The 115343-nt window shown below is 37.6% G+C and carries 106 protein-coding genes, 3 tRNA genes and 1 riboswitch (2 of these 110 only partly in view); of the genes, 20 read left to right on the top strand and 89 right to left on the bottom strand.

All coding sequences use genetic code 11. From position 1 onward, the window contains the following. The 5 genes from IGL07_RS06275 to IGL07_RS06255 all read right to left on the bottom strand — a co-directional run. Positions 1–124 carry the start of an ABC transporter ATP-binding protein gene (locus IGL07_RS06275; protein WP_002377674.1) on the bottom strand. The gene continues 821 nt to the left of window position 1, outside the view, so 124 of the gene's 945 nt are visible here — the first part of the coding sequence; it begins with the start codon at positions 122–124; its stop codon lies off the left edge, out of view. Between the two features lie 22 nt (positions 125–146). Next, positions 147–1022, bottom strand: coding sequence for a hypothetical protein (locus tag IGL07_RS06270; protein ID WP_010817234.1), 876 nt, complete (start codon positions 1020–1022; stop codon positions 147–149). After that, positions 986–2119, bottom strand: coding sequence for a ThiF family adenylyltransferase (locus tag IGL07_RS06265; RefSeq protein WP_010817233.1), 1134 nt, complete (start codon positions 2117–2119; stop codon positions 986–988). The genes IGL07_RS06270 and IGL07_RS06265 overlap by 37 nt, the downstream gene beginning before the upstream one ends. A 663-nt stretch (positions 2120–2782) precedes the next feature. Then, positions 2783–3490: a GntR family transcriptional regulator gene (locus IGL07_RS06260; RefSeq protein WP_002357800.1), complete on the bottom strand. Its 708-nt coding sequence runs from the start codon at positions 3488–3490 to the stop codon at positions 2783–2785. Between the two features lie 205 nt (positions 3491–3695). Further along, complete coding sequence (locus IGL07_RS06255; protein ID WP_010817232.1) at positions 3696–7943, bottom strand: 2-hydroxyacyl-CoA dehydratase; 4248 nt, start codon at positions 7941–7943, stop codon at positions 3696–3698. Between the two features lie 175 nt (positions 7944–8118). Between IGL07_RS06255 and IGL07_RS06250 the strand changes: the two genes are divergently transcribed. After that, positions 8119–8730 carry a TetR/AcrR family transcriptional regulator gene (locus IGL07_RS06250; RefSeq protein WP_016614989.1) on the top strand — a complete coding sequence of 204 codons (612 nt, stop codon included), beginning with the start codon at positions 8119–8121 and terminating at the stop codon, positions 8728–8730. Between the two features lie 55 nt (positions 8731–8785). On the opposite strand, the gene IGL07_RS06245 is transcribed toward IGL07_RS06250, so the two are convergent. The 8 genes from IGL07_RS06245 to IGL07_RS06210 form a co-directional block, all read right to left on the bottom strand. Continuing rightward, positions 8786–8965, bottom strand: coding sequence for a hypothetical protein (locus IGL07_RS06245; RefSeq protein WP_002357804.1), 180 nt, complete (start codon positions 8963–8965; stop codon positions 8786–8788). Between the two features lie 154 nt (positions 8966–9119). After that, positions 9120–9191: transfer RNA gene (locus IGL07_RS06240), tRNA-Gln, on the bottom strand. Positions 9192–9200: 9 nt separating this feature from the next. Continuing rightward, a tRNA-Tyr gene (locus IGL07_RS06235) sits at positions 9201–9281 on the bottom strand. Positions 9282–9377: 96 nt separating this feature from the next. Beyond that, positions 9378–9611, bottom strand: coding sequence for a DUF2969 domain-containing protein (locus tag IGL07_RS06230; RefSeq protein WP_002357806.1), 234 nt, complete (start codon positions 9609–9611; stop codon positions 9378–9380). A gap of 146 nt (positions 9612–9757) precedes the next feature. Then, positions 9758–11227: a flotillin family protein gene (locus IGL07_RS06225; RefSeq protein WP_002357808.1), complete on the bottom strand. Its 1470-nt coding sequence runs from the start codon at positions 11225–11227 to the stop codon at positions 9758–9760. Between the two features lie 16 nt (positions 11228–11243). Further along, positions 11244–11777, bottom strand: a complete 534-nt coding sequence (locus tag IGL07_RS06220; RefSeq protein WP_002357809.1) for a hypothetical protein — start codon at positions 11775–11777, stop codon at positions 11244–11246. 183 nt (positions 11778–11960) lie between these two features. After that, a complete protein-coding gene (locus tag IGL07_RS06215; protein WP_010817231.1) occupies positions 11961–14597 on the bottom strand; it encodes an FtsX-like permease family protein in 2637 nt (878 codons plus the stop codon). A gap of 9 nt (positions 14598–14606) precedes the next feature. Further along, positions 14607–15308, bottom strand: a complete 702-nt coding sequence (locus IGL07_RS06210) for an ABC transporter ATP-binding protein (RefSeq protein WP_002360463.1) — start codon at positions 15306–15308, stop codon at positions 14607–14609. Between the two features lie 160 nt (positions 15309–15468). Between IGL07_RS06210 and IGL07_RS06205 the strand changes: the two genes are divergently transcribed. Together IGL07_RS06205 and IGL07_RS06200 are read left to right on the top strand one after the other, a co-directional pair. Continuing rightward, positions 15469–16128, top strand: coding sequence for a DNA/RNA non-specific endonuclease (locus IGL07_RS06205; RefSeq protein ID WP_002357812.1), 660 nt, complete (start codon positions 15469–15471; stop codon positions 16126–16128). Positions 16129–16141: 13 nt separating this feature from the next. Beyond that, a complete protein-coding gene (locus tag IGL07_RS06200; protein WP_002357813.1) occupies positions 16142–16528 on the top strand; it encodes a hypothetical protein in 387 nt (128 codons plus the stop codon). Between the two features lie 186 nt (positions 16529–16714). Here IGL07_RS06200 and nagA read toward each other — a convergent pair whose 3' ends face one another. Continuing rightward, on the bottom strand, positions 16715–17863 hold the full coding sequence (gene nagA / locus IGL07_RS06195) for an N-acetylglucosamine-6-phosphate deacetylase (protein ID WP_002357814.1): 1149 nt from the start codon (positions 17861–17863) through the stop codon (positions 16715–16717). A 100-nt stretch (positions 17864–17963) separates the two neighbouring features. Next, positions 17964–18791, bottom strand: coding sequence for a helix-turn-helix domain-containing protein (locus IGL07_RS06190; protein ID WP_002381942.1), 828 nt, complete (start codon positions 18789–18791; stop codon positions 17964–17966). Between the two features lie 177 nt (positions 18792–18968). Between IGL07_RS06190 and IGL07_RS06185 the strand changes: the two genes are divergently transcribed. Continuing rightward, positions 18969–19145 (top strand): hypothetical protein, encoded by a 177-nt coding sequence (locus IGL07_RS06185; RefSeq protein ID WP_002357816.1) that lies wholly within the window; start codon positions 18969–18971, stop codon positions 19143–19145. A gap of 65 nt (positions 19146–19210) precedes the next feature. Here IGL07_RS06185 and IGL07_RS06180 read toward each other — a convergent pair whose 3' ends face one another. From IGL07_RS06180 to mgtA, 12 genes are all read right to left on the bottom strand, one after another. After that, on the bottom strand, positions 19211–20428 hold the full coding sequence (locus IGL07_RS06180) for a pyridoxal phosphate-dependent aminotransferase (RefSeq protein WP_002357817.1): 1218 nt from the start codon (positions 20426–20428) through the stop codon (positions 19211–19213). A 246-nt stretch (positions 20429–20674) separates the two neighbouring features. After that, a tRNA-Leu gene (locus IGL07_RS06175) sits at positions 20675–20758 on the bottom strand. Between the two features lie 68 nt (positions 20759–20826). Beyond that, on the bottom strand, positions 20827–21288 hold the full coding sequence (locus IGL07_RS06170; RefSeq protein WP_033624009.1) for a SprT family protein: 462 nt from the start codon (positions 21286–21288) through the stop codon (positions 20827–20829). Between the two features lie 26 nt (positions 21289–21314). Further along, a complete protein-coding gene (locus tag IGL07_RS06165; protein ID WP_010817229.1) occupies positions 21315–23507 on the bottom strand; it encodes a Tex family protein in 2193 nt (730 codons plus the stop codon). 97 nt (positions 23508–23604) lie between these two features. Beyond that, positions 23605–24339, bottom strand: coding sequence for a metallophosphoesterase family protein (locus IGL07_RS06160; RefSeq protein WP_002413320.1), 735 nt, complete (start codon positions 24337–24339; stop codon positions 23605–23607). Positions 24340–24577: 238 nt separating this feature from the next. After that, entirely contained in the window at positions 24578–25747 is a 1170-nt protein-coding gene (gene dnaJ, locus IGL07_RS06155) for a molecular chaperone DnaJ (protein ID WP_195526157.1), read from the bottom strand. Between the two features lie 54 nt (positions 25748–25801). Next, positions 25802–25924, bottom strand: a complete 123-nt coding sequence (locus IGL07_RS06150) for a hypothetical protein (RefSeq protein WP_002357824.1) — start codon at positions 25922–25924, stop codon at positions 25802–25804. Positions 25925–26038: 114 nt separating this feature from the next. Beyond that, a complete protein-coding gene (gene dnaK, locus IGL07_RS06145; RefSeq protein ID WP_002357825.1) occupies positions 26039–27868 on the bottom strand; it encodes a molecular chaperone DnaK in 1830 nt (609 codons plus the stop codon). Between the two features lie 59 nt (positions 27869–27927). Next, a complete protein-coding gene (gene grpE / locus IGL07_RS06140; RefSeq protein ID WP_002357827.1) occupies positions 27928–28467 on the bottom strand; it encodes a nucleotide exchange factor GrpE in 540 nt (179 codons plus the stop codon). 54 nt (positions 28468–28521) lie between these two features. Then, positions 28522–29565 carry a heat-inducible transcriptional repressor HrcA gene (gene hrcA / locus IGL07_RS06135; RefSeq protein ID WP_002357828.1) on the bottom strand — a complete coding sequence of 348 codons (1044 nt, stop codon included), beginning with the start codon at positions 29563–29565 and terminating at the stop codon, positions 28522–28524. Between the two features lie 225 nt (positions 29566–29790). After that, complete coding sequence (gene hemW / locus IGL07_RS06130; protein ID WP_177219244.1) at positions 29791–30939, bottom strand: radical SAM family heme chaperone HemW; 1149 nt, start codon at positions 30937–30939, stop codon at positions 29791–29793. A 243-nt stretch (positions 30940–31182) separates the two neighbouring features. Next, entirely contained in the window at positions 31183–33843 is a 2661-nt protein-coding gene (gene mgtA / locus IGL07_RS06125) for a magnesium-translocating P-type ATPase (protein WP_002357830.1), read from the bottom strand. Positions 33844–33956: 113 nt separating this feature from the next. Beyond that, a riboswitch (M-box (ykoK) riboswitch) is annotated at positions 33957–34127 on the bottom strand. Positions 34128–34379: 252 nt separating this feature from the next. On the opposite strand from mgtA, the gene IGL07_RS06120 reads away from it, so the two are divergent. Together IGL07_RS06120 and IGL07_RS06115 are read left to right on the top strand one after the other, a co-directional pair. After that, the gene (locus tag IGL07_RS06120) at positions 34380–35255 is read left to right on the top strand and encodes a LysR family transcriptional regulator (protein WP_002382245.1); all 876 of its coding nucleotides are present in this window, start codon (positions 34380–34382) and stop codon (positions 35253–35255) included. A 23-nt stretch (positions 35256–35278) separates the two neighbouring features. Next, positions 35279–36166: a LysR family transcriptional regulator gene (locus IGL07_RS06115; RefSeq protein ID WP_002357832.1), complete on the top strand. Its 888-nt coding sequence runs from the start codon at positions 35279–35281 to the stop codon at positions 36164–36166. 61 nt (positions 36167–36227) lie between these two features. On the opposite strand, the gene IGL07_RS06110 is transcribed toward IGL07_RS06115, so the two are convergent. From IGL07_RS06110 to IGL07_RS06000, 23 genes are all read right to left on the bottom strand, one after another. After that, complete coding sequence (locus IGL07_RS06110; RefSeq protein ID WP_002380215.1) at positions 36228–37376, bottom strand: FtsW/RodA/SpoVE family cell cycle protein; 1149 nt, start codon at positions 37374–37376, stop codon at positions 36228–36230. Then, entirely contained in the window at positions 37342–38517 is a 1176-nt protein-coding gene (locus IGL07_RS06105; RefSeq protein ID WP_002357834.1) for an FtsW/RodA/SpoVE family cell cycle protein, read from the bottom strand. The genes IGL07_RS06110 and IGL07_RS06105 overlap by 35 nt, the downstream gene beginning before the upstream one ends. A gap of 158 nt (positions 38518–38675) precedes the next feature. After that, the gene (locus IGL07_RS06100) at positions 38676–38936 is read right to left on the bottom strand and encodes a DUF2087 domain-containing protein (RefSeq protein WP_002360471.1); all 261 of its coding nucleotides are present in this window, start codon (positions 38934–38936) and stop codon (positions 38676–38678) included. A 25-nt stretch (positions 38937–38961) separates the two neighbouring features. Beyond that, positions 38962–39303, bottom strand: coding sequence for a DUF1048 domain-containing protein (locus IGL07_RS06095; protein WP_002361700.1), 342 nt, complete (start codon positions 39301–39303; stop codon positions 38962–38964). Positions 39304–39306: 3 nt separating this feature from the next. Further along, the gene (locus tag IGL07_RS06090) at positions 39307–39630 is read right to left on the bottom strand and encodes a PadR family transcriptional regulator (RefSeq protein WP_002357837.1); all 324 of its coding nucleotides are present in this window, start codon (positions 39628–39630) and stop codon (positions 39307–39309) included. Positions 39631–39779: 149 nt separating this feature from the next. Continuing rightward, positions 39780–40376, bottom strand: a complete 597-nt coding sequence (locus tag IGL07_RS06085) for a GNAT family N-acetyltransferase (protein WP_010817224.1) — start codon at positions 40374–40376, stop codon at positions 39780–39782. Next, complete coding sequence (ribF, locus tag IGL07_RS06080; protein WP_002363808.1) at positions 40376–41326, bottom strand: riboflavin biosynthesis protein RibF; 951 nt, start codon at positions 41324–41326, stop codon at positions 40376–40378. The genes IGL07_RS06085 and ribF overlap by 1 nt, the downstream gene beginning before the upstream one ends. 25 nt (positions 41327–41351) lie before the next feature. Continuing rightward, positions 41352–42272 (bottom strand): tRNA pseudouridine(55) synthase TruB, encoded by a 921-nt coding sequence (gene truB, locus IGL07_RS06075; protein WP_002357840.1) that lies wholly within the window; start codon positions 42270–42272, stop codon positions 41352–41354. A gap of 153 nt (positions 42273–42425) precedes the next feature. After that, on the bottom strand, positions 42426–43550 hold the full coding sequence (locus tag IGL07_RS06070) for an SH3 domain-containing protein (RefSeq protein WP_025189517.1): 1125 nt from the start codon (positions 43548–43550) through the stop codon (positions 42426–42428). Positions 43551–43668: 118 nt separating this feature from the next. After that, positions 43669–44064 (bottom strand): phage holin family protein, encoded by a 396-nt coding sequence (locus IGL07_RS06065; RefSeq protein ID WP_002357842.1) that lies wholly within the window; start codon positions 44062–44064, stop codon positions 43669–43671. Between the two features lie 23 nt (positions 44065–44087). Further along, positions 44088–45857: a hypothetical protein gene (locus IGL07_RS06060; RefSeq protein WP_075575354.1), complete on the bottom strand. Its 1770-nt coding sequence runs from the start codon at positions 45855–45857 to the stop codon at positions 44088–44090. Between the two features lie 32 nt (positions 45858–45889). Continuing rightward, a complete protein-coding gene (locus IGL07_RS06055) occupies positions 45890–47347 on the bottom strand; it encodes a phage tail protein (protein ID WP_010817221.1) in 1458 nt (485 codons plus the stop codon). Positions 47348–47359: 12 nt separating this feature from the next. Next, complete coding sequence (locus IGL07_RS06050) at positions 47360–48286, bottom strand: distal tail protein Dit (RefSeq protein WP_002377703.1); 927 nt, start codon at positions 48284–48286, stop codon at positions 47360–47362. Position 48287: 1 nt separating this feature from the next. After that, on the bottom strand, positions 48288–51221 hold the full coding sequence (locus IGL07_RS06045) for a phage tail protein (RefSeq protein WP_010817220.1): 2934 nt from the start codon (positions 51219–51221) through the stop codon (positions 48288–48290). Then, complete coding sequence (locus IGL07_RS06040; RefSeq protein WP_002361692.1) at positions 51211–51579, bottom strand: hypothetical protein; 369 nt, start codon at positions 51577–51579, stop codon at positions 51211–51213. Before IGL07_RS06040 ends, IGL07_RS06045 begins: the two co-directional genes overlap by 11 nt. Positions 51580–51596: 17 nt before the next feature. Further along, positions 51597–51956: a tail assembly chaperone gene (locus IGL07_RS06035; protein ID WP_002357848.1), complete on the bottom strand. Its 360-nt coding sequence runs from the start codon at positions 51954–51956 to the stop codon at positions 51597–51599. A gap of 32 nt (positions 51957–51988) precedes the next feature. Next, positions 51989–52501, bottom strand: coding sequence for a phage major tail protein, TP901-1 family (locus IGL07_RS06030; RefSeq protein ID WP_002365550.1), 513 nt, complete (start codon positions 52499–52501; stop codon positions 51989–51991). Positions 52502–52513: 12 nt separating this feature from the next. Continuing rightward, entirely contained in the window at positions 52514–52930 is a 417-nt protein-coding gene (locus IGL07_RS06025) for a hypothetical protein (protein WP_002382237.1), read from the bottom strand. Positions 52931–53151: 221 nt separating this feature from the next. Next, positions 53152–53559, bottom strand: coding sequence for a RinA family phage transcriptional activator (locus IGL07_RS06020; protein WP_002360491.1), 408 nt, complete (start codon positions 53557–53559; stop codon positions 53152–53154). A gap of 19 nt (positions 53560–53578) precedes the next feature. Then, positions 53579–53971, bottom strand: coding sequence for a hypothetical protein (locus IGL07_RS06015; protein ID WP_025189516.1), 393 nt, complete (start codon positions 53969–53971; stop codon positions 53579–53581). 66 nt (positions 53972–54037) lie between these two features. Further along, a complete protein-coding gene (locus IGL07_RS06010) occupies positions 54038–54880 on the bottom strand; it encodes an ATP-binding protein (RefSeq protein WP_010817217.1) in 843 nt (280 codons plus the stop codon). 18 nt (positions 54881–54898) lie between these two features. After that, on the bottom strand, positions 54899–55654 hold the full coding sequence (locus IGL07_RS06005; RefSeq protein WP_025189515.1) for a DnaD domain protein: 756 nt from the start codon (positions 55652–55654) through the stop codon (positions 54899–54901). A gap of 45 nt (positions 55655–55699) precedes the next feature. Further along, positions 55700–55834 (bottom strand): hypothetical protein, encoded by a 135-nt coding sequence (locus IGL07_RS06000; protein WP_010708662.1) that lies wholly within the window; start codon positions 55832–55834, stop codon positions 55700–55702. Positions 55835–56051: 217 nt separating this feature from the next. Here IGL07_RS06000 and IGL07_RS05995 point away from each other — a divergent pair, with 217 nt between their 5' ends. Both IGL07_RS05995 and IGL07_RS05990 read left to right on the top strand, forming a co-directional pair. Next, positions 56052–56534 carry a helix-turn-helix domain-containing protein gene (locus tag IGL07_RS05995; RefSeq protein WP_002360496.1) on the top strand — a complete coding sequence of 161 codons (483 nt, stop codon included), beginning with the start codon at positions 56052–56054 and terminating at the stop codon, positions 56532–56534. Between the two features lie 34 nt (positions 56535–56568). Beyond that, positions 56569–57054, top strand: a complete 486-nt coding sequence (locus tag IGL07_RS05990) for a toxin (protein WP_002382232.1) — start codon at positions 56569–56571, stop codon at positions 57052–57054. Positions 57055–57426: 372 nt separating this feature from the next. Here the strand turns inward: IGL07_RS05990 and rbfA are convergent, their stop codons facing one another. The 8 genes from rbfA to IGL07_RS05950 all read right to left on the bottom strand — a co-directional run bounded on the left by rbfA (position 57427) and on the right by IGL07_RS05950 (position 67308). Continuing rightward, positions 57427–57777 carry a 30S ribosome-binding factor RbfA gene (gene rbfA, locus IGL07_RS05985; RefSeq protein WP_002360497.1) on the bottom strand — a complete coding sequence of 117 codons (351 nt, stop codon included), beginning with the start codon at positions 57775–57777 and terminating at the stop codon, positions 57427–57429. A 24-nt stretch (positions 57778–57801) separates the two neighbouring features. Beyond that, positions 57802–60198 carry a translation initiation factor IF-2 gene (gene infB, locus IGL07_RS05980; protein WP_002357859.1) on the bottom strand — a complete coding sequence of 799 codons (2397 nt, stop codon included), beginning with the start codon at positions 60196–60198 and terminating at the stop codon, positions 57802–57804. Positions 60199–60210: 12 nt separating this feature from the next. Then, positions 60211–60516 (bottom strand): YlxQ-related RNA-binding protein, encoded by a 306-nt coding sequence (locus IGL07_RS05975; RefSeq protein ID WP_010817215.1) that lies wholly within the window; start codon positions 60514–60516, stop codon positions 60211–60213. After that, entirely contained in the window at positions 60506–60805 is a 300-nt protein-coding gene (rnpM, locus tag IGL07_RS05970) for an RNase P modulator RnpM (protein WP_002363794.1), read from the bottom strand. Before rnpM ends, IGL07_RS05975 begins: the two co-directional genes overlap by 11 nt. 20 nt (positions 60806–60825) lie before the next feature. After that, the gene (gene nusA / locus IGL07_RS05965; RefSeq protein WP_438747272.1) at positions 60826–62037 is read right to left on the bottom strand and encodes a transcription termination factor NusA; all 1212 of its coding nucleotides are present in this window, start codon (positions 62035–62037) and stop codon (positions 60826–60828) included. A 143-nt stretch (positions 62038–62180) separates the two neighbouring features. Beyond that, on the bottom strand, positions 62181–62654 hold the full coding sequence (rimP, locus tag IGL07_RS05960) for a ribosome maturation factor RimP (protein ID WP_002357863.1): 474 nt from the start codon (positions 62652–62654) through the stop codon (positions 62181–62183). A 205-nt stretch (positions 62655–62859) separates the two neighbouring features. Beyond that, positions 62860–64746 (bottom strand): Ig-like domain-containing protein, encoded by a 1887-nt coding sequence (locus IGL07_RS05955; RefSeq protein WP_010817214.1) that lies wholly within the window; start codon positions 64744–64746, stop codon positions 62860–62862. 141 nt (positions 64747–64887) lie between these two features. Further along, complete coding sequence (locus IGL07_RS05950) at positions 64888–67308, bottom strand: cation-translocating P-type ATPase (protein ID WP_002393199.1); 2421 nt, start codon at positions 67306–67308, stop codon at positions 64888–64890. A gap of 218 nt (positions 67309–67526) precedes the next feature. On the opposite strand from IGL07_RS05950, the gene rnhC reads away from it, so the two are divergent. Then, positions 67527–68444: a ribonuclease HIII gene (gene rnhC, locus IGL07_RS05945; protein ID WP_010817213.1), complete on the top strand. Its 918-nt coding sequence runs from the start codon at positions 67527–67529 to the stop codon at positions 68442–68444. 66 nt (positions 68445–68510) lie between these two features. Here rnhC and IGL07_RS05940 read toward each other — a convergent pair whose 3' ends face one another. After that, positions 68511–69683, bottom strand: a complete 1173-nt coding sequence (locus tag IGL07_RS05940) for a class I SAM-dependent rRNA methyltransferase (protein WP_010817212.1) — start codon at positions 69681–69683, stop codon at positions 68511–68513. 257 nt (positions 69684–69940) lie between these two features. Between IGL07_RS05940 and IGL07_RS05935 the strand changes: the two genes are divergently transcribed. The 3 genes from IGL07_RS05935 to IGL07_RS05925 all read left to right on the top strand — a co-directional run bounded on the left by IGL07_RS05935 (position 69941) and on the right by IGL07_RS05925 (position 73422). Next, positions 69941–72049 (top strand): LTA synthase family protein, encoded by a 2109-nt coding sequence (locus IGL07_RS05935; RefSeq protein ID WP_002357869.1) that lies wholly within the window; start codon positions 69941–69943, stop codon positions 72047–72049. 105 nt (positions 72050–72154) lie between these two features. Further along, entirely contained in the window at positions 72155–72856 is a 702-nt protein-coding gene (locus IGL07_RS05930; RefSeq protein ID WP_002360505.1) for a hypothetical protein, read from the top strand. Positions 72857–72870: 14 nt separating this feature from the next. After that, positions 72871–73422, top strand: a complete 552-nt coding sequence (locus tag IGL07_RS05925) for a hypothetical protein (RefSeq protein ID WP_002360506.1) — start codon at positions 72871–72873, stop codon at positions 73420–73422. 38 nt (positions 73423–73460) lie between these two features. Here the strand turns inward: IGL07_RS05925 and IGL07_RS05920 are convergent, their stop codons facing one another. Both IGL07_RS05920 and IGL07_RS05915 read right to left on the bottom strand, forming a co-directional pair. Then, positions 73461–74930, bottom strand: coding sequence for a sensor histidine kinase (locus IGL07_RS05920; RefSeq protein ID WP_002357872.1), 1470 nt, complete (start codon positions 74928–74930; stop codon positions 73461–73463). Further along, a complete protein-coding gene (locus tag IGL07_RS05915; RefSeq protein ID WP_002381953.1) occupies positions 74930–75649 on the bottom strand; it encodes a response regulator transcription factor in 720 nt (239 codons plus the stop codon). Before IGL07_RS05915 ends, IGL07_RS05920 begins: the two co-directional genes overlap by 1 nt. 214 nt (positions 75650–75863) lie before the next feature. Here IGL07_RS05915 and IGL07_RS05910 point away from each other — a divergent pair, with 214 nt between their 5' ends. After that, positions 75864–76643, top strand: coding sequence for a Cof-type HAD-IIB family hydrolase (locus IGL07_RS05910; RefSeq protein WP_002369540.1), 780 nt, complete (start codon positions 75864–75866; stop codon positions 76641–76643). 17 nt (positions 76644–76660) lie between these two features. Here IGL07_RS05910 and IGL07_RS05905 read toward each other — a convergent pair whose 3' ends face one another. Then, positions 76661–76867 (bottom strand): hypothetical protein, encoded by a 207-nt coding sequence (locus IGL07_RS05905; RefSeq protein WP_002357875.1) that lies wholly within the window; start codon positions 76865–76867, stop codon positions 76661–76663. 231 nt (positions 76868–77098) lie between these two features. Here IGL07_RS05905 and IGL07_RS05900 point away from each other — a divergent pair, with 231 nt between their 5' ends. Together IGL07_RS05900 and IGL07_RS05895 are read left to right on the top strand one after the other, a co-directional pair. Continuing rightward, positions 77099–77875, top strand: coding sequence for a threonine/serine exporter family protein (locus tag IGL07_RS05900; RefSeq protein WP_002404495.1), 777 nt, complete (start codon positions 77099–77101; stop codon positions 77873–77875). 11 nt (positions 77876–77886) lie between these two features. Then, complete coding sequence (locus tag IGL07_RS05895) at positions 77887–78348, top strand: threonine/serine exporter family protein (RefSeq protein WP_002357877.1); 462 nt, start codon at positions 77887–77889, stop codon at positions 78346–78348. Positions 78349–78379: 31 nt separating this feature from the next. On the opposite strand, the gene IGL07_RS05890 is transcribed toward IGL07_RS05895, so the two are convergent. The 4 genes from IGL07_RS05890 to IGL07_RS05875 all read right to left on the bottom strand — a co-directional run bounded on the left by IGL07_RS05890 (position 78380) and on the right by IGL07_RS05875 (position 82783). Then, positions 78380–79147, bottom strand: a complete 768-nt coding sequence (locus IGL07_RS05890) for an ABC transporter ATP-binding protein (RefSeq protein WP_002357878.1) — start codon at positions 79145–79147, stop codon at positions 78380–78382. Beyond that, a complete protein-coding gene (locus tag IGL07_RS05885; RefSeq protein WP_002361674.1) occupies positions 79144–80031 on the bottom strand; it encodes an ABC transporter permease in 888 nt (295 codons plus the stop codon). The genes IGL07_RS05890 and IGL07_RS05885 overlap by 4 nt, the downstream gene beginning before the upstream one ends. Before the next feature lie 24 nt (positions 80032–80055). Next, entirely contained in the window at positions 80056–81045 is a 990-nt protein-coding gene (gene trpX, locus IGL07_RS05880) for a tryptophan ABC transporter substrate-binding protein (protein WP_010712341.1), read from the bottom strand. Between the two features lie 1078 nt (positions 81046–82123). After that, positions 82124–82783, bottom strand: coding sequence for a hypothetical protein (locus IGL07_RS05875; protein WP_002386659.1), 660 nt, complete (start codon positions 82781–82783; stop codon positions 82124–82126). Between the two features lie 219 nt (positions 82784–83002). On the opposite strand from IGL07_RS05875, the gene efbA reads away from it, so the two are divergent. From efbA to IGL07_RS05860, 3 genes are all read left to right on the top strand, one after another. Continuing rightward, the gene (gene efbA / locus IGL07_RS05870) at positions 83003–84715 is read left to right on the top strand and encodes a fibronectin-binding protein EfbA (RefSeq protein WP_010817211.1); all 1713 of its coding nucleotides are present in this window, start codon (positions 83003–83005) and stop codon (positions 84713–84715) included. Between the two features lie 155 nt (positions 84716–84870). Beyond that, positions 84871–85134 carry a hypothetical protein gene (locus IGL07_RS05865; protein WP_002381957.1) on the top strand — a complete coding sequence of 88 codons (264 nt, stop codon included), beginning with the start codon at positions 84871–84873 and terminating at the stop codon, positions 85132–85134. 73 nt (positions 85135–85207) lie between these two features. After that, on the top strand, positions 85208–85549 hold the full coding sequence (locus tag IGL07_RS05860) for an iron-sulfur cluster biosynthesis family protein (RefSeq protein ID WP_002391631.1): 342 nt from the start codon (positions 85208–85210) through the stop codon (positions 85547–85549). 38 nt (positions 85550–85587) lie between these two features. On the opposite strand, the gene IGL07_RS05855 is transcribed toward IGL07_RS05860, so the two are convergent. From IGL07_RS05855 to IGL07_RS05845, 3 genes are all read right to left on the bottom strand, one after another. Beyond that, complete coding sequence (locus IGL07_RS05855) at positions 85588–86046, bottom strand: DUF441 domain-containing protein (RefSeq protein ID WP_002357887.1); 459 nt, start codon at positions 86044–86046, stop codon at positions 85588–85590. A gap of 473 nt (positions 86047–86519) precedes the next feature. Continuing rightward, entirely contained in the window at positions 86520–87569 is a 1050-nt protein-coding gene (locus IGL07_RS05850; RefSeq protein WP_002419153.1) for an oxidoreductase, read from the bottom strand. A 24-nt stretch (positions 87570–87593) separates the two neighbouring features. Further along, the gene (locus IGL07_RS05845; RefSeq protein WP_002397839.1) at positions 87594–89027 is read right to left on the bottom strand and encodes a glycoside hydrolase family 1 protein; all 1434 of its coding nucleotides are present in this window, start codon (positions 89025–89027) and stop codon (positions 87594–87596) included. A gap of 242 nt (positions 89028–89269) precedes the next feature. On the opposite strand from IGL07_RS05845, the gene IGL07_RS05840 reads away from it, so the two are divergent. Together IGL07_RS05840 and IGL07_RS05835 are read left to right on the top strand one after the other, a co-directional pair. Further along, the gene (locus IGL07_RS05840) at positions 89270–89983 is read left to right on the top strand and encodes a GntR family transcriptional regulator (protein ID WP_002366529.1); all 714 of its coding nucleotides are present in this window, start codon (positions 89270–89272) and stop codon (positions 89981–89983) included. A 270-nt stretch (positions 89984–90253) separates the two neighbouring features. Then, complete coding sequence (locus tag IGL07_RS05835) at positions 90254–90784, top strand: DUF5067 domain-containing protein (RefSeq protein WP_002384665.1); 531 nt, start codon at positions 90254–90256, stop codon at positions 90782–90784. 32 nt (positions 90785–90816) lie between these two features. On the opposite strand, the gene IGL07_RS05830 is transcribed toward IGL07_RS05835, so the two are convergent. From IGL07_RS05830 to IGL07_RS05735, 20 genes are all read right to left on the bottom strand, one after another. Further along, on the bottom strand, positions 90817–91782 hold the full coding sequence (locus IGL07_RS05830) for a LacI family DNA-binding transcriptional regulator (protein WP_002382203.1): 966 nt from the start codon (positions 91780–91782) through the stop codon (positions 90817–90819). A 15-nt stretch (positions 91783–91797) separates the two neighbouring features. After that, positions 91798–95073: a GH36-type glycosyl hydrolase domain-containing protein gene (locus IGL07_RS05825; protein WP_010817210.1), complete on the bottom strand. Its 3276-nt coding sequence runs from the start codon at positions 95071–95073 to the stop codon at positions 91798–91800. 17 nt (positions 95074–95090) lie between these two features. Further along, positions 95091–97241: a glycoside hydrolase family 3 N-terminal domain-containing protein gene (locus IGL07_RS05820; RefSeq protein ID WP_010710169.1), complete on the bottom strand. Its 2151-nt coding sequence runs from the start codon at positions 97239–97241 to the stop codon at positions 95091–95093. Between the two features lie 4 nt (positions 97242–97245). Next, complete coding sequence (locus IGL07_RS05815) at positions 97246–98010, bottom strand: endonuclease/exonuclease/phosphatase family protein (RefSeq protein WP_002377753.1); 765 nt, start codon at positions 98008–98010, stop codon at positions 97246–97248. Further along, positions 97991–98908 (bottom strand): acetylxylan esterase, encoded by a 918-nt coding sequence (locus IGL07_RS05810; RefSeq protein ID WP_010817209.1) that lies wholly within the window; start codon positions 98906–98908, stop codon positions 97991–97993. Before IGL07_RS05810 ends, IGL07_RS05815 begins: the two co-directional genes overlap by 20 nt. Next, a complete protein-coding gene (locus IGL07_RS05805; RefSeq protein WP_010817208.1) occupies positions 98901–99494 on the bottom strand; it encodes a hypothetical protein in 594 nt (197 codons plus the stop codon). The genes IGL07_RS05810 and IGL07_RS05805 overlap by 8 nt, the downstream gene beginning before the upstream one ends. Positions 99495–99550: 56 nt before the next feature. Further along, positions 99551–101149 (bottom strand): ABC transporter substrate-binding protein, encoded by a 1599-nt coding sequence (locus tag IGL07_RS05800; protein WP_002357899.1) that lies wholly within the window; start codon positions 101147–101149, stop codon positions 99551–99553. A 17-nt stretch (positions 101150–101166) separates the two neighbouring features. After that, complete coding sequence (locus tag IGL07_RS05795) at positions 101167–102048, bottom strand: carbohydrate ABC transporter permease (RefSeq protein ID WP_002357901.1); 882 nt, start codon at positions 102046–102048, stop codon at positions 101167–101169. A 14-nt stretch (positions 102049–102062) separates the two neighbouring features. Further along, positions 102063–102974: an ABC transporter permease gene (locus IGL07_RS05790; RefSeq protein ID WP_002382199.1), complete on the bottom strand. Its 912-nt coding sequence runs from the start codon at positions 102972–102974 to the stop codon at positions 102063–102065. A 291-nt stretch (positions 102975–103265) separates the two neighbouring features. Next, positions 103266–104156, bottom strand: coding sequence for a metallophosphoesterase (locus IGL07_RS05785; protein WP_025187330.1), 891 nt, complete (start codon positions 104154–104156; stop codon positions 103266–103268). Positions 104157–104414: 258 nt separating this feature from the next. Beyond that, entirely contained in the window at positions 104415–105089 is a 675-nt protein-coding gene (locus tag IGL07_RS05780) for an AP2 domain-containing protein (protein WP_029655997.1), read from the bottom strand. After that, positions 105040–106530, bottom strand: a complete 1491-nt coding sequence (locus tag IGL07_RS05775) for a helix-turn-helix domain-containing protein (protein WP_010817207.1) — start codon at positions 106528–106530, stop codon at positions 105040–105042. The genes IGL07_RS05780 and IGL07_RS05775 overlap by 50 nt, the downstream gene beginning before the upstream one ends. 411 nt (positions 106531–106941) lie before the next feature. Next, positions 106942–108198 (bottom strand): NADPH-dependent oxidoreductase, encoded by a 1257-nt coding sequence (locus IGL07_RS05770; protein WP_010817206.1) that lies wholly within the window; start codon positions 108196–108198, stop codon positions 106942–106944. 18 nt (positions 108199–108216) lie between these two features. Then, the gene (locus tag IGL07_RS05765; protein ID WP_002357907.1) at positions 108217–108825 is read right to left on the bottom strand and encodes an NADPH-dependent FMN reductase; all 609 of its coding nucleotides are present in this window, start codon (positions 108823–108825) and stop codon (positions 108217–108219) included. Positions 108826–108851: 26 nt separating this feature from the next. Next, positions 108852–109787: an FAD:protein FMN transferase gene (locus IGL07_RS05760; RefSeq protein ID WP_010817205.1), complete on the bottom strand. Its 936-nt coding sequence runs from the start codon at positions 109785–109787 to the stop codon at positions 108852–108854. 219 nt (positions 109788–110006) lie between these two features. Further along, entirely contained in the window at positions 110007–110897 is an 891-nt protein-coding gene (locus IGL07_RS05755; RefSeq protein ID WP_002399965.1) for a helix-turn-helix domain-containing protein, read from the bottom strand. Positions 110898–111081: 184 nt separating this feature from the next. After that, the gene (locus IGL07_RS05750; protein ID WP_438747271.1) at positions 111082–112410 is read right to left on the bottom strand and encodes an amidohydrolase; all 1329 of its coding nucleotides are present in this window, start codon (positions 112408–112410) and stop codon (positions 111082–111084) included. Beyond that, the gene (locus tag IGL07_RS05745) at positions 112394–114178 is read right to left on the bottom strand and encodes an adenine deaminase (RefSeq protein WP_025189513.1); all 1785 of its coding nucleotides are present in this window, start codon (positions 114176–114178) and stop codon (positions 112394–112396) included. Before IGL07_RS05745 ends, IGL07_RS05750 begins: the two co-directional genes overlap by 17 nt. Continuing rightward, positions 114154–115218, bottom strand: a complete 1065-nt coding sequence (locus IGL07_RS05740; RefSeq protein WP_104879654.1) for an ABC transporter substrate-binding protein — start codon at positions 115216–115218, stop codon at positions 114154–114156. Before IGL07_RS05740 ends, IGL07_RS05745 begins: the two co-directional genes overlap by 25 nt. Positions 115219–115244: 26 nt before the next feature. Further along, on the bottom strand, positions 115245–115343 hold the end of the coding sequence (locus tag IGL07_RS05735; RefSeq protein ID WP_438747270.1) for an ABC transporter ATP-binding protein. Its footprint extends 942 nt past the window's final position; 99 of the gene's 1041 nt are visible here — the last part of the coding sequence; its start codon lies beyond the right edge, outside the window; its stop codon occupies positions 115245–115247.

The following is a 115343-nucleotide window of genomic DNA, read 5'->3' as shown; positions in this document are numbered from 1 at the left end:
CGTTATGTCCAGCTATGGCAGTTATTTCACCTTTATTAAAGCGCAAATTTATATTATCATTTGCATAGCTCTCTGATTTCTTGTACTTTTTACTTAGCGAATGTAATTCTAACTGTTGATTCAAAGCAAACCTCCTATATTTAGACTTAATTAAATTGATTGATAACAGGTTGGAACCATAACCAAATTATCATTGCTAGCACACTTATGCTTATTACTTTAATAATGATTAATTTCATAATTGCGACCTCTTCAAAGTAGAAAGGATTATCAACCACAAAAGAAATCAAAATGTTAATATCTGTTTTTTGTATAATGATAAATTGCCACAATATCCTTGTTATAAGTATTGATGCCGCAATAGAATTAACTCCAACACTTTTATTATTCATAATCAAAAAAACTAACAAGAATATTGCGTCCGACGACATTCCAGAGGTGATCGCCGTGATTCTACCAAACCTACTCCACGTCCATACATGAGTCATAGGTATCGTAGCAACGGCTTTAACTATGTTTAAATTGATTTTCCTTGAATTCCTTGAAAATATAATGTGCATAAATTCATGAAAAGTTGTAGATACGATTGAGACAAGAATAGCAATTAGAAGAAATTTTAAAGGATTTGTAAACAAAACATTTACTGCACTTCCAAAAGGAGATCCCTCGATTATGAATAAAAATATGCTAATCGTAAACGCAACAATACCGTTAACATCAATCAGGAAAGAGGAGCTTTTAAATAAGATATTCTTAGGCTCGACGACAAATAGCGGCTTATAATCATCTCTCTGATCGGCTTTTTTTATCATAATTTTATTTTCAACTAATTCATTAAGTACCTCTTCTTCGATTAGTTCGGATGAATTAATTTGTCTCGCCACTTCATCACTCAACACTAATAGTTGATTTTCTTCTGATACATAAACCCAATCGCCATTGTTTAGCTTACGTTTTAACGTACGAGCTTCGGTATAGTCTCGGCCTATTTCTTCTCTTGATAATATTGAAATATTTCCCATTGGGAGACATCTCCTTTACCACAAGTTGGACATTCACTCTCAAACCTTGGCCAAGTTTTATGCATGAACGAGTTTCCGTCCTCATAGTTAATTTCATATTGCGTTCCCAAACTTTTGGGCTCAGCATATCTTGTTACCACTCTTATTAACTCATCTACAATTGATGCCGTTAATTGAAAGATACCAGGACCATAAGCTATGGATGGGGGAGCAAATTGAATATTTCTAAAACCTACAAATTGTTCAACAAATTTAGGGTCATTTTTACTGAAGTTCAAATTCATGCAATCAAAGCATCCTGTTTCCTGGGGTATTACAGTGTATACTCTTCCTCGGCTAACTTGTGAGGCACCAAACACGCACGGCAAACCAACTTTTACAATAGCTTCATTCACAATTCTATGTATAAGGAAAGGGGGTTCATCAATAGCGCAAACAATGATATCTATTCCTTCTGTCAATTCAACAACATCATTCACATCTATTATTTTTTTATCTACAGTTTCAACGTTAATATTTGAGTTCATTTCATTAATGGCTCTTTTAGCAACTACAGTTTTCTTCTCACCAATATCTGCTTCTCTATATAGTAATTGACGACCTAAATTACTTGCTTCAACTCGGTCATAGTCCACCATTCTGATCATCTTGGGGCCAAGACCCGCTAGTAACGTTAGAATATTTGATCCTCCTCCACCAAGACCTAATAATAGTATTTTCAAGTTATTTATCTTTTCCTGTATTTCAAATCTATCATCATCAGCTTTACAGTACCTACTAAAGTAATTCACATTAGCTAAGTATCTATCTTCAATCATTCTACCAGGAAACGTCTCCTCGATTAGACCTTCATCATTTAAAAAATCTATCCCTTCTTCGATATCTTTTACTGTTAATTCCGGATATTTCCTCTTCATTTCTGTGACAACTTCATCAAACGATCTAACTCCATCGAGTAAATTAGATAATGTCCAAAATTGACCTTCATCATCATCAAATTCAATAGTGATTCCTAATTGGGCCCCAACTCTAAATCTCTCTTTATTTAATTGATATAATGGATAGATTGGTTTTATTCTGGGATATTTATACTTCATTTTTTTCACTCCTTATTAAAAAAATGACGAGATATTTCTATCTCGTCTAACCGTTATTTGGTTATCAAATTAGATAATAATCCACCATGCTGTTGCATCAACTGTATCGGCTTTACGTACGTTAATTTTTTTCATTCCGCATCACTCCTTCCGCTAAACTTTTTATTGAAAAAGAAAATAAATTTCTCTTTCAGTATATCTATATAATAACTTTGACAATCATAAGTATTATTGATTGGTAATAACTAACAATTTCAATGTAACAATTTGCAAAACAACTGCTGATTTTGCAACTATTTGATTAAAGCGTTGAACGGGTATATCTTATATTAGATTACAGTTTAAAAAAGAAATGTAAAAAATGGACAAGAACGAACTACAGCCAAAAAAAGAACAGAAGCAAATAAACTAGCAGCTATTATAAGTTTATTTTTAACAATATTTATAGCGGGACAAACCATCTCACTTTTCTGGTATTCAGACTTGCTACTCTATTCAATATTTATTTGAATTGAGATGCTTTCACTAATTTTAATTTGAATTCTACCTGATAAGTTCATAAAAAATAACCTCCAAAAATTGTATTTTTCAGATACAACTTTTGGGGGTTAAAATATCTTACCTCAGCCTATTCCTCGGCATTTTTCCATACTTATCATTTCTCTACTTCTCTAAATAAAACTCAAATCGACTTCCTGCATACTGCGTACGAACATATTCAAAAGGTAGTCCGTTTTCAAAATAGGATACTTGGCGCACGCGCAGAATCGCATCGCCTCGTTTAATCTCTAAATATTCTGCAATCTGCTCCGATGCTTGAACAGCAGAGATTGTTTGGTTAGAGTGGCCAATTTTGTGGCCAGATTTAGCTTCAAGTGTTTTATAAAAAGAGTTCGTGATTTCAGATTTGCCATATTGCGAGACCAATGAATAAGGAATGCTCGCCACCTCAAAACAAATCGGAATGTCATCCGCAAAACGAATTCTTTCCATTCGTAAAATTGAATCTTCTGGACCTAGTTGTAATTTTTCCATCTCACTAGAACTAGGTTTCGCTACAAAATAAGACACCGTCCGACTAGAAGGAACGCGATTTTGAGACAAGGTAATTTCTGTAAAACTAGTGGTACCTGTCATTGTTTCTTGAACTTTCTTACGTGCTACATACGTTCCTGAACCAATTTTTCGTTCTAAAATCCCTTCGTCTGCTAAAGTCTGAATGGCTTGGCGTAAGGTCATTCGACTAACATCAAATTTCAAGGCTAATTCTCGCTCAGAGGGCAAACGATCCCCGATACTCCAGACACCTTTTTCAATATCTTCTTTGATTTTATCGTGAATTTGAATATAAATTGGTATATTTTGAACCATTTACGCTTCCTCCTCTTCGTTCATCTCCTCTTCTATTATAACTGGTATAGACCGTGTAAACAACCAAAAAATGATAAATAAAAGAGGAATTGGAATTTTTATCAAAGTTGGTCTAGTTGCATACTTTTTTTTATAACAAAAACATTTGGCTTGGTCAGTAAAAAGTGACCAAGTCAAATGTTTTTAAACGAATTTCTATTAGTTATTATCTTTTTACATTTTCTTCTTTCATCAACTTGTTCGCTGTGGCCATCATCAAACGGATTCGGTTCAACTGATTGACCAAAGATACCCCAGGATCATAATCCACCGCCGCAATGTTTGCTTGCGGATATTGACGTCGTAGCTCTTTCACGACCCCTTTTCCAACAATATGGTTTGGTAAACATCCAAACGGCTGCATACAAACGATGTTATTCACCTCATGTTTTAAGAGCTCAATCATTTCAGCTGTTAAAAACCAACCTTCACCCGTATGATTGCCAATTGATAAAATTTTACTTGCTTCTGCTGCCATATCATAAATAGAATGAATGCCATCAAAACGGACCGATTTTCTCAATGCCTTATCCATTGGTTTTTCTACCAATTCAATGATTTTTATCGTAAATTCTGCTAAACGTTTGCTTTGTTTTGACATGCCCATATTTTCGTATTTCCAAATTTGATTGTACAAAGAATAGTTCATAAAGCCAACAATATCTGGCACAACTGCTTCAGCACCTTCTTCTTCTAACAAACGCACAATATCATTATTCGCTGTCGGCGAATATTTCACTAAAATTTCCCCGACCACACCGACTTTTGGTTTTTTTATCTCTTGTAAAGGAATTTCATCAAACGTCCGAATAATTTTTTTCATGAAGTGATTAAATTGTGTCAGCGAACCATTCCGGACATTGGCTTCCACTCTTTTTAGCCAATCTTGGTGCAGTTGATCCACCACTCCTTTTTCTGTTTCATAAGGTCTTGTTCGATAAACTACTCGTTCGAATAAGTCACCATATAAAAAGGCAACTACTAAGCGTTTGATCATTGGCAACGTAAATTTAAATCCTGGATTGGATTCGACTCCTTTATTGCCCATCGAAACTGAAACTACAGGAACTTGAGAAAAACCAGCATCATTTAAGGCTTTTCGTAATAAGGGAATGTAATTCGTCGCGCGACAACCGCCCCCTGTTTGCGTCATTAAGACACTGACATTATCCAAATCATATTGACCACTTTCCAAAGCTTCAACTAGTTGTCCGATGGAAATAATTGCTGGGTAACACGCATCATTATTGACATATTTTAACCCGACATTCACAGCTTCTTTGTCTTGCGCAGGCAAACAGACGACATGATAGCCCGAAGCTTGTAATGCTACATCGACTAATCCAGATTGATGAATCGGGCTAAGCATTGGTAACAGTAAGGTATGTGTTTTTTTCATTTGTTTTGTAAACACAATTTTCTCTGGCTCTTCCATTTGCATATGCGGAACAAACTGTTGCTTCTCCCGCTCATTGACAGCCGCTTTCAAGGAGCGCAACCGAATACGAATTGCGCCCAAATTCGCACCTTCATCGATTTTGAGGACTGTATAAATTTTGCCAGACCGATCCATGATTTCTTCTACTTGATCGGTTGTCACAGCATCTAAGCCGCAACCAAAGGAATTCAGTTGGACAAGTTCTAAATTTTTCGTCTTAGCCACTACTTTAGCCGCGGCATATAAGCGAGAATGATAGACCCATTGATTCACCACACGTAAATTCTGCACGTCTCCAAGATGCGAGATACTGTCTTCTGTCAAGACATGGAATCCTTCCTGTGTAATGACTTCGGCAATGCCGTGATTAATCTCTGGATCCAAGTGATACGGTCGCCCCGATAAGACAATCCCTCTCTGGCCTTTTTCAGTTAACATGGCTAACGTTTCTTCGCCTTTTTCTTGAATTTCTTTTTTAAAAGCTGCTAATTCTTGATAACCATGATGCAGCGCTGTTTGAATTTCTTCTAAGGAAATCCCTAAATCAGCAAAATTTTCAGCTAAAACTTTGGCAACTGCAGCTTCATTCGCTAAATTAAGATAGGGATTTCGATAATCCACTTGGCCCTCTCTGATGGCATCCACATTATTTCGAATGACATCTGGGTAGCTTTGCACAATTGGACAATTAAAATGATTATCCGCTTCCAATGTTTCTTGCTGTTCAAAAACGACACCAGGATAAAAGATAATTGGCACTTGCGCATCAATTAATGCTTGAATATGTCCATGTGCCATTTTCGCTGGGTAACAAACCGTATCACTGGGAATCGTTTCAAGGCCTTGTTCATAGATTTGTTTATTAGAACGTGGCGATAATTCGACCCGAAAGCCTAAGTCAGTAAAAAATGTATGCCACAAAGGATAATTTTCATACATGTTTAGGACTCTAGGGATACCCAAGCGCCCACGAAACGCTTTATTTTCCCGCAAAGGTCGGTACTTAAATAACTTGCGGTACTTATAATCAACCAAATTTACTTTGCGTTCTTCTCGTTTAATTTTAATTCGTGCACCACGTTCACAGCGATTTCCCGTAATAAATTGGCGCCCGTCCGAAAACACTGTGACCGTTAATTGACAATTGTTTTCACACAAGCCGCAATGAGTAAATTCCTTTTCAGAGGTAAATGCCGCTAACTCTTCTAAAGAAAGAAGCGTGGTTTCTTCCCCAATTTCATAAGCGTCCAAAGCAATCAGCGCTGCTCCATAGGCCCCCATCAAACCAGCAATAGATGGACGAACCACTTCACGACCGCTAATTTTTTCAAAAGCTCTCAAGACCGCTTCATTGTAAAATGTTCCTCCCTGGCAGACAATCTTTTCTCCCAACTCTTCAGGTCGGCGAACCTTAATGACTTTATAAATGGCATTTTTGATGACTGAATAAGATAGTCCAGCAGAAATATCGCCGACAGAGGCCCCTTCTTTTTGAACTTGTTTCACTTTTGAGTTCATAAAAACAGTACACCGAGAACCTAAATCAACAGGCGCTTGCGATTCTAAAGCCGCCAAAGCAAAATCCTTCACATTATATTTTAAAGATTGCGCAAAGGTTTCGATAAAAGAACCGCACCCAGAAGAACAAGCTTCATTTAATTGAATGGAGGAAAGCACGCCATTTTTAATGGTCATCGCTTTCATATCTTGTCCTCCGATATCCAAAATAAAATCCACACCTGGCTGAAAATGGTTGGCTGCTTTGTAATGGGCCATCGTTTCAACTTCACCAATATCGACTTTTAACGCATTTTTTATTAGCTGTTCTCCATATCCTGTAACAGCCGCTTTTCCGATAAAAACTTCTTCAGGCAGTTGTTGATAAAGTGATTTCAGTACTGTCATCGTGGTTTCTAAAGGTTGCCCTTGGTTATTACCATAAAAAGAAAACAACAAATGACCATCTTCATCAATCAATGCGACTTTTGTCGTTGTGGAGCCTGCATCAATCCCTAAAAAGGTCACGCCAGTATGTTGAGATAAAGGTTTCTCCTTTGCTTGGGCTTGCGCGTGTCTTTCTCGAAAATCTGCTAAATCTTCTGCGCTGTTAAATAACGGTGGTAACGTGTCGCTCGGCTGTAAATCAGTAGCCTGGCTGTTCACTAAGCGCTGAATTAATTCTTCCAATGTACATTCGGCTGCATCTTCTGAATAAAGTGCTGCACCCATTGCTACAAACAGTTGCGGTTGTTCTGGAAAAATAACATCTTCTGGCTGAATTGCTAAGGTTTCAATAAACCGTTTTCTCAATTCTGACATGAAAAATAAGGGTCCCCCTAAAAACGCTACTTTACCTTTAATTTTGCGACCAGCAGCTAACCCAGCGATTGTTTGATTAACTACCGCTTGAAAAATACTCGCCGCGATATCTTCTTTCGCTGCTCCTTCATTGATTAAAGGTTGAACATCCGTTTTGGCAAAAACCCCACAGCGGGAAGCAATCGGATAAATAGTTTGATAATTCTTCGCCAATTCATTCACTCCATTGGCATCCGTTTTAAGTAAAACAGCCATTTGATCGATGAAGGCGCCTGTCCCACCTGCACAACTACCATTCATTCGTTGCTCTAAAGCACCATCAAAAAAAGTGATTTTTGCATCTTCTCCGCCAAGTTCAATAGCAACATCCGTTTCTGGGATTATTGTTTCAACAGTTCGTGTACACGCGATAACTTCTTGAACAAAGGGAATCCCTAATACCTCAGCCAGCCCCATACCACCAGAGCCAGTTATGCTCATTGTCAAAGGTTGGTCTGCACCGATCCTTGATAGTCCTTCTTTTAAAATGCGTTCCGTTGCTGCTTTGACATCTGAAAAATGGCGTTCATATTTTGTAAAAATAGGCTGATTTTGTTTATTTAAAAATACTAATTTTACTGTCGTTGACCCAACATCAATCCCTGCTCTCATAACCATCAATTAAAATACCCCTTCATTTCCCAACAGTTTGTTGATTATTATACAAACTGTTTGTTATAATAGATATACCTATTTTAGAAAGGTTCTAAATGATTTGCAACAAGCAATTTACCCTATTTTGTGAGATAAACAACAAAGTTTCCGCGAATGTTGACTATCTCGAAAGGAATTTATGATGGCAAAGAAAACAGACCTTAGAGTACAACGAACCAGAAAAATGATTATTGAAGCTTTTTTTAAACTTGTAGAAACGAAAGGCTACGAAGCGGTGACGATTCAGGATATTGCTGATGAAGCTATGATTAATCGTGCGACTTTTTATGCTCATTTTAAAGACAAACAGCATTTATATGATGCAATCTTCACCTTTACGCTTAGTGCTTTTACCGCTATTCTTGATTCGCAACAACTGGTTAATGGCAACCGTGTCCGCGTGAAGCACATTGAAGAACTTCTGACGCAACTCTACATCAACATTCAAGAGAACAAATCTTTCTTCTTAACTATCATGGACAATAATTTCGACGAACACTTTCGAAAACGCTTAGCTGAGATTATCGAAGAAAAATATGCGACGATTTTTTCGCAGTTGCGTATTACCGAAAATGATATTGATGTACCGATAGATTTTGTTATTGAATACATGACCTCTATCTTCATCGGTACCCTTCATTGGTGGATTACTAGCGAAACGGATATGACACCCAACCACTTAGCCCAATTAGTTATCAAATTAGTTGGTAATGGGCATTTAACTGTCTTAGGCATCGAATTAGAAAAATAAAAACACCGGAGTAGACAATAATTTTGTCTGCCCCGGTGTTTCTGTTAAAGACGAGTTAGTTTTTTGAACGCCATTTGATATTGTGGGCTGTATTTCTTGAAGAAGTGACTTTAACACCACTTTTGATGTTGCCTTTTTTACGAGGAATTAAGTCAACTTTGACATCATACTTACCATCGCGTGCTAAATCGTAAACATTTTCAACCATTTCTGTAATTTTTTCTTTAAAGTTCATTCTTATCAACTCCAGACTATTCTTTCTTAATACTTTAGCATATTCTTATATAAATGAAAACTTTTCTAGCCTGTACATGAGGAAAATCTTACCTCATTTTTGTTATATAATTATACAAAAAAAGAACATCTCTCTACCAGAAATGTTCTGAAAACTGGGGTAGCTGGATTCGAACCAACGCATGACGGAGTCAAAGTCCGTTGCCTTACCGCTTGGCTATACCCCAAAAAGAAAATGGAGGAAAGTGGATTCGAACCACTGAACCCTAAGGAACGGATTTACAGTCCGTCGCGTTTAGCCACTTCGCTATTCCTCCAAAAAGTCATTGTCGCTGTAACGACCTGACTTAGTTATAATACAATCTTTTCCAGAAAAAAGCAACCCTTTTTTTAAAAAAATTGTTATTTATTTTTTATTCACTTAAATTCCATTGACGAATAATTGTTTCAAAGGCTTCGTCCAGATTTTTTGCTGTACCTTCTTGCTTGCCATCAATTTCAATGATGAATTTTTTATCATTTTGCGGAATGACACGACCGATTTCTTTTTTACCAATAAATAATTTGTTCATTAAAACATTTGCTCCATTGTATTGGGCTTTTTCTTCTTCAACACGTACTTCAATATCTTTATTCTTTTTTGACATCTCTATCCCTCCAAGAACTCTATGTTATCAGAATCTTTGAAACAAAACAAGCACCCGCTATTTCTCTGTCAGATTGTTTGTTTATCGTTTCAATGCAGCATTAAGGAGTAACGAAATGCGATTCGCTACTCCTTAAAGGCTGATTTCTATTCTTTTTCTGAACCTTCTGTTGCATGATAGTTCACGCTATTTGAGGTACCTTTTTTAGAAAAGTTTTCAATTAGCTCTTTCACGTCGAGGCCCGTTGTTTCTTTTAGTGTTTCTTGTGTACCAGCCAACAAGTTTGTTGCATAATTGGTAATACGGTTGGCGCCAGAATTTTCGCCACCTGCGCCTGTATCTACCACTGAAATCTTGTCAATGTTGCCCAATGGTTGTGCTGCTTCTTTCATTAATTGTGGTAACATTTCCATCACCATACTTAACACAGCTGCTTCACCATATTCTTTAAAGGCATCAGCAATCTTTTGTTTGGCTTCGGCTTCCGCTGCACCACGAGCTAAAATAGCTTCGGCTTGCGCTTGACCTGTTAAACGCGTTTTGTTGGCTTCCGCTTCGGCTAATGCTTCAACTTTGAAACGTTCTGCTTCGGCTTCTGCCACTTCGCGTGCTTTTTGAGCAAGAGCTTCTTGTTCGCGTGCATAACGATCTGCATCGGCTTTTTTCTTCACTTCTGAGTCGTATTGTTTTTCACGACGCGTAATTTCTTTTTCTTCTAACTCAATTTGTTTTTGACGTTCAACGACTTTGACTTCCATTTCTTGTTCCACCACGTGTTGTTGTGCACGCGCGCTTTCCAAGTTATAGGCTTGGTCTGCTTTGGCTTTGGCAATGTCTTGTTCTTGTTTGTATAACGCTAATTTCAATTCTTTTTCTTTTGAAGCTTCTGCAATTTCTGTTTGACGTTGCAATTCCGCTTGTTGTGATTCTTTTTCTGCTTCCGCTTTTTTGATGCGAGTTTCTTTCAAAGCTTCTGCTTCAGCAATATCTGCATCACGTTTAACTTGAGCGATTCTTGGTTTCCCTAATGAATCCAAGTATCCATTTTTATCACGAACTTCTTTAATTGTGAACGACACAATAACTAAGCCCATTTTAGCTAAATCAACACTGGCAACTTCTTGTACACTTTGGCTAAATTTATCACGATTTTGGTAAATTTCTTCCACTGTCATTGAACCTAAAATCGAACGTAAATGTCCTTCTAATACTTCACGTGCTTCATTTTCTAATTCTTCCGTTGTTTTTCCTAAAAATTGTTCCGCTGCTGTCGCAATTTCTTCAACTGACGAACCAATTTTAATGATTGATGTCCCATCACACATTACAGGAACCCCTTGTTCTGTGTACACTTCTGGTGTAGAAACATCTAATTTACTTGAAAGCAAACTAATTCGATTTGAACGTTGGAACACTGGTAAGACAAACGCACCACCGCCACGAACGATTTTAATTTTGTTGCCACCTTCGTCTACATGAACATTTTTAGAGCCTAGATAGCTCCCGCTGATAATTAACGCTTCATCAGGTTTGGCTGTCTGATATTTAGAAACAAACACAATTAATAACATTAATAATACTAAAACTGCAATAATAATCGGTAACAAAATCCCCATTTTCTTCTCTCCTACTCTATATTTTTAGACTGCCTTCGTAAGGAATGACATAACAAACCCGTTCTTTCAATTCAATAATCAATACCTCACTACCTCTTGGCGCAGCCACTTCTTGTGGCACATAAAATGCTGCTGGTCGACTTAACGAACCTGTGACACTCTTCAATTGAATCTCGCCCATTCCCCGGACAGGAATTGGGGTAATCACAGTAGCAACACGACCCTCCATGTCTTTTTCCGAAATAGAAATTGTGGCCTCCGAATTTTTCAAAGGGACCAACACATAAAAATTTAGGAAGAAAACAATAATGGTTGAAAGAATACCACTGACAATTAAAATAAGCCAACTATTCACCGCTGTTAATTCTTCCCCAAGGTACCCAAACAGCGAGGTAAAAGCAATCCATGGAATAATCAGCATTGGGTCCACCGGTCCATCAAAATTAAAAACATCCCCAAAAATAATTAGTAAAAAAGCGAGGACCGCGCTCCCCACTAATGCATAAAAATAAACCGTTTCCAATGGTAGACCTTCTAACACTTTTCCCACACTCCTTTCTGTGCTATAACCTAGTAATAGTGTACCAATTTTTAAATAAAAAGAGTAGTAATTTCCAAATAAATCTCAAAAGATACATCTTAAGACCTATTTTTTCTTAATAAAAGAAGCAACAATAAACGAGCAGCCCTAGAATTATTGAACTTCTACGGACTCCTCGTTTTTTAAAATGTGCTATTCATTTGATTTTAACGCTTCAATCATATTGATTTTCTTCAATTTCCGATGCATAATGACCATCACAAACAACGTGAAACACATGGTGATGACTGCGGAATACAGATAACTTGGCCAATGAATAATTGGCGAAAACATAATTAAATCAACTTCAACGGTTGCTAAAATATATTGATGCAAAATTTTCCCAAAGAAGCAGCCAACAATAATACCAATGAACGTTAAAATAATGTTTTCACGGTAAACATAGGTGGTGACTTCACGATCGTAAAATCCTAAAACCTTAATCGTGGAAAGTTCTCGAATCCGTTCAGAAACATTAATGTTGGTTAAATTATATAACACAATTAACGCTAAAGAACCAGAAACAGCAATTAGTACCCAAATGACAATATCAAGGCTTTTCAGCATATCATCAAACGAACCTTTCATCGCAGTTAAAAACGTAATGTTCAACACTTTCGGCTGTTTTGTCAACGCCTCTCCGATTGAGGTTTCTTGTTTTGAGGATAACTTTTTGTCAAAAAGTAGGAATTCTGTATTATACTCCGGCTTCTGTTTCGTCATCGTCTGGTAGAGTTTCGGCGTCATATAGACAAAATGACCCGTGTAGTTCTCTGCAATCGCGGCAATTTTCACGTGATAGGTTTGATTATCACTATTTTCTAAATTTAATTGATCTCCGACTTTATAGCCAAATAATTTAGCTAATTTTTCATTAATGATGACACCGTCATCGTTGAGGGAATATTTTTCTCCAGTGACTCGATCATTAAATAATTGAAAATCAGCCATTTTCGAAGGATCTTGTGGCACATAAAGAGTAATATTTTGAGTTGGTGCGCCTTTGCCCTTCGTTTTAAAGATTTCTGAATATAACGGAATTGTTTTATTCAAACCATCCAGTTTGCGCAACGTTTCTTGATACTCTTTTGTCTCTTCAGCTGTTGTTTGCTCTTTAAAAGTCACGACTGCTTGGTAATGCCAGATTTTATTGAATTGAATTGTAGCGACATCCACAATTGAATCGCGTAAACCAAAACCAACAATTAACAGCCCCATACAACCAGCTATTCCGATAACGGTCATCAGCATCCGTCGTTTATAGCGGAACAGATTTCTAGCGGTCACTTTTTGAATAAAGCTCATGCGTTGCCATAAAGGGCGGATTCGTTCTAGTAAAATACGTTGGCCTGCTTTCGGCGCTTTGGGTCTTAGCAAGGTAGCTGGGGTACTTAATAAATCGATTCTTAATGTCACTAAGGCCGCTCCCACAGTACAAGCTAAGGCTACAATGATGCCCCATAAACTGTAATTTAAGTACCACGGTGTAACTAAATCAGGAATATTGTACATTTGACCGTAGGCATCAAAAATTATTTTAGGGAATAGATAATAGCCAACTGCCAATCCTAATAATGCACCTGTTAGGCTAGCAACCGTTGCATAGGTAATAAAAATCGAAGCAATTTCACGATTACGATAACCTAAAGCTTTCAAACTACCAATTTCCATTCTTTTTTCTTCCACCATACGTGTCATGGTAGTTAAGCTGACTAATGCCGCAATTAGGAAAAAGAACAACGGGAACAGCGTGGCTAAAGAAGAAATCCGATCAGCGTTATCTTGATATTCAGAAAATCCTGGATTGTCTTCCCTAGTAAAATAATAATACGTTGGGGCTTTCAAATTGGCTAGCTCTGTTTCTTTTTCAGCCAACAGTTGTTCTTGTTTAGCCAATTCGTCTTTTTGCTTTTCAAGCATCTCAGATGGAATTCCTGGTTGTTGCTCCAACTGCGCAAGTGCTTGTTTTCCCGTTTCCAGCGCTTGCCGACCTTGGTTAATGTCCGGCTGAGCCGAATCACGCAGAGCCGCAACCTGTTCTTCTGGCCGATTTTTCAGTGCCTCTTTTACTTGATTTAAGGCCTGCTCTCTTTTCTTTTCATAATCAGAGGAATACGTATTTTGATGTTTTAATGAACGAAATGAGATTAGCAATTCTGGATACCGTTGACTGTCAAAGGCTTTTTCCGAAACCACGCCAAAAAAGTTTAACGTTCCAGACCCGACCGTTGTGGTTCCCCTGGATGTATTATCAATATATTCTGGTGAATTGATAAATCCAACAACAGTAAAATGGGTTTGCGTCAGCCCTTTTTCTTTAATCGCTGCATCGTTTAAAGTGATTTTATCACCCATTTTATAGTCATATCTAGTTTTCGCTAATGTATCTAATGCAATTTCATTTGTTTGTTTAGGTAACCGACCGTCAACTACTTGATAGTTAACCGATCCTGCTTGATTTTTTCGATAGCCAAACAATTTTACTGCATTATTTTGCGGCCCAATCGTGGCATCTATTGTATACCGCGGCACAACTGTTTCGACATCTTTTAAAGACTGTAGTGTTGTTAAATCTTTCTTTTCCAGTCCCATTGTAGAAATTATTCGCGCATCTGGAAGCTGCTCTTTCTGGTAATAATTATTCGCGGTTTTAATCATATCTGGTCCAGTAGCTTTCAAACCAACAAAAACCATTACACCAAGGAAAATAATCCCCATAATCGATAAAAATCGTGTAGTAGATTGTCTAATTTCACGTAAGCTTGTTTTAATTAGCGCTGTTTTCTTCATTTTAGGCACCTACCATTCAATTTCAGCAACCAATTTAGGCTGATCATTCACAGTCATTTCGCGAACTTTTGCATCATTAATTCGAATTACCCGATCGGCCATTTCTGCAATGGCTGAATTGTGGGTAATAATTAAGACGGTCGTTCCAGTTTCACGAGCAGTGTTTTGCAAAATGGTTAAAATTTGTTTCCCTGTTTCATAATCCAGCGCTCCTGTCGGTTCATCACATAAAAGTAACTTGGGCTTTTTAGCAATCGCACGGGCGATGGTTACTCGTTGTTGTTCACCACCAGAAAGTTGCGCTGGAAAATTATCTAAACGTTCCCCTAAACCCACCGATTGTAAAACAGTGGTCGAATCCAACGCATCCGCAACGATTTGCGAAGCCAATTCAACATTTTCTTTTGCCGTTAAATTTGGGACTAAATTGTAAAATTGGAAAACAAACCCGACATCATTTCGTCGATAAGTGGTTAATTGTTTCTCTGAAAACTGAGCGATATCTGTGCCATCAATAATAATTTCCCCTTCATCACAGCTGTCCATTCCACCAAGAATATTTAAAACAGTTGATTTCCCAGCACCGCTGGGGCCTAAAATAACCGCTACTTCTCCTTTTTCCACTTCAAAAGAAATGCCGTCATTCGCAGTAATAGTTGTCTCTCCCATTTGGTAACGCTTGTATTCATTTTTGACTTCAATATAGGCCATCCACTATCCCTTCCCTTCTACATTAAAATAGTAACATATCTGAGAAAACAAGTCTTTCAAAGAAAAGCCTTTTTTGATTTTTTAGCAAATTTACGTATAATAGAAAAGATGGTCCACTTAAATTTGGACTATTGCAAGTATAAAATTAGAGGAGCACGTTATGGCAAACAGAAAGAAGAAACCACCATTTAATTCAACCATCATGCTAATTGGCGCATTAATCATTTTAATTTTAGGCGCGGTTGGCGTTAAAGTTCCTGATGCTTTACAAGATTTATTTAATGTTCAACCACAAACAACCACCCCTTCAAGCACACCAGCACCTAAAGGAGATAATCCCGGACCCATTGAAAATGGTAAAGCCACATTTTCAGCAGAGGAACTAAAGGATAACTCAAACGGCTGGATTACTTATCATTCTCTAGATCGTCTAAAACGAGCGACAGGCGCTGATGCGCTATTAAAACCCGCAATGGTCAATACAGGAACTTCCGCTAATAAAGATATTCGACCAGCTGGTTTCATTTCAGGAAAAGCTAATCATTCGCGTGGCCACCTAATCGGCCGTCAAATGGGAGGCAGTGGTGATGATCCACGTAACTTAACCACCTTGTATCAGAATCCTGTCAACACTCCTTATATGACGAAATATGAAAATCAGATTCGGGCAGCTCTTGATCGCGGCGAAACCGTTCGCTATCGCGTGACACCTGTATATAACGGAAACGATTTGTTGGCTGAAAAAATTATCTTAGAAGCCAAAAGCCTTAAAACAAATTCACCCATTGATTTTTCAGTAACTATTTTAAACAAACAATAAGGAGGAACTTTCATTGGATTTTGAACAGCTAAAAGAAACATTACCCGATGCAAAACCACAAACATTTTTGCAAGCAATCCTCTCTCAACCTCAAGAAGAGGATGCTGAATTAACTTTCAGTGAAGAAATTGATGAACAGTTTGTCGAAAATTGTAAATTTTTAGCCTCTCCGGAAACCATTTCTGAAACAGATGTGGAACATTGGCGCGAACAAGAATTTTTAGTTGTCGCCCAAAGTTTAGATGGCGATTATCTAGCAGGCACCCTAGAGCAAACCTTTGTGATTCCTAGCTCCCTTTACAAAGAGGATATTGAGCAATTTGACAAGCAATTAATCGATTTTTTTATTGCCTACGAGAACAAAGAAATCACTTCTGCGATTTTACCAAAAGAATTATAAAAAGAGCGTGGGACAAAAATCACTTTGGATTTTTGTCCCACGCTCAAAAACTGATAAACGGCGGGAACAGAAGCAACCCCTTCGGAAATAAGCCGAAATTCTCCAAAAATTAAAGAAAAATTTTCGGAAATTCCTTCTTATTTCTCGGAGTTAAACACTTCTGTCCCGACCTCTTTTTCTTGTGTCTTATGCTCGATAACGTTCTACGCCATCTAAATAAGTGGCTGCTAATTCCATGGTTGGTTCTAATACGATAAAGTCAGCATCGCGACCATTTGCAATCATGCCACATTGATCATCAATTTTACAGCTAATCGCAGGAACTAATGAAGCCATCATAATTGCTTGTGCAGGTGTTGCAATACCCCAATCAACTACATTTTTAATTGCTTCTTTTAGTTTTAAAATACTACCTGCTAAGTTCCCAGTATCCAAACGAGCCGTTCCTTCTGCTACCACAACAGGAAATTCACCTAAATTGTAGTTGCCATCTGGCATACCGCCAGCCATCATGCAGTCTGTAATTAACGCAACGTGATCATGGCCCGCTTTTTCCATCAATACTTCAGCCGCTTGCGGATGTACATGGTGTCCATCACAAATTAATTCAGAGAAAACGTGTTGTAACGTTAACAATGCACCAACCATCCCTGGTTCACGGTGATTTAAGCCACGCATCCCATTATATGCATGAACAAAAACGCTAGCGCCTGCTTCAACTGCCACATCAGCTTCTTCTAAGGTCGCATTACTATGGCCTAAAGCAACAACGACACCTTCATCTGTAACGGTTTCAACAAATTCTTTCACACCATTACGTTCTGGTGCCAACGCAATTTTCTTAATAATTCCGCCTGAAGCTTCTTGCCATTCGTGGAATGTATCAAGGTCTGGATCTCCAAAATAACTTGGATTTTGTGCGCCTTTATGTTCTTCAGTAAAGAAAGGTCCTTCAAAGTAAATCCCTTGAATTTTTGCACCAGGTACTTCTTGGTAGACTTGACCAATCGTACGTGCAACATCTGTTAAACGTTCTTTACTTGAAGTTAACGTTGTTGGTAAAAATGAAGTTACACCACAAGATAATAAGCCTTCAGACATCACTTTAATGCCTTCTGCATCGTTATCCATTACGTCATGATTCATGTAACCATGAATATGAGTATCCACTAAACCTGGGGCAATCCATTTGCCTTCCTCACGAATAATTTTTACGTCCCCTTGCGGTTCATCTTTTGTATAATTACCAAAGATACCATCCGTGATTTCTAAATAACCAGGTCCTTTAACATCGCTTTTTAAAAAGAACTTGTCTGCAAAGATAAATGTTTTCATCTTCATCCTTCTTTCTTTATTTTACTTACTTCAAAAGTACTCTTAATCAGTACAAAAGTCAAGAAATGGTGTAGACCTTTTAAGCAATTCTGAGGATTTTTTAAAGATTGCCACTTTCCACATTTTTCATTTGTTGTGCTAAGTTCAGATAACGTTCTGCTTCTTCATGTTTATTCTTTCTCATTAAAACTAAATATTTTAGATTTAATAATTCACTTAAATAATAATAACTATTTTTTTTGCGGGCCCAAGTAATTCCTTGATCCACATAAATTTCGGCATCTTTTTCTGTATAATTTTTAAATAAGAAATCAGCATAATTAAAAAATATTTTCGTTAACTCTGCATTACTGCGTTCATTTGGCAATTGATTAAAATAATGAATACTCAAACTTAAAAATCGTTCTGCTTCTACTCGATTGCCCATGTAACCATAAGTGGCACCTAGACAACTAATTAATTGAATCTCTAAATCAGAAACATTTAACTTATCGGCTTTATAGGTGAAAGATAACCCTTTACGCAAACTAGCAATAGCTTTTTCGTAATCATTTAGAACAAACAATTCACAACTACCTAAATAATAATAATATTTTTGCCAGTCCGTATCTAAATACAATTGTTCTTCAATACGATTTTCCTTTAAATAATTTAATAATAATTGATATTTTTTATGGCGAAAATATTCAGCCATTTTTTCAAATGAATACGTAACAACGTGCACATCACCAGATTTATAACGCATAATCTGGTCAACAGTCACACCTAAACGATCACAAAGTTGTTGCATTACGAGAACGTTTGGCAACTCTTCATTGTTTTCAATGCGACTTAAAACACTTTGCGAACAGATGTCTTCTGATAACATTTTCTGTGTCAATTTTCTATTTTTTCTAATTTCTTTAATAACTGCACCTAAAGAATTCATCACAATAGCTCCTATTTATATCGGCCATTTTCCTTGCAAAATGGGGATTTTGTCAAAATATGCGAATTCGCATTATGCTTTTATTGTACTTTATTGCATAATATACTGCAAGAACATTATCTAAGGTTTTCTTAGAAAATAAATAGGTTCATTTTTATTAAAAAGGAGTGTTATTGTATGGCCGAAGAGAAAAAGGTTCACTTCATTTGGGAAAAAACAAATTATTCAGGCTTTGTGGAGAAGGAGTATGAAAATTCTTATCTCATCGTAGTAGCAAATCCTAGTCCTGATATGGAAGAAAAATATACCAACCGAATGATTATTAGTAAAAAAGCATGTGAAACCGCAGAATAGTATTGTTGATAAAACAAGAACTACCAAAAAATAGCTTCGTTAGAGGCTATTTTTTGGTAGTTCTTTTATTTTTGTTTGTAGGTACTTAAAAATTCACGCATTTTATCTGCTGTAGTTTTTAAGTCTTCCATCTTCGGTAAATAAACAATACGGAAGTGATCGGGTTGTTGCCAGTTGAACCCACCACCATGGACTAATAAAATATGATGTTTGTGTAAGAAATCTAAAACAAATTTTTCATCATCATAAATGTCAAATTTGGCCGTATCAATTTTCGGGAAAATATAGAAAGCTGCTTTAGGCTTCACGGCTGATAAACCAGGAATATCATTTATCGCATTGTAAATAAATTCTCGTTGTTCGTAAATTCTGCCACCTGGTAAAAGTAAATCATCGACACTTTGATAGCCGCCTAATGCGGTTTGAATGATTTGTTGTGACAACACATTCGAACATAACCGCATGGAAGCAAGCATATTTAGCCCTTCGATATACCCTTTTACTCGTGATTTATCTCCACTTAACACCATCCAACCGCATCGGAAGCCTGCCACTCGATGTGATTTTGACAAACCATTCAATGTTACGACAAATAAATCAGGTGCTAATGTAGCAATCGGTACATGAACCAAACCGTCCATGACCAAGCGATCATAAATTTCATCGGAGTAAATAATTAAATCATTTTGACGTGCCACTTCGACAATTTCTAGTAATAACTCTTTCGGATATAAAGCACCAGTCGGATTATTGGGATTTATAATAACGATTGCTTTTGTATTCGAAGTTATTTTTGATTTTATATCATCAATGTCTGGATACCATTCTGCTTGCTCATCACAAATATAATGGACGGGCGTACCGCCTGCCAAAGAAACAGACGCAGTCCATAAAGGATAGTCTGGCATTGGCACAAGTACTTCATCGCCGTTATTTAACAAGCCTTGCATACACATGGTAATTAATTCACTCACGCCATTACCAGTGTAAATATCATTAATCGTTACATTAGGAAATTTTTTTAATTGGCAATATTGTTCAATCGCTTTTCTTGCAGAAAAAATACCTTTTGAATCGGAATAACCTTCTGAATCGCGAACATTCACAATCATGTCGCGCACAATTTCATTTGGGGCATCAAAACCAAATGGCGCTGGATTCCCTGTATTTAATTTCAAAATACGTATGCCCTCTTCTTGCATGCGTTCTGCTTCTTCTAAAACAGGACCACGGACATCGTAACTTACGTTATTTAATTTATCGGATTTTTTAAAATTTCTCACACGGACTCCCTCGCTTCACAAATTTATACTCTAAAGTTACGCCAACTATAATGAAAAAGCAATAATAAATATCAGAATTTAATAAAAAATTGATGGTTTTTCCGTAATAAACAAGAGCGTGGGACAAAAATCACTTTGGATTTTTGCTCCACGCTCAAAAACTGATAAACGGCGGGAACAGAAGCAACTCCTTCTTATTTCTCGGAGTTAAACACTTCTGTCCCGACCTCTTGTTATACTAGTTGATGCAGATGATGGGACTCGAACCCACACGGACATCTGTCCACATGACCCTCAATCATGCTTGTCTGCCAATTCCAACACATCTGCATTTTAAGAGCACTTATTTATCCTAAAATAATTACTGGTCTTTGTCAAGATAACAAAGACCAGAATCGTTAGATTTGTTCTTTTTTCGCTTGCCAGGACAAACGCCCATGACATTTTCCGCAGACATATCGTGTCGTATCAATTCGTCGTTTTCTGAGGATGACTTCTCCACAAGACTGACATTGGTACTGATGGAAAACTGCTTTTTTCCGTTCTACCAGAGGCGGTGCGTAACGGGCACCGCCAGTCTTAGCCAATAACTCTTTAAAGTCCTTATCTTTATGCTGATAGCCTTTGCCAGCTAAATGTAAATGATAGTGACATAACTCATGCTTAATGACTTTTTCCAGTTCCTCTTGTCCATACTTTAAAAAGACAGTTGGATTAAAATCCAGGTGATGCGAAGCTAAATGATAGCGACCGCCCGTAGTTTTTAACCGCTGATTAAATGTAGCTTGATGCAGAAAAGGTTTCTGAAAAAATACGATTGAAATTTTTTCCACTAGCGTTTGAAGCGTTTGATCTGTCATCAAGACTGGTTGAGACTCTTTCATTGTTACTCTTTTCTATCAGCACGAGGCAACATGGTTAAACTAATACGCCCCTTTTTCAAGTCAACATCTTCTACCCAAACTGTGACTACATCACCCACCGCAACAATATCCGTTGGGTGCTTAACAAATTTAGGACTTAACTTAGAAATGTGGACTAAGCCATCTTGCTTCACACCAATATCGACAAACGCACCAAAGTCAATTACGTTTCGAACAGTCCCTTGCATTTCCATTCCTGGTTTCAAATCTTCCATCGTCAACACGTCTTTACGTAAAAGTGGTGCTGACATCTCATCACGCATATCACGACCTGGTTGGATTAAACTAGCAATAATATCCGTGAGTGTTTCTGAACCTACTTCTAACTCAGTAGCTAATTGATTCACTGGTAACTGTTTCAATTTTTCGATAGCTTCTGCTGTCCCTAATTCTTTAGAAGCAATCCCTGCTTTTTCTAAAATTGCTTGTGCTACTGGATAACTTTCTGGGTGAATGCCAGTGTTATCTAACACATTTTTGCCATTAGGAATTCGCAAAAAGCCAATTGCTTGTTCAAATGCTTTTGGTCCTAAACGAGGTACTTTTTTGACTTGATTTCGTGCTGTAAAGACACCATTTTCATCACGATAAGTGACTAAGTTTTGCGCCGTTGTTTTATTTAAGCCAGAAATATGTTGTAAAAGTTGAGCACTCGCTGTATTCACATCAACACCAACTTGGTTTACTGCAGTTTCCACAACAAAATCCAATTGCTCGGCAAGACGTTTTTGCGATACGTCATGCTGATATTGACCGACCCCGACTGCTTTGGGATCAATTTTTACTAATTCTGCCAACGGATCTTGCAAACGACGTGCAATGCTGACCGCACTTCGTTCTTCGACTTGTAAATCAGGAAACTCTTTACGAGCCACTTCACTCGCAGAGTAAACGGAAGCCCCTGCTTCATTAACAATCACGTAAAAGACGTCCCGTTTCACCGCTTTTAATTGCTCTGCCACAAACAATTCAGATTCACGACTTGCCGTTCCGTTTCCAATAGCTACCATGTCCACTTGATAGTCTTCAATGATCTTTTTAAAGGCTGGACCAGCGGCTTCACGTTTCGCAGCAGTCGCTGGTTTATGTGGATAAATCACTTGAATTGCTAAAACTTTACCAGTTTCATCGACAACTGCTAATTTACAGCCTGTCCGATAAGCCGGGTCAAATCCTAGAACAACTTTTCCTTTAAGTGGTGACTGTAATAATAAATTACGTAAATTTTCACCGAAAATTGCAATCGCTTGTTCATCAGCTTTTTCTGTTAATTCATTGCGGATCTCCCGTTCAATCGCTGGCCCAATAAATCGTTTATAGCTATCTAAATAAGCAGCCTCAATGTATGGAGCAGCAAAACTTGTTGCTTGTTTGCCGATTAGTTGACGTTGGAAATAATCATTAATTTTTGTTTCATCAGCGACAAGGGAAACCTTTAAAATGTCTTCTTTTTCACCACGATTCGTTGCTAAGACACGGTGCGGCACCATTTTGCTAACTGGTTCTGCAAAATCGTAATACATTTCATAGGTCCGCTTTTCGTCTTTTTCTTCATCCTTAACTACGCTAACGTATTGCGCATGTTTAACCATATAATCACGTAACCATGTTCGGTATTTTGGTTCATCGCTAATACGTTCTGCTAAAATTTCATGAGCACCTTGCAAGGCTATCTCGGCGGTTGCAACTTCTTTTTCTTCATTAATAAAAGTAGCCGCTTTAGCTAAGATATCCGCGTTTTCAGGTAAAGAGAGCAACCAATCTGCTAATGGTTCCAACCCTTTTTCTTTCGCGATAGTCGCTTTAGTCCGACGTTTTTGTTTATATGGTCGATATAAATCTTCCACTTGTTGCATTTTTACTGCTTTTTGAATATCTGTTTTGAGTTCTTTTGTTAGTTTTCCTTGCTCTTCAATTAAACGGAGAACTTCTTCTTTCCGCTTTTTCAAGTTTTGTAAATAATGATAACGTTCTTCTATTTCACGGATTTGGACTTCATCTAAACTTCCAGTCATTTCTTTCCGGTAACGGGCAATAAAAGGAACTGTATTTCCTTCATTTAATAAAGTTAAAACCGTTGTTATTTGTTTTGAACGATACGTTGTCAATTCTTTTTGAAGTAGCGCTACTACTTCTTCGTTATAAGCTTCTGCCATTAACTAGATACCTCTTTTCTTATGCATACTTATCTATTTTAGCATATTTTTGCTTCTAAATATAGAAGTGAGGTAACTGATTCATACGATTAAGGAATCAAAATTCTGGTTGCCACGCAGGGGTGCGTTTTTGATATTCGATATCTTGGACAATGCCTTTTTCATTAAAAATCACACCATGTACAGAGCCGCCAAAAATAGCACCACCATCTATCCCAATTTTTCCATCACTTTGCCAAAGGTCCGTGGTCTGCATATCACCATGTAACATCGGAGTAATGGTATGACCAAAAACAATGGTCTTGCCTGTATTATTTTTCCCTTGATGAAAGGGTTCGCGAATCCACAAAAAATCCTTAGGTGCTGTTTGCCGCCAATCTTCCATCGTTAAATCAACCCCAGCATGCACAAATAAGTAATGCTGCCATTCAAAATAAAGTGGTCGTTTTGTTAAAAAATCAATTAACTCTGGATAGCGACTACGGATCATTAAGGCCATTTCTGTTGGTGAGTATTCTGCAGTAGCTCCTGGATGCAAGAGGCTTTCAATTGTTTCCTTGCCACCATTGCGAATATATCCTGCAAACCAGTCCTCTGGATTTTGAAGAAACTGCAAAAAATATTCTTCATGATTGCCTCGTAAATAAACAGCGCCGTGTTGCTCGACAAGTTCTTTTCCTTTGAGAAAACAGGCTTTAGAATGTGGACCACGGTCGTTTAAATCACCAATTAAAACTAGCTGATGCTCAACTGGGTCATAGTCTGTAAGTAAGGCATCAAACAAATCTGCTTGTCCATGAATATCACTGATTACATAAACATATGGTTTCATAAATAAGCCCTCCTAACTTGCTTATATTAAGTATACGCTAAATTTTAAAATATTCTCGTAAAATGTTTGGAAATAAAAAACGAAAATAGGACATAAGTCAAAACGACTTATGTCCCACTCTCTAAATCTTAAAATAATCAGTTGAACAAAAGCAGCACCTACAATTACTCGTTGCAATTTAGCCTTCGAGAGTGATGAACACTTGGAGCTAACTGCTTTTGTCTCTGACTCGTTTGGTTTATTTTTTCTTCTTACCGCCAAACGCATCTTTCATTTTATCAAAGAAGCCTTCTTCTTGTTGTTCAGTTACATTCTGTCCGCCAGCTTTTGCAAAAGCTCGTAGGGCATCCTTTTGTTCTTCATTAAGATTTTTTGGTGTTATTAATTTCACTTTCACGTGTTGATCACCATTGCCCCCACCACGTAAACGTGGCGCACCTTTGCCTCTTAAGCGGAAGTTTGTGCCAGTTTGTGTTCCAGCCGGAATTTTTAATTTCACGTCACCATGAACAGTTGGTACAGTTACTTCGTCCCCTAGAGCCGCTTGGACAAAACTTACTGGTAAATCGTAGTAGATTTCTGAGCCATCTCGATCGAAAATATCACTATCTTCAACACGAAAGACTACATATAAATCACCATATGGTCCACCATTGGTACCCGCTTCTCCTTGGTTAGCTAAGCGCATTTGTTGACCGTCTTCTACTCCAGCAGGCACATTTACTTTGACAGTATGTGCTTTTTTCTCATGACCTGTGCCATGACAAGTTGGACATGGTTCTTTAATTTCTTTCCCTGTGCCATGACACACATCACAAGTTTGACGACTCATCATACGACCTAATGGCGTTTGACGTTCAACATTGATTGTTCCAGAGCCATGACATTTATGACAAGTTTCTGGGTGTGTGCCTGGTTTGGCGCCATTACCGCCACAGGTTGCACAAGTATCTTCTCGATTGTACTTAATCTCTTTTTCGACACCGAAAATAGCTTCTTCAAATTTCAATTGAATTGTATATTGTAAATCGGCGCCTTGTCTTGGTGCATTTGGATCAACAGAACGGCCACCGCCGCCACCAAAGAATGAATCGAAAATATCTTCGAATCCACCAAAACCACTACTGCTAAATCCGCCGCCACCGAAACCGCCAAAGCCACCAGCGCCGCCACCGTAATTAGGATCAGTTCCTGCATGGCCATATTGGTCATAGGCCGCTTTTTTCTGTGGATCACTTAATACTTCATACGCTTCAGAAACTTCTTTAAATTTTTCTTCCGCATCGGCTTCTTTGTTAATATCTGGATGGTACTTTTTGGAAAGTTTGCGGTATGCTTTTTTAATTTCATCATCTGAAGCACCTTTTGCTAATCCTAGCACTTCATAATAATCTCGTTTCGTCGCCATTGACTTCCCTCCAACTTTCTTCAAACTTTACAATGTGTTTAGAACCAGCCAAATTCATCGATTGCTTTCGGTCTCTCTGGTTGGATTATCTGTCACACCTTGAATCAGTGTTACTAGCTGTGAATAGGTATTTTCAGCTTGTTTAACATCGTTGTAATCATACCACAGTTCTTTCAAAACCTAAATAGTTTCTTGCTAACTTGATTGTGGTTGATTTTCTCACAAAAGACAAGGGACTGGGACATTAGTCATTGTACTAATGATCCAGTCCCTAAAATCAATTGTTATTGATTATTTGTCATCACCATTTACTTCTTCAAAATCAGCATCAACAACATCATCAGCGCCACCTTGAGCAGCTTCAGGATTTTCTTGTGCTTGTTGTTGCGCAGCTTGTTCGTAAAGTTTTACTGTTAAGTTTTGGACGATTTCATTCAATGAATCACGTTTTGCTTTCATTTGTTCGATATCGTTTGCTTCGATGGCTGCTTTTAATTCATCACGCGCATCTTCTGCTTTTTTCACTTCTTCAGCGTCTACTTTTCCTTCTAATTCTTTCAATGTTTTATCAACAGTGAATAATAAAGCATCTGCATCGTTACGTAAGTCAACTTCTTCTTTACGTTGTTTATCTGCTTCAGCGTTTGCTTCAGCATCTTTTACCATACGTTCGATTTCATCATCAGATAAACCTGAAGAAGATTTAATCGTGATTGTTTGTTCTTTTTGAGTGCCTAAGTCTTTCGCACGAACATTTACAATCCCGTTTTTATCAATGTCAAAGCTTACTTCAATTTGTGGCACACCACGAGGAGCCGCAGGAATATCTGTTAATTGGAAACGACCTAATGTTTTATTATCAGCGGCCATTGGACGTTCACCTTGTAAAACGTGAATATCAACAGCTGGTTGATTGTCAGCAGCAGTTGAGAAGACTTGTGATTTACTTGTTGGAATCGTAGTGTTACGATCAATTAATTTTGTAAATACGCCACCCATTGTTTCAATCCCTAATGACAACGGTGTTACGTCTAATAAGACAACGTCTTTAACATCACCAGTGATTACGCCACCTTGGATTGCAGCACCCATTGCTACTACTTCGTCAGGGTTAACTGATTTGTTTGGTTCTTTGTTTGTTTCTTTGCGAACAGCTTCAACTACAGCTGGAATACGTGTTGAACCACCAACTAGGATAACTTCGTCGATTTCAGAAGGATTTAAACCAGCATCTTTCAAGGCTTGACGTACTGGTACTTTTGTACGTTCAACTAAATCACTTGTTAATTCATCAAATTTTGCACGAGTTAAGTTCATTTCTAAGTGCAATGGTCCTGCTTCGCCAGCAGTAATAAATGGCAAGCTGATTTGTGTGCTTGTTACACCTGATAAGTCTTTTTTCGCTTTTTCAGCAGCATCTTTCAAACGTTGTAATGCCATTTTATCGTTAGCTAAGTCAATGCCATTTTCTTTTTTAAATTCTGCAACCATGTAGTCAATGATTTTATTATCAAAGTCATCCCCACCTAGGTTGTTATCACCGGCTGTTGATAATACATCGAAAACGCCATCGCCTAATTCAAGGATTGACACGTCGAATGTACCACCACCAAGGTCAAAGACAAGAATTTTTTCATCTTTGTCTGTTTTATCTAAGCCATAAGCTAAAGCTGCTGCTGTTGGTTCGTTAACGATCCGTTCTACTTCTAAACCAGCAATTTTACCAGCATCTTTTGTTGCTTGACGTTGCGCATCGTTGAAATATGCAGGAACTGTAATAACTGCTTTTTCAACTTTTTCACCTAAATAGTCTTCAGCAAAACCTTTTAAATATTGTAAGATCATTGCAGAAACTTCTTGTGGTGTATATGATTTTCCTTCAACATCAACTTTGTAGCCAGCTTCACCCATGTGACGTTTAATAGATGAAATCGTGTTAGGATTTGTAACAGCTTGACGTTTTGCTACTTCGCCCACTTGAATTTCACCGTTTTTGAATGAAACGACCGAAGGAGTTGTGCGGTTACCTTCTGGGTTTGCAATAATTTTCGCTTCGCCGCCTTCTAGCACTGCGACAGCTGAGTTTGTTGTTCCTAAGTCAATACCAATAATTTTACTCATAGTGAATATCTCCAATCTGTATTAGTTTTCTATAATAATATATTTTTAATTAACGTTTGTTATTGTGCAACAATGACCATTGATGGTCGCAACACACGATCTTGTAATTTGTACCCTTTTTGTAGAACTTCAACAATGGTATCTGCTGGGGTTTCTTCAGAAGCAGGGACTGTTTGAACGGCTTGATGTAAATTTGGATCAAAGGTTTCACCCATTGCTGGGATTTCTTCAATTCCTTCTTCTTTTAAAGCCACAGTAATACTTTCTAGCACCATCGAAATACCTTTTTTCAAGCTTTCGCCTTGTTCATCTGATACTTCAATAGCCATTGCTCGTTCTAAATTATCAATGGATGGTAAAATCTTTTTACCTAAATCTTGTGAGCGGTAACGAACTAATAATTCTCGTTCGTTTTTATTTCGATTGCTCATATTAGCAATTTCGGCTCTTGCCCGCAAGAACTTGTCTTCCATTTCGGAAAGCTCTGCTTTAAGATTTTCAATCTCTGTTGCTTCAACTTCTACTTCAGAAACGCCAGCAGCATCAACAGCTTCCATTTCTTCTTGTAATTCTTCTTGCTTCTCTTCTTTTTTACTCACTTCAGCAACTTCCTTTCTCTTTATGCATCTACTTCTTATCCTAACAAGGTTTGCTTAATTACCTAAAAAACGGTAATAGTCACCTAGTTGTGAAGCTAGCTCATGTCGAAACGTGTCTACCAAACCGAATATTTTTGAATACGGCATACTGGTTGGTCCTAGCAGGGCAATTGTTCCTTTGCCATGTCCTGATACTTCATACGTAGCAGTGATCATGCTCATATCTTCTAAGAGATTGTTGCCAATTTCTGAGCCGATACGAAAAACAATTGGATTTTCTGTTGTTGCAGAACCATTTAATAAATGCGTCAGCTCATCAGAATTTTGCATAAAGGAATAGACAGATTTCAATTGTTCAATATCTTGTTTGATGCCAAAATCTAACAAATTCATGCGACCACCGACAAAGACTTTTTCTTCAAAGGCATGTCCTAACATCTCATCGAATAAGTTCATCATTCCTTCTGGCGTTTGGAAATAGCGATGTAAAATCATCGGAATCTCCGTCCGCAAACGATGATAAACGGTCAACAAAGGTTGTCCAACCAACTTATCATTGATGATTTGTGTCATTTTTTCAAGATCTTGGCTAGAAACAGCGGCAGGAATGGCAAATACTTGGTTTTCAACATTGCCTTTATCTGTCACTATAATAGCAAGGACTTGCCGATCATTCAAAGGAACCATTCGAAAGCCGGTTAATTTCCGTTCTTTCACTTCAGGTCCTAATGAAAAAGCAGTATAACTTGTCAATTCTGATAGAATTTCAGCTGATTGTCGAATAATATCATTAATCTCATGAAATTCTTTTCCAAAAGATTGACGGATCCTTCTAAGTTCGTTCTCTTCTACTTGTGTTGGCTGTAAAAGATGATCCACGTAGTAACGATATCCAGCCATTGAGGGGATTCGCCCTGAAGAAGAATGGGTCTTAGCTAATAAGCCGTATTCTTCTAATGCTTTCATATCATTACGAATTGTGGCAGAACTAGAGGCAATGCCATCCTCCATCAATTTCTTAGAACCGACAGGTAAGCCCGTGTTCGTGTAATTTTGGATGATAAGTCTCAAGATATTTTGTTGTCTTTCTGTAATCATCGTTATTACCACCCTTCATTAGCACTCTTAACATCTAAGTGCTAACTACATATACTAATATAACAAGTCCTTACCTTTTTGTCAAGGGAAATACGCAACTTTTTAGCACTCTTAACGCAAGAGTGCTAATCGCTGCAAATCACCTTCAAAACCCACTAATACCAGCCTTTGTGATAAAAAAATCATCGAAATGCTTTGTCATACTTCGATGATTTTTTTATTTTTTTACTCTTTTTCACTTAACAAAAATGCTTCAAAAACATTATTCCCCACAAATAGTCCTTTTTTCGTTAAACGTAAGATATCTGCTTCTTCAATTAATAATTCTTCTTTGATTAAGCGTTGAATGACCTCTCCATAAATTGCTTCAATTGGTTCATGAAATTTTTGTTGGAATTTTTGTTTAGAAATACCTACTTTTTTACGTAAGCCTAAAAATAGCTCCTCTTCTATTTGATTTAGACGAGTTAATTCTTCAGTCTCCACAATTGGCAATTGATTTTCTCGCAAGGGTTTCAAATAATGTTGGATTGGGCCGTGATTTTTGTAACGATTTTGTCCAAGATAGCCGCTGGCACCTGCGCCAAATCCATAGTAGTGGTCATTATTCCAATAAGCTAGATTATGCTGGCTTTCTTTTCCTGTTAAAGCAAAATTACTGACTTCATATTGATGACGTCCTTTTTTCTCCATTGCTTCAATCGTTTCGTCAAACATCTGTGCTTCGATTTCTTCTTCAGGCAGCTGTAACCGTCCTTGACGAACCCAGTTCATGAACATTGTTTTATTTTCAAGAATTAATGAATAAAGCGAATAGTGTGGCAAGTCCAATGCTAAGGCTCTTGTCAAAGTATCGCGAAAACTTTCCAATGTTTGTCCAGGTAAAGCATAGATTAAGTCAATACTGACATTGGTAAAATTTTCTTTCTCTAAAAATTTCATTGTTTCATAAACATCTGCGGCGGTGTGCTTGCGACCGATTTTTTTGAGCAAGCGATCATCAAATGTCTGAACGCCCATCGAAAGACGATTGACGCCATAGTTTTTCATGACTCGTAATTTTTCTTGGGTTAAATCACCAGGGTTTGCTTCCACCGTAAATTCATTTCGGTCATCAAACGTTAGCTGTTCGCGAACCCCTTTTAGTAGCACGTCTAACTGTTTCGCTGATAATGAAGTTGGCGTGCCTCCGCCAATATAGATGGTTTTCATTTCTTGTTCTGGATACAATGCTTGCGTAAGTTGAATTTCTTTTAATAAACTCTGAATATATTCATCAACTGGTTGTCCTTCTAAAAAGACCTTGTTAAAATCGCAATAATAACAAATATGCTCACAAAATGGAATATGAATATAGGCCGACCGATCGAACATCGGCGTTGAAGTTGAAAGTTGGTTTGTTTTGGTCATTAGCTCGTTTTATCTCCTTATTACCAAAAAGCTCGTTCTTTTTGGAAAGTCTCTACTAGCCATACTAACTGTAAATGACAAATAAATCCATAAAAAAATTCGCGCAGCCACTTAAAACAACAACGAGGAGCTGTCATAAAAACCGACACCTCCTCAACCTTGAAAGAAAAGTAAAAAAATTTTTCTATATATAATAGTACAAATCAGTTACAGTAATTGACCGTAACGTTTGACGTATAAAACTTTAATGAACGCAACCAGTGCTAAATAAGCAACAATTGTCGGGATTAAATACAAGAAATAGCTTGGTGATAAACCGACAAATCCTAGTTCTGCACCGAAAGCGGTAAAGGGTAAAACAGTTCCGAGAACAATCCCTGCTGTAGTGACTAACGTCATAATTCCAGAAGCACTACTTTGAAGGAAAGGCATTTTTTCTGTTCGTAGGAAATGCAAGACGAGCATTTGGGACCATAAGGACTCAATGAACCACCCTGCATGGAAAATACCGATAAAGAGCAATTGATCTGCTCCATTTAATTCAAAGAATGAGCCACCTAGGATAGCCGGACACACAATGAAATACATAAATAAATAGGTAACAATATCAAAAATAGAACTCGTTGGACCAAACCAACGCATAAAATTACCAATTGATTTTGGTTCCCATTTTTTTGGTTTTTCTACGTATTCTTCATCTACTTTGTCCCAAGGAACTGACATACACGAAGTATCGTAAATAAGATTTAATAATAGCGATTGAATCGGAGCAATCGGTAAAAATGGTAAAAAGATACTTGCCGGGATCACGGAAAAAACATTGCCAAAATTAGAACTTGCTGTTAATTTGACGTACTTCATCGTGTTCGTAAACACGCGCCGTCCAGATAAAATTCCTTTTTCCAAAACCATTAAATCTTTTCTCAATAAAATTACATCCGCCGATTCTTTCGCCACATCGACAGCTGTATCAACAGAGATTCCTACATCAGCAGCACGCATTGCTCCAGCATCATTTATTCCATCACCTAAAAAGCCAACAGTTTGACCATTTTCAGTTAACGCATTTACAATACGAACTTTTTGGTCAGGCGTAATTTTGGCGAAAATATTATACGCTTGAACGGTTTTTCTTAATTCTTCTTGGTTTAATTGTTGAAGTTCATTTCCTGTAATAATTTTTTCGCCAGCCAGACCAACTTCTTTACAAACAGAATGCGTCACATACTGATTGTCCCCCGTTAATACTTTCACAGCTACATTATGTTGATGCAAGGCGTGAATAGCTGCCGCTGCTGTTTCTTTTGGCGGATCTAAGAAAGCAAGATAACCTTGTAAAATCAACTCTGATTCATCTTTAGTTGTATACTCCCATTCAGCCGCTTCGACTTTTTTATCGGCAATTGCTAGAACGCGCAAACCATCTCGATTTAAAGCTTCAACGTCTTTGGTAATTTTTTGACGTAGCGTCTCTGTTAAAGGCACAATTTCGCCATCTAAAAGTACCTGTGTGCAGACCAAGAGCATTTCTTCAACCGCCCCTTTGGTAATTAAGCGTGTTTCTCGTGTTTTAAACTCTTTGATAATCACACTCATTCGACGTCGATTGAAATCGAAAGGAATTTCATCTACTTTATAAAAATCATCTGATTGTATATCACTTTCTTGCGTCGCCGCTTGAATAACGGCGTTATCCATTAAATTACGCAAGCCCGTTTGAAAATAACTGTTTAGAAATGCTAAATCCAAGACTTTTTGATCTTCTTGGCAACCAATATTATAGTGGTATTCTAAAATTACTTTATCTTGTGTTAAGGTACCTGTTTTATCCGTACAAAGTACATCCATCCCGCCAAAATTTTGAATGGCATTGACATTTTTCATAATCGTGCCTTCTTTAGCCATTTCTCGAGAACCTTTGACTAAATTGGTTGTTACAATCATAGGTAACATTTCTGGTGTCAAGCCGACAGCTGTGGCAATCGCAAACATTAACGCTTCCACCCAATCGCCTTTTGTTAACCCATTAATTAGAAAAACAGTTGGCGTAATGACCAACATAAAGCGAATCAGCACCCAGGTTGTTTTATTAATTCCTGTTTCAAAACTTGTCTGCTGCTGCTCTTCTCCGTTATCAGAAGCCATCCGCCCAAATAATGTTTGATTACCAACTTTAATGACAATGCCCAAACCAGTGCCACTAATGACATTTGTTCCTAAAAACAAAAGATTGTCGTATTCTGTATCAATTTGATCACTATCTTTTTGATGAGTCGCGTGTTTTTCAATGGGAAAACTCTCTCCAGTCAAGGATGATTGGGAAACAAATAAGTCTTTAGATTGGATTAAACGTAAATCGGCTGGAATCATATCGCCAGCGGATAGTTGGACTAAGTCGCCACACACAACTTCCTCAATAGGAATTTCCATTTGCTTCTTGTCACGAATGACTGTCGCTGTAACTTTAATCATATTTTGTAATTTTTCAACTGCATTGCTTGATTTGACTGATTGGACAAAACTCATCGTGCCACTTAAGATGACCATCGCTAACATGATTAACACGCCAGTAACATCTTTTTCCTCTGGCGCAGCATAGACATATTCTGTAAAAAATGAAATCGTTGCTAGTGCTAATAACACCAAAGTAAACGGCGTGATATACGATTTTATAAAAAGTCGCAGCCGTGAAGCTTTTTTTTCATTCATAATTTTGTTGCGGCCATAACGTTCTTGTAATTCTTCAATATCTTGGTGTTTAATGCCATCCCAAGTTGAGCCAAAACGTTGTAAAACTTTTTCTACTTCTGAATGGGCAAACTTTTTGTAACTATAGTCATGGCCCAAGTGACGCATTTTCTTTTCCATTTTCTTTCACCTCATTTATCTGTTGTTGACTTGAATTGACGATCGGTTCATCTTCCATTTTCCTCACCCTTTCCACAAAAAAAGACACGCTGAAAACTCAACGTGTCAAAGAATAATCGTTCTTATCGTTGAGCTTTAGCACTATACAACGTAAAAAGCGATTGCTTTTAGCTACCTTAAGAAAAGCCTTCATTCGACAGTTCCTGTTCTACCCATTGGCGTCTCTCGACATTTTTGGGCAGTAGCCTATGTTTGTATAGGAGCCTCACCTAACAAATCTTATTTAATTACAACAGCAAGTATAATTCTTCCTTGAAAAAATAACGATATAGAAAAAGTTTTTAGCAGATAACTTTTTGTCCCTTCAGTAACAAAAAGAAAAATAATCCGCTTATTTACTATGGTTTTCTGGTATGATTCGTATTTATTCATAGAATCATAACTGGTTAAATTAATCTAAAGACCGTCAGATAGCCTTGTCGAGAAGCTTTTCTTCTGCTATTTTTTGTATAGTTAAAGAAACGGCGGTGAGGAAAATGAAATTACAACAACTAGAATATTTTATGGCAGTTTCAAAGTATGCGAGTTTTACTTTAGCTTCTCAAAAGCTCCATACGAGTCAACCTTATTTAAGTACCCAGCTCAAGGAGTTGGAACGTGAATTAGGTGCTTCATTAATTTTAAGAGACAAAAAACATTGTCGGCTTTCTCCAGCAGGCGAAGTCGTCGCCAAGCGAACAGAAATGATTTTTGCACTCATTAAGGAAGCGCAAGAAGAGATTAATGAATTAGTGACCCAAGGATCGACAACGACCATTCGGATTGGAACAAACTTAATTGATATAGATAAAGCATTTGGAGAAGTCTTGTTGTTATTTAATCAATCCTATCCGTATGTAAGTATTGATTTTAAGTATTATTACGATCTTGAAACAGCCCTGGAAACAGATTTAATTGACATTGGGATTGGGATATTTTTGGATACCTCGATTCCATTAGAGAAAGAATTAATTTATACAGAAAGCTATCTCCTTTGTGTCAATAAAAATCATCCTTTAGCCCATGCCGATAGCGTAACGATTGACGAAATTCGTTCTTTACCTTTTGCTGCATATTCCGATCAAGTATATGAAAAAAAAGTGTTTAAACGTTGGGAACGTAAAATCAATTGGGAAAATCGGCAAATCGTCATCGAACTCCCTTCTCTTCATTTAGTCTTAGACATGGTCCAACGAGAAAAAGCCTGTAGCATCCTTCCCTATTCACTCACTGATGAACTAAACAGACGTAACTTAGTTGGTATTCCTCTGGAAGATAGTCCAGAACGAGCCATCTATTTAGTTCAGAATAATCATCACGGACATTGTGAAGCGCACCGTTATTTATTCGAACAATTACGTTATTTATTCTAGGAATAGAAAAAGGAGGAATTCCCATGGAACTATTTCGTTTACATTATTTTTTAGAGTTATGCAAAGTGAAACAATTTACTAAAGCAGCCGAAAATTTAGCAATTTCTCAAGCTGCATTAAGTAAGCAAATAAAAATTCTTGAAGCAACGTTAGGCGCGGAACTTTTTAATCGCCAAGGTCAAACTACCACCTTAACGCCGGCTGGATTAATTTTAGAAAAATATTGTTGGCGCATCACCAATGAGTTGGTCTCGATTGAAGAAGAGCTAAAAGAAATTAATCATTCTTCCAACCATATTTATGTAGCCACTTATCTCTGTGATTTAGAATATAAATTGAATGACTTACTAATGACAACATTAACGGATCGTTCATCCAACTTACAAGTCCACACTATTATTACAGAAAATATTCTTCAATCCTTGGAAACAATGGATGCAGATTTTGGTATTTCCTTTGCTGACTTACCATTACCTGAACATATTGGTAAAATTGATTTATTTACAGCAAATTATCAATTCATTTTAAGAAACGATCATCCAGCTTTGGCAAAAGCCACGACGGAAGAAATTTTAAAAGAACTAACAATGTACCCCTTCGTCCGTTTAAATACCGAATTTTCCGAGCAAAACAAATTAACCAATTGGCTAGATACTACGTTTTCTAATTTTTCTCCAGAGAAAGTCATTCAAGTGGATACTCTTTCACTTATTACTCACTTGGTGTCTCATTCCGATAGTTTCGCTATTGTCCCCGAATACACAAATATTCAACTTTTAGACAATTCGATTCATACACTGACTTACCAAGAACTACCTAAACGAAACATGGCAGTTTATTATTTAAAAGAACGTTACATGAGTCGACAACTTCAACAACTTTTGGCTGAATGCCAAAAACAATTTCAATAGTAAAAACCAAGACTAGAGCTTGTCGGCAAGCGAGTTCCAGTCTTGGTTTTTATTTGTGTTTTCAGGTAGTGACTTCTCTTCCTTTAACAAATCCTAAAGAAGTGATAGCCATCACTAACGAAGTGCCTCCTTGACTTAAAAACGGAAGCGGAATACCTTTTAACGGCAACAGTCCAATCACCGCACCGATATTCTCCACCGTTTGAAAAACCAGCGAAAAAATGAGGGCGACACAGATGTACATACAAAAACGCGAATTGCTCCGCAAGCCAGCTACTAAAACTTGATAAAACAAGTAAAAATAGAGAAAAACAACAGTGGCACTGCCCACAAAGCCCCAGGCTTCCCCGATAAAAGTAAAAACCATATCAGACTCACGAACAGGAACATACACTTCAATCCCATGCACACCCTTGCCAAATAAACCACCCGAACCAATTGCCAATAAGCCTTGTACTTGTTGATAGGAGATTTTATCGACATAATCATAGGGATGAATCCATGCTAAAATTCGATCCAATTGATATTGTTTAAAATGTAAAAAGAAGAGTACTTTGTGCCCCCACTCTGTAAAGACTAACAGAATCAAGACCACGCCTAACGTTGCTAAAGCACTGAAAATAATGATTAAAATTTTACGATCAATTCCTGAAATAACTAAAAGAGATAGGATAATCGTTACGAAAACAAGGGATGTCCCAAAATCTTTTTGTACCGCCATCAAGAAAAAAACAGGGACACTAACCGCAACGATTTTTTTTAGAAGTTGCTTGTCTGAACGCCATTTATCAGACCAGTCTTGTTGCTCATGTTGGACAATAATTTTTGCCAACATTAAAATAAACGCAATTTTCGCAATTTCTGATGGCTGAAATTTAATAAACCCTAAATCTAACCAGCGCTTTGTGCCCGTCAATAAATACATTCCTTTGTCATAGGAAAAATACAAAGCACTCATTAAGATTAATGAAAACCCATAGAAAAAAGGAGCTACTTTCCAAATAAACTTCTGTGACAGCCGACTAGCTAAAAACATGCCTGCATAGCCAACAAAAATAAAGAAGAGTTGTTTTAATGCTGGCACAGTTCCGTCTTTTCCTTCATTAACGGCAATCCAATATTGCACACCAGAAGATAAAAGTGTGAGTAAAAAAATGGGCAATAATAAATCATAATTAAGATGTAAGTTGAATTTTTTTGTATTGACCATTTAACTGCCGCCTTTCGTTTGCAATAATTTTAATGACGATTCCTAATGCCACTGAAAAGATTAAATAACTTGTCCCACCGTAACTAACAAACGGTAAAGGAATTCCCGTCATTGGAATCAAACCCAAAACGCCACCAATGTTAATCGCCGTTTGAGCTAAAATCAAGGTCCCGACCCCTAACAAAAACAAGCCGTAACAATGATTTTTTATTACACAACTACTCCGCAAAATCGAGGCCGCTAAAAATAACAAAAGAAATAGCAATAGTAAGCCGCCAATCAAACCAAGTTCTTCCACAATCACCGCAAAGATAAAATCGGTTTGACCTTCTGGCAAGCCACCTTTTTTTACCATACCATTGGCTAATCCAGTGCCCCAAAACCCACCGTTATACATCGCTAAATAGGCCATTGAAGGCTGAAATCCGCGATCATGAAAGGATAAAAACGGATTTTTCAAAACAACTAAGCGGTCATACACATGCGCAAAAAAATGTGGTAAGTAGCGGTGATCGCCTAGAAAAATAATTATTTTAGAAAGAAGCGCCGCGCTAGCAACGACAATCCCCGCAGCAATTACACTAAATTTTGCATGAATACTTGCTGAGAAAATTAAGACACTGCCAATAACTAAAATAAGAATAGCCCCGCCAACTTTGGGTTGAATCAAAACTAAAAATGCAACGACCAAAACAAACAGCCATTGTTTCCTTAACTGCTTCGTTGTCAAGCCATTTTCTTTTTCACCTAAATAACAGCTCAAGTAATAAATAATCGCAAAATTACAAAGTTCTGATGGCTGAAATTGGATTCCAAAGAGAGAAATCCAACGTTGTGCGCCATTCGCTGCTACACCAAAAAAAGGTAGTCGAACCATTAGCAGTAATAGTACCGAAACTAAAAGCAGTCCAATCGCAATTTTCTTATTAAATAACACTTCTAATCGAACTTTGTAGATCACGAACATTAGCACCCAGCTGAGACACATAATAATGCCTTGTTTAATAAACACAGCAGTGGGCTTCACACCTTGCATCAGCAAGTCATAGCTACTGGCGCTATAAATCATTAACGCGCCAATAATACTTAATATAATAAAGGTCAAAAGAATTTTTGTTAGACCTAAAGTACGTAGATTCATTCTCTCACCTCTATCTTTTTCTAATTAAATCAATCTTACCAGTCTGAGTTAGAAAACAAATAGAGAGTTTTTTATAGAACTATTACTAAGCTTACATAACAAAAAGTAGCTAGACTTGGTTCATTTCACCTAGTTTCGCTACTTTTAAAAAAAGACATTTATATAATTTTTGTGTGTTGCTCACATTTCTGATAAATTTTTCCAAACTTATCTCTTTCTAAATACTGATAATCTACTAAATACCGTCTCAAAAGTGCATAATCTTCATAGATTTCTCTAAGTCGCTGATTGACTTCTTTTTCCGTATATTCTTTCCCAAATTCAAATTGGTTGGCCACACGTTGAAACACTTGGACTTTTTTCGCATTTTTCTTGGGAATAACCAGCAACTTTCCTTCTTTAAAAAAATTTTCAACCATGTTTATTCTCCTTTTTTTGTTTTGACTATTGTTTAGAAAATTGATGATTCAGTTTTTCTTTCTGTTTATCAGTCCATTTGCCAGCGACTTCATTGACAATTGTTTCAGCAAAATCACCTACTTTTTCTCCCGTAATATTTTTGATAGGTGTTCCGTTAGCAGCTCCTTCTTCAAACAGATCAAGTAAATCAGTCAACGCATTGAACATATTGGCTCCGCTATGATCTGAAAAATGCCATGCATATTTTTCAATTTCTTGAAATACTTGTCGATACTCTGCTGGTAATGCTGCAATCCGTCGTTTATATTCTTTGTACTCTTTTTTATCCCCAACAACTTTTTTGATCAACGCTTTAAAATCTGACATGCTCTATCCCTCCATTTTTTTCATCTTGTTTACTTGTTTTGAAAGCAACGTCCAACGCTGCCAAAAATCAGCGAGTTCTGCTTCTCCTGATGAGGTTAAGCGATAGAACTTCCGCATTGGCCCTTTTTCTGAAGGCTTTTTTTCAGCTATAACCCATTGATTTTTTTCTAAACGCAGTAAAATCGTATAAACGGTTCCTTCAACAATTTCAGTAAACCCTTGGTCATTTAAAATTTTTGTAATTTCATAACCATATGTTTCTTTCCTTTGGATGATGGCTAAAACTAAACCTTCTAAAATGCCTTTTAGCAACTCTGTCTGCTTCACTGCTTTTCCTCCCCAAACTACTCTTTAGTACTATGTACCACTACATAATAATACTAAGTACCGGTTCTGTCAACTACTTTGTAATAAAAAGTAGTAAAGACACGACAACTACCAGTACTTAACTAGTGGTTGTCGTGTCTTATTATTCTTTATTCATTTATTCCGAGGTCTGCTTCAAAGGCTTCTAATTCTGCAAGGTGTGTTTCTGGATAAGCAAAGCATGTTGAAAAATGCCACTCCCCACCACTTGTGCCAAAATAACCTGGCAGTAATTCCAAAGCCAATAATGCTTCTGATGTTTCTTTTTCAGGTAACGTAATCTGAAAAGTAGTCGCTGGAACAAAACCGAACTTCGTATAGTAAGTTGGATGGCCCAGGATAATCAATCCACCGATCCCTAATTCTTTGGCCTTCTGCACAGAATGCTTAATTAATGCTGAGCCTACGCCCTTGTTCTGAGCTTCTGGATGGACACTTAACGGCCCAACGGTCAAAACAGCCTTTTCTGTATGATCAGGTAATCGTAGTTTGGCTTTTGAAGACATAATATGACCCGTTAAATTTCCTTGATCAGTTTCTGAAACTAAGGACAACTCCGGAATAAAGTCGGCACTTTCTCTTAATAAATGCACGATAAAATGCTCTGTGGGACACCAGTTTTCGGTCAAGTTTAATTCCTTAAACGCTTGATACGTTAAACGTTCTACAGCTTGATACTCTGCAGGTCTTTCTTGACGAATCTTCATTATTTGTCCTCAGATTGTTGGAAATAGTCAGCCGTATCTCGTTCATCTTGTTTTAATTGGTCGATCAAGGCTTCAGCCCCATTAAATTTCACTTGGTCACGTAAATAATGATTCCAACGAACCACCACTTGTTCACCATAGATGTCTTGATGGAAGTCCAAAATATAGACTTCCACGGTTAAATCGCGTCCTTCTCCAAAGGTGTCATTATGACCGATTGAGCCCATGCCGACATACCATTTGCCACCGACTTCGATTTGTACAGCATAGACGCCAATTCTTGGTAAGCGCACGGTGCTTTTCACTTTGACATTAGCGGTCGGGAAACCTAATAAACGGCCACGAGCATCGCCATGGACAACTGTTCCTTCTGTTTCATAAATATATCCTAACAACTCCGTGACCTCCTCCATTTCGCCGGCTTCCATTTTTTCGCGAATTCTTGTTGAGCTAATTTTGGCACCAGTCATTTCTTCTTTTGGTACTGTCACCACTTCAAAACGGCCTTGCGCATAAGTTGGTAACTGTTTGACTCCAGCGATTTCTTTAGGACCATACGTATAATCAAACCCAGAGACTGCCACTGCACTATTTAAATTAACGATATACTGATCGACAAAATCTTGCGGTTTTAATTGAGCAAACGCTGAAGTAAATTCGACAATATATAAAATATCAACGCCCAAGTTGGCCATTAGGCGTTCTTTTTGTTCCAAGCTAGTTAAATATTTCATATTTTCTGGTAAAACTTTTTGAAAAACGATTGATGGGTGTTGGTTGAAGGTCATCACAGCTAACTTCAAGCCTTTTTCCTCAGCAATCTTTTTGCCTGTTTCAATTACTTTTTGGTGGCCTTTGTGAACACCGTCAAAGAAGCCTAGGACCATCACGACTTCTTCATTAGGAATTTGATTGGGTTCATAGGGATGATGTAGTTGAATAACTTGCATGTGCAAAAACTTCCTTCTTTTTTATTTAATTGTTCCGTAGAACTTTACTTGGTTTCAATAATTTATCATGCGTTGGGTGTGGCATGTATAAACTAACCACTTGATTTTGGTAAAATAAAGCAACTAAGGATTCTGGCATTGCCTTTATTCCTAGTTCTTTTTTGTGCAAACGCATGCCATTTTTTACTTTTTGATACAATTCATCTGATAAATCAATTCGTGGGAATTGTTCTACTGCTGTCTCAATGGGCAACAGGCATTGATCGATTGTTTCAGCAGCCATTTGTTTGGCTACTTCTTCTAACGTTAAGCATTGCGCAGCTTGCAAACCGCCACTTGCCGTTCTCGTTAAATCCGACATATGGGCAGGATAGCCTAATTTTTTGCCAGTATCCACGGATAGTGTCCGCACATAGGTTCCTTTGCCACAGACCACTTTAAACCGCCAACTTTGTGTTTGAGCAGATTCATTAAAAATTGGTTCACTAGTGCGTTCAAATGAATAAATCATTGCTTTTCGTTGGGGCCGTTCAACTTCTTCCCCGTTCCGCGCATATTCATATAAACGTTTACCATTGACTTTCACCGCAGAAAACATCGGTGGGATTTGTGTGATTTCACCTGTCATTTCGGCCATTGCTTGATCAATTTGTTCAGTTGACAGAGGTGTTGTAACTGGTTTTTTTTCAACAATTTCGCCACTAACATCTTCGGTTGTCGTAGCAAATCCAAGTGTAATTTCACCTTCATAGGTTTTGCCAGAATCTACCATGTATTCAATCACTTTCGTTCCTTTGCCAACGCAGATGGGTAAGACCCCTTCGACATCTGGATCTAGCGTACCACCATGACCAATTTTTTTGGTATGTAAAATTTTTCTCAATTTAAATACGCAGTCATGACTTGTCATGCCACGTTCTTTCCATAACGGTAAAATGCCGTCCATTATAGTTCCTCCAGTTCCGATAATACTAACTTTGTCATTATAGCATAAAAGTACCTAGCTTCGCAGTCTCCGTTGCTTATTCCCTTTGGCAAAATCTCTGCTAAATGCAAAAAAAGCCACAAACTCTGATAAAAGCAGAGTTTGTGGCTTTTTTTAGCTAGCAAATGATCCCCATGTATTCTGTGCGTTGCCATCGTTTGGTCCGATTGGCAAATAAATTCTCGCGCCTGTCGTATCTGTTCCACCAATAAAAACATACCCATCTGCAATATAAAACGCATCGTAATAAAAGCGAGTATTTTTAGGCCAAATACCATAAATGGGTGCTGACAAACTAGGTTGTCCTGCTCTTAAAACAATGCCTTCGTCCACACCAATTAGAAATGATTTCTTCGTTTGCGGGCGCCAAAGTTCAGCAATGTCGCCGTCGTTCACATAACCTAACAAATGTCCGCTATTTTCAATACGGTAAAGGTTTTGTCGGTCCGGTAATTTCGCTGTAATTGTTCCTACCTGTGTCCAAAGTGCCTCTGCTGATAGATGTTCATTGATTAAAGCATCTGGTGTTGGATAGATTGAAGTGAAACGAATTGCTTGTCCTACTTGATATTTTGGTGCATTAGGTTTACCTGGCTGAACAATGACAGTCTCACCTGTTTCAGAAACGCCCGTTTGTAAATCTTGTGCCAACTGCGCTTTACTAATCCCCCAACGCGCTAAATAACCATAAGGATCTGTATGATCTCCCCACCAATTTTTTGTAATCCAATCATGAGTGACTATTCCATAACCTGTTCCATCGTCTAGCGAAAAATCAGCACCAATGTTCTGAGCCAAATCACGGGCCAAATTAACATAGGCAGCATAATCTTTTTTAAATGTCGTCGCATTATTCGTTCGAGCCAATTCGATTTGCGCATAGGCTTTTTGATTAGCTAAAGAACCTGCGCCATATTGAATTTGACCAGCAGGAGCTAATTGTTTCACTCGTCCACCAGATCCGACAAAATATGAGACATAAGCATTTGACCAATTTCGTTTCATATAGGCTACTTCATTGTCTAAACTGTGTGGTCCTAGGTTCCGCTCGTTTCCTGATTCATGTAAAACAATTAATTCATTGGTTGCAGAGCCTGGAAAATAAGTAAAGTTGATTGGATCCGCTTCGATGGTGTAAGCGCAAGCTGTCATCGGAATCGTTAGACTTAAGCCAATCACTAAAGCAAGTTGAATCATTAATTTTTTAAACATAGCATACTCCTTTCTAAAAAAAGCCATGAAAGGAAGGTCAAAATAACTTCCCTTTCACGGCTTAAACCCGCAGATAAATGGCGGGACAGAAGTAATTTCTTCGGCAATCAGCCGAAAGTTCTACGTTTGTCCCGACCACTTCTACTTAATCATCTTTATTTTTTAACTGAATAAATAACTCTTTTAACTTTTTCGGCATAGGAATAAAGGTCGCAATGTTTTCAAAAAAAGAAAGTCCTTCGTTCGCAATGTAAAAAATCAGAACCATTTCCCGAATTGGCAAATTGTTCCCCACAACTTTTTCAACACGAACCGCTACGGCAACCACAAATAACATCGTCACTTTTTTCGCAATTCCGAGCATACCAATCCGACTGGACAATTCTTTTGTGGCGATTGCCTTAATCCAACCTGTGATGAAATCGACAATAATTAAAAAGAGGAAGACATCCAACAATTGATCTAATCCACCTAATAAACGTACGACAATCCCACCGAAAATGCTTAAAAGCATTGTTATTGTGTTGAGATAACGTTCCATAAAAAGTCTCCTAAACTAGCTTGTTATTTTGTCGGAAACGGATCGTCCGTGTACCAACTTCCTTGTAGGTAAACATTTCCGGCTCTGCTTGAGGCAAAAATTATCCCTTGATTTCCGATTTCATATAGTGCATTACAATTAGGATACGGAAAAACGTAAGGTGCAACTGAGAGCGGAATATTCCAGACACTAGCACTTATTTTTGAGGACATTTTGTACCCAGTTGGTATGTTAAATACTTTGGGCATGTGGTTATTCAATTTCGTTGGATCACTCAAATTACATCTTACGAATGCATCGACACGATTTCCTACCCTAATTAATACAAATTTCATATTATCCTTATTAAAGGCCGCCTGATATTTTGCCTCGACTTCACCGACTCCACTAGCTTCATAAATGGCCATTTTAGAGGATTCCAAAGGCACACCATTGACGGTTGGCATAGTCACAAAATTCTTCACCCCAGCAATCTCTTGATCACCTGTTTGGGTCACAGCTTGACCTTTAATCGCTTCCGCAACGTTTTTCGGGTGCATATATTTACTCATTAAAGTTCCCGCGACTGCTTCGCTGTCTGATGCGAAGCCATAATTTTCTACATTGCCTAGCCCTACTTGTTCAGCGGTTACTTGGTGCGGATTATCCTGATTTTCCACATGGGTATTGAGTTGCTCTGCTTGAACAAAACCACTCTTCGCTAAAACCGCCTGGGCATCAACAGACAGACCAATATGAAGCCCCACGTAATCAACTTCTAAGCTAGCTGGCGTTACCCCATTCGATGAATCTGTATAGCTCATTAAATAAATGAAACCTTCATCTGTGATAAAATTCTGATCATTGATTTGAATTGAAAAATCGCCGAACTCTTTTGCTGATTCTTGGATTTGAGTTACCCAATTATCCGTAGTTGGTAAATACGTAGCGATTTTAATCGTTTGATTATTGGGCGCAGCGGCTTTCACACGTTGATTAATCGTAAAAAATTGAACGTTCTGGCGAATAAATGCTACCGCCTCGTCAGTTGTGAATGTTTCAAACATTTGTGGAATTAATTTTTTTGCGGCTTCAACGAGATTTAAGGCCGCTAATTGTTGTGGAATCACACCACTTTGGGTGGAACCTGTTTTCACACCCTCATCATCACGGCTGGCCATTTTATTGTAGTCCGCTTGGGAAACTTCCTCCCAAACGTCTGTTGGCTTCTTAAGAATTTTAGCCGTAAAATCAGTGGAATAACTGTTTGCATTGGTGGCTGTATTGCCGGCCGTTTTACCATTAAAGTCTAACTTCATTTTGACAGTAGTTGGCTTAGCCAATAAAGAAATGCCATCTGCTTTTGTCATGCGGTCATTCAAATCAATTTGAAGACGATTCGCCAGAGTAGCTTGTTTGATGCCTTGTGTATCTGTGCGTGCTTGAACAATTTCTGGATTACTATCACCCGCTTCTGCTACTAATTGATCGAAATCATTTCGTAAAGTATCAAATTCTTGTTTATTATTATTTGCCGTTGAAACTGCGTTTCCTGCAATCGTGATGGCTGTTTTGGCATTATTCATCGCTTGGTTGGCTGTTTCATTTGCTTGATTGCCTGCATCGGTGGCAATTTGTACGGCTTCTTTGCCAGCTTCATCTGCGATGTTTTTCGCTTCAGAAATTCCATTCGTTAACTGGACTTGGTAAGCATCTACTTTCTCAGCTGATGCATTCGACTGATCCAAGATTGCATTGATTTTAAGGCGACCTTGATTCAGGGTATCTAATTCTTCAATATGTTCTACTGACATTTCGTCACACTCCTCTAGTTTTCATTATTTTATTAAAACTGACCGCCCAATTGGGATTGAATATACACACGACAGATGACCGAAGCATCCAACCATAGTGGCTGATGAGAGAAAAATTGAAGCGTGTGATTGCCGCGTTCGATTTTTCCATCTGTTGTTTTTCGTAAATAACTCAAAATGTTTAGCCGTTGTTGTTGCAATGATCGTTGGGGTAATTTTTTGCCATCCACTACCAAATCAATGTTCGTTACAGAATGCGAAGGTCCTTTAGCAGTTGCCTTGAACGTTAATTCTGCGGTGTTTATATAAAGAATGTCCTCGTCAAAGTATAAATTCAGCTCCACTGGCTGTGTCTTGCTAAGTTCTCCTTGTATTGAACGATTTAAAAGTGTCGTCGCCCCTTGTGCGTAAGTTTCGCTAATCTCTTGTTTCCGACTGAAAGCTGTCATGGTACTATGAATTGTTTCTTGCAGATTTCCCAACTCTAGCTGAATGTCTTGGGGGGCACCAAAGACATCTTTTTTACTTTCTTTTTTGATACGAAGGTTGACACTCCCAAACTCATTCGTATTAATCATGATAACCGTGCCCAACCGCAAACGATCGATTGCTAAAGGTTGATCTGTTAATTTAATTAAATCAGCTGCAGTCACTACCCAAGAAACTTGTGGCTTGGTCCATTCTTCTAACATTCGCAAAGCATTTTCCTTCAATGCCTTGGGATCAGAAAAACGCTGTTCCACCCAAATTGACTCCAATAAACCATAGCGGTCAATTGCGGCCTTGTTCTCTAAATACGGAACCCCTTGATTGACCGAGCGAATATTGACTTTGTTAACACCTTCGCCTGAACCTAATGGATAAATCCGATTGATTAGCATCTTGGGATTACGTTCTATTTCAAATCCTTGCATGTTGTAACCTTCTTGAATTCGCGCAACTGGTTCTGTTGGCGGTTTGACTAATGAAAGTTCAAAAGGATAGACCTCTGTATTCCATTGCCAAAGATATTCCTCTTCGAAATCGGCTGGGATGCTAAATAAAGGCTCGACTAGCCCATTTTCATTCTCCCATTTATAGGTTAATTTCCTTGAAAAATCACATTTTTTCAGGACCCAATGCTTTGTTTTTTGTTTATTCAATAGAAATTGAATGGCTTCTTTCGTTGTTTTGTTTTTAATTTCGTGACAACCAAATAGGACAGTATCGCCTAAGGTACATAATGCTTCTGTGGCAGAGTAGTGAATTTGATTATTGTTCGCATCTTTCTTAATTGTGGTTGGCATCACGCGATATAAACCAATATATTCATTCTCATTGTCGGTCAGTTCCACCCATTGCATTTCTGCAATAAATTCATTTTTAGGATCATCTAGCGGCATGGTAAAATCTAAACTGCCAATTTTGTTCTCTATTTTTTCATAACTGACTTGATAGGCATTATCCAAGATTGCCGTATATGTTCTTTTCAAATCCAGCGCCATTAACATTTAATCACCCTCCTACACAAATCGGTTAGGATAGCGAATCGTCAAGCGGAAGTCGCTATCTTTGGCTTGAATATACAGCGGTTCATTGGGATATAGATAAAAATCGTTCATTGGTCGAATCATCGGTGCACCATTTTTTGTCAGATAAAAATTTTCAGTATCAATGATAATTTCCGAACGATCAAAGTCTCCTAAGTTAATTGTATCGTTCCGTGTTTTAATCCAAACACCACGTCCGGTTCCTGATAAAATAATGGTCGGTTTGACTTTTAATCCTTCGACCGTAGGATAAATTTCAATTGGCCGAACTTCTTTGCCTAAATCCCCCATCGTGTAGGCCCGATTTTGAAAGGTAATCATGGTTGATCCCCAATAAGCCCCGCCTTCAATTAAAATTGGAAAATCAACTGCACCTGAGCCTGTATTCCCCATTAAGTAATTCGCTTGAAATGTAATGGTTGGCGAACCCCACATCACACTAGTCGCATCACTCCGTGTATATTTATACGGATCAGAAAGCAATAAAGTAAAGGTGCCTGTTACTTGATTAACACCTTCGGGTACATCACTCACTGAAGACTTACTGCCAAACCACAGCATTTCCGGTTCATCGTTAAACCAAATAGAAACGTCTTTTTCCGTAAACAAAGCAACATTTAAATGATTAAATGCATCTCGAAACGCTTCATTATTCACAGCTGAAAGGCGATATTTGACTGTTAATTCTCGTTCTGGAATTCGCGCATAAACGTGACGTTTACCATCACGAATCCCTAATTGATAGCTTTCAATTTCGCTTGGAACTAATTCTCGTCCTGAAACTGATAATGTTTGATAGCCAGGGATGACTTTTTCTAAAAATTGGCCGTTAAAATTCAACGCTTCTGAAGGAAGAGGCGTTGAATGAGTTGCTTGATTGGTATCAACAAATTTATACATGTTATCCTCTCCTTCCTAAGCGGTTATTTTGTTTCACTTGTTGTCGTTGTAACTCCGTTGCTAAATAAGGCGCCGTAGTAGCTGCGACAACTTTTCCATCTAACGTTGACTCTACTGTCACAAATAATGGTCGATTGTATGCATCATTTTCTAAACGATGGTCAATCGTTGCCGTGAAGTTTCCTCGACCAGCTAAGTCCAAGGCAAAATCATTTAACAGCGGTAAGTCTAAAATAGAAGCCATTGCTCTACTAACGGCTGTTTCACCTGCATAAATCCCCGTGGCAATCGTGCCGCCGAAATTCAATTTATGCAAATCAGATAAGGGACCTTCTTTTGCTGGTGAAAATGGTAAAAAGTTACGAATTTTACTGACGACCCCATCGATTGCTTCTTTGGCTTTTCCAATTGCGCCTGTAATTCCATCAGCAATCATGCCGACAATATTCGCACCGGCATCGGTGAATTTTGAAAACCAACCTTGGATTGCTTGCCAAGCACCTTCAATTACAGAACCAATGGCATTTTTTACCTGATCGGCTGCATTGGTAACCCCATTTTTGATATTTTCAACTAACTGTCCGCCCGAAGCTAACAGTTGACCAAAATAAGAACCAATCTTCGTGATCATTTGTGAGATTAATGTTCCTGCTGCGGACAGCAAGGCACCCAATAGACTGAGTACACCATTAATTAAGGCTTGAATCAGTTGAATCCCAGCACTTAACAACTGTGGCAACGCATTGATTAACGCACCCATTAAAGCGGTAATGAGCGTAATTGCTGCAGTAACCAGTTGCGGTAAAATTGAAATAATCCCTTGGATCAAGGCCATTAGCAATTTGACGCCTGCGCTGATGATTTGTGGTAACGCACCAATTAAGGCATTTACCAATGTCAAAATTAAGGTAATAGCTGCCGCAACTAAGGTTGGTAAAATCGAAATAATCCCTTGAATTAACGCCATTAACAATTTGACACCTGCGCTGATAATCTGTGGCAAGGCACCTACCAACGCAGTCACTAACGCTAGAATAATCGTCAGCGCTGATTGAATTAACTGAGGTAAAATCGTCATAATCCCAGTGATTAATGCCATCAAAATTTGTAAACCAGCAGTCAAAATCAACGGTAACATAGTAACAAATGCATTGACTAAGGCCGTGATAATTGAAACACCTGCTGTAACTAGCATTGGTAACGCTGTGACAAAAGCTGTCACTAATGTAGTGATAATATTAATCGCTGCAGTTGTAATTGTTGGCAAGGCGGTGACAATCGCATTAACTAAAGTCATTAATAAGCTCAAACCAACTTCTATCAACATTGGTAAGACTGTTGTAATCCCCTGAATCAACGTAGTAATAATTTGTGTTGCCGCTTCAATTAAGACTGGCAAATTGGCAACGATCGCACCAACAATTAACGTAATTAAACTAGATAACGCGGTTACGATGCTTGGAATAGCTTCTGTTATTTTCCCGAGAATACTGGTTAAGACGGTTGTAAAAAGTTGTATAACTTTCGGTAGATTAGCCGCAAGCATTGTTGTAACCGATGTAATCGTGTTACCTAAATTATCAAAGACTTGGGTAATACCACCCGCACTCAAATCACCGGTTTTCATCCAGGCCGTCACGAATGAAACAATCAAGGAAATAATTAGACCAAACGGCCCAGAAATTCCTAATGCAGCCAGTGCAACTTTTGTCAGAACTTTTACCAAAAGACCAACCGCTAAACCAGCTTTGTCAAAGGTGCCACCAAATTGCCCTAATAAGTTACTACCTAATTGCAAACCACTGGCAAAAACGCCTGCTAGCACACGACCAATTGTTGAAAAAATAGTCGCCATTTTCTCTAAGCCTACTGCAAAAAATTGTTTAAAAACTGCCATTACTTGCTGAAAGGCCGGCTGGATCTGTTGTAGCAGTCCTACCAATTTGCCAAACGCCGCTGAAACAGCTCCTTGAATGGCACTAGCTAAGCTATTGATACTATTTCTAAATGTTTCATTGGTTTTATAGAAATAAACAAACGCTGCTACCGCTGCTAAAACGGCTGCTACAATTAAAATTAATGGTCCTCCACTTAAGGCACTAAAACTAGCACTTAGTTTTGATAAGCCACCACCTAACTTCCCAATGTTTCCTTTTACAAGAACCAAACCATCACTAAACTGTTGAAATTTTTGCTGAGCCATCGTTACCATAATCAACATGGGCCCAATGGCGGCTAAAATGCCCATAATGGCAACAATAAAAACTTGGACGGGTTTTGGTAATTTGATAAATAAATTCACCAAAGCTGTAATGCCTTTGACGACTGTGATAACCACTTGAACCAAAATTTCCATTCCTGGAGCCATCACGCTTTGAATCACTTGTGCCGCCGCTTCAAATGATTGATTCATCTGAGTCAATGCCCCTTGCAACTCGCCTTGCAATGAATCAGAAATCCCTCCTGCACTGGCCATAATCAGTCCTTGCATTCCTTGAAATTCGCCACTGACCCCAGCACCGACGCCCATAGCTGTTTTTAAAACGTTCAGCATAGGTAAGGAAACGGCACTAGTCATGGCCGTCCCAAAGCTCAGCATATTATTTTGTGCATTAGTAAAGCCATCAGAGGTTTCTTTCCCCGCTTTTTTAGCTGCTTCACCGGCTTGTTCAGCAGAATCTGTTAACGCTGTGTTCATTTGATCTGCTGCCTTTGCTGTTTCGTCTCCTGTTTTTTTCACTGTTTCTCCAGATTGTTGCATGACGGTTTTAAATGTGTTCATGACCGTGGCTGACTGATTGACACCCGCACTAATTTTCCCTAAATATCCACTTAATAAGGCATACTCACCGCTCATACTTTTTAATGCTTGTTGGACGCCTGCAAGGCTTTTCTTTGCCTCCGACAACGGCGTTTTTTCTTTGTCATTCTCCATCTACTCTCCTCCCTTCTCGATAGCGGCGTAGACGCTCTGCCACAGTGGCAAGTTGCGTTTTTTTCCGCTCATTTAATTTCGTTCGTTGTGGCTGGTTAGCTGCCAGAACTTCAGCAACTCGTTTTTCATAATCATAGAAACTTTTAAAGCTTTCAAAAACGGGTTTTCCTTTTTTATTTGTCGCTTGCGCTTTAACATTTAAGTAGGCAAGCTCGTGCCTTTTCCGCTCTTCATCTACTTCTGCTAAATTAAAAGCAATCATTCGTAATTCAAATTCAGACATGGTCATCCGATCCACTTCTTCAAATGAACGACAGCCCAAGTAGCGAAAAGCAGAAAGAGCGATGTCGTGATACACGTCATCGCTCGTTTTAATTAGTTGGTCGCTTGCGCTTCTGCTTTCTTCGCTTCTTTGCTGAACTGATCGATCATTGGTTTTGTAAGAGGTTGCTTTCCCATTTCTTTAAGCAAATCATCTGAAAGTTTTTTGACATCTTGGGTCATTAACCATGCTTCAATTTCCGACTTACCTATTTTTAATTGCCCACTTTGTAAAGCTTCCATGATGTCAACTAAGATTACTGGATTGTATTGGCGTAAATAAATCATTGCTGAACTGATGCCCATGCCGAATTTGGCAGCGCCATTTTCAATTTGGTAACGTTTATCTAATTCGCGAATCGCGCCAATCGTAAATTTCACTTCAATTGTTTTTCCGTTAATCTCTAAATTCATTTTTTATCCTCCTAAAATTCAACACTTTTTGATTATTCGCCAGGTTGTGGTGCTTTATCTGGAACGGTATCTTGGAACGCATATTGTGCTTCTGCAATAATATCTGCTTCTACTGTTGCAAAACCATCTTGTGGTTTGCCATTAATAGAGGCTTCTGTTTCAATTTCTACTAATTCTTCTACATTGGCTGGTAAACTCCATGAATTTACATAACCTTGGGCATAAATTGCTGGATATTTACCTTCCGCATTTTTTTCACCTTTTAAATCAACATCCCAAAATTCCATTAAGATGCCATCTTCAACTGCGTCTTTCATGTATAAATTTTCATCATCTCGAGAGGCTAAACCGCTTAACGATAACGTAACTTCTAAACCAGAAACAGCATTCGCAACGCCATCTTTTGTTTGCGTACCGCTCGATTCACGTGAGAATTCCCATTCATGTTCAATTTGAAATAAGGGTTTCATTGCTTTCTTTGTCGCTGCTTCATCCAAGCGACGAACTAATAAAATACGGTCTTTTCCTTGCATAACTTCTCCCATTGATAATTCCTCCTAGTAAAATTGCATGTGTAATGGTAGTACAGCATGCCAAATTGTTTTTTTCATTTGTTTGGTATCTTTTACCATTTGTGCTTTGACTTCTTGATGTTTGATACCCCAATTAAAATGAGCCGTTCGTTTTAAGTTACTGGTTGCCTGCCGTAAAATCGTTCCTTTAATTGTAGAAATTTGTTGTCGTTCAGATAACGCACCATAAACATGCATTATTAATTCAATTTCTCCCAAAATAGCTGATTTAGTTGGCTTAGGTAATTCTTTACTATCACCTAAATAAACAAATGGCTGATCTGGTAAATCTGTCGGCAGTTCCTCTAGCAACAAAAATCCTGACGTCTGGCAGATTGCAACAAGGGCTTCATATAACTCTTGTTCCGCTTCATTCATTTTTAGCGCCACCTTTCCATTCAAAAAATTCAGGATTGGTTAACAAATTGGCTCTCTTCTAGTCAAAATGAAGGATTTTGAAAGTAGCCGGCATTTTCTGCTCCTTCATAGCTGACACAAGAAAGCAGTCAAAATTATAGAATTCCGTGTCTTCATTTTTTTGGTTGCCTCACGTTTATCTATCTCTTTCGACACTATTAATTTACCATGTTGACACCTGAAAAAATTCCACGCTTTTTCCATGTTTACATCCCTAGTTCATCCGCCACCGCTTCAAAGAAATGATTTCTTAATTTATAGGCTTGGCTTTTACTAATAAATAATTGCTGGGCAAGTCCAATTAATGTTAAAGAGGGCCGTTTTTTCATATATAGTTCTTCAATAATCACGCGCGTTTGTTCATCCGCTTCAGCTAAACAATTTTTGATAATGTCTCGATTTCTCTCTAAGTTCCACAGACGACGATCCATAGCTATCGTAATCGCCATTCGTTCGGTCACTACAGAGTGAAGTCCTTGTCCTCTAATACCAGCATTTAAATCTGCTTCTTGATAAGGGTGCCGTAATTCTTCTTCCCGTTGCCGGATATACTCATCTGTTTTATAAAAGTCTGCTAAAATATCTTTGATATAATTAAATGTTGACGTACGCATTGGTTAATCTCCTTTACTTTTATTCATTTAAAAGTGTTAATCGATAAATAAAATAACACTCTTTCGACATGTCTAAGCCGTGACGAATCGCTTCATCTGAATAACCGAGCCAAATTAAATAGAGATACTCGCTTTTTGTAAACGATGCGGCCTTGATGGATTGGATGGGTCTTGATTGATCCATCGACCAATTACCGATTGCTTGTCCTAATTCTTGAATTTCCTGCATAATAGGTTTATTTTTCTGACTTGTCCAATCGGGATATTGATTCATTAGTTGTAAGAGTCGTTTTCTTTTTTGTGCTTTTTCGCTTTGTTGCTTTGAAATATCTTTAAATACAACGCTTTTCATTTCAAATAAATCTTTTTTACGTTTTGTTAAATTACTCATGTTTACGGCCTTCTCTTTCACCAATTAGATAACCTAACATCAGTGTCATTGTCCAAAAGATAAACCCAATAATAATTGTTAACATATTTATTTCACACTCCTCATTCGTTTGTCTGTTGTGTCTTTATATTGGAAAACATAGCCACTGGCGTGCTTCATTAGACGAGAAATAATGCGTGTTCCATAGGCCTCCACCAGTTGTTTCCCAGAAAAATTAGTAGTAAAAATAGTTGCTTTATTCTGTCTAGCTTCTAAAATTCGATTTAAGATGTCATTATTAAAATCCGTACTAACTTTATTTTTAATTCCTAATTCAGCACCTAAATCATCTAAGACCAAAACGTCTGCTTTTTTCATTCTAGTAATATACGCTTGAGCCTTTGCTTGGCTTTTGGCCGATTCATTCATGGACATTTTTAGTTTTTCTAATAACTCAGAGTAGCTGACAAATAAACAATACTTTTGATATGCAGAGCGTTCTATGACTTCAACTAAAATACTGATAGCCAAATGACTTTTACCGACACCAGGTTTCCCTGAAAAAATAACGTGAATTGGCTTTCCTTCAACAATCGCTGAAACTGCTGCTAAGGCCCGTTCTTTTGCTTGTCTTGTTTCTAATTCAGTGGTTTGGTAATTGGTTAAACGACATTGCCGTAGCGCATCATCAGCAATTAAGGACCCTTGATGAAAAAATTTTTGTGTACGTGCCATAAAACTCTCTTGAGAACGTTGTTGAGTGGCTTCTTGTTCATGTTTTTTTAGCATTTTATACCCACACGACCAACAAGTTGGGGCACAACGTTCTGTGCCATCTTTATTTTTTTGTTGCCAAACATATTGTTCACTGCCACATTCAGGACAACGGTCTTCAACTTTTTCTAACAATTGACTCAATAGTATTTGAAAAGTTTGATCTGTCGCATGCATACTGATTTCCTCCTTTCTTTAAAAACCTAACTCTTGATATTCTTCTGTCATTTGCGGCGTATGCTCCAACACTTGTTTTTTATCATTTACCAGAACTTCATGTACGGATAAATAATTTTGTTGCTCCCAACTTTTCAAAATAGCATTTACATAGCCGTAATTCCGTTTATTTCGATCGACGGCAATTCCTAAAGCATGCAAGATTAATTGGCATGCTTCCTCTTGGCTAGCCCCTTTTTGTATAAAATCTTGCAACCAATACTTAAAATCTTGGCTTGTTTTTGAGGCCAGTGTACCAAAGCCGTTTTCCTCATAAAAATGATAAATCATCTTTAAACAATCGTTTTCTGAACTACTACCTTGACTCTGACCTAAATTAGACTGGCCTATGCTTTCCTGTGGTAACCGTTGGTAGTCAGCTGGTTGACCACCGACAGACGATTCTGCTTTAAACGTATAAGCTTTGCTATTTTTTTCAACAATCTGATTTTTCTCTTCTTGATACAAGGTTGGTTTGTAACGATCACTGCGAATATAATTATGAATTTTCCAATGTTTGATAACGATCACACCACTTTCAAATACTAGAATAAATTTTTTAACCATTAGCAATTTTAGATCGTCTTCCCCACAACCAACCATTCGCTGCAATTTTTTGGGATTATTGATAAATCCATCATCATCGGCACGCATCGCTAAATGAAAATACAGAGCCTGACTTGATAAGGGCATATCTAAAAATGCATCACTATCAATAATCGTTTTTGCAAACATGCGTCGTTCTGCCAATCCTCTTCTCTCCTTTTGACTAAATTATTGTTACTCTGTTAGTAATTCCATGAGGCCAATCATACCAATCACGATGGCCCCAATTTTTATTGAGACACTGCTTATTAATAAAATAATTGCTAAAAGTAACATATCCGACAACGTTTTTTTATAGTTCTGACTCATTTCTTCACCCTTTCTACAAAAAATACGGTTTTCCGAACAAAGTGTTCAAAAAAATAGTTCAGTTAACCGAACATTTGAATGGCTCTATCTTAGCATCAAATATTTTCACTGTCAACTCATAAGTTCGGTTTTATGAACCTCTAATTTTAATTGCGATTGTTACTTGCCTTCTCTAAACAGATATAGTATACTTTGAGGCAATAGGAGGTTCGGAAATATGAACATTTTTGCTGTCCGTTTAAAAGAGGCTTTAACAGCCAAGAACATCAAACCTAGTGATTTAGCGAAAAAAACTGGCATCGGTAAATCTTCGATCAGCGATTGGCTAGCTGGTCGTTACGAAGCAAAACAAGACAAAGTTTATCGCATTGCAGATGCATTAGACATTAATGAGGCCTGGTTGATGGGACAAGAGGTTCCCATGGAAAAAAATGCCTCAACTATCGACCGCATTTATAAAAAATTAGAACCCCAACGACAAGCCATCGTTTATCAATTTGCCGAACAACAATTACACGAACAACAAACGCAAGCAGAAATTCTCTCATTCCCTCGCCGTGACGAAATGACACTGGCTGCCCACGCTGGGGATCCAGAAAAGATATTTTCAAAAGAAGAAATCGAGAAAATTCACGATTACTTGGATGAAATTGATGCCAAATATCAACAATCGATTTCTTCTGACAAAAAAGAGGATTAACTTCCCATCTACTCTTTTTATTAAGTAATGGCAGGTGAATGGTAAAGTGAATGATTATGAAAAACTCGTCAGTTCCATTCAAAAGGATGTGACGGTTTTAGAAATTGATTTATACAATCAAACAGGTTGTTATGGGTTGTATCGAAATGGCAAAATTTATATTGAAAAAACATTGAGTACCCGTCAAAAGAAGAATATTTTAGCCGAGGAATACGGGCATTATCAAACATCCGTTGGCACTATTTTAAATCAAAATTGTACAGAAAATCGGAAGCAAGAGTTGAAAGCCCGCAATGTGGCCTTAGAGCAATTAGTTACATTAGACGATTTAATTCGTTGCTCTGAAGCTGGCTTAAGTAACCATTATTCTTGTGCTGAATTTTTGGAAATCGATGTTGAAACATTAAAAAATGTGATTACGTACTATCGACAAAAGTATGGCGCCACTTATCTTTATAAAGGACGAATTTTTGAATTTAGGGATTATTCTGTGATGGTATTAAATACCGGGTTAACTTAAAAAGCATGGAACAAAATCCTTATTGATTTTGTTCCATGCTTAAAAGTATTCTGGAAAATTCAAGAGCGGTTTTTGTACCAATGGTTAATATGTCCGACGCCAAGCATAAGATTTGGGACAAGTATGAGGACGAATATAAATGACGGCCAAAATCCGATGAACTGAATAATATGTTCCCGCATACTATGTAGTACAAATAAGAAAAGAAAAAAGTACAGGGAACTCTTGCCTGAACCCATTTCTTTTAAATAACGATCTCCATTTTTATAGAAAGCAACAATTCTTTTCATCTTTGCACCTCCATGACTATTTTATCAAGAAATCATGAAAAGAAAAAGCACACCATTCGTCTGGTGTGCTTTTTCTTTTTAATTATTCACCTTGATTCAACTTACGAATCAACTCATCAATGTGATTTCCGTATTGGACAGATTCGTCTCTTTCAAAAATCAACTCTGGTGTTTTATACAAGGTTAACCGTTGTCCTAATTCTTTACGAATCAGTCCTTTGGCTTTGTCTAAGCCTTGTTGAGCTTTTTGTTGTTCGGAAGCTAAATCAGATAACAAGCTGTAATAAATCGTTGCTTGTTGTAAATCACCGGTCACACGAACATCTGTAATAGTGATGCCTTGGACGCGTGGATCTCTGATGCGTTTGTTCAAGATATCATTCACTTCACGCATGATTTCTTGACCTACACGACGGTCACGATAATTTGCCATAGTGTCTTCCTCCAATTACTAAAATTATTGTTTGATTTCTTCCATAATGAAGCCTTCAATCGCATCATCTACACGTAAATCATTGAAGTTTTCAATCATAGCACCACATTCAAAACCAAGTTTAACTTCTTTCACGTCATCTTTAAAGCGTTTCAAGCTTGCTAATTTACCTTCATAAATAACAATACCATCACGAATGACACGCACGCCACTATCGCGGCGAATAAAGCCTTCTGTAACATAACAGCCAGCGATTGTGCCAACTTTAGATACTTTGTACAATTCACGAACCGTCATTTGACCAGTAATTTTTTCTTCAAATTCTGGATCTAATAACCCTTTCATCGCTGTTTCGATTTCTTCTAGAGCTTTATAGATAATACGGTGTAAACGAATATCAACTTCTTCTTGTTCTGCTTGTTGTTTTGCTTGTGGTGTTGGGCGAACGTTAAAGCCGATAATAATCGCATTACTTGCTGCGGCTAAAGTTACGTCGCTTTCATTGATGGCCCCAACTGCCGCGTGAACAATTTTCACACGAACACCTTCTACATCAATTTTTTGTAAACTTGCTGAAACGGCTTCGGCAGATCCTTGTACGTCTGCTTTGACAATAATATTAACTTCTTTTAATTCGCCTTCTTTTAGACTTTCAAATAAGTTATCCAATGTCACACGGCTACTTGCTGAACGTTGTTCAAGTAACGCACGTTTAGCTCGTTCTTCCCCTGCTTGACGTGCTGTTTTTTCATCTTCAAAGACTACAAAACGATCACCCGCTTGAGGAACATCATTTAATCCGGTAATTTCCACAGGAGTTGCTGGTCCTGCTTCTTTATCACGGCGGCCCATGTCATTGGTCATCACACGAACACGTCCGTAAGTATTACCAACAACGATTGGATCACCAACATGTAAAGTTCCTTGTTGAACGAGTAATGTCGCAACCGGACCTTTACCTTTATCTAAGCGTGCTTCAATCACTGTTCCAATTGCTTTTTGCGTTGGATCAGCTTTTAAGTCTTCTACTTCAGCAATCAGTAAAATATTTTCCAATAGTTCATCAATGTTTTGATTGAATTTCGCTGAAATATTGACGAAAATCGTATCTCCGCCCCATTCTTCAGGAATTAATTCATGTTCACTTAATTCTTGTTTCACATGATCAGGGTTCGCACCAGGCTTATCAATTTTGTTAACTGCTACAATAATCGGCACTTTTGCCGCTTTCGCATGGTTAATCGCCTCGATTGTTTGTGGCATTACTCCATCGTCCGCTGCAACAACTAAGATGGTAATATCAGTGATGCTGGCACCACGCGCGCGCATACTTGTAAAGGCCGCATGTCCTGGTGTATCTAAGAACGTAATTGGTTTGCCATCAATATCTAACTGATAGGCACCAATATGCTGCGTGATACCGCCTGCTTCACCTGAAGTCACACGAGAATGGCGCAATGTATCTAATAATGTTGTTTTCCCGTGGTCTACGTGTCCCATGATTGTGACAACAGGGGGACGTGTAGTTAAGTTTTCTTCAACAACTGCTTCTGGTTCGAAGAATTTATCAATGTCCGCAATATCAACTTGAACTTTTTCTTGCGGTTCCATGCCATAGTCCACAGCTAATAATTCAATTGTATCTTTATCTAAGGCTTGGTTTTGGTTAACCATGACACCCATCATAAATAATTTTTTGATGATTTCCGCTGGTTCGCGGTGGATTTTTTTCGCAATATCCGCCACGTTCATACCTTCTGTATATTCTAAAACATCTGGTAATTCACGGAATTTACGTGCTGGTACTGCTGGCTTCGCTGATTCTTGTTGATGTTTGCCTTTTTTCCCTTTTTTATTGAAACGATTGCGGTTTTGGTTATTAAAGTTATTCCGGTTATTACGATTTTGACCGCCACCAAAATTGTTGTTACGGTTTTGGCCGCCACGGTTTTGGTTGTTCCCGCCATTGTTATTTTGGCTGGTCCGATTTTGATTCGTTGTAGAACCGTTATTGTTTTGGGTATTGCGGTTTTGATTGTTTGTATTTGTTTGATTGCTACGGTTTTGTGTGTTGCTTTGGCCGTGACGATTTTGGTTGTTGTTGTTTCTTTGTTGTCCATTCGTTGATTGATTGTTTGGACGATTTTGGTTATTTCTTTGTTCACCAGGTTTATTGTTCATTGGTTTCTTATTGGCTGGTTTATTTTGTGTTGTTTGTTGCTTTTGGTTGTTTGTTGCTTTTGATTGAGTATTTACGGTACTTCCTCCTCCGAATGCTTGACGAAGCTTTGTTTCTTGCTCGGAACTAATTGCGCCCATATGGTTTTTAACATCCATACCTAATTGATGCGCTTTATCGACAACGTCTTTGCTTGCTTTATTCATTTCTTTTGCTAGTTCATAAATTCTTTTTTTTCCCATGCAATCACCTTCCTAACCTTTTAGTAATTCCTTGATTTTGGTGGCAAATCCTGCATCAGTTACTCCGATAACCATTCGTGGTCGCCCAATCGCTTGGCTGAGCTCGAATTGACTGAACAGTTCGCTAACAGGAACATTATAATAAGAACTTTTGTCCTTGATTTTCTTTCTAGTATTCTCACTGGCATCTTGCGCAACAAACACAAATTTCGCTTTGTTTGCACGAATATATTTAAGGGTTAATTCCTCGCCTGTGACTAATTTACCGGCGCGCATTGCTAAACCTAAAAGGTTCAAAATTTTGGTTTTATTTTCCATCGCCAAACAACTCTTTGCGGGCTTTTTGGTGCGTTACATAATCCAATAGTTCTTGATAAAATTCATCACTTAATTTTGTTTCTAAGACACGATCAAGAATTTTTTTATCCCAAGCTTTTTGGACTTCCGCAGGATCCAAATCAACGTAAGCGCCACGTCCAGGTAATTTACCAGTTGGATCTAAGGCCACTTCGCCTTCTTTGGAGCGAGTAATTCTGACTAATTCTTTTTTCGGTTTCATTTCGCCTGAAACAACCGATTTACGCATTGGAATTTTTCTCTTTTTCATTTTTTCACCCTCCAAAAACGTTATTCTTGTTCAGGTAATTCTTCTGTAATTTCTGCTTCAACAACTGCTTCAACAACTGCTTCTTCAGCAGCCAAGTTTTCGTAATCATCTGCCGTCATATCTGAATGGATAATTGCTTCATCCATTTCTTCTGCCACTTCGGCAACTTCTTGATTGGCTTGTTGTTCATAAAATTCAGCCATATCAGATTCTGATTTGATATCAATTTTATGGCCCGTTAATTTAGCAGCTAAGCGCGCATTTTGACCACGTTTACCAATTGCTAATGACAATTGATAATCAGGTACAACAACTGTACATGCTTTGCTATTTTCTGGATCAAAAATAACATCTAATACTTGAGCTGGATTCAAGGCATTACTAATATAAATAGCTGGATCTTCGTTCCATTCCACAATATCCATATTTTCGCCTTTTAATTCATTCACAATCGCTTGGACACGTTGGCCTTTTGGACCAACACAGGTACCCACTGGGTCAATATTAGGATCTGTTGAACGAACGGCTACTTTTGAACGATCGCCAGCTTCACGAGCGACGCTTACGATTTCAACAATTCCATCATAAACTTCTGGAATTTCTTGTTCAAAAAGACGTTTTAGTAAATCTGAATGACTACGGCTTACAAAAACTTGTGGGCCTTTTGATGTGTTTTCAACACGTGATACGTAAACTTTAATCCGATCATGCGGTTGGTAAAATTCATTTGGCATTTGATCTTGTTTTGATAAGACTGCTTCGATTTTACCTAAGTTTACATAAATATAACGACGATCTTGACGTTCAACAATTCCTTGCATGATGTCATTTTCATATTCGCTAAATTCATTATAAATAATTGTTCTTTCTGCTTCACGGACACGTTGTAAAATTACTTGCTTTGCTGTTTGGGCAGCAATGCGGCCAAAGTCTTTTGGTGTAACTTCAAAACGAATTTTGTCGCCGATTTCATATGCACCATTTAATGCAACGGCATCTTTTAATGAAACTTCCAATTGTGAATCAAATACTTCTTCTGTTACTTCTTTGACAGCATACACGTGAATATTGCCTTTTTTTGGTTCAAATTCAACTTCGACGTTGCTTGCTTGTCCATAATGTCTTTTATATGCAGAAACTAAAGCTGCTTGTAACGCTTCAATCACCGTATCTTTAGGAATCCCTTTTTCAGCTTCTAATACGTCTAATGCATTTAACATTTCTTTGCTCATTGTTTTTCTTTTCCTCCTATGGATTCGTTAAAGCTGAACGAGTGGTTCTTCTTCCAAGGGAAAAACTTCTCGTTAAAACTTGTCACAGGCCTAGCTAAAAGTAAAACTTTTAGTGGACCCTTTTTTACATTCGAGTCTGTTGATTAAAATTGAATGGCTAAACGAGCTTTTGCGATATTTTTACGTTCAAAAGTCATTTCCTTCACTCTGGTTTTAATTTTTACACTTAATGTTAATTGTTCTGAATCAAGATGGACTAAGGTACCCTCAATCTGTTTTTCTCCATCAACTGCTTGATAAAGAGAAATATGAATGTACTTACCTACCGCTTGTTCATAATCGCTTTCTTTCTTTAACGGACGTTCTGCTCCCGGAGAAGAAACTTCCAGAAAGTACGCTTGCGGAATTGGATCTGGATCCATTGCATCTAGTTTTTCACTTAATTTTTCGCTGACAAAGGCACATTCCTCAATATCAATGCCACCTTCTTTATCGATAAATACTCGTAAAAACCAATTTTTTCCTTCCTTAACAAACTCTACTTCCACAAGTTCAAAATTTTGTTCTTCTAAGATTGGTGTGACTAACTTTGTTACAGTTTCCACAGCACTACTCAAAATTTTCGCCTCCTTCGAGATTGATGTAACGAACCGTGTCCTGATGACTTTTCCATCAAAAAGAGTGAGCAGAAATCCGCTCACTCCCAACTAGTATCATTACGCTAAAGATAGTATAGCACAGAACCTCTCCAAACTCAAATGAACAAACTAAATCTCTCGAAATTTGCACATTTTGTCTCGATTACTGAAACTATCTAAGCGATTATTTTTTCGTTTTAAAATAGATAAATAATCCTTGAATCAAAAGAAGGCTACCTAAGAAAAGAAACGCGTTTTCTTTTGTTTCTCCTGTTTTTGGCAATTCCTTATTACGAATCGACTGTTTTTCAATAGTTATTGAAGTAGTTTCTGTGGTTGAATTCGTAGTAGTATCTGTTGTCCCACTCGTTGGTGGTGTGGTACTTTCTATTGGTTTTTCTGGCGTATAGTGATTAGTAAATACTTGACCTCCATCATACTGAATAGTCGCCACGAGATTTCCTAAAAGCGCCTCGACGGTTACTTGGACTTGAAGGTTGTGCGTATCGTAGGAAACACCTGCCTGTTGCGTGTTTACTTCCCGAATGGTGTATTGATAGTTTCCGGGAGTTTCAAAGGTTAATGGTGAAAATTGAATTTTCCCTAAAGTATCGTTACTAACTGTTTCTAGTACTGTGCCTTTCTCATCTAACAATTCAAATTGAAATTCAGCATCCTTCAGTGGTTTTCCTAAAAGAACTTTTCCAGCTAAAAATGAAGCAGCGACTGGTTGATATGAAATCTTATGATTCACAACAGTTTTCAGTGCAACTAAGTTTTTACCAAAGTCTTCAGGCGTTATTGGAATCTTGTTTTGCGAAAGTTGGTAACCAATAGGTGCTTTGGTTTCTACTAAAGTATAGTTATCTTTTAACAAGCCTTTAACAATCGCTGTTCCGTTTTGATCTGTTGTGATTTTGGCCACTGTTTGATTGGTTGAGTTACGAATGAGTTCAAATTCTGCACCTGCTAAACGCTGGCCCGCTTCATCTTCTTTATGAATTTCAACAACATATTGTTCACCATTGGCTTCTCCACCACCCGTTTGTGAGACACGACTCACTTCGACTTCTTCCACCACCGTTTGATTTTCTGTTAATTTTGCATAATTTGTGAAGGTTTCACCTTTTTCGGGAAGATGATCGATTTTGGTTTTATAGGTGATACGATATTCGTTAGTCCCAATATTGCCAAAATGCACCGAAAAATTGCGGTCACCAGGACCATACTGGACAGCCAACTGATCAGTTATATCTTCCTCTGGCGTGAACTGCCAAATAGCATTTCCATCCAGTGTCCATTGTCCTCGTTCAATTTTCATAGTGTCTTTGATATAACTTAAACTTGCTGTTTTTAGCACATCTTCCACTTCTAAATCAGTATATGTTTGCCCTGTTGGATTAATCCGTAGTACATTGTAAATTTCGGTTGGATCGTCTTCGATAAACCACGAATACTTGCTAAATTTTTCGTTAACATCATCGCCTTCACCTTGGTAATCAAGATCGCCAGCAAATATTTTTTCCCCTTCAACCGTGACGTAAATAGGAATCTTGGATTCATTTTCGACATTTTCGAAATCAATCAAACTTGTAAAATATAAAGACCCACTAATATTGGCATGGTTTTCTACGTAATCTGTATACGTTAACGTGACCGTTTTATTTGCTACATCGGTCTGTGCGATTGCAACCACAGCACCTGTATCATCTACTACATTAAAGGTCATATTTTTCTCGAGACGTAGCTCTTCGGGTAAAGTAATCACACTCGTATCCCCACTATTAACGGTATTATCCGGTAAGTTGAACTCAATTCGGAGGTAGATGTCTGTATATTGATTAATGGTCCCAAGCGGGTTTCCCTCTTTGTCCGTTAGTTGAATCGCTGACACAATGTTGCCCACTTGTTTACGCGGCACTACATTTGGCGTAGCAGAAATTTGATTGGTTTCACTGGTACTAGTTGGTTCCGTTTGCGCATATCCTGTTTCAAGTTTCAGAAAAGGCGTTATCAGCGTCGACAAAAGAATGAAAAACATTCCCCAATAGACAAAACTTCTTTTTTTCATTTTTATTCAATCCTTCCTACCTAAAATAATTGGTTAGGTTTATACTATCAAGGATTAACTAGGTACAAGTGTTTTTATTTTTCTCAACAATAAAAAACAAAAAACACCGAACCAAAATAATTTTGGCTCGGTGTTTTGCTCCTAATGTCTTTTCTTATAAAACCATAATTGAACTTTTTCAGAAATGGTTGATAAATGTTGGAAAGTTGAGTCTGCTGCAAAGAAAAGAATGGCTAAAAGTAACAAGGCTGTTGGCGATACCGAAGTTAACGAGAACAAGTTTTTCATGGAAATACTTGTAATAACCATTCCGATTAAACAGCCAATCATTACGCGCTTGCGGTAACGATTCATTGGTGAACTAATTTTATAAAGAACCATAAAGCCGACTGAAACTAGCAACAATGTTGCAGTCGTTGAAATGTCCGTTTTTTGAAGTGCAAGAATATCACCACAAATTAGTAAGGCACCGACTACTAACATATCCGTTAACCCACCAGGAATTGCTTTTGATAACACATTGAAAAGAAATTTCCCTTCAATGCGGCGATGATTTGGTTCCAAAGCTAGAAATGTCGAAGGAATCCCAATTGTAAATAAACTAATCAATGTGACTTGTGTCGGTTGTAAAGGATATGTCACGGCAAAAATCATAGCAAAGACAGACATTAGCAAGGAGAAAATATTTTTTACAAGGAATAAACTTGAAGAGCGTTCAATGTTATTAACTACTTGGCGGCCTTCAAAGACAACCTCCGGCATCGTTGAAAAATCAGAATCCAACAACACAACTTGCGAGGCTTGTGCTGTAGCTTGATTTCCTGAAGCCATGGCAATACTACAATCTGCTTCTTTCATGGCTAAAATATCATTGACTCCATCCCCTGTCATCGCCACTGTATGATCTAATTTTTTCAACAATAGCACAAATTGTTTCTTTTGTTCTGGCGTGACACGACCAAAAACGGTGTATTTTTCTAAAGCTTCTGTCTGGGCTTCCATTGTAGTTAATGTTCGCGCGTCCACATAATTTTCAGCACCAATAATGCCTGCCGCTTGTGCTACATTGGATACTGTTAAAGGATTATCGCCAGAAATGACCTTAATGGCCACATTTTGTTCAGCGAAATATTCAAAAGTTGCTTTGGCTTCTTTACGAATCGGATTCCAAAGAAGAATGTAGCCTAGAGGTTGAACCTCTGCTGTCAACGTTTCTTGAAATTCTCCTAAATACTTTCCGAACACCAATAAGCGATAGCCTTGACTTGTATAATGTTCCACTTCAGATTGATACATTTCATAATTGTCTCTCAAAATCATCTCTGGCGCCCCAAGAATATACGTCGCTTCTGGGAAAGTCACGCTACTAAATTTTTCGACAGACGAAAACGAGGTATAGCTAACGGCTTCCCTCTGATTATTAGTAACAAAAAATTCTTTCATCGCTTTCATCGTATCGTTGTCAGCTGACATTGTTCGGCAAAAATCGCCAATTAATTTTTCGACATTGGTTAAGTCTGTACCATCATTTTCGATACTCACCACAGGAACCAACTCTTGGACTTCCATCGTGTTTTCAGTAATTGTTCCTGTTTTATCTACACATAACACATCAACACGTGCTAAGGATTCGATACTTTTCATGTTGTGCAATAAAACGCCGCGCTTCGCTAAGCGCATTGTGCTGGCAGCTAATGCAACGGTTGTTAAAAGGTACAACCCTTCCGGAATCATCCCAATCAAGGCAGCTTCCATGGAGACAATGCTGTCATGAAGCCCTTGATGGTTGATGAAATAACTTTGGAAAAATAGAACACAGCCGATTGGGATAATAATAATTCCTACCCATTTCACCAAACGGTTAATGGAACCGACCATCTCTGATTGTTCCCCTTTTTTAATTGACTTCGCTTCAAGCGTTAATTGATGAACATAGGCCTCAGCGCCAATTTTATCAATTCTTGCATAACAAGAACCTGACACAATAAAGCTACCTGACAAAAGTTGACTATCTGCTACTTTGGTAATCTCATCAGATTCCCCAGTTAACAAGGATTCATTCACACGGACTTCACCAGATAAGACAATTGCATCCCCAGAAATCTGTTCACCCGATTTAAAGAGCACCACATCATCCAAAACCAGTTCATCTGGCGAAATTTCTTGTTCTTGGCCATCCCTTACAACGGTTACTTTTGTAGCGTTTAGAATATTTAAGCTATCTAATACTTTCTTCGACTTAATTTCTTGGTAAATTCCAATGACCGTATTAATGATTACTACTGGCAAAAAGGTCATATTTTTATAAGATTGTACCAGCATTAATAACACACCTAGTACCACAAAAATTAAGTTGAAATACGTAAATACGTTATTAATAACAATCTGTTTTGTTGTGATAAACTCTGTATCGACGGCGGCATTGACTAAGCCTTTTCGCTGTCTTTCTTCAACTTGTGCGGCCGTCAAGCCTTGTTTATCTTCTGGATAATAGCGTTCCGCGTTAGCAGTCACTGCTATTGGTTCATTTTCTTGCATTTCTTTTTTTCTTCTCAAACACATCACCCCTTGTTCTAGTCGACTCTTTCATCGTCTCCTTCTCTCCCACAGTATAGCACTGAATAAAAATTTAGATAACAACTAGCGTCCAACTATAGAAAAAAATTATACATTTCCTAAACATTGTCATTTTCAGGAACAAGCTAACGCAAAACCTTTTCATTTACTTGTTTTTCCTTTACTATAGTAAGGAAGAAATATCAAGAAATGAGGAACAATTGATGGCACAGAATCACGTAATTAAAGTTAGTAAAAAAACATTAGCAGAGATGACCACTGTTTATCAACCCAATCGTTTAAATAAAACGGTCCCTTATACTGTCTTTGTGGCCAAGGTTGGCACCACTACTATCACCGCTTATCAATCAGGTAAAGTCATGTTTCAGGGACCTCAAGCTGAAAAAGAGGCCGCTCGTTGGGAAGGAACGAGTACCACACCACAGAAAAAAATTTCTCCCCAGACTACTACACTGCCTGCTGATTTTGGCAACTGGTCTGTGATAGGTTCCGATGAAGTCGGTAATGGTAGCTATTTTGGTCCAGTAACTGTCTGTGCTGCCTATGTTGACAAAAGCATGATTAGCAAACTAAAATCATTAGGTGTTCGTGATTCCAAAGAATTAACCGACCCACAAATTATTCAATTGTCACATGTCATTAAAGAACTGATTCCTTACAAGTTATTAATCGTTGAACCAAAAAAATACAATGAGATCCAACCAAACTACAATGCTGTACACATGAAAGTCGCTTTGCATAACCAAGCGATTTATCTGTTGCTACAAGAATTGGCTCCCACAAAGCCAGAAGGGATTTTGATTGACCAGTTCACCCCTGAAAATAACTATCGGAAATATGTTCGTAATGAAAAAAATCAAGTCACTGAAAAATTGTTCTTCGTCACTAAAGGAGAGCAATATCATGTTGCTGTTGCTGCCGCCTCTATTATTAGCCGCGCTGCTTTTTTAGAAGAGTTAGACAAAGAATCTGCAGAATTGGGTTTCTCTGTGCCCTCTGGTGCTGGCAGCAAATCAGACCAAATAGCCGCCCGTATTTTGAAAAAAGGCGGCCTGGACTTATTAGCGAACTACGCGAAGCTGCATTTTGCAAACACCCAAAAAGCCCAAAAGTTACTATAAAATAAACACCAAGCAAAAGTCCCAATGCCGATTAGCGGCGCTGGGACTTTTGCTTAGTGTAAAAAATTATTTTTCAATTTCTATAAACAGGACTTTTAAGTAATTACCTTCTGGAAAATTAGGATTCACTTGAAAGTCTGCCGGTAATTGATACGTGTCCGTAATCTTGTAACGGACATTTTTCTCTTGCAAGGCAGTAATCACCATTTTTTGATATTTGGCTAAGGATAAATTTGCCGCATTGGTTGAGGCAATAAGCGTTCCCTTATCCGTTAAAATATCAATAGAATCTTTCACTAACTCCCCATAATTTTTAGCAACGGAAAAAACTTTCTTTTTGTTGCGAGCAAAACTTGGCGGATCCAAAATGATCATGTCATAACTCAAGCCTTTACGTGAAGCATATTTAAAGTAGTCAAAAACATCCATAACAATAATCTTTTGCGCGGCAAGATTTAAATGATTGACTTCAAATTGCTCAGTCGTTTTCGGTAAGCTTCGTTTAGCTAAATCCACACTAGTGGTGGCCACGGCACCTCCCATAGCGGCAGCTACTGAAAAAGCACCTGTATAACTAAACATATTTAAGACTGTTTTACCTACTGCAAAACCATCTACTAATCGACCACGAACTTCTTTTTGATCTAAAAAGATGCCTGTCATTAATCCTTCGTTTAAATAGGTAGCAAATTGAACGCCATTTTCAGTGACAAGTAATGGCTCGGGTGCTTGTTCACCATATAAAAACTGTGATTCTGGTAAATCTTTTGTGGAAAAGCGAATCTTTTCGTAGGCACCAATAATGTCAGGGTAAACTGTGCGAAACGCCGTCAAAAGTTCGGTTTTTTTCTGATAAAGGGTTTCATTATACCATGAAAAAACGGCGTAATCTGCATAGCGATCGATGATTAGACCCCCAATGCCATCTCCTTCTCCATTAAATAATCGATAAGCGGTTGTCAGCGAATCCTTTTCAAAAGACGTCCGCTTCTCACGACTTATTTCAAAGAGTTGTTGAAAAAAAGATTGATTAATTGGTCCATGCCATGACAGCAACCAACCAATGCCTTTATTTTGTTCGCCTAAATATCCTTCAGCTAAGCGCTGGCCTTTACTATCAATCAAAGTAAGCCAATCTGTTGGCAACGGCGCCGGCACTTGTTGCAAATCTTCTTTTTGAATTAAAGGATATCCTTTTTTAAATTTATGTTCTGCTTTTTTAGTTACTTGAAGTTTCATTCTGTACACCTACTTTTCAAAGTCCTATCTAGTATAGCAAAAAAAGACCCATCTGTCTTTAAAGGATTCAAGCTTCACGTCATTTAACGAACTAAAAAGTTTAAGGAAATAGTAAGTTTTCTTTAACATCACCATTCCTCACTTCGGTAAGAATTGACATAAAATTTGTGAAAGAGTAAAATTAAAGCGATATTGTAAAATACGAAATTTACCTAATTTTACTTTTATAGAATCATCGTTTAGAAAGGACGTTTATTTTGAAAAAATTATTTAAAACAAATATTTTGAACACGCGACTGGGGTTATTCTCGCTAATCGCCATCTTACTGTGGCTAAAAAACCTCTTTGCGTACGCCGTTGATTTCCATTTACGTTTGGAAAATATTAACGAGTATTTCATACTCTTAATTAATCCAATTGCCACAACGGTCTTTTTATTAGCCATCGCTTTGTATGTTCGCCGTAAAAAAGCTTCTTATATTACAATGATGATTATTTACTTCTTGATGAGTTTACTGCTCTTCTCAAATGTCGTGTATTATCGAGAATTTACTGACTTCATCACAGTTAATACGATGCTTGGTGCTGGCAAAGTAGCTAGCGGTCTTGGCGAAAGTGCCTTACGTCTCTTTAGACCTTATGACGTCATTTATTTCTTAGACTTCATTATTATTGGCGTATTATTATTAACGAAAAAAATTAAAACAGATGCGCGTCCAGTCCGCGCACGTGTAGCAGTCTCTGTCACACTCCTTTCTGTTGTCTTTTTCTTATTCAATCTATTTATGGCTGAAACAGAACGTCCCCAATTATTAGGACGCCAATTCTCTCGTGACTATATCGTGAAATTCTTAGGCTTAAATGCCTTTACCGTATACGATGGCATTACAACTTACCAAACAAACCAAGTCCGTGCCGAAGCTAGTGCTAACGATATGAAACAAGTTGAAGATTACGTGAAACAACAATATGCGGCACCAGATGATAGTAAGTTTGGTATTGCAAAAGGCAAAAATGTAATTTATATCCATTTAGAAAGTTTCCAACAATTTTTAGTTAATTACAAATTAAAAGATGAAAATGGCGTAGAACACGAAGTCACACCATTTATCAATAGTCTTTACAATAGTAAAAGTACCTTTAGCTTTGATAACTTCTTCCACCAAGTTGGTCAAGGAAAAACAAGTGATGCCGAAACGTTACTTGAAAATTCACTATTTGGTTTAGACCAAGGTTCACTCTTTACACAAGTTGGTGGGAAAAATACGTTTGAAGCAGCACCCGATATTTTAAAACAAACGCAAGGATACACTAGCGCTGCTTTCCACGGAAATGCCGGTAACTTCTGGAATCGAAATGAAACCTATAAACGTTTAGGCTATGACTATTTCTTTGATGCTAGTTATTATGATGTTAATTCAGATAACTCATTCCAATATGGGTTACACGATAAACCATTCTTTAATCAATCCGTTCAATATTTAGAACATTTACAACAACCGTTCTATTCTAAATTTATTGCTGTATCCAATCATTATCCTTATTCTCAATTTACAAACGATGAAGCAGGATTCCCAATTGCAAAAACCTCTGACGAAACAATTAATGGTTACTTTGCAACAGCGAATTATTTAGATAAAGCGGTAGAAGAATTCTTTAACTACTTGAAATCTTCAGGTCTCTATGAAAACTCAGTCATTGTTCTTTATGGCGATCACTATGGGGTTTCTAATTCAAGAAACCAAAACTTAGCAGAATTAGTAGGTAAAACCAAAGCAGATTGGAACGATTTTGACAACGCCAATATGCAACGTGTTCCTTATATGATTCACGTTCCTGGTCAAGAAAATGGCGGTGTGAACCATACGTATGGCGGCCAAGTTGATGCCTTACCAACCCTTCTACACTTGCTTGGTGTTGATACGAAAAACTACATTCAGTTAGGCCAAGATTTATTCTCTAAACAACACAATCAAATCGTTGCTTTCCGCAACGGCAATGTTGTAACACCTAAATATACTATTTTAGGTTCTAGCATTTACGATACTAAAACAGGCACTTTAATTACAGAGCCAACCGAAGAAGTTAAGAAAGAAGTCGCTGATTTAAAAGCCAAGGCGACGAAACAATTAGAAACATCTGACCAAATTACTAACGGTGACTTGCTTCGTTTCTATACCAATAGCGGCTTAAAACCAGTTAACCCAGAAGACTATGATTACAAGAACCAATTGCAACAACTGGAAGCAATTGAAAAAGAAAAAGGTGAAAAATCAACGAGTGTTTACAGTAAAAACAATAATAAATCAACCGTTGATGAATATCACACTGACAGTTATCAAGGCTATCAAAAAACTGGTAAATAAATCTTCAAAAAGCTTGAGCAATTTGCTCAAGCTTTTTTGCTACTTTTTCATAATTAATTCATATTATTTCACTATACTAAAGATAGTTTAGAGAGGTGAAAGTTGATGAGAAGTGTCCGTTACGCTACAGCTAGTAGTTTTTATCATAAAAAAATCACGTTAATCACTGCACTCTTCTTCTTCCTGTTCTCTTTCTTATTGACTGGGCTGTTTAACTTAATTGATTTTGAAAAAGAGTTTTTACGAACGATGCCAGACTTTGTCGATATTGAAAAACAAACTAGTTACCATTACCAACTGATTCAATACTATTGGCACCTCTATCTAGGTAGTGTCATTTTCTTTGGTGTTACTTTCCTTCTGTTGATGTATGTGACATTACGCATAAAAAAGGAAGAAATACATACATGGTATCACATGCACTTTTCAAATATGTATGTCACCAAACAGCTCTTACTAGAGTTATGTTTACCGGCTCTATTAGGAATTTTCAGTTTTTTACTTTTCACTTTAATGTTTCAAGAAACGTATAATACTGTTCTTTGGGCTGCTCGTGATGCTATTTTACAGTGGTCTCATTTGGAAACTCCAGCATTTTTAGCTAAAAGTACCGACCAGGATGTCACGATTACAAATATCCAGCATTTAGGGATTCAAACGATCCAAGCATTTTCTTTTGATTTTAAAAGTATGCAGTCGCTTTATACAATCCGTAATTGCTTTGTTAACTGCTTAATCTTGCTTGGCATTCCTCTTGTTTGCGGGACTCCTTTCACGTTGATTTATTTACGCACACATAAGAAATAAGGGAGGGATTTTCTATGAATGTCACACCATCATTCAAAAAAACAACCGAAAAAAAATCCTCATTCGACGCGTTAGCTTTGCGAGAAGTTTATGGAATCATTTATTCTGCTCCAGAACAAGAACTCGCATTGGCCGATTTTTTCCAAACAAATCAACTAACCATTACTAGGCTTTCTTCTAGTGAAACCTTTCTGCCCTACTTGCCATTAGAAGAAAATTTATTTATCGCTAGTACAATCAAAGAACGGGATCGAAAAGTAGTTCTAGCCGAAGCTTTCCAGGTGTTCCAATTAGAACCTGCCTTACTTGGTCGTTCCTTTACTTCTTTTACGACTTTTGAAAAAATTAAAATGCGCATAATACAACTTTTGCTTTCAAAAACAAGTACGTTAGTGATTGATGACATCTTTTCTTCATTAACGATTGGACAACGTCAAGAAATTTTACCTCAATTAAAAATAGCAGTTCAAAAAAGAAACAAGCGCTTGCTATTTCTGACAAAAGATCCACAAATTATTGATAGTCCCTATGTGCACCCCCTGTCTCTACATGCGTTATTAAACTAAAGAAAACGTCTGGCACTGATTGTGACCAGACGTTTTCTTTAGTTTTCAGTAATTTCAACATCAGGAAATGAAATAATAAACGTGGTGCCTTTACCAAGTTCACTCTCAACATTGATTTTTCCTTTATGCAAGCGGACCAATTGTTGAACGATTGGTAAGCCTAATCCTGATTCTCCATATTTAGTATTTTTACGGGATGGATCTACTTTGTAATAACGATCCCAGATATTCAAAATTTGTTCTTCCGTCATGCCGATTCCTGTATCAGAAATACGGACAATAGTTTCTAAATAGCCTTTTTCTAAAGCAATATGAATTTCGCCATTTTCAGTAAATTGGATAGCATTTTGAACAATATTGACAACTACTTGAACGAAACGATCATAATCGGCATACACATCAATTGGTTCGGTGGTGTCTAAATACAATTGATTACCGGCGGCTTCAGCTTTGGCCGTTAGTTGAGTCACAATATTTTCTAAAGCTTCTGTTCCGTTGAACTTCTTCACGACAATTTGAATCTGGTTGGTCCGAATTTTTTCATAATCAAGATTTTCATTGACTAAGCGAATCAAGCGAGCGGTCTCATTTTGCATCAGTTTAATCGCATTCTCTTTTTGATTTTCAGGAATAGCATTATACTGCAATCCCTCTAACAAGCCATTAATAGTTGTTAAAGGCGTCCGCATTTCATGAGAGGCATCCGCCATAAATTGACGACGGCGCTCTTCTTGACGATTGATTTCTTCTTGTGATTCTTTTAAAGACGCAGCCATTTTATTAAAATCTTCTGCTAGGTCATCAAATTCATCTTTGTCATGGACTGGTAATTGAATATCAAAATTTCCACTAGTGATTTCTTTGGTGGCTTTACGCATCCGATTTATTCGTTTCACTTGGAAAGTCGCAAATAGATAACTTAGTAACAAGGCAATCACACCAGAAAAAATAAAGCCTTTAATCAAGTTTTGTGTCACGGACTGGACACTTCGGTCAACGTTTTTGGCAGGTTGTGTAATAACGAGTGAACCAATAATCACTTTTTTATCAGAAGACTGATTTGATGCATACACCGGTAACATTACATAGGACGAAGTATTTCGGGCCCCGTAAATATCAATGTTTTCTGTTGCATAAACACGATTGCCTTTCATGATTTGATCCCAATTTTTATCGATTAAGGAAAAGTCTAATTTTTTCGTGCTATCAACTGGTGGGTACTGCACTTCGCGGTCCTTGTTAATAAACACAAATTGCACATCTTGCTTCTGGAGTACGCGCTCAGTCAACTGAAATGAATAGGATAAAACATCTCGATCTGAAACACCTGCAACATTAATAAAAAAGTCACGTGTTTCTAAAGCCGATTCTGCATAACCATACAGCTGTTCATAGTTATTTTCTTGCATTGTGCGCTTGGTCAATTGTGTGAAAGACGTTCCGACAATGAGAATAATCAGAGCGATCACACCTATAAAAGCAAGTAATTGTTGATACAAATACTTCATTAAGCAACACCTGAATCGTCGAATTTATACCCTACGCCCCAAACCGTTTGGATGACTTGAGGACCCACTTTTTCAATTTTTTGTCGTAATTTTTTGATATGGGCATCAACTGTCCGTTCATCGCCAAAGTATTGATAGTCCCAAACCAATTCTAGTAGTTGTTCGCGTGAAAAGACTTGGCGTGGTTTTTTTGCTAAAGTGTATAGCAAATCAAATTCTTTAGGTGTTAAGCCTTCAATTAATTGATTATCTAAATATGTTTCTCGTGTTTTCGTATTCATTTTAAAATGATCCGTAATCACATCAAACGTTTCATCTGTATTCTCGGACGTATCATGCGCAGCCTCTGCCACCTCGGCACGACGATGTAGAGCTTTCATCCGTGCAATCAAAGTTAATGGACTAAATGGTTTTGTCACATAATCATCCGCACCCATTTCAAGGCCAATTACTTGGTCACTTTCAGAATCACGAGCGGTCAACATAATAATGGGAACATTGGCTGAAACTTTGCGAATTTCACGACAAACAGCCATCCCATCCATACTAGGTAAGTTTAAGTCTAACGTAATCATGTCCCATTTTTCTGGCGAAGCAAGAAAAGTCGCCAATCCTTCTTTGCCATCATCTTTAAAGGTAGCTTCCCACCCTTCATTTAAGAAAAACATTTGCATCATTTCTGAGACGGATTCATTGTCTTCAATCATTAATATATTCATTTCATTCACTCCTTATTCACTTTTCATAAAACTGCTCTATTGTAGTATACTCTAAAATTGAATTTGTACCAACCGATTCTATATTTCTTCAAAAATCCTTTACAGAACCATCAAAAATCACTTTTTTTCCTGCTCTTTTAAAGAAAACGAAGGGAACCCATTGTCTTTTCAGAAAAGTTTGTTAAAATAACAAGCGTAGAGAGGATGTTAGGGTATGGATAAAATGAAAGCTATTACTTTTTTTGATTTAGATGGAACTTTGTTAGATGGAACATCGCAAATTACTCCTGAGATTACCGCAGCAGTGGCGGCCTTGAAAGACAATCAAATTTTACCTTTAATTGCGACAGGACGGACCTTGTGTGAGATTCAGCCAATCATGAAAGCCAGTGGTATTGACTCAGCGATTGTAATGAACGGGCAATTTATTCATTATGAAGGAAAAACGATTTATTCAGATGAATTTACAACAGAGGAATGTGTTTCACTGCATGAACATGTCAAACATCGTGGTCATGAATTGGCTTTTTACAATGAGCGACGTATTTTTTGTACAGGGCATACTGGCACAGTGAAACAAGCCTATGATTATATTCATTCAGCTGTTCCAGAAATTGATCCCACAGGTTATGAGAATGATGCCGTCAACATGATGTTGGTCTTAAGTCAACATGGCGATGATGATGAATATTACTATGAGCGGTTTCCTGAATTGACCTTTTATCGCAATGGTCCTTTTTCAATTGATATTGTTCGTAAAGGGGTCTCTAAAGGCTCTGGTGTCAAAAATCTTTTTAACACCTTGGGATTAAACGGCATTCCCACTTATGCCTTTGGTGATGGCATCAATGATTTGGCGCTGTTTGAGGCCTGTGATTATGGAATTGCCATGGGTAATGCGCGAGAAGAACTAAAAGAAAAAGCCACCTTTATTTCAACTAAAAATACTGAGAATGGCATTGTTAATGGCTTGAAAAAATTTGATTTACTATAAGAGAAAACTACCTTCTTCTATTGATGTACTTTAGAAGAAGGTAGTTCTTTTGTATGTTCATTTTTCTTTTTCTGCTGTGCACAGAGAGCTACTCCCACTACTTGAATCAGCAAAATCGCTCCCAACAAACAACTTAATACGATGTTTCCTGATAGGATTGTTCTTCTGATTAAAATAATTAATACAACACTGCTAATTCCGTAGAGTAACCATTGGTTGTCCATTTTTATTGACCCCTTTGTTTTTCTATGTTTAGGATAGGATGTTTCCTACTAAAATGCAAGGAAAGATCCTAGATTCTTACAACTAACCCATAATTTTTACTAATTCCTTATTTGTTTTCATTTATTCTTAAGATTCGTTTCATTTTTGTAAAAAATCACACTTTTTTTCTATCTCTGTTTTAAATTGCGTACAGTTCTTAAAAAAAATGATACACTAAAAGTGAACTCGAAATGAAAGGAGCCATTCCTTTGGTTAATAGCGAAAAAAGAAAACAATTAATTATTGATACATGCATTTTAGCTGGAAAAATTATGCTGGAAAGCGGATCTGAAGTATATAGAACCGAAGATACAATTACTCGGATTGCAGCAAATGCTGGTGAGCCAGAGAGCGTTTGTTACACGACGGCTACAGGGATTTTCGTGGGTTTTCGTTCCAGTAATTATACGCAATTAGAAAACATCCCCCAGCGCTCGATTAATTTGGAAAAAGTTAGCCTTGTCAATCAGTTATCAAGAGAATTTGCGCAAAAAGAGATTACTCTACCAGAGCTTTATCAGCGCTTAACTCTATTAGAAACAGATACCCCCACTTTTTCAATTTCGTTACGCTTGTTAGCAGCCGGAATTGTTAGTTGTACGTTAATGTACATTTTTGGTGGCACTTGGCAAGATTTTATTGCAACTTTTTTTGTTGGCGTGATTGGGTATGCTAGTTATCTTTTTACCCAAAAGTTATTCCAAGTTCCTTACCTCGATTCATTCGCAGCCGCTTTTGTCATTGGTTTGTTGGCCTATTTGGCTGTGCATTTTCGTTTAGCAGTCAACATCGATAATATTATTATTGGTGCGGTAATGCCGTTAGTTCCAGGTGTGGCGATTACGAACTCTTTTCGCGACATTTTAGCCGGCCACCTCATCAGCGGGACGGCGCGAGGGACAGAAGCTATTTTTATTGCTGGGTCTGTTGGCCTGGGAATTGCCTTGATTTTTAAATTATTTATGTAAGGAGTGTTCAAATGGAACTAATTTTTCATCTTCTCTTTAGTTTTTTAGCGACTGTGACGTTTGGTATTATTACGAACATTCCTCGTAAAGCACTGGTGGCTTGTGGCATTACTGGCATGACAGGTTGGATGATTTATTATGTCTTAACGCAAACTTTTGATGCTAGTCAAACCTTTGCAAACTTTTTAGGAACGGTCGGGTTAGGAATCGCTAGTATCTTTTTTTCCCGTTACAAAAAAATGCCGATGATTATTTTTTATATTCCAAGTTTGGTTCCTTTAGTGCCAGGAGGCCCTGCCTATCAAGCAGTTCGGAGCATTTTATTAGGAAATATTGATGACGGGTTGCAGTTGATTTTAAAAGTTGTCTTTACTGCTGCAGCCATCGCAGCGGGCTTTATGGTGACATCATTACTGGAACGAATTGTCAAACGTTTTTTCCCCAAGCGTCTCTTCCGATTGGTCAAAAAATAAAAAAACAAGCTCATTTTCTGAGCTTGTTTTTTTACTCTACTTCTTCAAAGAACAGCAACAAATCTTGTAGCGTTAATTGTGCTTTTTCAGCAGCGTTTAAATCTTGAACAATTTTACCTTTTTGTAAAACAATTAAACGATTGCCATATCGTAAAGCATCTTCCATTCGATGGGTAATCATCAAACAAGTTAAGTTCCCTTCTTCAATCCGTTGTTCCGTTAAGTGCATCAACTGCTTGGATGTTTTGGGATCTAAGGCAGCAGTATGTTCATCTAAAAGTAATAATTCTGGTTTTGTGATAGTGGCCATTAATAAACTTAAGGCTTGGCGTTGACCGCCAGAAAGGTTACCTGTCGGTGTATCCAAATGATTTTCCAAGCCATTGCCAACTTCTTGACAGATTTTTGTAAACAAGGCGCGTTGCTCATTTATCTTCCGTAATGTTAAGGGACGTTTTTGTCCGCGTTTCATGGCAAGCAATAAATTTTCTGCCACAGTCATTCTTGGTGCTGTCCCCATTTTAGGATCTTGAAAAACACGCGCTAAAGATTTAGCCCGTTTGACTTCAGAAAGATTGGTGCGATTGACTCCTTCAATTAAAAATTGTCCCTCTGTTAGTGTCAAAGTTCCTGCTAAACTATTGAACAGCGTACTCTTGCCTGCGCCATTTCCACCTAAAACAGTAATGAAGTCCCCAGGATAAATGGCTAAGTTCACATGATCCAAAATCACTTTTTTTTCGTTCATCCCATTATCAATGATTTTTGTCGCATTTTTTAATTCAACAACTGGTTTCATTTCGTTTCCCCCTTATCAGAAAAGCCGTGTAGGTGTAATGCTTTTTTCAATTGTGGGATCATTAAACAGATTGCTAAAATCACTGCTGAGAAGATTTTCAAATACGTCGTATCAAAGCCTAATTTAATCACTAATAAAATCAATAGTTGATAAATAATACTCCCTACAACAATCGCCATCAGCCGTTCACCAAATGTTAATTCTCCAAACAGTACTTCACCAATAATAAGTGAAGCCAAGCCAATCACAATGACACCTGTTCCTTTACTTACATCCGCATATCCATCATTTTGGGCAATCAAAGCGCCAGATAAGCCAATCAAGCCATTCGATAAAACCAATCCTAAAATTTTCATGCGATCCGTTTGAATGCCAATCGAACGAGCCATTTCTTCATTGTCGCCTGTCGCAATATAGGCTTGTCCCAAACTAGTATTAAAGAAAAATAACAGTAAAATCATTACCACAGCCAAAACGCTAATCCCTAAAAAAATAGTATCATAATAATCTGGTAAGGCCATTTTTTGAAAAACATCTTGAATCTTCGGTTGGTTTAATAAAGACTTATTTGGCGATTTCATCACAAATAAAATCACGGAATTTAAACCAGACATCACTAAAATTCCTGCTAAAATAATTGGAATTTTTCCTTTTGTAAACAGTAAACCAGTCACTAAACCGGCAAGCATTCCTGCTCCGACCCCTAAAAGAGTCGCTACAAATGGTGAAACCCCTGTTGTAATGGCAGTTACACAAACCGCCCCCCCTAACGGAAATGAACCTTCTGTGGTCATATCTGGAAAATTTAAAATACGATAAGTCATAAAGATACCTAGTCCTAACAAGGCCCATAACATTCCTTGTCCAATTGCTGAAACAATCATCGCTTCTCCTACTTTCTTTGATAATTAGTTAATCAATTTCGATTTTTTTGCTAACTCTGCGGGAATCGTAATTCCTAACTTTTGCGCTTGTTTTTCATTGATAATTGTGTCGCCTGTATTAAAGGTATAAATGGGGGTAGTTGCTGGTTGACTTTTTCCAGACAGAACCTCTGCTGCCATTTTTCCGGCTTGTACCCCCAACGCATGTTGATTAATCCCTACAGTTGCTAAACCGCCTTGTTCTACCATCGTATCCACCGAAGGAATAATCGGCGTCTTGGTTCGGTTTGCTTCTCCGACTACCGTTTGCATGGCGTTAGCAATCGTATTATCAGTTGGTATATAAATCACATCTGTTTCCTTAGTCATCACTTGAACCGTTTGTGCAATTTCATTACTTGATGGCACAGCATATGTTTTCACTGTCAATCCTTTGGCTTCAGCTGCTTTCTGCGCTTCAGCTACTTGGTATCGAGAGTTTTCTTCTGAGGAAGCATAGAGAATACCTATTTTTTTGGCAGCTGGTATCAATTCTTTTAGTAAATCCATCTGGGCTGACAAAGGAGATTGATCACTAACACCCGTAATATTACCGCCTGGCTTTTGATTGTCTTTCACCAATCCTGCACTAACAGGGTCCGTAATGGCGCCTAAAATGATCGGGATTTCTTGGGTAGTGTTGGCTAACGCTTGCGCAGCTGGCGTGGCGATGCCAATTAAAACGTCTGCCTTTTTTTGTACTAATTGTTGACTCATGATTGCTAACTTACTCTGGTCGGCTTGACCATTTTGAAAAATAATTTCTAAGTTTTTGCCTTTGTCATAGCCATTTTCCTTTAACCCTTCCTCAACACCTTTATAAATTTCATCCAATGCGGGGTGACTGACAAACTGCAAAACCCCTACAGTAACTATGTCTTTCTTTGAATTCGTCACTTTTTGATTCACAAAAAAAGCACCAATTAAATAAATAGCTAATAAAGACACGACAAACGTTAAACGTTTATTTTTCATTTTGCATTCTCCTAACTGCCCTTTTGTTTGGCAACTTTTTCTTTTTAATAATAAAACCATTATCTATAGGGCGTTTCTTCCGTTGAAAGTGAAACTGAGATTCATAATCCTCTGCTTAGTCAAAATCCTAGGAACACTTTTTTACAAATGTCAGGATTTAGCTGCGACGAGGATCGCAATTTTGGTGAGAATCGCAGGAGCACTTTTCTACGATTGTGACAACGTTCTCTTCGCTCACCTTGTACTACTCATCACTCTTGAAGGCCAAACTGCGGCGAGTATACGCAGCCTGCATCTACTCTGTCACTTTGTGCCAATCGTAGTGCTTGTCAGGATTTAACTGCGACGAGGATCGCAACTTTGGTGAGAATCGCAGGAGCACTTTTCTACGAATGGGACAACGTTCTCTTCGTTCACCTTGTACTACTCATCACTCTTAAAGGCCAAACTGCGGCGAGTATACGTAGCCTGCATCTACTCTGTCACTTCGTGCCAATCGTAGTGATTCGTAGCAAAAAAACAACGACTTATCCTAAGTGTTTAGGAGTGGTCGTTGTTTTTATGCAAAACAAAAACCACATAGATGGGTCCTCTATGTGGTCGTTTTTTCTTCTTGAATATAACCAGCATAGATACACTTTTTAGAATAAGTCTTCTAAAGTTGTATCTATGAAAGAATCATACATACAACTATCTACGCCAGTTTTGCCATGATTGGTGCATTTCTTTTACGTTAGATAATTGTGTCATGTATTTTCCCTCCTAGTTATGTTGTTAAAGGTAGTCTACACTATATTGATTTTGTTCGTCAAGAAAAAGTTTTTATTTTCTTGCATTTCTTTTACTTCTAAAAAAAGAGCCACTCTTATGAGAGGCTCTTTTTTCTTTATTTCAGCATATTTACCACTTAATTGTTTCGGTTTCTTTCAATTTTCACGGGAACTTTAACTGCTTGTTTTTGCGATTGAATCAGCCATAAACTTACTAAAATCGTCATTGAAATTACTAATGCCATCGAAAATCCCCTCTTTCTAATTCCTTAAAACTTTCTACAATCTAAGTTTAACATAGCTAGCTATTATTCACCAGTTTCTGGTACTGTATCAGTGCTTTCTGTCGTCGTTTCAGTAGATTGAGCAACGCCAGTCGTGCTGGTCGTCGTCTGTGTTTCAGCGGTCTTTGCTGCTTCTTTTTCAGCTTCTTGGGCTGCCTTTTGTTGGTCTTTCAAAACGCCAGCCATCGGTAATCGATTTAATTCTGGTATTAATTGCGTTTTTAAATCCATAGATTTTTCGACAACCGTCCGTGTCTTTTCTTTGCCGTTTTCAAAGAAAACAAGCGTAATCTCATCGCCGCTAACATTGTATTGCTCTTGTGCTTTGCCAGCATTATAAATTAACGGATAGATATACAGCGAACGATGAAATTCATTCATTTTATCTGAATTAAACAGCTTCACCATTTGATCGTATTGCTTGCCAGATGGTTTAGCAAACATGACTGACATGGCTCCTGTTTCTTGGATTTTCTTGTCTGCTGTTTTGTAATCTAAGACACTGACTTTCTCTGATTTGATGGGTCCTGCGACTAACGATTCAACTTGAGCAGCTCGAATATTTTTTTGCATCGTTGGAATAAAAATGATTGAGCCAATTATTAATACTAATGCTACAATAGCGGTAATCATTAACAGTTTTCTTTGTCTTAATTCATAAAGTGCCTCTTTTAGTTCTTCCATAAAATTATTCAACTTCTAATCGCTCCTCGCTTTTAGTTCTTATCTATTATACTAATCATTTTCTTTCTTGCCTACCCTTGTGCTTTAATTACTAAAAAAACCAGCAAACTTCCCCAGCTTTCTAAGGAAAACCCAACTCCTTTTTAACAAGCTTCTTTCTTAAATTCAAAAACTCCGCTATAATAAAGCTATTAGTCGGAAAGAAACGAGGGATTTATTATGTCATTTGATGGCGTATTTACTCATAGCATGGTTCATGAGTTGACAGAAACACTCGTAAGTGGCCGGATTTCAAAAATCCATCAGCCTTATGAAAACGAAGTCGTTTTAGTCATTCGTGCGAAAGGTAAAAACCATAAATTATTATTATCAGCACATCCTAGTTATGCGCGCATACAACTATCTACAATTACCTATAGCAATCCGGAAACACCTCCTAATTTTGTGATGATGTTACGAAAATTTCTGGACGGTGCCATTTTAGAAACGATTCAACAAATAGAAAATGATCGCGTGATTCACTTCACCTTTTCAAAAAGAGATGAACTAGGTGACTTACAAAATATTGTTTTGATTGTTGAATTAATGGGACGTCACAGTACAATCGTTTTAGTTAACCAATCTTCTGGAAAAATCTTAGATGCGATAAAACACATTGGAATGAGCCAAAATAGTTATCGTTCGTTGCTTCCTGGAGCAACTTATATTGAACCGCCAAAACCAATAGGACTTAATCCGCTCACGGCCTCAAAAGAAGAAGTCTTTGCGCTTCTTTCTACAGCTCCTGAATTAAACGGACGCTATTTACAACAACATTTCCAAGGTCTAGGCAAAGATACAGCAGACGAATTAAGTGCCCGTTTACTTGCACAACCAAATGAAAAAATGGCCATCTGGACGGAATTTTGGTCCTCAGTCACTGAAGCTGTTGTACCGACATTAACAGTCACTGAAAAAAAAGAATATTTTACGCCCATTCCTTATCAATCATTAGTTGGTGAACAAACAACGTATGCGACACTCAGTGAATTACTAGATGCCTTTTATTCTGGTAAAGCAGAGAAAGACCGTGTCAAACAACAAGGCGGCGAACTAATTCGCAAAATTGAAAATGAACTAAAAAGAAATCAAAAGAAACTTAAAAAATTACAACAAACCTTAGCCGATACAGAAAACGCTGAAAATTACCGTCGCGACGGAGAACTATTAACAACCTTCATGGCACAAGTCCCAAAAGGAGCCACCGAGGTGGAATTACCAAATTATTATGAAGAAAATGCACCATTGCGTATCTCGCTAAATCCTGCACTTTCACCTAATCAAAATGCACAAAAATATTTTCAAAAATACCAAAAATTGAAAAATGCTGTCCGAGTTGTTAAGACACAAATTCAGCAAACACAACAAGAAATTTCTTATTTAGAGTCAGTTGTGGCACAACTTGAAATTGCGACACCAATGGACATTGAAGTGATTCGTGAAGAACTGATTGAGCAAGGCTATTTAAAACGTAAAAAAAATAAAAAACAAAAACAGCCGAAAAAAAGCCAACCCGATCTTTTTTATGCCACAGATAGCACACCTATTCTCGTTGGAAAAAACAATTTGCAAAATGATCAATTGACTTTACGAACCGCTAAAAAAACTGATTATTGGCTCCATGCCAAAGATATTCCTGGATCTCATGTAATTATTCGTGACGCACATCCTAGCGAAGAAACCCTTACTGAAGCCGCACTTCTAGCAGCTTATTTTTCAAAATATCGACTTTCTTCACAAGTGCCTGTTGACTATGTCCAAGTAAAACATGTGCATAAACCCAATGGAGCAAAACCAGGTTATGTGATTTATGAAAACCAACGAACGTTATATGTGACGCCAACAGAAGAATCAATCAAAAAAATCCAGCAAAATAAGGCTTCTGCTTCCTAATTATATTAAACTAAAAAACAACGTACTGCCGATTGATCGTACGTTGTTTTTTTGCATTGGTAAAAACATTTATCAAGTGATAAATAACACAAGTAAGCTCAATTAGTTTACAAACCAGCTATTTCTCTCTATACTGACTGTTGGAGGTGAAATTCATGGTCTTTTTACACATTATTTTTGGGATGTTTGCCTTTATTGGCGCTTTAGGTTTAGGTGTCGCCTTCCGCGATAGCTTTACAGAACTTTCAACACCAAAGAAAGCAGCGATTATTTTATCTTACGTAGGTGCGATTGGTTCAACAGTCCTAGGGTTCACATCAGCAACAAAAAATCCATTTGTTTTAGCTGCAACAGTTGTCTTAGTTGTCGCCTTTTCTATTGCTCTTTTCAAAAAAAGCAGTAAAGAAACAAGCAAATAACAAAACCTTTGAAGAGCGGCATAGCGACAAGCTACCCTCTTCCTTTTACATACTATTTAAAGAAGTGAGGCAAATGTCTCTGACTATTTCTGAAGAAGTAAAACAACGTTTAGCCCCTTTCTTAACTGAAACGAACACCTTCTTATTGGTAGCAAATGACGGCTCTAATCCTTATTCTTCCGCAGAAGGTTGTTGTATGATTGGCGATCGTTTCATTATCGTTCCTGTTGATCAAGCAGAAGCGCCTTATACCGAAACAATTGCTAATGATTCTTTTCACGTCTATACTTCGACGTATGACCAAATGTTTTTAACAGGGCATTTACAGCTAGTGATTCATCCGAATGCGGGAACCATTACTTTAAAAAATGAAAGTGGCATATTAGATAGTAATGTGGACATTTATCAACACTAAAAAAGCAAACAAAACGTTTACGCGTTTTGTTTGCTTTTTTAGTGTTGAAAGGCTTGAAAGGTAGTAATGATTACGTACATCATCCCCGATGCAATAATCGGACCAGCTGCAATTCCTTTTAAAAAAACGACGCCAAGAATCGTTCCAAAAACTAAGGCCACCGTAATCTCTGGCGATTGATTAATTAAACCTACTCCTTTTGAGGATAAAACAGCCACCAGAATTCCACAAAGTATCCCCAGCCACCCCATCGGTGTTTTGAATGATTGGATTAAATCCTTTAAGCCAATTTGTCCTGTAGCAATCGGGACTAAAATGGTAATTGAAATAATTGTGACGCCTAAATTAATGCCTTTATCTGACAACCACGACATGATTTTCGCACTATTTGGTAAAGCCTTTAAAGCAAGCACAACAACTGACGCAATTAATAAACTTTGATTTTTTGCAACAAACGCAATCAAGGCAATCAGTAGTAAAAAAAGCCAACTTTCCACTGGTTGTCCTCCTTTCTGATTTGGTTCTTTCGTTAACCAAACTTTCTTGTCTTTCCTATTTTAGCAAAGAACCTCTTTAATTACCATTCAGCTTCAGTAATTATTGTCTTTTTCACACGAATCTTGCTTAGAAAAAACGAGTTAAAAATTAATTTTTTCTCATAACAAGCCTTTTTCTCTTTGAAAAATTATTTTATGAAGTATACTAATATTAACTATAAAGTAGTTTACTTGCATTTATACTGGATATTCGATATCCTATTTAAGGCTCTTCAATTGAGCGAGCATCACAAAAGACATTTTAGTAGCAATTCTTGGGGAAGTAGTGCTACTAAGATGTCTTTCCTTTTTTTATTTTCACTAACAATATACGTTTCTTATATTAAAATTCACAACTCTTTATAAATAAAAGCGCCTGCCCTACAGTTGTCTGGACTGTCGGGCAGGCGCTTTTCAAGTCATTTAAACACGCTTTAGTTTTCTTTCAAACGATAAACACTTGGACTTGGGTTAAGAAAACCTGCTTCTAAAATTTCGATGTTAGTTAATGCTTGCTCTTCAGTTACTAGTTGCGGTGCACCATTTTTCAACGTTTCATAGACGGCATCATAATAACGACCGTAATCACCTACAGGCGTTTTAATTTGTTTTTTAATCCAGTCGCCATTGCCATTACGGTAGGTCACTTCTCCATAATACATTGGTGAATCTTCTCCAAAGCCTGGTGCATCCGGCATGATTCCGGCTTTTAAATCATTTTCTTGTTGATCTTCGCCATATTTGATGAACGAACCATTGCTACCATGAACAATAAAACGTGGATACGGACTAGCGACAGAATGATTCGTTTTAACTTTTACTTTTAATTTTGAACCATAATGTAAATCAACGTCAAAATAATTATCGACTGCCTCACTCACTTCATTATTACGAATATCATAAGTGACTTGATCTGGACGCCCGAAAAGAGCAATCATGCGATCCATTAAATGAATGCCTAGTCCGTAAAACGAACCATTTTCTTTAGGTCCTTGTTCCGTGATACTTCCTGGTCGATAATAATCAATATGTGTTTCCACTTCATTGATTTCTCCTAAAAAGCCTTGCTCTACTACTTGCTTCATCGCTAGGTAATCGCCGTCGAAACGTCGATTTTGATAAGGCATCACTACTACCCCTTTTTCTTGCCCTAAAGCAAATAATTCCTCTGCGTGTTCTAACGTATCACAAAATGGTTTTTCCACAATCACTGATTTACCAGCCAAAATGGCTTGTTTGGCTAAATCATAATGTGTATGCGCCGGCGTACAGATTGTGATCAATTCAATTTCTGGATCCGTCAATAATTCATTAAGGTCAGTGGTAAAATTTACGCCTTTTTCTTTAAAGGGCGCTGCTGCTTTTTCATTAACATGTAAATCGAAAATCGTTTTCACTTCTAGTGTTTCTCGAATCATTACATAAGGTAAATGGTAGCGGTTGGCACTTTTACCAAATCCAATAAACCCCATTTTTACTGTCATATTTTCCACACTCTTTTCTTATAATTAGATAAGTCCATTTGTTTCAATGACTTTTTGATACCAATAATAACTGTCTTTCGGGATTCTTTCTAAGGAACCTTTTTGTGTTTCATCTTGATCCACATAGACAAAGCCATAACGCTTTTGATAGCCGTTAAGCCACGACAGTAAATCGGTGTAACTCCATGTACAATAACCAATAACTGAAACGCCATCCGTAATCGCCTCTTGAATCGCTTGGATATGGCTTCGCAAATAATCAATGCGATACGTATCATGAATTTGTTTATCTTCTGTTAAGGTATCATATTCGCCTAACCCATTTTCAGTAATTAAAATAGGCACTTGATAGCGACTAGCTAATCGTCGTAAGGCAATTCTCAAACCTTGCGGGTCAATGGCCCAATCCCAGTTCGTTCGTTCAACATATGGATTATTTACTTTTTTAAATAAACCCGGTACCCCAGATTCCGTTTCAGAACCCTTTTCACCCGTTGTATTCATCTTCCCTATTCCAACGCCATCTAATGGATTAGCAGCAACCGTATCCGTCCGATAATAATTAATACCTAGAAAATCAGGTTTGGCTGAACGTAGTAACGCTAAATCGCCCTCTTTTATCGTTGGGGCCACACCTTGCTCCTGTAAGTAATTTAATGCGGCAACTGGGTATTCTCCCCAAAGATAGACATCTAACCAAAAATGCGACAGCAAATCTTCTGCATTTTCAGCCGCTAAAACATTGGCAGGATGCGCATCAACGGCATAAACAGGCGTATAAGCAAAGCTAGGGCCAATTTTGCCAGGCATTTCTAATTCATGAAACGCATTAATCACTGCTGCATTGGCTAAATTAGCAATATGATTGGCCTCATACATCCGTTTATTGTCTGTTACGCCGGGAGGATGCACGGCTAATTGATAACCTAACGAAGTAAACACATTTTGTTCATTTAAACTAATCCAATAGCGAACTTTGCCACGGAAAGCGTCAAATAAAATTTTCGCGTAGGCCACAAAATCAGCAATAATTTTTCTTGATTCCCAGCCACCATATTCTTTTTGCAAAACAGCTGGCAAATCCCAATGATATAAAGTTACCATTGGTTCAATTCCTGCCGCTAATAACTCATCAATTAAATCTGAATAAAATTTCAGTCCCGCTTGATTTACTTGACCACGCCCTTCAGGTAAAATTCGTGTCCATGCAATCGAGAAACGATATGCTTTTAAACCTTGTTGTTTCATTAAAGCCACATCTTCTTTAAAACGATGATAATGATCGACGGCTAAATCGCCAGTTGTCTCTTTGAACGTTTTTCCTGGTAGCCGAACAAATTCATCCCAAACAGATGCGCCTTTGCCGTCTTCATTCCAAGCACCTTCTACTTGATAAGCTGCCGAAGCAGAGCCCCATAAAAAATCTTGCGGAAATGCTTTTAGTTGGTGATGTTCCATTGTCATACCTCCCTCTTTTCTGTGCTGCCCTTTTATTGTAAAAGGTTTTCACAAAAAGTACCAATCAGATCAATAAGTTCTTCTGTTTACTTTTAAAACTATATAGTTTTAAAAGTAATAAGTCAACTACTTTTATTTAAGTACTTGATTATTAAGTGGTTACGTTAAAAATAAATATATAGTTTTAACAAGTTAAATTCATGGTATAATGAGAGAAATACTGGTGATAAAGGAGTACTCTGATGCGGACAAATACACGTTATAAAGAAATTTATGCAGCTATAAAACAGGATATCGAAGCAGGTGTTTATCCAATTAATCAAAAGTTACCCCAAGGTCGTCTTCTTGCAGAAAAATATCAGGTCAGCGAACTAACCATTACAAAAGCCTTACATTTGCTTGTGCAAGAAGGTTATGTTGTCAGACGACGTGGCTCGGGCAGCTTTGTTCAAGACTTTCAAAATCGAACTATTACTAAATTTTCTCCGTTAACCGGCACTTACTCAACCTACGATGGAAAAGTTGAATCCGTGGTTTTAGGCTTTGCAACAGAAGTACCTGAGCCTTGGGTGACTGAAAAATTAAGTATTACAGAAGAAGAGTTAGTCTACAAAATTATTCGCTTACGGATTATCGAAGATGTGCCCTCAATTATTGAATACACTTGGATGCCCGTTGCTTTAATTCCGAACTTGACAATGAAAGAATTGAAAGTCTCCATTTATCAATATATTTCGGAACAATTGCATCAAAAAATTCAAAGTGCGCGGGTCAGCATTTCTGGGATCCGTCCTTCTGCGTTGGAAAAAAAATATTTAAACTTAACCGATAATGATTTCCTGATGCGTGCAGAACAAATTGCGTACCTAGGCAACGGGCATATTTTTGAATACTCAATTGCGAATCATATTCCTAGTGAATTCACTTTTGAAACTGTCTTAATTGCAGAAAAATAGAAAACTTTTATGTTACCATTTCTCATTTCTAACAAAACGATCTCTTTACTTTGAGCCAATACTTTTTGTTAGAAATGTTTTTCTACTAGTTAAAAATATTTTTCAAATTATATTTCCAAACATGAATTTTGATAAAAGTATTGCTATTTACTAGAACTACGATTAAAATATTGCTTGTAGCACTCTTTTTTATATAGATACAAGCAATTTGTTTTTTACATAGTCAATCAACCAAAGTGAGGACTTTATATGAGGAAACCCTACATTTTAATGAGCTTACTCGTTCTAAGTACCTTATTAAGTGCTTGTTCAACTGTAAGTGGCAGCCCAGCAAGTCAAAGTGCGCCCGCACCTGATGAAGTGTTGGCGACAAGTATTGGGACGTATGAAAATCGAACATTGTTGGTTCCAGATGGGCGTTTAGCCTTAACTGCCTTGCATAAAGGAAAAGATTATCAAGGCAAACCAATGTTTTATGTCCTGTTTGAATTAACCAATACAACCGAAAAAACACAAAATATTCAGCTAATGATTCAAAGTTTTATGGAAGTTAGTCAAACTGTCCACGGAAAAGCCCAAAATTTACAATATGCAGTCTTAACAGATTCACCTTTCCAAGACAAATTAGATCGTTTAGCAGATGAAATCAATCCTGGTGAAACAATCCAAGGCGCTTACCCGTATGAATTTATTAATGAGAACAAGCCGGTCCATTTTAAATTTAGAGATCGCCTTCTCAGTCTGGATGAACCCATTGCATCAGAAGAAATTACCATTACAGAAAAAAGTTTGGTCCGCTAGCTTAGCTAGCATTGGACCAAACTTTTTATTTATTATTCAGACGGAAAAGATTCTCCTTCTATAAAACGTGTGTAAATGTGTTCGCTCTCAGCAGCTTCTCCCCGCATTAAATGAATAATTTTCTCTGCAGCCACCATGCCCCATCGATGTTTAGAATAGGCAATTGTTGCTAATCGCGGTTGCACAAACGCACCTAGTTCAGAATTATCAAAACCAATCATCCGAATGTCTTTCCCCATTTGGTAATTTGTTTCTGCAACATATTTATAGACACCGATCGCCATTTCATCATTAAAAGCAAAAACATCGACTGGTTCTGTCTGTGGTTGACTCAAAATTTTTTTAGCAGCCGCATAGCCAGAAGGTTCGGTAAAATCGCCTTGGATAATTTCATAAGGTATCCCAAAACGAGTTAATTCTCGTGTACTAACAGCCAATCGTTCTTGGCTATCATAACCTTTTTCTGGTCCAGAAAGCAGAAGAACTTTTTTTGAACCCACATTGACAAATTGCTCAATTGCCTGCGTGGCACCGCCACGATTATCCAAGAGAACTTGCCGAATATTCCTATGCTCAGTGGTTCGATCAAGGACAACGATCGAATGGCCTCGTTCAGCAAACTTTTCAATTTCTTTTGTTGGAAATGTCCAATCTAAAATAATTGCCCCATCCACCATTTTTTCAGGAATGAAAAGATGTGACTTTTTACCGCTGCAGACAATCATCTCATAATCAAACAGTGCTAAGCCTTTCTTAATTCCCTCCAACAATTCACCATAAAAACTACCGCCATAATCGGCCAAATAGACACCAATAATATTGGTTTGACGACGTTTTAATGTGCGAGCGGCCATGTTAGGAACATAGTTTAGCTCTTCAGCAATTGCTTGGATGCGCGTTCGTGTTTCTTCAGTTACCTTTGAACTACCATTCAATGCGTAAGAAACGGTCGAGATTGATACGCCTGCTTTTTTTGCAATATCTTTAATTCCTACCATGGACTACTCTCCTTTCTAATGGTAAATTTCAATAACACTTGCTTCATTTAATAATGAAAGCACCTCGTCTTTTTGAACTTCCATTCCCCCTTCTCGATAAGGGTTTTCTTCAAACTTAAACGGAACTTCTTGACCATCGATAACTATTTTCGCTGACTGATTTGGATAAAATTTATATGTGACAGGTTTATCAAACAATTGGTAAGTTAGTGTTAAACCAGACAATTTTTCTGGTAACATGGGATCAAAAACCACACTTTGGGCCTTTTGCCGAATCCCTAAAACAGCTGTAATTAATTGATTTAAATAAATTCCCGGCCCGCTTGAATAAATTCGCCAACCACCTTTTACCCCAATACTTCCATCTTTTAGTTTACCAAAATTTTCTTGTGATTCATACCTTGTTTTAAAATCGCCATCGGAACTACTAAAATAGGCATTGGCTTGGCGTAACTCTGCATTGTGAACCACTTCTTTTAATTGAACTGGATTGATTTGCATTAATGCTTGCCAGGTTTTGTCTCGCTGACCAATTTTCGCCATCGCTTCTGTATAGCGAATGTGCGCATGAACATACTGTAAGCCAATTTCGCGACCAAAATTAGCCGCCTGTTCTGCTCGTTTAAAATTAGTGCTCACACCGCCTCGATAGTTCGCTGGTTTGTTCATTAAACGCACGCCATCAGGAAACGTTAATTCTTTTTCAATAATTTCTAAATGATGACTTACTTGTTCCGGTGTTAATAATTCAGCTAACATACTACGAGTCATTGGCAATAACCGATATTGAATCCCTGTTTTTTGGTCATTTGGGTGAATCATTTGTTCAAAAGTTTCTGGCGTTTCCATATAAATAAACCCTGGAATCGTTTCATCCGCCAACATATATTTTTGAAAATCGTTCTTTATTCCTGCGACTAAAATTGCTAAGTGCTGACTATAAGTAGCATCGATTTCCGTAATTAAAGCCGCAAATTTTTTCAATACTTGATACGTTAAGGCAACGGTCCAACTACTAGCCATTTGCTCTTTAAGACGATTATCATAAGGTTGTAACGTGTCATCCCAATCGCCGTCACCGTAACAGGATAGAAAAGTTTCTGGTAAAAAATGTTGTTCAATATAATTTATTTCTTTTTTCAAATGTTCAAATAAAGATGCTGTTTCTTTTGTTTTGTGATTATCTTTGCGACTTGTATAAGGGATTTCCGTAGCTAAGATTGAATAATCTGCGGTTTGTTCCAAATAATCAGTCACTACTTTCAATGGCCAGACGATAATATCGCCATGGCTTTCACTGGCTTTTTGTTCTTCGTATCGGTCAAACATAAACCATTGCGGCCAGTTGCCATCGTCCTCAAATTGATTTTCAAATAGATGCTGAATAATGGAGGCCACGATCTTAGGCTGTTGCGTCGCAAAGAAAAATTCTGTCGGTCCTTGCGACACATCTCGTGTGCCCCAAGCTGCTCCACCATACTGTTCTAAGCCATGTGGCGACAAATAATGAACGAGCATATTATGAGTATACCAACGAGTTAATTGATTCATTTGCTGCACACTTGAGTCTGTGTGTGTTAACTCAAAATGATGCAACAAGCCATTAATGAATGCCAAATATTGACTTTCTGCTTTTTCAAAATCTAATGGTGTATTGACTAATGATTGGTCCTCTATACTGCCCGTAATAAGTAGTGAAAATTTTTGGGTCTTTTCGATTGCCAAGACTAATAAGTCCGCTTCAGCTCCACCAAATAATGTGCTATCGGTTACTTGAAATGATTTATCAACTGTCAATGCATAGGTTAGTTCTGGGTAATAATTTTCTGTAGCAGAATGATTTCCCGTCACTCGAAGCGTTTTGCCAGTTTGTTCTAATTGATAGGTTGGGACTTCTTCCGGTCCTAATAACAAATGGTTAGAAACAGCCCACATATATGCATCCTTTTGACTGGTCACTTCCAATTGAATCACTCTTGAATCAGGCGAAGTGAAGGTGCGTACTCGAATTGTATCCTTTGGCAACTTATAATACCACGTAGCAGAGTTCAACCCCATTTCAAAAGCAGAAGGCATTGTTAGTAAGCGCCATAAGCCATTCTCTAAAATGTAGATTCGTTGACCAGAGCGTTTCATAACGTTTAATGCGTTTCGGCTATTACTCATTAATTTATTCATGGTCGTATTTCCTAAAACTACTTGTGAATTGAAAATGCCATACATATACACTGTCGTACTAAGCAAAGGTTCGTCAACCGTTAAGCCTTTACCACTTAATAAAATGTGGCCATGCGCTCTTTCCATGGCAATTTCTTTTTCTTGAAGAACAACGTGATGGTAATTTTCCGTGAAAAAGGAATACGTCTGACCTGCTACTTTTTCAATTTGTGTCTGAAGGGGATAAAGTGCGGCCAACTCTTCTTCCGTTAATGGATTTCCTGTGATAGGTTCTCCTAAAAGTTTCGGAGGATAGTCCTGTGTTCCTTCTAATGAATCGAATGTCACAGTTTCATAAATAGCTTGTAAGTCTTCTTTCGATAAAAAAGGTTCAGCTAATGCTTGCGGATGTGTTTCTGTTACCGCACCATAAAAAACAAATTCCTTACTTTCATTCGTTAATTGGACGGCTTCCGTTTGTAAAGCGGTGTAAGCAAATTCATATTGATAGACTTCATTTGCTAAATATCTTTTCCTCAATGCTTCTGGTGTGTTCGTTTGTTTAAATGAACGTCCAAAAAATTGATAGCCGTCCGTTGAGTAGCCTGCTAATTTTTGAAAACTCCCTTGAATAAGGGCTGGAAACTTCTCATTTTGCGGTTGATTTTGTCTTGATAAAACAACAAGCTCTTCGCCCTCTTGCCAAATGTGATGATCAAGATACTGCGACACATACGCTTCATTTGACTGAACGGCTCCTTTTGTCGCTAAGCCAATATCTTGACCATAAACAATATCTACTAAGCCAGTTCCAGTGACATTAACCCGCCAGAACCATTGATTGCTTGGCCCCAAACGAAAGTCAACTTGGTAACGAACCGCTTCAAATTCACCCCGCCATGTCAATTGATTATCTGAAAGATAAAAATCACTTTGACTGTTGGAACCAATCATTGGTCGATAATTAATTGTGTCCCCTGTAATTATCCGCAAATAGAGTTGGTTCATACTGCCGTCTAAAGGATTACCTTCTAATTGATTAATCATCATGCCACAGCTATTCAATTCTTTTAAATCACCTGTCTCTAGAAATGTAGCGACTGTGTCTGCTTGCTTAAGCTTCTTTATCTGCATAACTTATCCTTCCCATCTTATTCATTTAACGTGACTGTTGCGGTTTGTACATCGCGACTATTTCCACCAATCATTACGATAAATTCACCTGCATCACTGGTTACCTGATTGTCTGAATGAACATAGCGCACCATATCCTCTGAAAGAAGAAACTGAACTTCTTTTTCTTCCTTTGGTTCCAGCCAAACTTTTTGGAAATCTTTTAACTCTTTAATTGGGCGAACCACTTGTCCCACCAAATCACGTACATAAAATTGCACGGTTTCCTCTCCAGCGATTGGACTGTCATTTCTTACTAAAACAGAGACCGTGACTGGTTGTTCTTTGGTAAATGTTAATGCACTTAGTTGAATTGGTTGATAAGAGAAATGACTATAACTTAAGCCAAATCCAAAGGGATATTTAGCGTAATTAGAGACATCTAAATATTTAGAAACATATTTTTCTTCTGGTGCTGACTCATAAGGACGCCCAGTATTGTCGACATTGTAAAAAATTGGCACTTGACCAACCGTTTCTGGAAACGACATACTTAAACGACCACTTGGATTGTACTGTCCCCACAAAATTTCTGCTAGCGCATTGCCCCCTTCTGTTCCAGGTTGCCAAGCTTGCACAATTCCTTTTGCAACATCTATCCCTTGTAAATCTAAGGGCCGGCCACTGTAGACCGTGACAACAACATTGGGATTTTTCTCAATAATTTGTGCCACTACTGCTAATTGTTTTTCGGGTAGACGAATATCACTGCGACTGGCAGCTTCCCCACTCATCCAATCTGTTTCGCCTAGTGCCACTACTACTTTATCTGCTTGACTAGCTAACGTTAGAGCCTCTTCAATGGCCGCCGCGGTCGGTTCAAAGTAATCAAAGGGTTCTTGGGCAACTAGAAGATTTGTGGTTAATTTTTGGGCCCCAGCCACGAGGGAAATGGCTTCTTCTTTCTTTCCTTGCCATGACCAAGCCCCTAAAATATCTTGTGATTGGGCCCCTGGGCCGACAAGCGCGATTTTTTCTTGCGGTGTAAAAGGCAAAATATTTTCATTTTTTAAAAGAACCATTGATTTTTGAGCAATCTTTTTAGCTATTTCTCGATGTTCTTTGCTTAAAATCACTTCTGCTTCCGCTTGTTCATCCGCACCACGATAGGGATTTTCAAATAAGCCTAGCTCATTTTTTAGTTTTAAAATTCGCATAACTGCTTCATCAATAAGTGTTTCAGCAATCCGGCCTTCTTCAAGTAATTCTTTTAAATAATCTGGATAACACGTGGTCATCATTTCAATATCTACACCAGCTTTGATAGCCAATTCTGCTGCCTGTTTTTCATCTTTGGCAACACCATGAGGAATTAATTCTTTAATCGCTCCCCAGTCTGAAATCACAACTCCTTCAAAGCCAAATTCATTTCGTAATACGTCTCTAAACAGCCATTGGTTGCCTGTAGCAGGAATCCCATCCACTGTATTGAAGGACGTCATGACAAGTTTTGCACCCGCATCTAATCCAGCTTTATAGCCAGGTAAATACATTTCTCTTAGCTGCCGTTCAGACATATCTACCGTATTATAATCCCGACCAGCTAAGGCACCACCATATGCCGCAAAATGCTTCACGCACGCGGCTACTCGCCAATTGTCTTCTTTTAAATTTTCTCCTTGGTAACCTCTAACCATTGCAGCAGCTAAGCGGCTGTTGAGTAATGGATCTTCACCTGTTGACTCCATGACACGTCCCCAACGTGGATCGCGCACTAAATCAACCATTGGCGAAAAGGTTACATGTAATCCTGAAACAGCAGCTTCTTTTGCTGAAATCTCCGCCATTTTTTCAACTGCTGCTTCATCCCAAGTGCTTCCTAAAGCCAAAGGAATCGGAAAGATGGTTCTGAAACCATGAATAATATCCGCCATTAAAAGTGTTGGAATATTTAAGCGATGATTTTGCATATATTCTTTTTGAACACGTTTCGCTTCATTTGCACCGGAAACACCCAGTGTTGTCCCCGCCGTATCAATCGTTTCTTGACTTAGTCCTAGCTCTGACATAGGGCCGGTCTTTTCTTCTGCTTTATCTGAATAAAACGCTGCTGCTAATTGTAATAATTGATTAATTTTCTCATCAATTGTCATTTCTTCGACTAATTGAATCAGTTGATTTTCTTTCATACTCTCACCTTTCTTCAATACATACTTCTGCTTCTAAAGGAAAATGGTCGGAGGGAAAACGTCCATCGATACTATCTGTTAAACTTGCGGTTTGCTGTACTTGCCAACCTTTTACATAAATATAATCAATTTCTTCTAATTCCGCCCAAGGCTTTGTGTAAGTAAAATTTTGAAATGTTCCTCTTGGGCCATAATGAGTAGCTAAATTTTTGCTATCTTGAAATTTTTTTTGAACAAGTTGATGCACCGCTTCCCCCGACTCTGCATTAAAATCGCCCATTAATAAAGTTGGATACTGTGCAATTTTGTCATGTAACTCCTCTAAGATAACGGTCATTCCTGCTAAACGAGCATGAGCTGAAATATGATCCAAATGAACATTGATGACTAAAAAAGGCGTATTTTGAGTCGTTTCCTTAAATAGTCCCCACAAAGCAATTCTTGGACAGCCAGCTTCAGGATGGATACTTGGCTGCTGAGGTGTTTCAGATAACCAAAAATACCCTGTATCAATAGCCTGAACTTTTTGTTCGTTATAGAGAATCGCTAGTCCTTCTCCTTGACCATCCCCTTCTCTTTCCGCAGAAAGACAGGTGAATGTTGTATACGCCTTTAAATCCCTGACTTGATTCGGTCGTACTTCTTGAATACAACAAAGGCTCCAATCATGAAAATTGATTAACTGACAAACAGCCTCTTTACGAAAAGACCATTGCCAATCTTGGTCATACTCTGTATCTACCCGGACATTATACGTAGCTATTTTCATTTTTAACCTCCTGCAATAGTTGTTGAATTTGACTCATCTCACGACGGATCTGGGTTGTTTCACCGCCACCATGGCCTTTTTTCCAATACACTCTGACTGCTTTTCTTGCCTTTATCTGATGATAAGAAGGGAAAAAATCTTTCATTGGACATATCGGATCGTGACTCCCAACAGAAGCAAAGACTGGATTTTTAATTTGCGAAACAAAGTGGCGACTATCAAAATAAGGAAGAACCGCGGCAATTTTTTCATGCGCTTGAGGATGCTCTTGTAAGTACTGATGAATAATTTGATACGAACCCGTTCCTTCTGCTACTCGATTTTCTAAACAAGAATGACTTGGAACATCTGCAAAAGTAGCTAAAATCGGGAAGTCGACTAAACTGTTCACCATTAACACTACGCCACCCCCTTGGGAACCACCACGAAGAATGATTTGGTCCTGATTAATTTCAGTAAAGGTCCGCACCACTTCTACGCTACGTAAATGGTCGGCAAACAAGCGGCGTTGGTACCAATCTTCTTTGTCTAGAAATCCTCGTCCCATTGGTGCTTCATGCCAAATTGTTTGATATGGCACGCGATCTTTGGTTAATCCCCCTTGACCTCGATTATCAATGACAAAACAAGCACAACCAATTTGTGTCCAATGAGCAAATTGCCAAGGTTCTTGAATATGATTCATATAGCCTAAACAGTCAATCACTATTGGCTGTTTTCCCGCCGTTTTAGGAAGTAACAAATAGCCAAAGATGCGCTCACCTAGGAAACTTAAAAAGTCGACCTGTTCCACTTGAACATTCTCCAATGGATAGTCAATGACCCGCCGATGTATATCTAGCGGTATTTTTTGAAGTTCTTCCTTAGTCTTTTCCCAAAACTCAAAATACTCATTCATGTTCCACACCTAACACTTTCTGAAAAAACGCAACTTGAAGAAAAGCCGTTGTCCCGAATCCTAACGCAATATATAAAAACAAATTAAGCTTATAGAAAAAAACAAACGTTAAAAGAGGTAAAATAAACAAAATAATCGCATTGGCACTATTACTTAAGACCACATAAACCGTCTCACCTAGTGTCTTTTTAACGGACCAATTAAAAACGGAAAAGAGAAAAAGAAAACTCGTCAAAAATAATGCAACAAAACTTAATAGAAAAATAGCTAAGAAACCTAAACTAGTGGCTATTTTAAATAAACTTGTTACGACAATACCGCCCAGTAAAAAAGCAACGAACAAGACACCTGTTAAAATAAAACCTCGCATGATATTATTTTTTAATGCTATCCAAAACGTTCGCAAAACAGGAATATCTTTTTCACGATACAAACGATAGATCGTTCGATACAACGCAATTAAGCCGACACCGCTAAAGATGCCTGTTATACAGGTAATTAAAAAGAGAAAATTAATAATGATCAAGTTGGCAATAAAAGAAAAAATCCGATAATACCAACCTTCATATGCAAATAGCTTATTCATATTAAAAGAGAAAAGCGGATTTCTCGTTGCTTTATCCGCTTTTCTCTCCTCCTCTCTTACTTAAGTTTGTCTCTGTTTTCTGCCATTTTCTCAGATTTTATTTTTTCAATTGCATCCCATTTATTTGATTTTAAGAATGCTTTGTAGTCTTCTAAAGATTTGTCAAAGGCTTTATCATCTTTCGCACGAATCATTGAAATAACGGTTGTATTTAGTTTGGTTTCAATCGCTTCATTCGCACGAGCTTCCGGCGTTCCTGCATCTGGATTAATATTTTCAATTACGAAATGTGGGACCAATTTTCCTTTGCCCCATTCTTGCATTTGCGTTAAAGCACTTTCCATTGGCACTTTTAGTTTATTAACACGGTCATTGTTAAAGTATAGGAAACGACTAATGCCATATTTTTTGTTGTAGGCATCATTGTCTGTTTGTTCTAATTTTTTCACTTCTGGTAAATAATCAATTTTTCCTTGATCATTGTACGCATAAGTAACTCCTTCAACGCCATATTTTGTTAAAATTTGTCCCGGTTCATCAATTAAATATGTGAATAGTTGAGTGACTTTCGCTGGATCTTTCGCATCTTTCGTAATGTAATTACTTAACCAACCTGAAATGCCGGTTTGATTTAATGTTGGTTTTCGGCCAGAAGTGCTACTTGGTCCATCAATGGCTATATAACGTGTGCCAGATTTTTTCATAAATTCTGTAAAGTTCCCACCTTGACCACTGGTTCCAGCAACGAGCATGGTTGCATAATTTCCTTGTTTCACTTTTTCATCAAACGTCGCCCCATCATCTGTGAAGCTATCATCACTAATATTGCCTGCTCGGTAAACATCATTAAATGTTTTTAACCATTCTAAGTATTCTTTATCTAAATTTCGATCATAGTATTTACCATTTTTATCCTCTAAAGGAACACCTAAGAAGTCTTGTAATTTGTCTAAAAATGGTCCTGCACCATCGCCCACTGTGGTGAAGCCCATTGGGGTCATCTCAGGATATTTTTCTTTAATCTGTTGCATGACTTTTTCAAAATTTTCTGGTGTTGAAACGTCTGGCTTGCCTAATGCATTATAGACATCTTCACGAATAACAAAATTATCATTTACTGGGATATTTCCACTTTCATAATCCGCTTTTGTATTAGAGTAATTAGGATAACCATATGTTTTTCCATCCTCTAAGGCATACCATTTAAACGTATCTTGGTTAACAACTTTCATTAAATAGGGGTCATATTTTTTAGCTAAATCGTTTAAAGAATAGGCCCAAGAATCTGCTTTCAATGCTGCTTGTCCAGTTTTTTCAGTTAATGTCACGATATCAGGCATATCTCCACTTGAAATCATGGCATTTAATTTTGAATCATCGCCGGAAATAAATTCAATATCCACATTTAAATCTTTTTTAATCTGCGCAGTGGTCACATCTTTTCCAAAAGGCAATGCCGTCCAATCTGAGTTAATATACCATTTAATCTTGGTCGGTTCTTTCTTCTTATCTAACTTCCAAGCAGGCGTCTTTTCATCTAATTCATACCGATCCTTAATTGAGACATCTGAGCTAGCTTTCTTTTCCCCACCGCTACAGGCCGCTAAACTAACGACCGCCGTTGCCACCAATAAACCGCCTAAAACTTTTTTCATATTGTTCCCTACTTTCTTTATTCTTTTACTGCACCGGCCATCATACCGCCGATAAAGTGTTTTTGTAGTAATGGATAAATGATTAAAATTGGTATCGTTGTAATGACAATTGTTGCCAGCTGAACACCACGTGTCGTTGCCTGCACCACCATATCTGTACTGCCGCTCTCTGTCATGGTACTCAAGTTTGATTGAACAATAATTTCATAAATTTTCATCTGCAATGGATACAGATATTCTTTGGTAATATATAATTTTGTGGTCATAAAGTCATTCCATTGACCAACCCCATTAAATAAAATGATGGTGGCTAATGCCGGTTTTGTTAAAGGTAAAAAGATTTTATAAAAAATTTGAAACTCACTGGCGCCGTCTATTTTGGCGGATTCTTCTAAAGATGGTGGAATTTCTCGGAAAAAGTTCATTAAGATAACTACATCATAATAGCTAAATAAAGCTGGAATGATATATACCCAGAAGGTATCTAAGAGTCCTAATGACTTAATCAAAAGATACGTGGGAATCATGCCCCCACCAAAGTACATTGTAATGACACCCATCGTTGTATAAATGTTACGACCGACTAGTCTAGATTTACTAAGTCCATAGGCGACAATCGCACAGAACAGTGTATGCGTCGACGCACCAATAACTGTTTTTAAAACAGAAATCAAAAACGCTCGCGGAATGCTACTATCCGAAAAAACTTTCCGATAATTTTCTAGCGTAAATCCTTTCGGCCATAAAACCAAGCCTTTACCGGCTAAACCCGAACTTGACGAAACTGAGGAAACTAAAATATTCCAAATTGGCACGATAATTAATAAAGAAAACAACACAAGAATTAACGTATTGAAAAAGTAAAACCATTTGTTTTCTTTTGATTTTCTTTTAATCACAGCTGTTGCCTCCTTTATAAAATAACCGACCGACCATTGTTCATTTTTCTAGTAATGCGATCTGTAATGACTAATAAAACAATTGAAATAACAGAAATCCCTAAACCAACTGCCGTCGCATAAGAAAAGTCCCCTTGCGTTAGCCCCATACGATAAACAAATGAATTAATTACTTCTGATTTGTTTTGGTTTTGAGCATTCATTAAAACCAACGTTTGATCTAAGTTCGATCCCAATAAACCGCTAACATTTAGAATTAAGTTCAACGAAATAATCGGCGCTAATAAGGGCAAAGTAATCGTTCGGATTTGTGTTAATTTTGAAGCACCATCAATTCTCGCCGCTTCATAAAACGTTGGATCAATACGAGACATGCCAGCAAGATAGAGAATCGTGCCCCAACCTACTTCTTTCCACAAATCAGAAAGAACAGCAATCCACCAATACTTATCAGGATCTAACAAATGATTGACGCCCTGATTCATTAAGCCTAACGACATCATGACTTGGTTGATAAAGCCATTTGTTGAAAGCCACGAAATCAACATCCCACCTAAAACGATCCAAGAAAAAAAGTGCGGAATATAAGAAATCGTCTGAATCACTTTTTTCAAATGTCCATCTCTCATTTCAAAAATCATTACCGCTAAGATAATCGGAATAGCGAATCCTAAAAAAAGTTTCATTAAACTAATCGCTAAGGTATTACGAACTGCTTCCCAAAAAAAACTATCTTCCATAATGATTCGAAAATTTTCAAGTCCAACCCATGGTGCAGAAGAAACCGTATCAACAATCGTATAATTTTTAAAAGCAATGATAATTCCATAAATTGGAATGTAGTTAAAGACAATCATGAATGCTACACCCGGAAGTACCATCCAATGCAATTGCCGCTGATCATAAAACTTTTTTAGTTTTTTCATAAGCAGGGTTCCTTTCTTTTTAGTGAAACGTTTCTACAAACAGATTATACATTCACTTCAAACGGTTGTAAACCCTTACATTATGGTTTTGTTTAAAAATAACAGCATTAAAAAGCGCTATAGACCATTTATAAAGAAATTATTTTCCCTGCTTCTTTTTCCATAAAAATACTCTTTTCTAGATATTTTAAAGCATTTTATAGAAACGTTTCACCAAAATATGAACATCTTTTTCTTAAAAATAATTCTGTTAAATAACAGAAAAAAGTCTGGTCGGATTGACCAGACTTTTTAAATATAGATAGTAAAATGTGTAATTTCAGGGATCACCCCAAAACGGGCATGAATGGCGGTCGTTCCTAAGCCTGTATTAACATATAGTTGTGTTTCTTGGTCCAACTGATACAATCCTCTGGTATATTTTTCTGCTAAAACATTTGTGATTGGATAAAAAGGAATCCAAATTTGTCCACCATGGCTATGTCCTGCTAAAACTAACTGTGTACCCGTACCAACAAATGCATCCGCGACATCTGGTTCATGGGTCATTAATAACGCATAGTCATACGTTTCTCGATAGGATAATGTTTCTGAAACGGAAGGATTTCCTAATAACGAGTCATCTAAACCACCAATAAAAAGACGGCGTCCATCTGCTAAGGTTACTGTTTCTCCTTGGTTTTTCATAACGGTAAAGCCACTGGCCTCCATGACTTCATCATACACCACAGAAGCACCGCCACCATAATCATGATTTCCCCAAACTGCATATTTTCCAATTGTCGCTTGCAACTGTTTTAATTTTTCAATCATCGGTTCTTTTTGTTGCGGATTTTTGGCATAATTGTCAAATAAATCACCTGTAAAAACGATAATATCTGGTTTTTCACGATTGACTTTTTTTATGACTTTATCTAACCGCTTCGTCTCATAAAATTCTGAAACTTGTATATCCGAAAGTTGAACAACATTCAATGGTTCTCGTTGATTTTTCTTTCCCAAAGTCACCTGATTAACGTGAACTAAATTCGGCTCAATCTTCCACGCATAGATTGGGAGTGCGATAATTAAGAAAAAAAATAAGAGCATTATACTTAAACCAATTTTTTTAACCACATCACTCGCTCCTTTCTTTTCTTTGATTTCCGAAAACTTAGTATAGAGAAAAATCTTCTTAACCACAATCTAAAACAAAGGAAATTAAGGCTTTGTTAAACAACCTAAAGAATTTCCACAATCTCTTATCCTTTTCTTAGCTTTTTTATAAAAAAAAGCTAGATAATTTCATCTGTCGATGAAATTATCTAGCTAGAACATTCTTCTCTTAATGATGATGTTTTCGAAACGTTTGATAACCAATTAAGCAAAATAAAATCCCCAATAAAATCATTCCAGTTACTGAAAATAAGCCTGCTAACATCTTTCGCATCCTCTCTGTTGCTAAACTTCCTTATTTGTAGTCACTATTTCTTGTTTTAAAATTGGTTGAAATAGACGACGTTCTGCTAATTTTCTTGCTAAAATTGCTTCACTTTTTTCCGTAAAGATACCTAAGTTATGGCGCTTGCCTTTCAAAGAGATATAAGCCAGCCATTTCCCAGAAGCGGTCTGGCTCACTCCTTTGTGTCCGCTGCTATTATTTTTAGGGCGTTTACTTTGCAACTTCCCTGGAATTACGCCAGCAACTCTTTGTCGGTAATCCTTCTTTTTACGATGACCACAACTTTTGGTATGACCATTCAACAAATTTTCACAGCGAACCCAGCAAGATTGTCCGCACGAACACAGACAATACGCTTTCATTGTCTGATGAATACTTTCGATCCGTACCACGACTAATTCATGATAGTTTTTTTTCAACATTGTTTGATAGCGATGGTGCGCACATTTGGTTCGATATCCACGAATTAGTTGTCTTCTTGAAGCTTCTGTATAGCTCCCACAAGAACAGCGACAGGCCCAAACAATTAGCCCTTCTTTTCTTTTTGCCGTTGGTGCTACTACTGTCAACTCACCAAACTTTTGACCAGTTAAGTCTTTATAGTTACCTGCTTGTCTCAATTGACTATCCTTCGTATTCTTGTTCTCGCCACATCTCGATTGGGTTTCTCTCATAGTGCTCATTTTTCTGAGTCTCTCCCTTTCTTAGTTCTCTGACCACCTCAGCAAATACTTGCCAATCTTTTGTTTCCGGCAAATGACGCCATGTCAATTGACGACACCGTACTTTCGAACTATAAAAATCGGACAAATACAAATCGGTTTCTAAGGTTAATTTGTGATCAATCATGACATCCATATAATTGAAAGAAGCAATAATTTTTGCAATAAAGCGGTTATAATCCTCCCCACCAGAAAAATCAACAAATACATGAATCGTTTTTTCAATTGCGCAAAAAGACCGATCATTTAACAAACAAAACATAAAATCATAATATAGATGCACACGTTCATACATTAAAAATCGTTTTTGATGCAGCGACTCTGTCTTTTGTATAAAACCATCTAAGGCGCGATGAATTTGAGGAAACCGCTCTTCAAAGAAACTGCTCTGCTTGGCGGGAATAAATGCAGCCACCGAAAAGTATAGGCGGTCCCAGCGATAACAAATCAACTTTAATTTTTCTTTTGTTTCCACCGTAATTCGCTTTTCAAAGAAAGGAATAACACTATTCATATGATCAATAAATTCGTCTAACATGGTTAACTTATCTGGAAAAACAATCGGACTATCAATGTATTCATTTAAACTTAAAAAAAGAAAAATATATGAAGTCTCTTTGCCAAAATCCTCTTTAAAAAGAGGTGTTTCACTTGTATAAATTTTTTCAAACGCATGCTGTAAACAGCTAGGCACATGAACTTCCGTAAAAGAGTCCACTACATGATCAGAAAACACACGAAAACGTTGGATCGTTAAAAGAATAAATAGTTGTGCGCTTTGATTAAGACTAAACGTTTTTTGATACATCAGTTGTAGATCGTTTATAAATCGTTTAATGCTAGGACTATTTTCCAGCAAAATGTTAGGCAGCCTTTCTTGATTACTTCCATAAAAATAATACAAGCATTGAAAACAAAAACTTCGGATATTTTTCTCTTCTCCAACCAAGCCTGTTGACTTTAATTTAATACGCCAATTAGCTAAAATCAGATTTAGTTTATACGAGAAGGCATAAATTTTGCTTTTGCTCATAAAATGGATTTGAGAAAATTCTTGAATCGTGTGCTTTTGATAGAGGCCCACATCAAGAAGCAACTTGGCCATTAGTGATTGATCAAAATAATATTTTCTTAAGGCTTGGTAATCAATTTGCGATAATTTTTGCGCACTAATCAGTCCTTTAGCTGGAAAAAGAATTTGACTCCTTGAAGAAATCTGTGTACATTCATAATTTATTTGACGGCACAACGATTCTAACTTTTGAGTGGATAAATCAAAATATCCATAAAATTCTTCTTTTAATAATGGACCTTCACTATTCATAAAAGTTTGATAAATAAGTAATTTATCTCGGAATTCTTGGTCTAATAATTCATCTAACAAAGTAGTCACATTTTCAACTCCAAACTATCACGCCTTAAGTATCTATTTTTTTAACAAGACGTGAGTGTCAATCTTGCTTATTTTTTCCACAAATTTAAAAATGATTCTTTCAATATTTAGGAATCTTCATAGAAAAGTATTATTTTAACCAAAAAAAGCCCCCTTGCGTCACCAAGGAGGCTTTTTTTGTTATTTTTTTACTTTAAATTTAAAGAAAAGCTGATTTGCTTGACTAATTTTCTGTTTCTTTTCTAGCCTATTCGTCAAAAATGATTGAAACTTTTGGTTCGTCTTCTATACTATCTTCCTATAAAGTTCTTACTCTTTTAAGTATCAGCTTCTGTCAATAAAAGTCCTCATTTGGCATTGCTAATCTGAATACAGTATGACTACTTGTTGCCGCTATTTTTTGCTGTTATTTTACTCTTTAATTGAAGCGCTAGAAACGCTGTCAATTGTTGGCTTTTCGGTCGCTGACTCTTCTTCATGGACTGATGCACTTGAGACACTATCTGCCGTTTCTGGCGCTTCTTTTTTGGAGGCACCACTGACTGCATCGACGTTTTTTCCACCGACTAATTCTTGCCCAGTTTGTTTTAAATACCAATCAACAATTGGTTTAAAGTCTAAAATATACTCATTAATTCCCGCGTAATTTCCATTATCATCATACATCGCTTGATAGTTATGCACTACATAGGTATCTGGTCCGTGCATTGGAACATGAACGCGAATAGCATCTGTTTTTCCTGACCGTAATTGTTGAATCACCCATTCTACATTTTTCAATGCTTTTGGCGGATGGCAATTCGCTAATGGATTACCAACTTGTCCTGGTTGCCGTTTAGCAAACATTTCTTCAGCAGCCATTTTTTTATTGTAATATAAAAATTGATTGTTACTGTCTGCATAAGTCAATTCCATTGGCATTGATTTTAAGAAATAATTTAGCTGATCTACGGTTAAAATGCCTCGATCTAATTTTACGTATGTGTCGCCTTCCACAGCCTGAACCGCTTCTGCTGCTTGTTCTACCCAATCATCTGCTGCCATATCAACCCCTTCGATCGTTGTTTCAATGGTTCCTTTTGCATGTAAATCTTCAGGTAAGTCTTTTGGCTTAGCCCCTTCTAATTTTGAAATCACATCAATGAATTCCACGAATTTTTGTAATGTGCTTTCTAAAAATTGACGTGTTCCCTCCGCAATTAAGTTACCGTTTTCATCAAATGCTTCTTTAGCTTTTCCTAATAAAAACTCGTTTCCAGGCATCACGATTGCATTGACACCAGGTGCATCAAGAATTTGACGGAGATGTAATTGCGCACGTGAGGTTCCTTGATCATAATAAGAGCAACCAACAATCATTACTGGTTTATTTTCCAGCGGATGAATTTTGAAAGATAACCATTCTAACACACTTTTCAAACCGGCAGGAATGGTATGGTTATGTTCGGGCGTCGCAATAATTACGCCGTCTGCTTGTAAAATTTTGCGATTCATATTCTGAATCAAGACACTGTTCGTTTGATCCTTACTTTGATTAAACATTGGAATATCTTTAATTTCTAAAATTTCCAAGTCGAACATTTTATAAAACTCTTTGCCAATATATTGCAGTAGTAACCGATTATAAGAAGAATCAGCGTTTGATCCGACGATCCCAATTAATTTCATTTTATTCACTCCATTTCGTTAAATCGTTTCCCATGAGAAATTTTCTGCTTCTTTTTTATTTTGCGCATGCGCATGTTTCAGCTGTTCTGTAATTTCAATAAATACACAAAAATCTGCAAACAAACCAGCTAGTTTATCTATTTGTTCTGAATCTTTTAACGCATTGTTTTCATCAAAAGCTTGTAAGGAATGCGCTAATAGAAATTCAGAGCTTGGCATAATTCGTGCTTTCAATTCAGGAGCATCTAAAATTTGACGCAGATGCGCTTGTGCTCTAGAGGAACCTAACGTGCCATAGGATGCACCAGTAATCATAACTGGTTTATCAACAAACGGAAAAATCCCGTAAGATAACCAACTTAGGGCATTCATCAAAGAAGCCGGCACCGCATGGTCATATTCAGGCGTACTGATAATGACGCCATCTGCTGCTTCAATTTTTTCAGCAACCGTTTTAACTATTTCTGGCAAAACTTTGTCTTCTGGCTTGTTAAACATAGGAAAGTCAACAATTTCAACTAGTTCAATGTCAGCCTCCTGCGCAAAATAGTGTTGCATAAATTGCAAAAGTTGACGATTGGTTGATTGCTCTGAGTTCGTTCCTACTAAGCCGATAATTTTTTTCATAATGAGCTGTCCTTTCTTTTTCGGTTCTATGAATGGATAATGTGAAGAGTATCTGCTAACCCTCTGCTATATAAAATTTGCTGGTCTTGTGTAATGATGACTCCTTCAATTCCATCTAGTTGATTGAGGATTTCAAGCGCTGCTGGAATTGGATAACCAAATAAACGCGTTGTCCAAATCTCACCATCCACTGAAGCATCCGAGATAATTGTGAGGCTGGCCATTTCAGTTTCCAATGGGTAACCGGTTGTCGGATCCAACAAATGGTGATAGACTCGCCCAGCTTCGGTTAAACTTCTTTCATAAATACCCGACGTCACAACCGATTGATTAGCCACTTCGACAAGTAAGCTGATTGTTTCTCTGGATTCTTGCGGATTGCGAATACCAATTCGCCATTTTTTGTTTTGATGCGTAGAGGGCCCCAACGTCACAATATTGCCGCCCAGATTAATCAAAGCAGACGTCACATGGACTTCTTTCAAATAGACAATTAGTAAATCAGCGATATAGCCTTTTGCTAAAGCCCCCAGATCTAATTTCATTCCTTCTTCTTCCAAAAAAACCGTTTGTTTTAAGGGATTTAAGTGAATCTTTTCTGGATTAATTTTTTTCAAACAGGCTTTAATCTCCTTTTCTGACGGGACACGGGCATCTTTAAAACCGATTCGCCACGTTTGAACTAACGGGCCAATGGTAACATTCAAATGACTAGCTGGATCACAACTATGTTTTTTCCCTAATGCAATTAATTGATACAACTCTGGATGAACGCTGACTGGTTTTTGCCCAGCTTGTTGATTGACAGCCATCAGTTCCGAAGTTGAATCATTTGCACTAAAGCGTTGTTCATAAGTGATCAATCGTTGATGCACTTCTTCTAGAATTTTTTCAGGTTCTTCATGGTCTACAAATACATCTATTACTGTGCCCATCAAATAAATAGTTTGACTTTGTTGCACCTCAAGACTTCCTCTCCACGAAAGATTGTGTTTTATTTCACATTTATTCACAAATGAATCATACGCCTTTATTTGATGCCAGTCAAGTCGTTTATATATTTTTTTATATAAAATAACGACCTTAAAATTTTCATTTAAGGTCGTAACGTGTCTTGAACTCTTTTAAAAAACGCTTTTTTTATTATATTTTGAAAATAAATATATAATTTTCTATATAAACTAATTCCCCTTAGATAAAATTGTTTCTTTCAATGTTTGAATTGCTTCCAACAAGATGCGATTTTTATTGATTTTTGCATACGCGCGGGCATCTTGTAGTAGTTCTAAAATTTGCTCTTGCGGCTTTTCTTCAGCTAAGGCATTTTTCGCAAGCTGGAAAGCTGCTCTTGCCAAGTAATACGTGACGTGATTATCAGAACAGATGGAAATCGCATACTCTAACAAAGCATCACTTGTTTCTAAATCGCCTTTTTCTGCATAAAAAACACCACAGTGAAAGACAACATTTAATACTCGCCAAGTATCTTCCATTGATTGAATAGTATAAAGATAAATTTCCTTGAAGACCTTATTGAAATAAAATTCGGCTTTCTCAATTTCGCCTTCTTTGGCATAGGCCATGCCAATTCCAGTAAAAGCTAACAAACGGTAAATATCGCTCGTGTATTTTTGCTCTTCAAACAGAAGTTTTTCAAAGGTAAATAAGCAATCCATCAACGAAGCATTTTGAAAAATCATGACAAAGCCTTGTAAATAATAATATTCTAATAACAATTGGGAATCTTTGATTTCATCAAAAGGAATATTTTTTAAAATTGTTTGTAATTGGTCATGTTCGCTGGTAATCAAGAAGAATTCTGCTTCTTCCATTTTTTCAAGAATTTCAGGTTGTTTAATCCCTACGCGCGGGAAGAGTTCCCCCAAAGGTAGCTCTAAACGATTACATAGTTGGATCAATATTTTTAAAGTTGGGACTTGACCATTCTTTTCAAAGCGACTAACCGTAACTTGCGTACAAATCCCTTTAGCTAATTCACTTTGCGACAAACCACGTGCTTTGCGTTTTTCTATAAACCGTTGTATATTCATTGCTTTTCCTCTCATTCTCATCTTCTCAAACTTACTATAATACAACTTACCTTAAAAATATATATAGAAAAAGAAAAATGTTTATAACAAAAAAGAACACAGACAACTCTTTCATTAAAAGTTTGTCTGCGCTCTATTAGAACCTGAATCACTAAACGTCAATTCAGCGTTATTTAATCAATCCGATACGTCCTACTTGCTTTGTTTAGAGAGCAGCTCTTTTTTTAGCTTCTTTCACAAACGTATTCATGGCCTGATACAATTTTTCCTTGATTTCTTTGAGATTAGCTTGTTGTAATTCTTTATTGGCAACTAACTGTTGACCGTTCACCCAAACAGCTTCAACATTGCTAGCATTTGCTGAATAAACCAACGCTGAATAGGCATCAAAAATCGGAAACATATTAACTGATTGCGTTTCAATTAATGTTATATCCGCTTTTTTGCCCACTTCCAATGAGCCGACTTGCTCCGCCAAGCCTAACGTTTTAGCGCCCCCCATCGTTGCCAGATAAACAATTTCTTTCGTAGGAAACAAGGAGCGATCTTGGTGTGCTGTCTTATGAAAATTCGCAACCATACGCATTTGGGTGAATAAATCTAATGTATTCCCACTACTAGGTCCATCCGTGCCTAAACCGACAATAATCCCTTGATCAAGCATTTGCTTAATCGGCGCTACGCCTTTGGCTGATTTAGTATTCGCACCGATACAATGAGCGACACGCGCTTTTCCATTAGTAGCAGCTAAACTCGCAAGATCTTCATCTGTTGCCAAAATACAATGCGCTAAAATAAACGGCTCGCTCAAATAACCCAGTTCTTCTAAGAAAGCAATTGGTGTTTTTTGATAGGCTTTTTCAAACTCAGCCATTTCATAAGTCATTTCAGCAACGTGCATGGTCACAGGAACTTGGTATCGCCGACTAAGTTCAATAATTTTTGCCAACACTTCTGGTGAGTTGGTATTCGGTGCATGCGGCGCAAGCATAGGCGTAATCAACGGATGGCCTTGCCACTTGCGAATAAAGGTTTCCGCGTAAAAAAGACCGCCTGAAGGCTCCGGACTATCACAAGTGGGCATATCAATGATCGTCTCTCCGAGCAAAGCACGAACACTCATTTTTTCACAACTTTTAGCAATTTCATCTTCAAAATAATACATATCACAAAAGCTCGTAATACCACTCAGTAACATTTCAGCAATTGCATAATCACTACTGCATCCTACTAATTCTTTTGTCATGAATTGTTCTAATGGAAAAAGAAAACGCCGGAGTCGATCTGGCACATCGTCTCCTAACGAACGAAACGGAATCATGCCTACATGGGTATGGGTGTTAATCATCCCAGGCATTAAAATTCCATTTTGGCCATCGATTACTTGATTTGCAGCAATTTGTTTTTCATCAAGTGTGGTCATTGGTGCTAATGCAACAATTGTGTCTTCTTCAATCACTAAATAGCCGGATTTGATTTCTGAAAATTGCTCATCCATTGTTAGTATATGCACATTTTTAATGAGTGTTTTCATACAAAAAGACTCCATCCTCTGGAAAAACTAACGGATAGAAACGTTGTGACTTCGTATCCATCATCCCAAAATCTGTCACTTTAATGGCTGGCGAGACAGGCAATGATAGTGTAGAAAAGGACATGATTTCATTCATATTTTGATAGCCTAACGCTTGCATAGCTTGTCGGACTTTTTGTAAAGAAGCGCCTAATTGTTCAATCGGTGCTTGCGATAAAATCCCACCAATTGGTAAAGGACAAGTTGCCATCACTTGCTGATCCGAAACAACCAAATAGCCGCCTTGCATCGCTAATAATTCATTCTGCGCTAATAAAATATCCTCAATCGTATTACCCATCACCATTAAATTATGATGATCATGGGCCCAGGTTGTCGCAATGGCTCCTTTCTCGGAAAGGGGTTGATCCATTAAAGAAAAAGAAATATTGCCATTTTTTCCGTAACGTTCCATCACAATTAATAAGGCACAGTTGGCTTTTTGCCATTGCAACAATCCATTTTCAACAGGAATTTCTTTTGTAATTCGCTCTGTAAATGTGCCAATTTCTTGTTTTTGAATCACATTACAACGAACTGTTTCTTTTGTTGTAGCCACCTTTAAAAGTAGATCTTCTTCTGTTAACTTTTTACATTGGATGGTTTGTTGATAAGTGGCTGGAAACTCTTCGATTTTTTCTGGATAATGGAAGGGCTCGCCTTTTTCAAAAACGACCTTTCCAGATTTATAAACCGTATTAATATCAAAACTTTCTAAGTCATTTAATAACAAAAAGTCAGCTTTTTTACCAGGTGCAATTTCGCCACGATCATGGAGACCCATTCGTTTGGCCGGCGTATAAGTTGCCATATAAATGGCTTTTTCGATAGGCAACCCTGCATGAACAGCTTTTTTGACATTTTCATTTAGATGACCTTTTAGCAAATCATCAGCCATCACGTCATCCGTGATAATACTTGCATAATTGTAGAAGTCATTGTCTACTATCACCTGAATGTTTTCAGGAGTGATTGATTTATTTTGAAATTGAATAAAGACACCCGCTTCAATTTTTTCTTTTAACGTTTTAGGAAATTGATGGGTATGATCTGAAGTGATACCACTATATAGAAAATCTGCTAACTCTTGATCTTCGATTTTAGGACAGTGGCCTTCTAAAGGCATGGTTGGTCGTTGTTTTTGACACAAATCGATAATTTGACGAATTAAAGAATCTGGCTCATAGGAAATCCCTTTAAAATTCATGGCTTCCCCTAAACAAATCACTTTTGGCTCTTTGAGTAATTCTGCTACTTCTGCTAAGCCGATAATCCCACCAGTTGTTTCTAATTCGGGAGTGGTCGAAGGAACCGAGGAAGGAATTGCGTGAAAGATATCTAGTTCTGTTTCAGCAGCCATAAAAACTTTTAAGCCTTCTAAGCCAAATACGTTAGCCATTTCATGGGCATCGGCAATCACCGTTGTCACACCGTAACGCACTACTGCTTTGGAAAAAATAGTAGGTGTCGTCATGGAACTTTCAATATGCATGTGTGCATCAATTAAGCCGGGAATCATCCATTGATTCTCGGCATTAATTGTTTTTTTGGGCTGCAAATTGACGTTCTCTTCTTCATAAATGTAATAAAATTTATCATTTTTAATCGCAACATTTCGCTGAACGAATGTTTGAGTGACTGTTTGATACAGCCACACATTTTTTAGTAGTACATCGACGTTCATTTTGTCCCTCTTTTCTAAAACTATTGATTCATCGTCCGGTTCCATTGATCAATCCAATCCGCTAGTTGACTATTAATAAAATTAAAATCGACTGTTTTGGCACGTTCGGCAATGGCACCATATGTTTTATTTTTCGCTTCTTTTTCGCTTAGCGTTACTTGTTGATTTGTAGGTCCTTCATTTAATGAAATCGCTTTGGCCTTTTGTGATTCTTCACTAATCCGTGTGTTAACAAATTTAAAGGCGGTTTCTTTGTTTTGTGCTTTTTTAGGAATATTGACTGTATTATAGTTGGCATACGTGCCGCTTTCTGGGACGACATACGTCACGTTTTCTGCTGCGCCTTGAATAATATCAACCGCAAAATCAGCAACCACAGCTGCTTCAATTTCACCAGATTGGAACATATTAGCTAAGTCTGACGATTTTGAATACGTTTTAACAACGTTTGGTTTTAATTCTTTCATCGCTTCAAAAGCGGCCTTCCCGTTATCTTTTGTAATATCTTGACCAGCATGTTCACTAGCAACGTATAACATTAAAGGACCTGCCGTCGTGGCAACGTCTGGAACAGAAATTTTACCTTTCAAATCAGCTGACCATAAGTCATCCCAGTTCTTAATTTCTTTGCCTAATTTTTCTTTGTTGTAAACAATCCCGATACTGTTTACAGCGATTGGTACGCCAGCACCACTTTCAAAAACCTCTTTTGCTCCTGGTGTTAACTGACTTAAATTAGGTACTTCTTTTTCTGTAATTTTTTCAAATAACCCTTCTTTTCCACCTTGTGCAGCATTTGCTTGTGCTAATTCAATGACATCAATTCCCGCATTGGGATTATTTTTTAATTTCGTAAAGCGGTCTGCGCTATTGCCTACTTCTAAGGTAACTTTCGCTTCATTCTCTTTTTCAAACGGAGTGATAATATCTTTTTTGACAATATCTTCACTTAATCCGAAAGTTGAAACGACTAAAGCATTACTTCCACCTTTGCTCTCGCTTTTCGTAGTTGCTTCGCTGTTTCCACAAGCAGTCATTAATAACGTTGCAGCGACTAATGTCCCTAAAATTACGCGTTTTTTCATTTTTAAATCTTCCTCCAAAATGGTTTTTATTTTTCTAAAATAACTAATTTCTCAGCTGGAAAAGCCAAGTGAATGGTTTCGTTTGTTTCATATAACTGTTCACTTGTTCCATTAACCAGCAATGT

Origin of the sequence: Enterococcus sp. DIV1368f (assembly GCF_051712245.1) — a bacterium.
Taxonomy (GTDB): domain Bacteria; phylum Bacillota; class Bacilli; order Lactobacillales; family Enterococcaceae; genus Enterococcus; species Enterococcus faecalis.
Note: the sequence above shows the minus strand (reverse complement) of the source record. Positions and strands in the feature narration are given on the sequence as shown.

Bases quoted from the DNA above. Each gene is read 5' to 3' on its own strand.
- nusA (WP_438747272.1), bottom strand. From the start codon at position 62,037: ATGAGCAAAGAAATGTTAAATGCATTAGACGTATTAGAAGCTGAAAAA.
- IGL07_RS05745 (WP_025189513.1), bottom strand. From the start codon at position 114,178: ATGGAACCGGACGATGAATCAATAGTTTTAGAAAAGAGGGACAAAATG.
- IGL07_RS06000 (WP_010708662.1), bottom strand. From the start codon at position 55,834: ATGAGTCAGAACTATAAAAAAACGTTGTCGGATATGTTACTTTTAGCA.
- IGL07_RS05755 (WP_002399965.1), bottom strand. From the start codon at position 110,897: ATGAGAATGAGAGGAAAAGCAATGAATATACAACGGTTTATAGAAAAA.
- IGL07_RS06225 (WP_002357808.1), bottom strand. From the start codon at position 11,227: ATGGGGATTTTGTTACCGATTATTATTGCAGTTTTAGTATTATTAATG.
- IGL07_RS05740 (WP_104879654.1), bottom strand. From the start codon at position 115,218: ATGAAAAAACGCGTAATTTTAGGGACATTAGTCGCTGCAACGTTATTA.
- IGL07_RS05830 (WP_002382203.1), bottom strand. From the start codon at position 91,782: ATGGTAGGAATTAAAGATATTGCAAAAAAAGCAGGCGTATCAATCTCG.
- IGL07_RS06010 (WP_010817217.1), bottom strand. From the start codon at position 54,880: ATGCATGCGACAGATCAAACTTTTCAAATACTATTGAGTCAATTGTTA.
- IGL07_RS06050 (WP_002377703.1), bottom strand. From the start codon at position 48,286: ATGTATAAATTTGTTGATACCAATCAAGCAACTCATTCAACGCCTCTT.
- IGL07_RS05860 (WP_002391631.1), top strand. From the start codon at position 85,208: ATGTCTCTGACTATTTCTGAAGAAGTAAAACAACGTTTAGCCCCTTTC.
- IGL07_RS06100 (WP_002360471.1), bottom strand. From the start codon at position 38,936: ATGGTTGAAAATTTTTTTAAAGAAGGAAAGTTGCTGGTTATTCCCAAG.
- IGL07_RS06165 (WP_010817229.1), bottom strand. From the start codon at position 23,507: ATGGCAGAAGCTTATAACGAAGAAGTAGTAGCGCTACTTCAAAAAGAA.
- IGL07_RS05780 (WP_029655997.1), bottom strand. From the start codon at position 105,089: ATGAGAGAAACCCAATCGAGATGTGGCGAGAACAAGAATACGAAGGAT.
- IGL07_RS06055 (WP_010817221.1), bottom strand. From the start codon at position 47,347: ATGTTAATGGCGCTGGATTTGAAAAGAACATATACGGCAATCTTGGAT.
- IGL07_RS06260 (WP_002357800.1), bottom strand. From the start codon at position 3,490: ATGGTTCAAAATATACCAATTTATATTCAAATTCACGATAAAATCAAA.
- IGL07_RS05890 (WP_002357878.1), bottom strand. From the start codon at position 79,147: ATGAAACCAGTTGTTGAATTAAAAAATGCGACAAAAATCATTGATAAT.
- IGL07_RS05955 (WP_010817214.1), bottom strand. From the start codon at position 64,746: ATGAAAAAAAGAAGTTTTGTCTATTGGGGAATGTTTTTCATTCTTTTG.
- IGL07_RS06255 (WP_010817232.1), bottom strand. From the start codon at position 7,943: ATGGTTATGAGAGCAGGGATTGATGTTGGGTCAACGACAGTAAAATTA.
- IGL07_RS05895 (WP_002357877.1), top strand. From the start codon at position 77,887: ATGGAACTAATTTTTCATCTTCTCTTTAGTTTTTTAGCGACTGTGACG.
- ribF (WP_002363808.1), bottom strand. From the start codon at position 41,326: ATGCAAGTTATTCAACTACATCATCCCTATGAACCCAATCAAATTCCT.
- IGL07_RS06005 (WP_025189515.1), bottom strand. From the start codon at position 55,654: ATGTTTGCAAAAACGATTATTGATAGTGATGCATTTTTAGATATGCCC.
- IGL07_RS06170 (WP_033624009.1), bottom strand. From the start codon at position 21,288: ATGACAGATCAAACGCTTCAAACGCTAGTGGAAAAAATTTCAATCGTA.
- IGL07_RS05975 (WP_010817215.1), bottom strand. From the start codon at position 60,516: ATGGAAAATAAAACCAAAATTTTGAACCTTTTAGGTTTAGCAATGCGC.
- rbfA (WP_002360497.1), bottom strand. From the start codon at position 57,777: ATGGCAAATTATCGTGACCGTCGTGTAGGTCAAGAAATCATGCGTGAA.
- truB (WP_002357840.1), bottom strand. From the start codon at position 42,272: ATGGACGGCATTTTACCGTTATGGAAAGAACGTGGCATGACAAGTCAT.
- IGL07_RS05930 (WP_002360505.1), top strand. From the start codon at position 72,155: ATGAGAAGTGTCCGTTACGCTACAGCTAGTAGTTTTTATCATAAAAAA.
- IGL07_RS05850 (WP_002419153.1), bottom strand. From the start codon at position 87,569: ATGACAGTAAAAATGGGGTTTATTGGATTTGGTAAAAGTGCCAACCGC.
- IGL07_RS06085 (WP_010817224.1), bottom strand. From the start codon at position 40,376: ATGAAGATTCGTCAAGAAAGACCTGCAGAGTATCAAGCTGTAGAACGT.
- IGL07_RS06030 (WP_002365550.1), bottom strand. From the start codon at position 52,501: ATGGGAGAAGTTATGCAAGGAAAAGACCGTATTTTATTAGTTCGTCGC.
- IGL07_RS05825 (WP_010817210.1), bottom strand. From the start codon at position 95,073: ATGCAGATAAAGAAGCTTAAGCAAGCAGACACAGTCGCTACATTTCTA.
- efbA (WP_010817211.1), top strand. From the start codon at position 83,003: ATGTCATTTGATGGCGTATTTACTCATAGCATGGTTCATGAGTTGACA.
- IGL07_RS06265 (WP_010817233.1), bottom strand. From the start codon at position 2,119: ATGAAGTATAAATATCCCAGAATAAAACCAATCTATCCATTATATCAA.
- IGL07_RS05845 (WP_002397839.1), bottom strand. From the start codon at position 89,027: ATGGAACATCACCAACTAAAAGCATTTCCGCAAGATTTTTTATGGGGC.
- IGL07_RS06190 (WP_002381942.1), bottom strand. From the start codon at position 18,791: ATGAATTCTTTAGGTGCAGTTATTAAAGAAATTAGAAAAAATAGAAAA.
- IGL07_RS05840 (WP_002366529.1), top strand. From the start codon at position 89,270: ATGCGGACAAATACACGTTATAAAGAAATTTATGCAGCTATAAAACAG.
- IGL07_RS06035 (WP_002357848.1), bottom strand. From the start codon at position 51,956: ATGAATTTAGAGATTAACGGAAAAACAATTGAAGTGAAATTTACGATT.
- IGL07_RS06245 (WP_002357804.1), bottom strand. From the start codon at position 8,965: ATGAACTTTAAAGAAAAAATTACAGAAATGGTTGAAAATGTTTACGAT.
- IGL07_RS05800 (WP_002357899.1), bottom strand. From the start codon at position 101,149: ATGAAAAAAGTTTTAGGCGGTTTATTGGTGGCAACGGCGGTCGTTAGT.
- IGL07_RS06160 (WP_002413320.1), bottom strand. From the start codon at position 24,339: ATGAAACCATATGTTTATGTAATCAGTGATATTCATGGACAAGCAGAT.
- trpX (WP_010712341.1), bottom strand. From the start codon at position 81,045: ATGAAAAATAAACGTTTAACGTTTGTCGTGTCTTTATTAGCTATTTAT.
- IGL07_RS05810 (WP_010817209.1), bottom strand. From the start codon at position 98,908: ATGAATGAGTATTTTGAGTTTTGGGAAAAGACTAAGGAAGAACTTCAA.
- IGL07_RS05910 (WP_002369540.1), top strand. From the start codon at position 75,864: ATGGATAAAATGAAAGCTATTACTTTTTTTGATTTAGATGGAACTTTG.
- IGL07_RS06110 (WP_002380215.1), bottom strand. From the start codon at position 37,376: ATGGTCAATACAAAAAAATTCAACTTACATCTTAATTATGATTTATTA.
- dnaK (WP_002357825.1), bottom strand. From the start codon at position 27,868: ATGAGTAAAATTATTGGTATTGACTTAGGAACAACAAACTCAGCTGTC.
- IGL07_RS06020 (WP_002360491.1), bottom strand. From the start codon at position 53,559: ATGCGTACGTCAACATTTAATTATATCAAAGATATTTTAGCAGACTTT.
- IGL07_RS05790 (WP_002382199.1), bottom strand. From the start codon at position 102,974: ATGAAAAAACTAAAAAAGTTTTATGATCAGCGGCAATTGCATTGGATG.
- IGL07_RS06250 (WP_016614989.1), top strand. From the start codon at position 8,119: ATGATGGCAAAGAAAACAGACCTTAGAGTACAACGAACCAGAAAAATG.
- IGL07_RS06070 (WP_025189517.1), bottom strand. From the start codon at position 43,550: ATGGCTTTTTTTAGAAAGGAGTATGCTATGTTTAAAAAATTAATGATT.
- IGL07_RS05920 (WP_002357872.1), bottom strand. From the start codon at position 74,930: ATGAAGTATTTGTATCAACAATTACTTGCTTTTATAGGTGTGATCGCT.
- IGL07_RS05770 (WP_010817206.1), bottom strand. From the start codon at position 108,198: ATGAAATTAATTGGGATCGTCGGATCAAACGCTGATTCTTCTTATAAT.
- IGL07_RS05950 (WP_002393199.1), bottom strand. From the start codon at position 67,308: ATGTGTTTGAGAAGAAAAAAAGAAATGCAAGAAAATGAACCAATAGCA.
- IGL07_RS05805 (WP_010817208.1), bottom strand. From the start codon at position 99,494: ATGAATAAGCTATTTGCATATGAAGGTTGGTATTATCGGATTTTTTCT.
- IGL07_RS06105 (WP_002357834.1), bottom strand. From the start codon at position 38,517: ATGAATCTACGTACTTTAGGTCTAACAAAAATTCTTTTGACCTTTATT.
- IGL07_RS06120 (WP_002382245.1), top strand. From the start codon at position 34,380: ATGAAATTACAACAACTAGAATATTTTATGGCAGTTTCAAAGTATGCG.
- IGL07_RS06230 (WP_002357806.1), bottom strand. From the start codon at position 9,611: ATGTCAAAAAAGAATAAAGATATTGAAGTACGTGTTGAAGAAGAAAAA.
- hemW (WP_177219244.1), bottom strand. From the start codon at position 30,939: ATGTTCGATCGGTCGGCCTATATTCATATTCCATTTTGTGAGCATATT.
- IGL07_RS06185 (WP_002357816.1), top strand. From the start codon at position 18,969: ATGGCCGAAGAGAAAAAGGTTCACTTCATTTGGGAAAAAACAAATTAT.
- IGL07_RS06205 (WP_002357812.1), top strand. From the start codon at position 15,469: ATGGCAAACAGAAAGAAGAAACCACCATTTAATTCAACCATCATGCTA.
- IGL07_RS05765 (WP_002357907.1), bottom strand. From the start codon at position 108,825: ATGAAAAAAATTATCGGCTTAGTAGGAACGAACTCAGAGCAATCAACC.
- IGL07_RS06095 (WP_002361700.1), bottom strand. From the start codon at position 39,303: ATGTCAGATTTTAAAGCGTTGATCAAAAAAGTTGTTGGGGATAAAAAA.
- dnaJ (WP_195526157.1), bottom strand. From the start codon at position 25,747: ATGGCGACGAAACGAGATTATTATGAAGTGCTAGGATTAGCAAAAGGT.
- mgtA (WP_002357830.1), bottom strand. From the start codon at position 33,843: ATGGAAAAGAAAATGCGTCACTTGGGCCATGACTATAGTTACAAAAAG.
- IGL07_RS05875 (WP_002386659.1), bottom strand. From the start codon at position 82,783: ATGGAAGAACTAAAAGAGGCACTTTATGAATTAAGACAAAGAAAACTG.
- IGL07_RS05995 (WP_002360496.1), top strand. From the start codon at position 56,052: ATGAACATTTTTGCTGTCCGTTTAAAAGAGGCTTTAACAGCCAAGAAC.
- IGL07_RS06060 (WP_075575354.1), bottom strand. From the start codon at position 45,857: ATGTCAGTAGAACATATTGAAGAATTAGATACCCTGAATCAAGGTCGC.
- IGL07_RS05820 (WP_010710169.1), bottom strand. From the start codon at position 97,241: ATGAAAGAAAATCAACTGATTCAATTAGTCGAAGAAATGACAATTGAT.
- IGL07_RS05915 (WP_002381953.1), bottom strand. From the start codon at position 75,649: ATGAATATATTAATGATTGAAGACAATGAATCCGTCTCAGAAATGATG.
- nagA (WP_002357814.1), bottom strand. From the start codon at position 17,863: ATGAAAACATTTATCTTTGCAGACAAGTTCTTTTTAAAAAGCGATGTT.
- IGL07_RS05940 (WP_010817212.1), bottom strand. From the start codon at position 69,683: ATGAAACTTCAAGTAACTAAAAAAGCAGAACATAAATTTAAAAAAGGA.
- IGL07_RS06045 (WP_010817220.1), bottom strand. From the start codon at position 51,221: ATGGAGAATGACAAAGAAAAAACGCCGTTGTCGGAGGCAAAGAAAAGC.
- IGL07_RS05905 (WP_002357875.1), bottom strand. From the start codon at position 76,867: ATGGACAACCAATGGTTACTCTACGGAATTAGCAGTGTTGTATTAATT.
- IGL07_RS06270 (WP_010817234.1), bottom strand. From the start codon at position 1,022: ATGGGAAATATTTCAATATTATCAAGAGAAGAAATAGGCCGAGACTAT.
- IGL07_RS05750 (WP_438747271.1), bottom strand. From the start codon at position 112,410: ATGAAAACACTCATTAAAAATGTGCATATACTAACAATGGATGAGCAA.
- IGL07_RS05925 (WP_002360506.1), top strand. From the start codon at position 72,871: ATGAATGTCACACCATCATTCAAAAAAACAACCGAAAAAAAATCCTCA.
- IGL07_RS06210 (WP_002360463.1), bottom strand. From the start codon at position 15,308: ATGGCCTATATTGAAGTCAAAAATGAATACAAGCGTTACCAAATGGGA.
- hrcA (WP_002357828.1), bottom strand. From the start codon at position 29,565: ATGATTACAGAAAGACAACAAAATATCTTGAGACTTATCATCCAAAAT.
- IGL07_RS05835 (WP_002384665.1), top strand. From the start codon at position 90,254: ATGAGCTTACTCGTTCTAAGTACCTTATTAAGTGCTTGTTCAACTGTA.
- IGL07_RS06115 (WP_002357832.1), top strand. From the start codon at position 35,279: ATGGAACTATTTCGTTTACATTATTTTTTAGAGTTATGCAAAGTGAAA.
- IGL07_RS05865 (WP_002381957.1), top strand. From the start codon at position 84,871: ATGGTCTTTTTACACATTATTTTTGGGATGTTTGCCTTTATTGGCGCT.
- IGL07_RS05900 (WP_002404495.1), top strand. From the start codon at position 77,099: ATGAAAGGAGCCATTCCTTTGGTTAATAGCGAAAAAAGAAAACAATTA.
- IGL07_RS06065 (WP_002357842.1), bottom strand. From the start codon at position 44,064: ATGGAACGTTATCTCAACACAATAACAATGCTTTTAAGCATTTTCGGT.
- rnpM (WP_002363794.1), bottom strand. From the start codon at position 60,805: ATGAAAAAGAGAAAAATTCCAATGCGTAAATCGGTTGTTTCAGGCGAA.
- IGL07_RS05885 (WP_002361674.1), bottom strand. From the start codon at position 80,031: ATGATTGTTTCAGCAATTGGACAAGGAATGTTATGGGCCTTGTTAGGA.
- IGL07_RS05815 (WP_002377753.1), bottom strand. From the start codon at position 98,010: ATGAAAATAGCTACGTATAATGTCCGGGTAGATACAGAGTATGACCAA.
- IGL07_RS06215 (WP_010817231.1), bottom strand. From the start codon at position 14,597: ATGAAGAAAACAGCGCTAATTAAAACAAGCTTACGTGAAATTAGACAA.
- rnhC (WP_010817213.1), top strand. From the start codon at position 67,527: ATGGCACAGAATCACGTAATTAAAGTTAGTAAAAAAACATTAGCAGAG.
- infB (WP_002357859.1), bottom strand. From the start codon at position 60,198: ATGGGAAAAAAAAGAATTTATGAACTAGCAAAAGAAATGAATAAAGCA.